This is a genomic window from Rhodococcus sp. PAE-6 (genome assembly GCF_025290685.1).
Lineage (GTDB): Bacteria > Actinomycetota > Actinomycetes > Mycobacteriales > Mycobacteriaceae > Rhodococcus > Rhodococcus pyridinivorans.
This window is the reverse complement of record NZ_JAOCLZ010000007.1, coordinates 1-114,901: the sequence shown is the minus strand read 5'-3', so window position 1 is coordinate 114,901 and position 114,901 is coordinate 1. Positions and strand designations below refer to the sequence as shown.

The window sequence follows — 114,901 nt, the reverse complement described above, 5'->3', positions numbered from 1 at the left end:
GGGAGTGCTCGGGAACACGACACGGGACGCCCGATTGGGGCGTCCCGTGTACGTGCTGTCGAGAACGGAGCGGAAGATCAGGCGCGAGCCTTCTGCAGGTTCTCGTCGAGTGCTGCGAGGAACTCCTCGGTGGTCAGCCAGCCCTGCTCGGGGCCGACGAGCAGGGCGAGGTCCTTGGTCATCTGACCGGCTTCGACGGTCTTGATGACGACGTCCTCGAGCTGCTGCGCGAACTCGATGACCTCGGGGGTGTTGTCCAGCTTGCCGCGGTGCTCGAGGCCACGGGTCCAGGCGAAGATCGACGCGATCGGGTTGGTCGACGTCGGCTTGCCCTGCTGGTGCTGACGGTAGTGCCGGGTGACGGTGCCGTGTGCGGCCTCCGCCTCGACGGTCTTGCCATCCGGGGTCATCAGGACGGAGGTCATCAGCCCCAGCGAGCCGTAGCCCTGCGCGACGGTGTCGGACTGGACGTCGCCGTCGTAGTTCTTGCAGGCCCAGACGTAGCCGCCCTCCCACTTGAGGGACGATGCGACCATGTCGTCGATGAGGCGGTGCTCGTAGGTGAGACCGGCGGCGTCGAACTCCGCCTTGAACTCTTCCTCGTAGATCCGCTGGAACTCGTCCTTGAACATGCCGTCGTAGGCCTTCAGGATCGTGTTCTTGGTCGACAGGTAGACCGGGTAGTTGCGCTGCAGGCCGTACGAGAGCGAGGCGCGCGCGAAGTCCTGGATGGACTTCTTGTAGTTGTACATACCCATCACGACGCCGCCGTCCTCGGGGATCTGGCAGACCTCGTGCTGGATCGGCTCGCTGCCGTCCTCGGGCGTGAAGGTGATGGTGACGGTGCCCGGGCGGTCGACCTTGAAGTCGGTGGCGCGGTACTGATCGCCGAACGCGTGACGGCCGACGATGACGGGCTTGGTCCAGCCCGGCACCAGACGCGGCACGTTCGAGATGATGATGGGCGCGCGGAAGATGGTGCCGCCGAGGATGTTACGGATGGTGCCGTTGGGCGACCGCCACATCTTCTTCAGGCCGAACTCCTCGACACGCGCTTCGTCGGGGGTGATGGTGGCGCACTTGACGCCGACGTTGTGCTTCTTGATGGCGTTCGCCGCATCGACCGTCACCTGGTCGTCGGTGGCGTCGCGGTTCTCCACGCCGAGGTCGTAGTACTCGAGATCCACGTCCAGGTACGGGTGGATCAGCTTGTCCTTGATGAACTGCCAGATGATGCGGGTCATCTCGTCGCCGTCGAGCTCGACGACCTTACCTTCAACCTTGATCTTGGACATATGCGTTTCGTGTCCTCCTAGGACGTTTCTGTAGGTCCCCAATCGACCGCACTTTGTGGGTGCGGTCGCCGTCGGCTCGCGAGCAGCGAGCATGGCCGTGTCCACGTCCTGAACCGCGGCCAAACATGACAAGCGTACTGCTATTGCCGACGACCGCAAAGCGCCTCGTCCCACCCTCACGCCCTACCGACCGGTAACTTTCCTGCTGGTCAGGGATGTTCAGAGGGTGCATAAAGACCCTGCAACGGAGAGTCGCTAGACTGCCGGGAAAGTCATGAGTGCCAGCGTCAAGCCCCGGCTTGCTGGCCGGCAACCCTCCGACCGGGGTGGGGTGCTCCGGGTGATGACACGGTCGGTGGAACCCCACCGACAAGCCTGTTGTCGGGAGGACTGAGATGATGATGTGTTGTCGCACGCAAGCCACGATCACACCTCCCATCACCGCCGGAAGGACACGATGACCGACATCCGCAGCCGGCGCTGCCAGCCCACCGCGAGCCTCGAGGCGGTCATCTCTTGACGGCGGGCACCGAGCGGCGTCGCGTCGAACTGCCCCCGGCAGACGGACGCCTCGACACCATCGACATCGGCGATCTCGCGCTCGAGAGCGGCGAGACGCTGCCGAACGTCACCGTCGCCGTGCAGAGGTGGGGCGAACTGTCCCCCGCCCGCGACAACGTGGTGCTCGTCGAACACGCCCTCACCGGCGACTCGCACGTCACCGGCCCCGCCGGACCGGACCATCCGTCCCCCGGCTGGTGGTCGGGCATGGTCGGCCCCGGTGCTCCGATCGACACCGACCGCTGGTGCGTGGTTTCGACGAACATTCTCGGCGGGTGCCGCGGCACCACCGGCCCCGGCAGCACCGCACCCGACGGCAAGGCCTGGGGATCCCGCTTCCCGCTGATCACCGTGCGCGACCAGGTGGCGGCCGAGGTGGCGCTGCTCGACAGGCTCGGCATCGACGTCCTCGCCGCCGTGACCGGCGGATCGATGGGTGGCATGCGCACCCTCGAGTGGATCATCGCGTACCCGGAGCGGGTGCGAGCGTCGCTCGTCCTCGCCACCGGTGCCCGCGCGACCGCCGACCAGATCGGCACCCAGACCGCGCAGATGGCTGCCATCACGGCCGACCCCGACTGGCAGGGCGGCGACTACTACGGCACGGGGCGGCGTCCCGAAGCCGGACTCGCCATCGCCCGGACCATCGCGCACCTCACCTACCGGACCGAACTCGAACTCGACACGCGCTTCGGGAATCTACCCCAGGACGACGAGGACCCGTGGCGCGGCGGCCGGTACGCCGTGCAGAGCTATCTCGAGCACCAGGCGCGCAAGCTCGTCGCGCGTTTCGATCCCGGTACCTACGTGGTGTTGTCCGACGTGATGAACCGGCACGACGTCGGGCGCGGACGCGGCGGCGTCGAGGCCGCACTCGCGTCCACCCCGGTCCCGACGATCGTCGCCGGCGTCGACTCCGACCGCCTGTACCCGCTGCGCCTGCAGCAGGAGATCGCCGATCTGCTCCCGGGATCGGGCGACCTGCGTGTGCTCGTCTCCCGCGACGGACACGACGGATTCCTCACCGAGGCCGACGAGGTCGCGAAGCTCCTCGTCGAACTGATGAAGCTCGCCGAGGGCTAGTCGGTTCCCAGCGGGTCGATCGACGCGGCGAGCGCCACCACGATTCCGCCGACGACCATCATCGAGGCGACGTCGAACGCCTTGCCGCGTACCGCGAGGACACCGACCTTGTCCTCGTCGAGAGCCCAGCGGAACAGGCCGGCGAGGATGGTGGCGCCGCCGAAGACGAACGCTCCGCGTCGCCACCGATCGGCGATCACCAAGATCACCGCTGCCGCGATCACCAGGGTGACCGCGAGCAGCGGCAGGTTCAGACGCGTGAATCGCATAGCCCGAGCCATCTCGTCTCCCGGGGTCGTCGACCCGCTTATCGGGTCGCGAGCAGCTCGGCCCGCTCCACGACGTTGGTCAGCAGGAAGGCGCGGGTGAGCGGTCCAACGCCACCGGGGTTCGGGGACACGAAGCCCGCGACCTCGCGCACGTCCGCGGCGACGTCGCCGCGCAGTCCGTCCTCGGTGCGGGAGACACCCACGTCCAGCACAGCGGCGCCGGGCTTGACCATGTCCGCCGTCACCAGCCCGGGAACACCTGCGGCGGCGACGATGATGTCGGCGCGACGCACCTCTGCAGCGAGATCACGAGTGCCGGTGTGGCAGAGGGTGACCGTCGCGTTCTCCGAACGACGGGTCAGCAGCAGACCGATCGGGCGGCCGACGGTGACGCCACGACCGACCACCACCACGTGCGCGCCGGCGATCTCCACGTCGTAGCGGCGCAGCAGGTGGATGATGCCGCGCGGCGTGCAGGGCAGCGGAGCCTCCTTGCCGAGCACGAGCCGGCCGAGGTTGACCGGGTGCAATCCGTCGGCGTCCTTGCCCGGATCCATGCGCTCGAGCGCCGCGTTCTCGTCGAGATGCTTCGGCAGCGGGAGCTGGACTATGTAGCCGGTGCAGGCAGGGTCGGCGTTGAGCTCGTCGATCGCCTCGAACAGCTGTTCCTGGGTGATGTCGGCGGGCAGATCCTTGCGGATCGACGTGATGCCGACCTTCGCGCAGTCGTTGTGCTTACCGCGCACATAGGCCGCGGATCCCGGATCGTCGCCGACGAGGATCGTGCCGAGACCGGGCGTGACGCCCTTGGCCTTCAGCGCATCCACGCGGACCTTCAGGTCCTCGAAGATTTCGTCGCGGGTTGCTTTGCCGTCCAGGATCGTCGCAGTCACGTCGTTCATTCTTCCAGGCGCCCGTCCGGCGTCGAATCGCGGCCGGTACCGGAAACCGTCCGCGCGCCGGGAGGCAGGCAGTCCCGGGATAGTTCCGCGAAGGCTTCGGCGAGGTGCCGCTCGTACTGCTCGGGGTCGGGCATGCAAGAGTCCGAGGCCAGAAAGGACAAGGTGAGAACCTCGCCGAGCGAGGTCACGGAGTGGACGAGACCGTAGTTCCGGTTGAGCATCGGAGTACCGATCGCCTCGACGGCGGGACTGCCACCGAATCGGAGGCCCTCGACCGGCCCGCGCGGCACATTCGTCACGGTGGTGTTGGCCAGCGGCACCACGTCTCCCGTGGGCCCCACCCGCCCGCGGTGCGCTCTCCGGATCGTCATCGCCAGGTCGAACGCGGGCGATGCATCCACCGCCGCAACGGAGGCAGCCGACTCCGGACGCCGGATGCGCTGTTTCTCGAGAGCGGCCGACTCGTGGACTCGGCGGAGTCGCTCGCGCGGATCAGCCCGATCGAGGTGCAGGTCGACATACATGAGCGTGACCTTGTTCTCCGACTCCGCTCCCGCTCCGTCCCGGAGGGATCCCGGAACGATCGCCGCCGGTGAATCGGCGGGAATTTCCTCGTAGGACGCGAGGTAGGCGCGTAGTCCGCCCGAGACGACCGTCAGGATCACGTCGTTCACCGAGGTATCCGTGGCGCGCGCGACGGCACGCACCTCCGGCAACGGCATACGGACGACGCCGAGCTGCCAGGCGCTGCCGGCGTCGGTGTCGAAGCGGGTGCGGGGACGCTGCGGCCGGGGGGCGGTGATCTCCCCCGATGCGGTGAGACCACCCAGTGCTCGTCGAGCGCGACGTGCTGCGACCAGAGCCGGGAGCATCCTCGCGTACCGGAAGGGCAGCGAGACCGCCGCGCGGACCGGTCCCGGCACGGCGACGACGCGTCCTCCCGTCGAAGGGGCGGCAGCCGGATCGTCGAGCAGTGCACGAGCGATCTCGACGGCTCCGAGCCCGTCGGTCACCGAGTGGTGCAGGAGCAACGCGACGATGGTGGCGCCCTCGGGAAGGTCCTCGACACCGCGGATGTCGGTCAGGACGTGCACTTCCCACGGCGGTGCGGACAGATCGAGGCAGCGTTCCTTCATCGACGCGAGCAGTCGATGCAACCCGCTGCGCGAGGTCGGTCCGATCGTCTCGTACCGGACGTGATCGTCCGGATCGACGCCGGTCTCGACCCAGTACGGGAAGTCGAGGTTCGCCGGCACGCGGTGCAGGCGTCGGGTGAGCGCCGGTGTGCGATGCAGGCGCTCCCCGATCCAGGTGACGGCGTCCCCACGTGTGCGGATGGGGGCCTCGCCTCCCCGGGCGTCGAACACGTAGAAGCTCACCATGGTCGACGGCGGAGCTTCGGGGTCGGTGTCCCCCACGAAGACGTGGAGCGCGTCCCGCGCGGCCAGTCTGATCCCGCGTCGGCGTGTCATCGCGATGGTTCTCTCCCGGGTCGCCCGCTGCTCGTGCCTCTCGATTGAACCAGTTACCGCTCGGGGCCACACCCGGTCGACGATTCGCGTACACGAGCGCGGAGCGGTGTAATTCGGCCATGGCGCACCGAGTCGGATCGACGACCGGCAGTACACAAGGCCGGGCCGTGCGTCGCGTCCTGTTCTCGTTCGCAGGCGGCCTCGGCCATCTCGCACCGATGCTCCCGATCGCCGACGTCCTGCGCGGGGCCGGCCACCGTCTCGGCGTGTACGGGGAGGCGGACGTCCTCGCAGGCACCGAAGGCTTCGACGCACACTTCCCCGAGGGGGAGACGACATCTCCTTCCGGTCGGTCCACGGGCACGCTCGCTCCTCCCGACCTCGACCACGAGTACTCGGTGATCGGCACCCACTTCGCCGGTGTGCTCGCGGCGCGACGATTCGACCTGGTCCGCGATGTCATCGACCGCTGGCATCCGGATCTGGTGATCTGCGACGAGATGGACTTCGGTGCGATGACGGCGGCCGAGCACGCCGCCGTTCCCCGCGTGGTGGTCGCCGTCATCGCGTCCGGAGCACTCACCCGGATCGACCGCATCCGTGAGCCACTGGGACGACTACGGGCCGCCCACGACCTCCCTTCCGATCACGAGTGCTCTTTCCTGACACAGGATTTGGTCATCTCACCATTCCCACCGTCGTTCCGTGATCCTGATGTCCCGTTGCCTCCCACAGCCGTCTCGACAGGGCCGGGCCCGTCGCTCGCATCCCGCGAACACCCTGCGATCGACTGGCTTCGTAGCGGCGAGAAGCCCCACCGCGTGTACGTCACGCTGGGTACCGTCTTCAACACCGAGTCCGGTGATCTCATCGTCCGTCTCCTCCGGGGGCTGCACCGACTACCTGCGCGCGTGCTCGTCACCGTCGGCCGGGACATCGACCCGGCCACCCTGCCGTCACCGGGCGGCAACGTCCGCATCGAGCGGTTCGTGCCCCAGTCGGCCGTGCTCCCGCACGTCGATGTCGTCGTAAACCACGGCGGATCGGGCAGCGTCATCGGTGCGCTCACCCACGGCGTTCCGGTCGTCGCGCTTCCGATGGGCGCGGACCAGGAACTCAACGCCCGACGGCTGGTCGCGCTGGGCGCAGGGACCACGGTCGATCCCGTCACCGTAACCTCGGCAAAGATCGGAGGGATCACCCTCGACGCGCTGTCCTCGCGTTCTCTCCGCCGCGGGGCCGAGCAATTGCGCGACGAGATCTCACGATTGCCTCCCCCGGCATCCGTGCTCGCGCTGCTCGAGGATCGGATGTTCCGGTCCCGGCTGCGCTGAACCTCTCCGCTCACACGACGGAATAGCCGTTCGGCAACGCCATCCGACCGGTCAATGCCCGCAGCACGGTCGTGCCGTCGCCGAGTGCCAGAGCGATTCTCGCCGCCAACAGGGCGGACTGCTCGAGAACCTCGGCGGGAGGTTCGTAGGGAACATCCGCGGCGTCGGCGATGTCGAGACCGTGGACGGCGAGTTCGAAGGTGCGTGTCGGGAGGTAGGAATGCAGCCGGATCCCCGATCCTCCGATCACCCGGATCAGACGATCCTCCCCGGTACCGAGCCGCTCGATCACCGCAGCCGACAGGGCACCGATCGTCGCCACCGGGTCGTCACCGAGGTCGGCACCGGCACGCCGTCCACGTTCGACGATGTCCTCCGCGCCGAGGACCGAGGTCAGTTCCTTGACGTGGACGTAGTACTGCTCCGCGCTCGCGAGGTCCTCGGTGTCGGCAGGACTGTCGAGATAGGTCATGACGGTCGTCAACGAGCGTGAGGTGTGTCCGATCAGTGCTCGGAGGTCCCACTCACCCAGGCCCGGACCGTCCCAGCGGCCCTCCGGCACGGCACGGACCAACTCCGCGAAGCTGCGTACCGCCGAGACATACGTCGCTATCGGCGATTCCATGACATCTCCCGCGGCCGACCGGATCGAACCCGACACGAGAATGAAAGCACGCGTCTCCCGGCTACACCGTCGGTGTGCGCACGCGGGTCGGCACGGATCGCTCGCGCAACGTGAATCCCAGCTTCTCGTAGAGCCGGATGGCGGTCATGTCAGAGACCGAGGCCGGTGCCGTGGACACCGTACTCGTCGATGACCGCGAGCTCGTCGTCGGTGAGCGGCGGGAAGCTCAGTGTCTCGACGTTGTGGTCGAGCTGCCAGGTCGAGCTCGCGCCGACGAGCGCCGAGGTCGCGGCGGGCTGCCGGAGCACCCACTGCAGTGCCCGCTGGGCCAGCGACTGCCCACGCGACCGGGCGAGCTTGTCGAGTTCGGTGACGCGCTGCCGGTAGGTCTCGTCGATCACGTCCGGGGAGAGGAACGCACTGTTTACCGCTCGCGCACCGTCCGGGATGGTCTCGAGATACTTGTCCGTCAGAAGTCCCTGTGCGAGCGGCGAATACACGACGAGTCCGAAGCCGTCCTGCTCGGCCGCGTCGAGCAGACCGTTCTGCTCGATGCTGCGGTCGAAGATCGAGTAGCGCGGCTGGTGGACGAGCCGTGGGGCGCCGGCTTCCCGCAGAAGTGTCGCGGCTTCGTGCGCACGATCGGGTTGGTAGTTCGAGATGCCGACGTAGAGCGCCTTCCCCTACTCGACGGCGGAGACGAGTGCCCCGACGGTCTCCTCGAGCGGGGCCGTCAGGTCGGGACTGTGGCTGTAGAAGATGTCGACGTAGTCGGTGCCGAGGTCACGCAGGCTGTGCTCGAGCGAGCCCAGCAGCGACTTGCGCGACCCGCCCTTCTGGTAGGGACCGGGACCGATCGGGTTGCCGGCCTTCGTCGACAGGATGATTTCGTCCCGGTAGGGCGCGAGGTCCCTGCCGAGGATGCGGCCGAAGTTCTTCTGCGCGGCGCGGTGCGGCGGACCGTACCGGTCGGCGTTGTCGAAGTGGGTGATTCCGAGGTCGAAGGCGTGGAGGATGATCTCCCGCTGCGTCTCGAACGGGTAGTCGGTGCCGAATTTCTGCCACAGGCCGAACGAGAAGGCCGACAGGTCGAGCCCGGACCGCCCCGAGCGCCGGTAGGGAATCGTCTCGTAACGATTCTCGGCTGCGGTGTATGGGGTTTCGACGGTGCCGTGCGACATCGGGCGGGGTTCGCCTTCGGTTCCAGCGGAATTCGGGTCCATGGGTACGTCGCCCGCCGAGGGATTCGGCGGGCGACATATCCGTTCGACACTCGACCACGGGCGCTGCCGGCCTGTCACCGGTTCCGCTCACGTTGCGCACAATGCGCCTGCCTCAGCGCCGGTGGCAAACATCGGCAGGTGGTGGTTCTAATTCGGTGACTGCCAACGGTCCCGACCATCCTTGCCGGGAGCACACACCATGGGAGTCCCCTTGGTCGTGACCCCGGTGGCACCCGGGGTGGAACAGAACGAGCCGCCGTGCACAGTGCCGCCCGATTGCTGAGCAGGAGCCGGCGGCGGCGTGTACGCAGGAGCAGGCGGCGGCGTGTACTGCGTCACCGGCGGCGGCGTGTGCTCCATCACCGGCGGCGACGTGTACTCCGTCGTCGCCGGCGGGGTGTAGGCGGGAGCGGGCAGCGGGGTGTACTCCGTCGTCGTTTCCACGACGGTCGTTCCGACCTGGGGAACCAACGGCACCACAGCAGGCGAGTCGGAGGTCGTGGTGGGCGCCGGTGTCGTCGTCCGGGGCGTGGTCGTGGCGGGCTTCGCCGTCGTCGTGGTCGGAGCCACCGAACTGCTCGTCGTGGACACCACCGAGGAGGTTTCCGTCTTCGGTTCCTCGTCACCGACAGCGGCGCCGAGCGCCACGAGTCCGACGAGGCCGGCGCCGAGCGCCCACGGCCACTTGCGCCGCTTCGACCCACCTGCTGCAGGGGGATTGCCGCCCTGGCCGACAGCCCCGAACACCTGAGTGGGGTCGCCGCTGCCCCTGGGTCTGGTCTGGTTCGTCCACTGCTGACCGTCCCAGTAGCGATCGATGGACGGGTCGTAGGGGTCGGGATGCCAACCGGCAGGAGGAGGATTCATGCTCGATCCGTTCTGAGGAATACGTTCCGCAGAACGTCGCCGGTACCGATCGGTGTGTTACACCGCCGATTCGGAAAACTCACCGAGGCAGGTGGGTGGGCGGGGCGTGCGAGCCGGGCCACACAGTGCCGACTTGTTAACCTGCATCGTGTTCAGAGTGATGTTCCACGAGCCGCGCATTCCCCCCAACACCGGCAATGCCATACGCATGGTCGCCGCGACCGGCGCGGAACTGCACCTGGTGGAACCCCTCGGTTTCGACCTGTCCGAGCCGAAGCTGCGCCGCGCAGGCCTGGACTACCACGATCTCGCGTCGGTCACCGTGCACAGCAGCCTCGAGGCGGCGTGGGCGGCGCTGGTCCCCGAGCGGGTACTCGCGTTCACCGCGCACGGCACGTCGAGTTATGCGGAGATCGAGTACCGGGCCGGCGACGTGCTGCTGTTCGGACCCGAACCGACAGGGCTGTCGCCAGAGGTGCTCGCCGACCCGCACATCACCGAGCAGATCCGTATCCCCATGCTGCCCGGGCGGCGTTCGCTGAATCTGTCCAACGCCGCAGCCGTCGCCTGCTACGAGGCGTGGCGGCAGCACGGTTTCCCCGGAGGGGTTTAGGCGCCGCTCTCCACCGGACGACCCGAGCGGACCCATCCGTCGGTGCCACCCGCGACGGACACGGCGTCGACACCGCGACCGGCGAGATACTGCGCGGCCTGCAGGCTGCGGCCACCCACGGCGCAGACGACGTAGACGGTGCCCTCGGTGGGGATCTCGTCGATCCGCGCGACGAACTCGCTGAGCGGGATGTTCGTGACGCCGGGTACGCGCACCTGGGCGTATTCGTCGCGTTCACGCACGTCGATGACGGTCGCCCCGTCGGTGAGCGCGGATTCGAGTGCGGCCAGGTCGACCTCACGCATCGCTGTCGGTCCTCTCGGTATCGGGCGTCCCGGTGGTTCCGGACGAACGTCCCCGTCGGGTGATGAGCCGGATGACCAGGTAGAGGACACCTGCACACACGAACAGGAACGCCACCCACGGTAGCGCGGCGCCGATACCGACCACCGCTGCCCCCAGCGCGGCCCACAGGCTGTTCCATCCTGCGACCAGCCCGTCCCAGAAACTGTCCTGTTCGGAGGGAAGGCGGTCGGTGGTGATGTCGACGGTGAGCGTGGACAGTTCGATCCGGTCGCCCAGCTGCCGTCGCTGCGCCTCGAGGCTGTCGAGTTCGGCCTGTCGTTCGGCCAGCGCGGTCTCTGCAGCGATCAGCGCCTCGACGTCGGCCGACGACTCGAGCAGTGCCCGCAGGCGGTCCACCGAGGCCCGCAACGCACCCACCCGGGCTTCGAGGTCGGTGTACTGCATCGTCACGTCGTCGCGGGTGGTGCTCAGGCTGGTGACACGGCCGAGTGTGCAGATCTCGTCGACGACCTCGTCGAGCCGGTCGGCGGGCACCCGCACCGTGAGCACGCTGCTCGCCTCGGGTTGTTCGGTGAGCGAGTCGACGCGTCCACCGGCTTCCTCGACGACCGTCACGACCCGGCGGCCCGTCGCCACGGGATCGCCGGCATCCATCTCGAGGTAGCCGGTGACGACCTCCTTGCGGTCGGCCTCTTCGGGTTGCGACTCGTGGAGACCGCCGTCGACGATCGCCGGTGCCGAGATCGCAGGCGCGGACGCCGAGGAGCCCTCGCCTCCACCACCCTCGTCGCAGCCGGTGACGACCAGAGCGAACAGAGCCAACGAGACCGGCCACAGGCGTTTCACACCCGGCGATGTTAGCGAAAGTCGCGTGATCTGCTCGGCATTCGCAGATCCATGGCTTCGAGATGGTCGGCGAGGAGCGTGACCACGCCCTCGGCGTTCTGGAGCCGGCCGCGGACGAGAAGGGCGGGAGCCGTGTGGGCCACGGTGCGGTAGCGCGCCCACAGACCGACCGAGCACACCACGTTCACCATTCCGGTCTCGTCCTCGAGGTTGAGGAAGGTGACACCGGCGGCTGTTGCAGGTCGCTGCCGGTGTGTCACGGCCCCGCCGACGAGGATGCGCGTCCCGTCGGGGACCTGCCACAACTCCGCGGCCGGGATCACCCCGAGTTCGTCGAGCCGCTCGCGCAGAAACTGCGTCGGATAGCTGTCGGGCGAGATTCCCGTGGCCCAGACGTCGGCGGCGGCGAGTTCGAGAGCGCTCATCCCCGGCAGGGCCGGAGTCGGCACCGTCCCGATCCCGGGGAGCCGCCCGGGGCGTTGTGCCGCGGCCGGCGCCACACCCCAGAGGGCTTCGCGGCGGGTGACGCCGAACGAGGAGAAAGCTCCTGCGGTGGCCAGCGCCTCGACCTGCGTGGTGGTGAGACCGACGCGGGCGGCGAGGTCGGCGGGCGAGGTGTACGGGCCGTGGGCACTGCGTTCGGTCACGATGCGTTCGGCGAGGTCGTCGCCGATGTGCCGCACCGTGGCCAGGCCGAGCCGGACCTCCTTCCCTTCGTTCTCGAGGGTGGCGTGCGCGAGACTCGCCGCGATGTCGGGGCCGTGGACGACCACACCATGACGGCGGGCATCGGCGACCAGCGATTGCGGCGAGTAGAAACCCATCGGCTGAGCACGCAGCAGGCCCGCACAGAACGCTGCGGGATGGTGCAGTTTGAACCATGCCGAATAGAACACCAGCGAGGCGAAGCTCTGCGAATGACTCTCGGGAAAACCGAAATTCGCGAAGGCGTAGAGCTTCTCGTAGATGCGGTCGGCGACGTCCCCCGTGATGCCGTGCAGGTCCCGCATGCCCTGATAGAGGCGTCCGCGCAGACGTTCCATCTTCTCCGTCGAGCGTTTCGATCCCATGGCGCGACGTAATCGATCGGCCTCCGCCGCGGTGAATCCCGCGGCGTCGACGGCCATCTGCATGAGTTGCTCCTGGAAGAGCGGAACGCCGAGGGTGCGTTCGAGGGCCTTCTCGAGGCAGGGATGGTCGTAGGTGACGGGTTCGAGACCGTTGCGCCGCCGGATGTAGGGGTGCACCGAACCGCCCTGGATGGGGCCGGGCCGGATGATGGCCACCTCGATGACCAGATCGTAGAAGCATCGCGGCTTCAACCGCGGCAGAGTGGCCATCTGCGCCCGCGACTCCACCTGGAAGACCCCCACCGAGTCGGCGCGGCACAACATCTCGTAGACCCCCGGCTCGGAGAGATCGAGGTGTGCGAGGTCGACTCGGACGCCTTCGTGTTCGTCGACGAGGTCGATCATGTAATGCAACGCGGAGAGCATGCCGAGGCCGAGCAGATCGAACTTCACGAGACCCGCTGCAGCACAGTCGTCCTTGTCCCACTGCAGGACGGTGCGCCCTTCCATCCGCGCCCATTCGACGGGGCACACGTCGGCGACGGCCCGGTCGCAGATCACCATTCCGCCCGAGTGGATGCCGAGATGCCGTGGGAGACCTTCGATCTGTTCGGCGAGATCGAGAACCGTCTCCGGGATCCGTTCGTCGGTCTCGACCCGCACCCCACCCCACCGGCCGATGAGCTTGCTCCACGCGTCCTGCTGTCCCTGCGAGTATCCGAGGGCACGGGCCATGTCGCGGACAGCGGAGCGACCGCGGTAGGTGATGACGTTCGCGACCTGCGCGGCATTGATCCGCCCGTACTTGCGGTAGACGTACTGGATCGCCTCCTCGCGCCGGTCGGATTCGATGTCGAGGTCGATGTCGGGTGGGCCGTCGCGTTCGGGCGACAGGAAGCGTTCGAACAGCAGCTTGTTGCCGACGGGATCGACGTTGGTGATGCCGATCGCGTAGCAGACCGCCGAGTTGGCGGCTGATCCTCTTCCCTGGCACAGGATGTCGTTTCGCTTGCAGAAGTCGACGATGTCGTGGACGACGAGGAAGTATCCCGGAAATCCCAGCCGGCCGACGACATCGAGTTCGTGTTCGATCTGCCGATAGGCGTCGGGGCGGCGCTCGACCGGACCGTAGCGGCGATGCGCCCCGTCGTAGGTGAGTTCGCGCAGCCAGGTGAACTCGGTGTGCCCGTCGGGAACATCGAAGGGCGGCAGTTTCGGGGCGACGAGACGCAGGTCGAAGGCGCATTCACGGCCGAGTTCGGCGGCACGGTGCACGACACCCGGAAAGGCCTCGAACAGCCACGCCATCTCCTCCCCCGACCGCAGGTGTCCGCCTCCGGTCGGCGGGATCCGGCCGACGGCGTCGTCGAGGCTCTGCCGGTCGGAGATCGCCGCCACGGCCATTGCCAGGCGTCGCCGACGGGGGTGCGCGAAGTGCGCTGCCGTGCTCGCGATGCACGGAATTCCGTGTCGCCCGGCAAGTTCGAAGAGGGCTGCGTTGCGTTCGTGGTCGTCGGGATATCCGTGACGGGTGAGTTCGACGGTCACGCGGTCGGCACCGAACCGGTCGACGAGATCGAGCAATACCGCTTCGGCGGCGGGGATCCCGCCCGTGTCGAACGCTTGTCGCAGGTGCCCCCGACGACAACCGGTGAGGATCTGCCAGTGCCCGCAGGCGGCGTCGGTGAGCGCGTCGTAGTCGTACGTCGGGTTGTTCTTCTCCCCTCCTGCGAGGTGGGCGTCGGCGATCTGCCGCGACAGGCGTCGATAGCCCTCCTGACCGCGGGCGAGGACGAGCAGGTGCGCATCGTCGAGGCCCAGCTCGGCTCCGAAGACGGTGCGGATGTCGAGTTCGCGTGCGGCTTCGGCGAATCGCACCGCTCCGTACAGTCCGTCGTGGTCGGTCACCGCGAGGGCCTCGAGTCCGAGTCGTGCCGCCTCCTCGGCGAGTTCCTCCGGCGTGGAGGCACCGTCGAGGAAGCTGAACGCGGAGTGGGTGTGCAGTTCGGCGTAGGGCACGACCGGCCCCTCGGGACGTCGGACCCGCGCCTCGTACTCGGCGCGGGTGCGCGACCACGCCGGGCTGTCGCTCCCGTCGCCGGGATGTTCGGTATCGCGACGGGAAGTGCCGGGTCGTCCCGAGAGCACGCGCTCCATCTCCGACCAGGTCGGCGGACCGTTTCCCCATCCCACTCCGGCACCTCCTCGACCGGTTCAGTATCGCACATGTGTTCGAGTTCGATGCTCGAACGCGTGCAGGTCTCGTCGATGCATCCAGGCATGTCGACGAGAACTGCACAATCGACTGCAATCAGGGGGTTGCACCATGGGCGATAGGGGTGCAACCCTGGAGTTGCATTCCCATCGGAGGAGACAGTCATGACCGACGAACTCGACCGCATCGAACGCGACATCACCATCGACGCGCCCGTGGACCGGGTATGGACACTCGTGGCCGAACCCGGCTGGTACATCAACGACAACGAGTGGACCGAGCACCGCCTCGAACACGACGGAGATCTCACCACCGTGCACGATCCGGTCCACGGCGCCTTCGTCTTCCGCACCGTGACCCTCGACGAACCGCACTACGCCGCCTTCCGCTGGCTCGCCGACCACACCGATCCCGACAGTCCGTCCACCCTCGTCGAGTTCCGGCTCACCGCGCTCGACACCGGCACAACCGAATTACGAGTCACGGAAACCGGATTCGACTCCCTGCCCGGCGACGCGAGCGAACGCCGCACCCGCTTCGAGGAGAACTCCCGCGGCTGGACGGCCGAACTGGAAATCGCCAAGCACCATCTCGAGAAGGACGAAAGCGTTGCCCGACGCTGAGTTCTCCGCCGATCTGCATCCCGTTTTCGCGGCCCTGGCCGACGACACCCGATGGCGCATCCTGCAGCGACTGGGCCGGTCTCCGGCGTCGGCGTCCGGACTCGCGGCCGAGTTCACGGTCTCCCGTCAGGCCATCGCCAAGCATCTGGCGGTGCTCGAGCGGTGCGGTCTCGTGACCTCCGAGCGCGCCGGACGGGAGATCCGCTTCTCCGCCGTCGGATCGCGGCTGAGCGCGGTCGGGCGTGCGATCGACGCCGTGGGGACAGGCTGGGACCGTCGCCTGTCCGCGATCAAGAAGGCGGCCGAACGGCCTCAGTAACCCGCGTTCGGATCGACCCGGGCGATCAACTCCTCGCCCGCGACGAACCGGCGCACGTTCTCCTCGAGGGTCGGCGCGAACGTCTGCGTCAGCCGGCTGCGTGTATTGGCGATGTGCGGTGTGATCACGGCGTTGTCGAGATCCCACAGCGGATGACCCTCGGGCAACGGTTCGGGATCGGTCACGTCGAGAACCGCCCCGGCGATCGCACCGTCCCCGAGCGCCTTCACCAGCGCGTCGGTGTCGACGAGGTTGCCCCGCGCGACGTTCACGAGCCACGCCGACCCGGGCATCGCCGCGAGCGCGGCAGCGTCGACGAGATGATCGGTCTCGGCGGTCGCGGGTGCGGCGACGACGAAGTGATCGGCCATCGACCACACCTCCGGCGTGCGGTCGGCCGGCAGCGTGACCTTCGCGCCGTCGACGGGACGGCCCGAACGATTGACCGCGACGACGTCCGCGCCGAGGGCGTGCAGGCGCGGGATCATCGCCCGGCCGATACCGCCGCATCCGACGATGGCCACGGTCGAGCCGTGGAGGGTCCGCACCCGCGGGTCGAGAACGTCCTTGGTCCACCGCTTCGCGACGACCGAGGCGTGGAACTGCCGCAACCCCACGAGCAGTGCTCCCACCGCGTACTCGGCCACGTTGTCGGCGTATACACCGGACGCATTCGCCCACAGCCGGCGGTCGTCGATCACGCCCGCCCGGAAGAACGGTTCGATACCCGCGTAGGTGAGCTGCACCCAACGCACCCGATCGGGCAGATCCGGGAACTCCTCGGCGCTGCCGTCCCACACCAGGGCATCGGCCTCATCCAGTTCGGAGAGGGTTCCACCGCCGGAGACGATCGCGGTGGCGAGGTGTTCGTCGTGGCCGGGTCCGAGATGAATACGCATGCCGCGACCCTAACCTCGAATCCCTCGCGGAGGGATGTCGAGAATCCGGAAGCGGCTCCGTCTCCTCCACGAACGCGGCCACAATGGGCCGTACCGCACGGAGGAGAACATCATGGCCGAGTACCTGCTGCTCGAGCATTCCCGCGGCGCCCCGGCAGCGGTGAACGACGTACCCAGGGATCAGTGGGAGCCGGACGAGGTGTCGGCCCACATCCGGTACATGCAGGATTTCGCCGCCCGGCTCGAGAGCACCGGCGAGTTCGTCGACGCGCAGGCGCTCTCCCCGGAGGGCACCTTCGTCCGCTACGACGGCGAGGGACGTCCCCCGGTCACCGACGGGCCGTTCCCGGAGACGAAGGATCTCATCGCCGGGTGGATGGTGATCGACGTCGACAGCTACGACCGGGCACTGGAACTGGCCGGCGAACTGTCGGCCGCGCCGGGAGCCGGTGGGAAGCCGATCCACGAATGGCTGGAGGTGCGCCCGTTCATGTCCGAGCCGCCGACCGTCACGGAGTGACGCCGTGGACACCGTCACGGAGTGACGCCGTGGACACCGTCACGGAGTGACGCCGTGGACACCGTCACGGCGGCTCGGCTCTACGCGGAGGCCGCGCACCCGGCGACCAGCGTGCCCGAACGCGACCATCTCGTGCGGCAGGCAGCACGACTGCACAGCGCTTCCTGAGGTTCCGTCAGGGTTCTCCCCCACCACGAAATCCGGTGCCACGCCGGATGTGCCGAGGGTGTGGGAGAACGAGCATGGATGTCGTGAAAATCCTGGTGCGTCTGCTCGCCATACCCTTCGTGCTCTTCATCGCGTTCGTGGCGGTCATCGGTGGCCTGGCCGTCCACGCGTGGACCACGCGCGCGCTCGACACCACCGGACGCGTCGACTTCGACACCGCCCTGCGCATCCCTCCCGTCGAGTCGGGCACCGTCGAGGCCGACGGCACGCGCGTGTTCGACCTGACCATGCAGCGCGGCACGACCGACCTCGGGCACGGCCCCGACACCCGGACGTGGGGCGTGAACGGCAGCTATCTCGGACCCACTCTCCGCGCCGTGCGCGGCGAGAACGTGCGCGTGAACGTCACGAACGAACTCGGCGAGACGAGCACGATGCACTGGCACGGCATGCACCTGCCCGCGGCGATGGACGGCGGACCGCACCAGCCGATCGAGCCGGGAACGACATGGTCGCCGTACTGGACCGTCGATCAGCCGGCCGCGACCCTCTGGTACCACCCGCACCTGCACGGTTCCACCGCCGCGCACGTGTACCGGGGCGTCGCGGGCATGTTCCTGATCGACGAGCCCGGCAGGTCGCCGCTCCCCCACGACTACGGGGTCGACGACATCCCCCTCATCGTTCAGGACCGGAAGTTCGACGGCGACCAGCTCGACGACAGCAACGCGATCTTCGCCGACGTCGGCACGCTCGGCGACGAGATCCTCGTCAACGGCACACCGCGGCCGTTCCTGGACGTCGGCACCGAGACGGTCCGGCTCCGGGTGCTCAACGCGTCGAACGCGCGCGTCTACAACTTCTCGTTCGACACCGGGATACCGTTCCTCCTCGTCGGCAGCGACGGTGGTCTGCTCGAGGAGCCGCGGGCCGTCCGCAGTCTCCAGCTGTCGCCGGGCGAGCGCGCCGAGATCGTCGTCCGGCCGGAAGCAGGTTCGAGGCACGTGCTGCGCAGCACCCCGCCCGAGCTGAAGGCCGGCTTCTGGCAGGACCGCTTCTCCGGTGGCGACGACCGCATGGACGTCCTCGAGCTGCGGGCGGCACCCGTCCTCGGGTCGTCGGCCGCGATCCCGGAGAGGCTGACCACCCTTCCGGAGCTCGGGGAACCGAGCAGCACCCGCCGCATCGACCTGACCTCGTCGACGACCATCAACGATCGCGAGATGGACATGGGCCGGATCGACGAGGTGGTCGTCGCCGGCACCACCGAACTGTGGGAGGTGCGCAACGTCAGCGGCACGATCCACAACTTCCACATCCACGACGTGCAGTTCGAGATCCTCGGCATGACCGGGGTGAGTCCCGACCATCCGTCCCTGGCCGGTCGCAAGGACACCGTCTTCGTCCCGCCGGCGGCGACCGTGCGGCTGCTCGTTCCGTTCGGTAGCCACACCGATCCGGCGATGCCGTACATGTACCACTGTCACCTGCTCGAACACGAGGACAGCGGCATGATGGGACAGTTCGTGGTGGTCGGCGCCGACGAGGTGCACGACGTGACGCAGGCGGCCGGCACCGCCCACCATGCCCACGACGGCGGGTGAACCCGGTCACGTCCGGCAGGGCCGGGAATGGATCCTTGCCCACCCCTGTTGAGGAGTGTGGATCGGCGCGTCGCGTACGCCCCGGAGCCAATGAGAAACCGCCTTCGTGGAATACCGTCCGGCTGGAGCCACGTTGCGCAACGTGCCGTGAGGCATCCGGCGCGTCGGTCCACCTTCTTCCTCCCCTGATCTCGCGGCCGTTCCGGCCGAGCAGGGTGAAGCCCTCCCACTCCACGCCAGTACAGTTGCCGATCGTCAGAATCGTCAGCGGAACCGGGAGTGGGCATGAGTCGCTGGGCCGAGATCGTCGTCACCAGGAGCCGATGGGTACTGGCGATCGTGCTGCTCGTCGTGCTCTTCGCCGGCGCCTGGGGCGTCGGGATCTTCGGCAAGCTGACCGGCACGGGCTACTACGACCCGAACAGCGAGGCCGTCGAGGTCGAGCAGATCATCTACGAGAACTTCGGGTCGCAGGCCGCGGACATCATCGCGCTCTACACCGCACCCGAGGGACGCACGGTCGACGATATCCGTCCCGACATCGAAAGAACCCTCGCCGAGTTCCAGGACGCCGTCCCCGCCGAGTCGATCCAGACCTACTGGACCGCTCCGCCGCCGATGAACCAGCTGCTGCTGTCGACCGACCAACGCAGCGTGGCTGCCTCGATCACGCTCGGCGCGAACTCCGGGCTCACCGCCGCGAGCTTCCCCGAAGCCCTCGACCTGCTCGAGGTGCCCGGCGTGGAATCGCAGTTCGCCGGCAACACCGTGGTCGCGATCGAGTTCACCGACACCCTGGAGAGCGATCTCGTCCGGTCCGAGCTCATCGCGGTGCCCATCACGCTGGTGCTGCTGGTGTTCATCTTCGGCGGGGTGGTCGCCGCCGCGGTCCCGGTCTTCGTGGGTGTGCTCGCGATCTTCTCGTCCCTCGCCACCCTGCGCCTGCTGTCGAATTTCACCGAGGTGTCGTCGTACGCGCTGAACATCACGTCGCTGATCGGTCTGGGCCTGGCGATCGACTACGGCCTGTTCATCGTCAGCCGCTACCGCGAGGAACTCGCGGCCGGTTCGGACGTCACCTCGGCGGTCAAGCGGACGATGTCCACCGCCGGTCACACCGTGATGTTCTCCGCTGCCCTGCTGATCTGCGCGTTCGCAGGCATGCTCGTCTTCCCGCAGACGGTGCTGCGGTCGCTCGGCCTCGGTGCCATGGCCGCCGTCCTCGGTGCCGCCGTCCTGTCGCTGACCGCGGTTCCCGCCCTGCTGACGATGCTCGGCCACCGCATCAACGCGTGGACCTGGGACCGTGAGACCTCCACCCGCGCCGAAGCGCGGGCACGTCGTTTCTGGGGTGGGGTCGTCCGCAAGGTCGTGCGCCGTCCCGCCCTGATCGCGGTGGTGATCACCGGCGGTCTCCTCGTACTCGCGTCGCCCGTGTTCGAAGCACGGTTCGGGGAGATCGAATACACCGCCCTGCCCGAGGACAGCCAGGCCCGCGCGGCCACCCAGACCTTGCTCGACGAGTTCCCGAGCACCGGCAACGGCGCCACGCTCGTCCTGCGTGGTGAGAACGGACAGGCCCCGGACAGCACTGCCGTGCGCACGGTGTCCACCGAGGTCGCCAAGGTCGACGGCATCTCGCAGACCGTCATCGTCGGGCAGGAGTCCGACGTGGTGGTCCTGCAAGGCCTCTACGCTCAGGGCGTGGACGGCACCGCACGGGCGAGCGAGATCACCGGCGAACTGCGCGCCTTGGACGTGCCGGACGGCACCGACCTGCTCGTCGGCGGCGGCCGGGCTCTCGTCGACGACGCCAACCAGGCCGTCTCGGATTCGCTCCCCTGGATGATCACGATCATGGTGCTCTCGACCCTGGTGCTGCTGTTCCTGGCATTCGGGTCGGTGGCACTGCCGATCAAGGCGGTGCTCATGGCGGCACTGAGTCTCGCCGCGACCTTCGGCGTGCTGACCTGGGTATTCCAGCTGGGCCACGGTGCTTCGTGGCTGCACGTCGTTCCCGCGGCGATGGAGCCGACCTTCGTCGTCCTCATCCTCGCCGTGGTGTTCGGCCTGTCGACCGACTACGAGGTGTTCCTCATGTCGCGCATGATGGAGGCCCGCGCGGCCGGAGCGACGACGGTAGAAGCCGTCGAGTACGGCATTGCCCGCACCGGACGTGTCGTCACCGCCGCTGCACTGCTGCTGATCGTGGTCACCGGGGCCTTCACCATCTCCGGCCTGTCGATCATGCGGTTCCTCGGCGTCGGCATGATCGTCGCGCTGATCATCGACGCAACGATCGTGCGCATGCTGCTCGTGCCGTCACTGGTCAAGCTCATGGGCGAGGCCAACTGGTGGGCACCGGCGTGGATGAAGCGCGTGCACGCGAAGGTCGGACTGGGTCACTAGACCGCAGAGCGGCGGGATCACTAGACCGCAGAGCGGCCGGGTCACTGAACCGCAGAGCGGCGGGATCACTGAACCGCAGAGCGGCCGGGTGGTCGGGGTGTCGCTACAGCGGCGTGATCGTCGTCGCGACGACGGGACGCGCCGGCTTGGCCGCGGCACCGCAGCTCGCCGGACGGGCCGGTAGTTCCGAGGTCTCCACCCCGACCTGCCATGCCCGGCCGTCGCGATGACGCACGATCGGCTCGTCCCCGCCCTCGACCGTCACGCCGTCGATCGCGAACTCGTCGATCGCCTCGCGCACCGCGATCTCGGCGGCCTGCCCGGCCGCACCCCAGGTGCTGCGACCCCGCAGGCCACCCGCGTGGACATACCCGTTCCGGGCGTCGCGGACGGCGGCGAGACTGTCGTCCTCGTCGAGCCGCCCGTAGGTGTAACCGGTGGGCAGCATGATCATCGACGGCGCGAAACGGTGTCCGCCGGTGTGCGAGCACTCCCACACGTCCTGCCCGAACTCGGCGGTCAGAGCGGCCGCGATCGGGCGCCCCAGCACAGCGCAGCACCGGTCCCGCTTTCCGTGAGCGCACACCAGGACGATCGGGTCCTGCACGGCCGTGCCGAGACCGGGGGCCGGACCTGCGACCACACGGGGGACGATGTCGAGCAGCTCCGCCGGCTCGGTGATCTCGAGCCGCTCGCACCAGGTGTTCTCCGGTTCGGTGCGGGCCAGCAGGACGGTCCGGGTCTCCCGCACCACGTCGCGGCCGGGTCTCCGGATGAACAGGATCCGCACGTCCGCGGCCTTCGCCCGGGCGGACAATTCGTCCGACAACTCGGCGCCGAGGGCGGTGCCGTCGAGCACGTCGCGGCCCCAGCCCGTCGGCACCTCGAGGCACACGTAGCCGGGCGCGGTGGCCGCCGTACCGGGCAGCGGCTCGTCGAGCGCGGACAGTGCGGAACAGGTGGGAACGGAGATGGTGGTCACGCGGACATTGTGGCCCGGACACCCTCGTGACGGCCCGGCACCCCGCGGTGACCGGTCAGCCGCGGCGAAGAAGCCGCTGTGCCGCACCGCCCCACATCCGCAGGAATCCCTGCGACAGGTACGCGAAACTGCCCAGCGCCAGCACCCACTTGGTGACGCTGACGGTCGAGGCGGCCCGGACCGTCCGATCGTCGATCCGGGTGCGGTGATCCAGCAGGTACAGGCCGACGGCGTTCTCGACGTAGTCCCCCGCCGCGGCGACGACGGGCGCCGCCATCAGGATCCGACGCGTGCTCGGCGACAGCGGGCGGTGTTCGTCGAGCGATCGTGCACCGGCCCGCAATGCGATCGCGAAGGTCGCCGGATGGACCATGTCCCAGTAGTAGTGCTGCCGGTAGCGCTCGATCTCCTCAGGACCGAGATTGTCGAGGATCTTTCGGTACTTCGCGGCCGAGAAGGTGGTCTGGAGGGTGCCCACCGTCGGGGCCGTGGAGCCGAGAACCCGACCGATGTTCGCCTGGGACACGAGGAAGACTGCGGTAGCACCGATGAGGAAGCGGTCGGCCCGGGTGAGTGTCATGCTCGTGATGCTAAAGGCAGAGAATCCGCGACTCTACGGAAGGGAGACCCGTGCAGATCACCGGAGCAGTCCTGGAGGAGATCGGACGTCGACGGCGGTACGAGGAGTCCACCCCGCTCAGCGTGGACCTTCTCGAACTCGACCCACCAGGCCCGGGTGAGGCACTGGTCGAGATCGAATGCGCCGGTGTGTGCCACTCCGATCTGTCCGTCGTCGACGGCAACCGGCCTCGTCCGGTTCCCATGCTGCTCGGGCACGAAGCGGCCGGACGCATCGTCGAACTCGGCGACGACACCACCGGATTCTCCGTCGGCGAGCGGGTCGTCATGACCTTCATGCCCCGCTGCGGTGAGTGCGAGGGCTGCGCGAGCAACGGCATCCGCCCCTGCATCCCGGGATCGGCCGCGAACGCGGCGGGAACCCTGCTGTCGGGCGCCCGGCGGCTGCACCGCGACGGGAACGACGTCCACCACCATCTGGGAGCATCGGCCTTCGCGACCCACGCCGTCGTCGACACGCGGTCGCTCGTCGGTGTCGGCGACGACGTCCCCGCCGAGGTCGCCGCGCTGATGGGTTGCGCCGTGCTGACCGGTGGCGGTGCGGTCGTCAATACTGCTCGTCCTCAGGCCGGGGACACGCTGGTCGTCGTCGGTCTCGGCGGAGTGGGGATGGCCGCGCTGCTCGTGGCGCTGGCCCACGACGACGTCACCGTGATCGCCGTCGACACCTCCCCGGACAAGCGCGATACGGCCCGGTCGCTGGGAGCCGAACGCGTCCTCTCACCGGACGAGGCCGTCGAACAGGGCGTGAAGGCGCGGCTGGTCATCGAGGCCGCGGGGAGCGTGCCCGCGCTCGCCACGGCGGTCGCGCTCACCGGACCGGGAGGCACTACGATCACTGTCGGCCTGCCCGCCCCCGACGCCCGGCTCGAGATCTCGCCCACCGCTCTCGTCGGCGAGGGCCGCTCACTGGTGGGCAGCTACCTCGGATCTGCCGTCCCGGCCCGCGACATCCCCCGCTTCGTGGACATGTGGCGCGAGGGGCGACTGCCGGTCGAGCGACTCGTCACCGACCGTCTGCCGCTGGGTCGGATCAACGAGGCGATGGACGCCCTGGCCGACGGAACCGCCCTCCGTCAGATCCTCACCATGGACTGACCACGAGCCCTACATATCAAGCTCAGATGCCGTAGTCCACGACAGTCACTCAGATGTCGTAGTCCACGACAGTCACTCAGATGTCGTAGTCCACGACAGTCACTCAGATGTCGTAGTCCACGACGACCGGCGCGTGATCGCTGATCCTCCGGTCCGGCGCCGGATCGCGGTCGGTCCCTGCGGAGATCGCGGTCCGGGCCAGTCGCGGCGTGGCGAGGTGGTAGTCGATCCGCCACCCGGAATCGGAGGCGAACGACTCCCCCAGCCACGACCACCACGAGTAGGGACCGTCGACCTCGGGATGATGCCGGCGGACGACGTCGACGAGCGTGCGCGGCGACAACAGTGAATCGAACCAGGCGCGTTCCTCGGGAAGGAAGCCCTCGGCCTGCCCGCGACGCCGCCAGTTGCGCACGTCGTAGCGCGTGTGGGCGACGTTGAAATCACCCATGATCAGGAACTCCCGCCCCTGGGCGCGCGCCGCGAGTCGGCTACGGGTCAGCTGCCGGGCGAAGGCCGACAGGAACCGCATCTTGCGTTGGTAGCGCATCCCACCGTCCGGTTCGTCGCGCATGCGCCCGGGCTTCTGGAGGTGCGCCGGGAGCCCGCCCTTCGGCAGGTACAGCGACGCCACGGTGATCGGTGCGTCGGCGAGATCCACCTCGACGTACCGCCCCTCGTGGGCGAATTCGGACAGTCCGCGTGCCAGCGCTCCCCGATCGAACTCGATCCGGTCGACGTGTTCCTCACCGGGAAGTCGCAGCAGTGCGGTGCCGCTCCAGGTGCGCACGGCGGCAGGTTCGTGCAGGGTCAGGATTCCGACGCCGTTGCGGCCGGGAAGGGTGCCCTCGTCGTAGGCGAGGTGGTACTTGCCGAAGACTCCCTGCGGGATCGCAGCCGCCGGAGCGCGTACCTCCTGCAGGGCCACCACGTCGGGGTTGCGCTCACGCAACCAGTCCTCGAATCCGCGGCGCTGTGCGGCGCGGATTCCGTTGATGTTGAAGGTCGCGATGCGCACGATCGTCCAGTCTAGGCAACCGTTCGATCCGTGAGGAACGGGACGACGGCCGCTGCGAAATCGCGGGCACGGTCGCGGTGGATGCTGTGCCCGCAGCCGATCTCCCGCACTGAGGCCGAAGGCAGCGCGTCGACTGCCGCCGTCAGCAGGCGCGGGTCGACCATGCTGCCGCGGCGCGCTCCGCGCAACAGCAGGGTCGGAGCGTCGAGGGACGGAAGATGCTTCCACCACACCGGATTCGGCGTGTGGAACTGGGCGACGACCGACGGCGTCATCGAGCGGTCGAAGGCGGTGACCGCGCGCGGGTTGAGCGCCATGCTGGTCGCGGCGTGCCACAACTCCGCGGGAGTCGGGCGGTGGGCCGGCACCTCCGGAACCGGATCCCCCTCCCGCAACGGCAGAGGTGTCTCCTCGAGAACAAGTCGCCGGACGAGGCCGGGATTCTGTTGCGCGACCAGCGATCCCACATGACCGCCGAGCGAGTGCCCGACGAGATCGACGGCCTCGACACCGAGGTGGGCGCACAGGCCGGCGACGTCGGCGGCGAACTCGTCGAAACGGTACGAGGGGGCCCGGCCGCTGCGTCCGTGCCCGCGCAGGTCGACGGTGATCACCCGTCGGCCCGCCTTCACCAGGTTTCCGGCGAACCGGGTCCATGTGCGCCCGTCACCCCCCATCCCGTGCACCAGCAGTACGGGCACGGAACGGGCGGCGGACCCCGCGGATTCGCGGGACGCAGCGTATTCGCGATACGCCAGGGCGACCCCGTTCGGCGCGACGGTGAGGACCGGAGATCTCATGATGCTCGAGCCTACTCAGTCGTAGACGCCCTCCACCCGCCAGCCGTCGGCACCGAAGAACACCAGCAGGGCCCGTGATTCCTCGAGCAGCACCTGCAGACGGGCGGCGCACCGGGCGGCGGCCGGATCCCACCAGTACTCGTCCACCGGCCACGGACCGGCCCATCCGATCACCGTCCAGCTGCGACTTCCCCATCGCAGCCGAGCAGGTGACCCGCTGAGCAGTCCGCGCTCGGTCACCGAGACCGGATTCCCCACGTCGTCGTCCAGCCGGATCGAGGGAGGTGTGTGCAACACCAGCGCGGGAGCCGGGGGCGGGAGCCGGCCCGGCCACGGTGCGTCCGGGTCGGAGTGCGGTATCGCCTCGTCGCCGACGGGCACGAGGACGATCCGTTCGGTGGGTCCCCGGCCGCCGCCGAGCACTCCGATCCGGACGGCGTCCCCACCGAGCAGGCCCTGCACTCGGACGAGCGCCCGACGTGCGCGTTCGTCCTCGTCGCCGACACCGCCCCAGAGCCCGAGCTGCAGCGCACCGGCGGCCACGACCTCGACCGGTTCGAGACGTAGCAGCACGATTCCCGCCGTGGGCCGGTTCGTGTTGCGGCCGGTGAGCCATCCGTCGAGCTGCCATCGCACACGATCGGCCGTACCCTCGGGGGTGAGCGGCTCGGCGCAGCGCCAGGTGCGCGCGAGTTCCTCCCCGGCCCCGGTGCGTGCCGTCACGAGCAGTCGCGTGCATGCGACTCCCGCTGCCGCGAGCCTGGTGTGGAGCAGTTCGGCCAGTGCGCGACCGGCGAAGGCCGCGGCGTCGACCCGCTCCACCGGCGGGTCGCAGGGCTGCTCGACCGTCAGGTCCGGAGGGATCGGCCGCCCCGACGGGGGACGTTCCGGCAGGCCCCGTGCGCTCCGGTGCGCAGCGACGACGTCCGCGTCGAAGCGTGACGCAACATCGATAGGGGACAACGCGGCGAACGCTCCGATGGTGCGGATACCGAGACGGCGCAACAGATCCACCGTGTCGGCCCGCCGAGGAGCCGCCAGCGCCGGTTCCACCGCGAGATACGAGACCGGCAGCGGCGCCAGGAACTCGGCGCCCCTCCCCGTCGGGACCAGCGCGTTCCGGCGCGCGGCGAGGACCGCTGTGGACAACTCGTCGGCGACACCGACCTGGCATTCCACGCCGTTCGCCGCGACCGCGTCGATCAGGGCCTCCGCGGCGGCCTCCTCCGAACCGAACCACCGGACTGCACCGCGCGCGGCGAGGACCACCAGACCCGGGCGCAGCACCTCCACGCCCGGGGCCACCGCATCGATTGCGGCCACCACCGCCTCGAACGTCCGCGCTTCCAGGTCGGGATCCGAGCGGGCCACATGCAGTTCCGGGCAGCGTGCCTGCGCCTCACGTCGTCTCAGGCCGCGCCGGACACCCGCGGCCCGCGCCGAGGCCGAGCAGGCGACGACACGATTCGCCGAGACCACCGCCACCGGGACGGTCGCGGGCAACTCCGCGGCGGTGGCGGCGGCGACGGCGGGCCAGTCTGGGCACCAGAGGGCCACGACCCGCGCGGGCGCCCGTCGAGAGGACGAGTCGTTCACCGGACCGCTTTACGGAAATGCCCGTCCTCCAGCCGATTTCGCTCCTCACTCGCCCATTCGACGGCACTGCGGCCGGCGCACACCTCCACGCGGGTGGCGCGCGGAGGAAACGCACGCCCGTGCGCCCGGACCGACAAGCGGGTCGCGCACAGCCGGTCCCGGCCGGGACCGTCCACACCCCGATAACCGTCGACCCGCGCCTCCAGTCGCACGTGTGCACCCTCCCAGCGACCGTCCGTGACCACGAGGACGGACTGCTTGCTCCGCGCCCGGGCGGCGACCGCACGAGCGCGGGACGGCGGCACCGATGCCCCACCGAGCCCCAACACCACCAGGTCGATCCCGTCGAGCAGCACCGCGGCGATCTCCACGGGATCCGGTCCGGGATCGGGGATCACAGCCAACCGGTGCAGACGGGCTCCCATCTCCGCGGCGGCGAGCAGACCCAGCCGGCGCTGACCGATCACGGCGGCGTATCCGCCCGAGGCAGTCACGGACGCGAGCATCCCGAGGAGAAGGGAGGTGGCCCCCGAGACCGAGACGACGCTGCCACGCACCAATCCGCCCTGGGGCAACAGTTCCGCGAGCGGAGCCGGGACGGGCAGGACGCGGTCGGAGGGGGCCTCGACCCGGCCTCGCGCGACGGACTGGACCTCGCCCCGCGCCGGCACTGCCGCGATCCGACGTCGCAACGCTTCGATCCGCTCCGCGCGACCCGCTTCCTCGTCGTCCACCGGAAATTCGGCCACCTCGCCCACTGTCACCCCTGTCATCCGCCTGCCGCCTGACACACACGACCGGCCGACCACGGGGAAGTCGTGGCCCGGCTCGCACTCTATTCGAACATACTTTCGATCCCCATCAAGTAGAACCGACTCGAATCCTTCCCGTCAAGCCGGGAGCACCGCCCCCGACGGTGACTACAGTGCAGCTCACACGTTTTTCGGCCGGGGCGAACACCTCCGATCGACTACTCTCGATCGAGTGGCGGAGCAGGCATGGGCAGGACGGGCCGTAGGACCGGATCACTTGGTGGCCGGTCGATATCGGCTCGACTCCAAGCTCGGCGGTGGCGGCATGGGTGCCGTCTGGCTCGCCCGCGACAACCGTCTGGGCCGCGACGTCGCCGTCAAGCAGGTGATCTCCACCGCAGACCTCGATCCCGACGAGGCCGAGGATCTTCGCCGCCGCGCGCTCCGGGAGGGCCGGGCCGCCGCCCAACTCGCCCACGAGCACGCCATCTCGATGTACGACATGGCTCTGCACTACGGCGAACCGTGGCTCGTCATGGAGCACTTGCCGTCCCGCAGCCTGGCGCAGGTGATGAACGTCGTCGACACTCTCCCGCCGTACGTGGTGGCGCAGATCGGCGCGAACGTCGCCGACGCCCTCACCGCCGCGCACGCCGCCGGGATCGTCCACCGCGACGTCAAGCCCGGCAACATCCTCATCGCCGAACGCGGCCGCGACGCCGGCATCGTGAAGATCAGCGACTTCGGCATCGCTCGCGCGAAGGGCGACAACGACCCCGACGGCGTGATCATCGGCACCCCCGCCTATTTCGCACCCGAGGTCGCGCGCGGCAACGATCCCACCGAGGCCAGCGACGTCTTCTCGCTCGGCGCCACCCTCTACACCGCGGTGGAGGGGCAACCGCCCTTCGGCTTCGAGACCGACTCGATCGCGTTGCTGCACCGGGTCGCGCGGGCGGAGATCATCATGCCCACGCACACCGGTCCGCTCACCGAGCCCCTGCTCGAGATGCTCCAGCCCGATCCGGCGCGACGCCCGACGATGGCGCAGGCGCGCGATCTCCTCGCCCGCGTGGTCCTCGGACCGAGCGGATCGGCGGCGGCCCTGCGCGGCCGTCCCATCCAGAACGAGGACGGCACGATCCCGTCGTGGGCACAGCGTTCCGCGCACTTCACCGAACCCGCACGCCCCCGTGGTTCCTTCGTCGACCGCCCCCTCGGTGCCGCGACGCAGGCCACCGGTGGTCCGAAGAAGTCGGCGAAGGGTTTCGCCCCGGCGGATCTGCTCGACCGCCTGCTCCCGAAGGGCCCCGTGCCCGACAACCCGCAGGACCGCATCGTCGCCTATGCACCCCTGGCGATGGCGGCGATGATCGCGGTGATCCTGGTGGCGTTGCTCGTCGCCGTCATCATCGCGCTGGTCGTCTGATCCGCGCCGGCTGCGCAGTCCTCGTCGATGATTTCGCTCGCGAGCGACGAGAACTGCACGCCGCCGGCATCGGCACGACGAGCACCGGTCACGCTCAGTCGATGCGGCGGCGGTGTGCCCAACGGGTCAGCGCGTTGCGGTTCGACTGCTGCGTCTTGCGCAACACGTTCGACGCGTGCGTCTCGACGGTCTTCACCGAGATCACGAGTTCCTCGGCGATCTCACGGTAGGTGTAGCCGCGAGCGAGCAGGCGCAGCACCTCGAGTTCCCGCGGCGTCAGCGAGTCGAGCTCGGGATCGAGGGGCGGTTCCGGCGCGGCCGACCGGCCGGTGAACGAGTCGAGCACGAAACCGGCCAGACGCGGACTGAACACGGCGTCTCCCCCTGCGACCCGCCGGACGGCGTCGGCCAGATCCGGACCGGAAATCGTCTTCGTCACGTACCCGCGGGCGCCGGCGCGGATGACGGCAATGACGTCCTCGGCCGCGTCGGACACGCTGAGCGCCAGGCAGACCGGCCCGTCCGGGATCCGCTGGAGGACGGCGACGCCGCCGCCGTCGGGCATGTGGACGTCGAGGAGCACGACATCCGGCTTGGTCGCCTCGATCCCGGCGACGGCCTCGGCGACTCCCCCGGCCTCGCCGACGATCTCCATGTCGGCCTCGCGCCCCAGTTCGGCGCGCACTCCGGAGCGGAAGACCGCATGGTCGTCCACCAGGAAGACACGATAGGGACGGTTGTTCTCGGTGGCATCGGACGATGTCGCCGGAATCGAAGTCACTGTGTCTGCTCCTCGGGGTGGGGGTCGTTCACCCCCCACTCTAAGGTCGACTCGGTGTCCTGTTCGCGTTCGGTCTCCGTCCGGCCGGCGCGCGGTGCATGGATGCGCACCTCGGTTCCCTTTCCGGGACTCGACTTCACGACCGTCCGGCCGCCGCGACGTTCGATGCGCGCCCGGATCGACTTGGCCAGACCCTGCCGATCGGCCGGCACCTCGTCGGGATCGAATCCGACGCCGCGATCGCGCACGAACACGCTCACCTGATGCGGTTCCACCTCCGCGAAGAGGTCGACGCTGTCCACCCCGGCGTGCTTGGCGGCGTTGACGAGAGCCTCGCGGGTCGCGCCGAGCACGGCGGTCGCGGCCTCGGGGGTCAGATCGCTGTCATCCGGCGCGACGTCACCGACGATGACGGGTTGAACGGACAGACCGTACTGGTCCTCCACCTCACCGGCGATGGTGCGCAGCGTCTCGGCGAGCGAGGTGCTCGGCGTCTCGTCCCCACCGAACAGCCAGCGGCGCAGTTCGCGTTCCTGGCTGCGCGCCAGTCGCACGACCTCTTGCTGGTCGCCGGCCTGCTTCTGGATGAGCGCGAGGGTCTGGAGTACCGAGTCGTGCAGGTGCGACGCGATCTCCTCGCGCTCCTCGTTGCGCACCCGGGCGGCACGCTCGGTCTCGAGGGCACGCCACATCCGGATCCACAGCGGCACCGACAGCAGGGCGGCACCGACCAGCGTGACCACCACGGCGACCAGCGACGAGCGCAGCGCCGCGACGTCGACCTGCGCGATGACCATCACTCCGAGTCCGGTGACGACGAGGGTCAGGCCGCCGAGTACGCGGGCCCATGTGAGGACCGTCGGATGTGCGGGCAGACCGAGTACCGATCGGGGGCCTTCGACGTCGAATTCACGCCATACGAGCGCCGCACCGACGACCACCACGACGATCGGCAGCACCACCCCGGCGGCACCACCACTGAACAGCCACGAAAGACCCACCGCCAGGCCGATACCCATGAAGGCGAGGCCGATGGCTCGGCGCCGTTCGGGGCCGGTGGGGCGATCGGTGTCGGAGCCCGGGGGCACGAACATCCACAGCAAGCCGTAGGCCGCGATCCCGAACCCGCCGAGGGCGGCGAGCACTGTGAACGCGACCCGCACCTTGGTGGCGTCGATGCCGAGATGGTCGGCGACACCGCCGGCCACACCGCCCACGATGCGACCGCCCACCCGTCGTTCGAGGCGGGGAACGGTCACGGGTAATCCAGGTACCGGTTGCACACCTCGATACTGGCACGGAGATCGCCGGCCCGGCATCGGGGACGAACCCTGATGTCCGGGTTCCGATCGGGCCCTCGGAAATCAGGGTTGGTCCCTGATGTGCCGCGCGCGGAAGCCCAGCAGGATGGGTGCCATGGACACGAGGAGCTTTCAGGACCAGGTGGCGGACATGTGGCGGACCCGCCCCGTGCGTCTGCCGAAGGAGGGGCACATCGCGGGTGTGTGCTCGGGTATCGGAGTGCGCTACGGCGTCGATCCCGTGCTGCTCCGTGTCGTCTTCGTCGCGTCGGCGCTGTTCGGCGGTGGCGGTCTCGTCCTCTATCTGGCCGCCTGGCTGATGTTCCCCCGTCACGGCGACCAGGTCTCCTCGCTCGAATCGCTCGTCGGGCGGGGTGCGAGCTCGGACTCGACCACCAAGGTCGTCGTACTCCTCGTGGCCCTGGCGATCGCGGCGGGTGCCATCGGTCCGGTGGGTGCGGGTTCGGGCGGTTCCGGATTCATCGGAACGCTCCTGCTGCTCGGCGGTTGGTGGCTGCTCTATCAGCGGCGTCCCGAACCGCCGGTGCTGCCGGCGCCCGAGGGAACCTCCTTCCCCACCCAGGCGGCCTTTCCTCAGCCTCCGGTGACGAACGCGTACTGCTCGCCGTGGGGCGCACACACCGGTGCATGGCACATGCAGGCGGGTCCGGCGGCCACGACGACACCGGGCGGAGAGGCAGCCGGCACAAAGACAACCAGCACAGCGGCAACCCCGCCTGCGCAGACCACCGACGCGACGGAGGTCCTGAGCACCACCGACGCCTCGGACACCCCTGCTTCGGGCACCGATTCCACAGCGCCCACCGAGACGACTGAGAGGAAGACGTCCCCGATGCCCGACCTACGCAAGGACACCGACCGCAAGGACACCGACGTTCCGCTCCCGGATGTCGACGCGCTCTCCCCCCACCGTTCGGCACCGCCGGCATGGGATCCCCTCGGGGTCGCCCCGTTCGCATGGGATCTGCCCGAACCGGCACCGAAGCACGAACCTGCGATCGTCACGAATCGACGCTCGCGCCTGACCACGACGGTTCTCGGACTGGCCGTGATCGCCGCTGCGGTGACCGGCGCGCTCGGTGCCGCCGCCGACCTGGCCTGGGTGACCCCCGCCCGGGTGGGTGCCGCGGCCCTCGCGGTCGTCGGTCTGGGCCTGCTGATCGGCGCGTTCCTGCACCGCGGGCACGGACTGCTCGTCGTCACCGGCCCCCTCCTCGGATTCGTCGTCCTCGCCTCGATCGCCGGCCCGGTCGACACCTCCAACTGGGGCGACCGGACCTGGGCTCCGACCAGTACCGATCAGCTCGAGTCCGAATACAGCTTCCAGTTCGGGGCGATGACCCTCGATCTGCGGGGACTCGAACTCACCGAGGACCGCACGGTGCAGGTCGACGGCCGGTTCGGCAGCGTCGAGGTGCTGTTGCCGGAGAACCTGGACGTCCGCGCCGACTGCACGGTCGGTCCCGGTGAGATCAGGGGATGCCCCGCCCCCGGCATCGACGGTGGTGCCGACGGAGTCGACGACGGGCCGGTCCTGGACCTGAACGCGAACATGGAATTCGGATCTCTGGAGGTGCGTCGTGGCTGATCACGAAACCGGAACACACACCGAGGATCGGACCGAGCGCACCTGCAAGGGACCGTCGCTCCTGCTCCTGCTCGCCGCACTGGCAGCGCTGGTCGTGAGCGGATGGGCCATGATCGGGCCGTTCTCCGTCGAGTTCCTCGCCGCCGTCGACCTCGGATGGGTCCTGGTGGGCGCGGCCCTGCTGATCGGAGCGGTGCTGGTCTTCCTCCCCAACCGCCGGAGATAACCACCCCCACCTACGCGACGTCCCCCGGACCTGACCGGTCCGGGGGACGTCGTCTCACCGCTTACGGCGAGCGGAAATCACTCCCACTCGATCGTTCCCGGGGGCTTGCTCGTCACGTCGAGCACCACTCGGTTGACCTCCGCCACCTCGTTGGTGATACGAGTGGAGATCCGCTCGAGGGTCTCGTAGGGCAGGCGCGTCCAGTCGGCGGTCATCGCGTCCTCGCTGGAGACCGGACGCAGCACGATCGGGTGTCCGTAGGTGCGGCCGTCGCCCTGCACGCCCACGCTGCGGACGTCGGCGAGCAGCACGACCGGGCACTGCCAGATCTGTCCGTCGAGGCCGGCGGAGGTGAGTTCCTCGCGGGCGATCGAGTCGGCGCGGCGCAGGATCTCGAGGCGTTCGCGGGTGACCTCACCGATGATGCGGATGCCGAGGCCGGGGCCGGGGAACGGCTGGCGGCCGACGATCTCCTCGGGCAGACCGAGCTGACGTCCGACCGCGCGCACCTCGTCCTTGAACAGCAGGCGCAGCGGCTCGACGAGCTCGAACTCGAGGTCCTCGGGAAGTCCACCGACGTTGTGGTGGCTCTTGATGTTCGCGGTGCCGGAACCGCCGCCGGACTCCACGACGTCCGGGTACAGGGTGCCCTGCACGAGGAACTTCACGGTCTCGCCCTTGTCGGCACCCTCGCCGAGCACCTCGGAGACCGCGCCCTCGAAGGAACGGATGAACTCGCGGCCGATGATCTTGCGCTTGGTCTCGGGGTCGGTGACGCCGGCGAGCTCGCGCAGGAAGGTCTCGGATGCGTCGACGGTGACCAGACGGGCACCCGTCGCGGCGACGAAGTCCTTCTCGACCTGCTGCCGTTCACCCTCGCGCATGAGGCCGTGGTCGACGAACACACAGGTCAGGCGGTCGCCGATGGCGCGCTGCACCAGCGCGGCCGCCACGGCGGAGTCGACGCCGCCGGACAGGCCGCAGATGGCACGACCGTCGCCGATCTGCTCGCGGACCTGCTCGACGAGCGCGTCGGCGATGTTCGCTGCAGTCCAGTCGCCCGGGATTCCGGCGATGTCGTGCAGGAACCGGCTCAGCACCTGCTGGCCGTGGGGCGAGTGCAGCACCTCGGGGTGGTACTGGACACCGGCGAGGCGACGGGCGCGGTCCTCGAACGCCGCGACCGGGGCACCGGCGCTGGTCGCCGTGACCTCGAAGCCCTCGGGGGCCTCGGTGACGCCGTCGCCGTGGCTCATCCAGACGGGCTGCGTCTCGGGCAGACCGTCGTGCAGCACACCTCCGGAGACCGACAGCTCGGTGCGGCCGTACTCGCGCGAGCCGGTGTGCGCGACCGTGCCGCCGAGCGCCTGCGCCATCGCCTGGAAGCCGTAGCAGATGCCGAAGACGGGGACGTCGAGATCGAACAGCGTGGGATCGAGACGCGGTGCGCCCTCCTCGTACACGCTGGCGGGGCCACCGGACAGCACCACCGCGCGCGGGTTCTTCGCCGCGATCTCCTCGACACCGGCCGTGTGGGGCACGACCTCCGAGTAGACGTTGGCCTCACGAACGCGCCGCGCGATCAGCTGCGCGTACTGAGCTCCGAAATCGACGACGACGACCGGTCTGGACTGCTGGCTTTGCGACGACACCCGAACAGTCTAAGCGGCCGCGCCGGGTGTTCCCGACGCGGCCGCTCATCCGATCACTTCCGGGTCGCTACGCGACGCCGCTGTGCTTGACCTCGACGACCGGCAGTCGCAACGCACCAGGTGCGTCGACGGGCACCACGGGGTTCTTCGGTTCGATCGGCGCGATACGACGGTAGGGCTGTCCCTGCTCGGGACGCTGGTCGTCCTCACCCTTGTTGGGCCACAACGACGCAGCGCGTTCAGCCTGCGCCGCGATCGTGAGCGAGGGGTTCACACCGAGGTTCGCGGAGACCGCGGCGCCGTCGACGACGCTCAGCGTCGGGTAGCCGTGGACGCGGTGGTACGGATCGATGACCCCGTGGTCACGATCGGATCCGATCACGGCGCCACCGAGGAAGTGTGCGGTGAGCGGAATGTTGAAGATCTCACCCCACGTGCCGCCCGCGACACCGTCGATCTTCTCGGCGATGCGGCGCGTGGCCTCGTTGCCGGCCGGGATCCAGGTGGGATTCGGCTGCCCGTGGCCCTGTTTGCTCGTGACCTTGCGGCGGCCCAACACACCCTTGGTCGTGTAGGTGGTGATGGAGTTGTCGAGGTTCTGCATCACCAGCGCGATGATGGTGCGCTCGCTCCACCGGTGCACCGAGAGCATCCGCAGCATCTTCACGGGGTTCCGCACGACCTGCCCGAGGAACTTCACCCAGCGCGGAGTGCGTCCGTCGCCGTCGGTCATGAGGGTCTGCAGCAAGCCCATCGCGTTCGATCCCTTGCCGTACCGCACGGGTTCGATGTGCGTGTCGGGGGTGGGGTGGAACGACGACGTGATCGCGACGCCCTCGGTGAGCTTCAGATCGGGATCGATCCGCATCTTCCCGGCGCCGACGATCGATTCGGAGTTGGTGCGGGTCAGTTCGCCGACCTTGTCGGACAGTTCGGGCAGCGCACCGGTGTCCTTGAGGTGGTGCAGCAGGTGCTGCGTGCCCCACGTTCCGGCGGCAAGGACGACGTGCGCGGCCGAGTAGGTGCGCCGCCGCTTGCGGACCCACGCGCCGGTGCGTTCGGTGATCACGTCCCAGGTGCCGTCGGCGGCCTGACGGAGATCGGTGACGGTGGTCAGCGGGACGATCTCGGCTCCCGCCCGCTCGGCGAGACCCAGATAGTTCTTCACGAGGGTGTTCTTGGCACCGTGGCGGCATCCCGTCATGCACTCACCGCACTCGATGCAGCCGGTGCGGTCGGGACCCACGCCACCGAAGTAGGGATCGGCGACCGTGCGGCCGGGTTCGCCGAAGAACACGCCCACGGGCGTCTGGATGAAGGTCTCGCCGACGCCCATGTCGTCGGCCACCGACTTGATCACCTTGTCGGCGTCGGTCATCCGGCCGTACTGCACCACGCCGAGCATCCGCTTCGCCTGGTCGTAGTACGGGCTCAGTTCGTCCTGCCAGTCGGTGATGTGCGCCCACTGGCGGTCCTCGAAGAACGGCGCCGGAGGCTTGTACAGGGTGTTCGCGTAGTTCAGCGACCCGCCGCCCACGCCGGCACCGGCGAGGATCAGGCAGTCGCGCAGCAGGTGCACGCGCTGAATGCCGAAGCAGCCGAGCTTGGGCGCCCACAGGAAGCGGCGCAGGTCCCAGCTGGTCTTCGCGAAGTCGGCGTCGGCGTAGCGGCGACCGGCCTCGAGAACGCCGACCTTGTAGCCCTTCTCCACGAGGCGCAACGCCGTGACGCTCCCACCGAAACCCGATCCGACGATCAGGACGTCGTAGTCCGTGACCCGTTGCTTACCCATGGAACCTCCAGCGGCGAGAGTTGTTACCGGCAAGTATGCACTTCGGCGGTGTGACTACAGGCACAGCCCCAACTCTACCCGTTACGTGGAGTTGCACGAAAACGAAGTGTGAGAAAAATCGATGGCCGGTCACCGCGTCCTGCGACGCTGTGACCGGCCATCGGGATGTACCGGGAAGGTCCTTATCCGCGGACCGACAGACCGACCTTCTGGAATTCCTTCAGATCGGAGTATCCGGCCTTCGCCATCGATCGACGCAGGCCGCCCACAAGATTGAGCGAACCGGAGGGGTCATCGGACGGGCCGAACAGCACCCGGCCGAGGCCCGGTCGCCCGTCCTCGGCGACCCGGACCGCAGCGCCGCGCGGCATCGACGGATGCCCGGCCACGGACGGCCAGTACCAGCCCTTACCCGCGGCCTCCTCGGCGAGAGCCAGGGGCGCGCCGAGCACCACCGCGTCGGCGCCGCACGCGATCGCCTTCGCGAGGTCGCCGGCGTTCTCGATGTCGCCGTCGGCGAGCACGTGGACGTAACGGCCCCCGGTCTCGTCGAGGTAGTCGCGCCGGGCCGCAGCGGCGTCGGCGATGGCCGTGGCCATCGGGATGCCGATACCGAGCGAGGAGGACGTGGTGGTCGCCTGCTTCGTGGAGCCGAAGCCGACGATGACACCGGCCGCACCCGTGCGCATCAGATGCAGCGCGGTGCGGTGGTCGCTGACACCACCGGCGATGACCGGCACGTCGAGCTCCGAGATGAACGTCTTGAGGTTCAGCGGCTCGTCCTCACCGTGGGCCACATGCTCGGCCGAGATGATGGTGCCCTGGACGACGAGGAGATCGATGCCCGCCTTCACGAGCTCGGGCGTGAGGGCGCGCGCATTCTGCGGGCTGACGCGGACCGCGGTGGTCACCCCGGCATCCCGCACCTGCGCGACGGCCGCGGCCAGCAGATCGCCCTGCAGCGGAGCCATGTGCAGTTCCTGCAGGTAACGGACGGCTGCGCGCGGATCCGTGCTCGCGATCTCCGCGAGACGGGTGACGACGGCGTCGACATCGGCATGACGACCCCACAGGCCCTCGCCGTTGATGACACCGAGACCGCCGGCCTTGCCCAGCTCGATCGCGAAGGTGGGCGACACCAGCGCGTCGGTGGGGTGCGCCAGCACCGGGATGTCGAAACGGTAGGCGTCGATCTGCCAGGCCGTCGACACCTCCTTCGACGACCGCGTCCGGCGCGACGGGACGATGTCGACGTCGCCCAGCTCGTACGTACGTCGGGCCGTGCGACCCATGCCGATTTCAACGAGGTCGCGCACGCGCGCCCCTTTCTCCTCTTGGACGATGCTCCCGTCCTAATCGGAACGGGACCCTGCTGCGAACGCGAAAACTACCGGACCACGTAGTTCGGTGCCTCGGCAGTGATCGTGATGTCGTGCGGGTGGCTCTCCTTGAGGCCGGCGGCGGTGATCTGCACGAACTGCGCCTCCTGCAGTTGCTCGATCGTCGTCGCACCGGCGTAACCCATCGCTGCGCGCAGGCCACCGATGAGCTGGTGCGTGACCTGCTGCAGCGGGCCGCGGAACGGCACGCGTCCCTCGATGCCCTCGGGCACGAGCTTGTCCTCGGAGAGCACGTCGTCCTGGAAGTAGCGGTCCTTCGAGTACGACTTGGCCTCGCCGCGGCTCTGCATCGCGCCCAGCGAGCCCATGCCGCGGTAACTCTTGAACTGCTTGCCGTTCACCAGGATCAGCTCACCCGGGGACTCCGTGGTGCCGGCGAGCAGCGAACCGAGCATCGCGGTGGACGCACCGGCCGCCAGAGCCTTGGCGACGTCGCCGGAGAACTGCATACCGCCGTCGGCGATGACCGGCACGCCGTGGGCGCGCGCCACCGTGGACGCCTCGAGGATCGCCGTGATCTGCGGCGCGCCGACACCCGCGACGACACGCGTGGTGCAGATCGAGCCGGGGCCGATACCGACCTTGACCGCGTCGACGCCGGCGTTGATGAGCGCCTCGGTGCCCTCGCGGGTCGCGACGTTGCCACCGATGATCTGCACGCGGTCGCCGACCTCGCTCTTGAGCTTCGAGATCATCGCCAGCACGTTGGCCGAGTGGCCGTGGGCGCTGTCGACGACGAGAACGTCGGCTCCGGCATCGACCAGCGTCATGGCGCGGGTCCAGGAGTCGTCGCCGACGCCCACGGCGGCACCGACGAGCAGACGGCCGTCGCGGTCCTTCGTGGCGTTGGGGTGCTGCTCGGTCTTGACGAAGTCCTTGACGGTGATCAGGCCGGTGAGCTTGCCCTGACCGTCGACGATCGGCAGCTTCTCGATCTTGTGGCGACGCAGGAGACCGAGCGCGGCCTCAGCGGTGACGCCTTCGCGGGCCGTGACCAGCGGAGCCTTCGTCATGACCTCGGCGACCGGGCGGTTCTGGTCGACCTCGAAGCGCATGTCGCGGTTGGTGATGATGCCGACGAGCTGACCCTCGTCGTCGGTGACCGGCAGACCCGAGATGCGGAATCGCGCGCACTTCGCGTCGACCTCGGCCAGCGTGTCGGTCGGCTTGCAGGTGACGGGATCGGTGACCATGCCGGCCTCCGACCGCTTGACGGTCTCGACCTGCGCGGCCTGCACCTCGGTGGGCATGTTGCGGTGCAACACACCCATACCACCGGCCCGGGCCATCGCGATGGCCATGCGGGACTCGGTGACGGTGTCCATCGCGGAGCTGACCAGCGGGATCCGCAGGCGGATCTCGCGGGTGAGCTGACTCGACGTGTCGACCTGACTCGGGACGACGTCGGAAGCCGCGGGAAGCAGCAGCACGTCGTCGAAGGTCAGACCCAGCATTGCGACCTTGTTCGGGTCGTCACCGCCGGTGTGCACGCGCCCTCCGGTACTACTCATGCGGTTCGGACCCTCCGTGACAGTCGATGGGAGCGGACGGCAGAACCGTCCGACAGCAGGAATGAATGAAGGCTGTGCGCGCTCGTCGCACCGACGGGCGGTTGGAGAGCGGCACGCACCCCTTCATGTTATCTGTTCGGGGAACAAGCTCGGCTCCCACCCTGTTCCCCGATGTTCGTCACATCACCCCGTGTGATTTCACGGCGTGTCCCCTGGCGACCGCTGGCGCAGACCCCCTCGGTCTGCGTACCGTGGAGTCGTGCGTGATCAGTTGCCTCCCGGACTCCCACCGGACCCGTTCGCAGGAGACCCCGACGATCCGTCCGCAGCACTGGACGCGATCGAGCCGGGCCAGCCCCTGGATCCTGCGGAGCGGCTCGCGGTGGAAGAGGACCTCGCAGACCTGGCCGTCTACGAGGCGCTGTTGGCTCCCCGCGGCGTCCGCGGACTCGTGGTGTGCTGCGAGGACTGCCACCAGGACCACTACCACGACTGGGACATGCTGCGGGCGAACCTGCTGCAGCTGCTCGTCGACGGCACCGTCAGACCGCACGAGCCGGCCTTCGATCCGTCCCCCGACGCCTACGTCACTTGGGACTACTGCCGCGGCTACGCGGACGCGTCCATGAACGAGGCTCTTCCCGTCGACCCCTACGGTCTGGATTCCTGACCGACTGTTCCCCACGCGGACCACGCATCACGTCACTTCCACGAACGACCCGGGCCCGACAGCACATGCTGCCGGGCCCGGGTCGTTCTGTACTTCTAGCCGCCTTCCGAAGTGGTCACGGACCCCGGAGCGAAATCTGCTCCCGGTCCGTCCTGCGTCGACCGCGGCGACGATGCCGTCGTCGTCGGAGCGGGAGTCGGGGAAGAAGCCGAGGTCGACGGAGGAGCCTCGCTGGGCACCGACGGACCCGGCGTGCTCGACGGGGGCGGTGGCGCGGTCTGCGACGGCGTCGTGGTGTTCGAAACCGGAGGCGGCGGCGCTTGCAGGATGGTCGGATCCACCGTCGTGGAAGTGGGCGGCACGGTCGTGCCGGTTTCCGCACCGGTCGTCGGGGCAGGCTGCTGCCCATCCGTGCCGGGCGTCGTGACCGGCGGGGGCACGACGGCACCGGGAACCACCGGCACCTCGGGTGCCACCGGCGCTGCCGGCGGCGGAGGCACCTGCGGCACCAACCGGCCGAGTTCCTCGGCGAGGCGTTGCACCCAGTCGCCGAGCGCATCGCGCTCCTCCGCGTCCCGGACGTCGCCCGAACGGGACTCCGCGGACGTCAGCAACTCGCGTGCTTCCTCCGTGTTGCCCTCGGCGATGAGTTGTTCGGCACGCTCCAGGGTCGATGTGGTGTCGATCCGGGCCTCGGTGGATTGCGCCTGCTCACTGAACACGACCTGCTTGACGCCCCACAACGGGTCGCCGGGCTCGGCGCCGTAGGACACGGCGGTCGCGCTGCCGACGGCGATGGCGACGAGCGCTGCTGCACCTGCGAGCGGACGGAGCAACCGGAGTTGCCCCTTCGATCTCGGGCGCAGAGGGGTGACCTCCGGGGCCCGAGCGAGCGTTTCCCGTGTTCCCAGTTCCCGGTGGACGGCGGCGACCACTTCGTCGAGGTCGGGGCCGGCGGGCATCGGTTCGGCGAGGATCTCTGCACGCCAGTCGGCGAGCAGAGTGGCGAGTTCGTACTCCTCGTTGTCCTTCGTCTCGACGAGCCCGTTACCGGAGATCGCATCGATCAGCGCGTCGTCACGACGCACGGCGGCGAGGTCCACGGAGGTTTCGTCGTCGGGAAACTCGTCGTCGAAGCCGTCGCCCGAGAAACGCCCCCTACCCATTCCGCTCACCTGCTCTCGTGACTTCCTTCTTGAGTCTCGCGATGGCCCGGTGCTGGGCCACCCTGATCGCTCCTGCAGTACTACCCACTGCTGCGGCCGTCTCCTCGGCCGACAATCCCATGACGAGACGGAGGATGAGGATCTCGCGCTGCTTCTCCGGGAGGATGCCCAGCAGCTGCTTCATCTGCCGGCCCGCCTCGGAGTTGATCGCGTATTCCTCGGGGCTGTCGTCGAGCGACATCACCTCCGGCACATCCGCCACGGGTTCCGCGCGGTTGCGCGCCGCACTGCGGTGCGCGTCGGCGACCTTGTGAGCAGCGATCCCGTACACGAACGCCATGAAGGGGCGGCCTTGGTCCTGATATCTCGGCAAAGCGGTCATCACGGCCAGGCACACCTCCTGTGCAACGTCGTCTGCAGAGAGCTGGCCGCGCTCTGCAGATCCGACCCGTGCGCGGCAGTACCGCACGACGAGGGGCCGGACACTTGCAAGAACCTGAGCGAGAGCCGCCCGGTCGCCTTGCGCAGCCGCAGCAACCGCGGAGTCCAACTCCTCACCCATAACAGTCATCGATTGCGCAAGTCCTGGCGTTACAGACGGCACCACCCCCCGGGCGGGCTTCCACCTGACCGTGGAACACCCCCAGAGTAACTACAACGACCGACCGGTCCGGTCACCCCCCGCGCGCGAATGGAACTCAGCAGGCAGACAAGGTCACGAAGCGACCCCCACGCCCCCTGATCACGGTCGCGCAGAAGTCACGGACGCGACCCGCGTCTCTCCCTGCCCCCAGCCCGTCGAGGAGCATCGCCGCGGCCCATTGCAACGGAATGAGTTCGTGTTCCTCCGCGCGCGCGAGGACGTCGGCGGCCAGATCCATAGCCGGACCATGGTCGGGCAGTCCGGTCAAAGAGGCCGACCGAACGAGGTCCGACTTCACGGAGTGCCGGATCGATCCGAATCCGTCCGCAAGTTCCACCGCGCGGTCCGCCCGGCTGCGCGCACGGGTGAAGTCGCCTGCCGCGAGAGCGGATTCGGCCCCGACCCATGCGAGACGGATCCGCTGTCGCACGAAGGCCTTCTCCCCCGCTTCCGATTCGGCAGCGTCGAGAGCGGCTGCGCATCGGTCGAGCAGCGACCCGCACACCGCGAGACGGCCCCGCCCGAGCGCATCGGCCGCCAACCCCGTGGCGGCGTCACACCATGCAGCGACAACATCGACGTCGCGCCGTGCGGCGACAGTGCCGACGTCGCGCCGTGCGGCGACAGTGCCGACGTCGCGCCGTGCGGCGACAGTGCTCCCGGAGCTGGTTCGCAGCGACCCCGCCTCCGCGAGAGCACGTCCGTCCAGGACGGCGGCCGCGCGATGTCCGCCCAACTGACGGAGAAGGGAGGCCTCGGTGCTCGCTCCGAACGACGACCACACTCCTCCGGTTCCACGCACTCGGGCCAGCTCGGCCCGCGCGGCGGCGTAACGTCCCTGCCCACCGAGCGCGACGGCCCGCAACCAGTTCTGTTCGGGTCCGTGCGCCGCAGGGAGCGGATGTGCCCCCGGGGACGAGCCGAAGGCCGCGGCGACCAGGATCGCGTGGCGGTCGGACGGTGTCGGTGCCGTGTGCCGGCGGGCGTCGGAATGTGCCATCGCGGAATCATCGCACCAGCGGATACCGACGATACGCGGGGCTCCGGGCCGACGCCGGGCATTTGTCGGAGAGAAATTATCACCGCGAGCGCAAATAGTCTCGATGATTGGAACGCAGGGATGCACAGAAGACATTTCCGAACATTTTGTTAAACATCGAGTTAAAACATGCGTGGTGCATGTATGGTGCCGCCCCCAACCCCCGAGGCCGAGTCGGAGTCCGCATCCAGCCGCCGAAAGGCCGGGTTACCAGCGAGTAAGGGGCTTTTTACCCACATCGGGAGCATAAGATACCCCGGATCACCCCCGCCCGCAGCGCACAGGCACGACTCCTCACGAAAGTAAATATTTCCGCGGTTAAATCTTGGCTGTTCGGTTATGGACTATCCCACTCATCGAAAACATTGACGACGAATCGATACAGATCCTACGGTGAGTTTGTTTGATTCGGATCACAGCGGGAATCCCGATGTGTCCACGGTCCGCTCGCACAATTCACGCGAGCTTGCTGCAAAGGAGTGCCACATGCCCGCACCACACACACTGCCCGGCCCCAACGCGGACCTCTGGGATTGGCAGATGCACGGTAAGTGTCGTGGTGTGGACTCCTCGGTGTTCTTCCACCCCGACGGAGAGCGCGGTCGTGCCCGCGCCCAGCGGGAGAACCGCGCGAAGGAGCTGTGCCGCACCTGCCCCGTGCTGGCCCGTTGCCGCGACCACGCCCTCGCCGTCGCCGAGCCGTACGGCATCTGGGGCGGCATGTCGGAGACCGAGCGGGAGATGTACACGAGGCAACGACGGCGGAAGGTCGCTGTGTGAGGCGGTCACCCGCCCCGTGACGACACCGTCACGGTCGTGACCATGTCAACACCGTCACGGTCGTGACCATGTCAACACGACCGTGACGGTACGACCGGGAGGCCGGTTGGAGGAGTTGCGTCGATACGACGAAGGCCCCGCAGGGAATGCGAACATTCCTTGCGGGGCCTCGCTGTATTCGTGCCGTCCGGAACGACTTTCACGTCCGGCTCGACCTACGGACCCGCCGGGCGGCGGGTCCGCGGCCCTGACCGGTCGCTCAGTGCGCGTGACCGTGGCCGTGCCCGGCCTCGGCCTCTTCCTCCGGCTTGTCGACGACGGCGCTCTCGGTGGTGAGCACCATGCGTGCGACCGAGGCGGCGTTGACGACGGCGGAACGCGTCACCTTCACCGGGTCGACGACGCCCTCGGCGACGAGGTCGCCGTAGGAGAGGGTCGCGGCGTTGAAGCCCTTACCCGTCTCCTCGACCTTGCTCACGACCACCGCACCGTCGATGCCGGCGTTCGTGGCGATCCAGTACAGCGGCGCGGTGAGCGCGGTGCGCAGCGCGGCGACGCCCGTGGCGGCGTCGCCGGAGAGGGACGCCTGGAGCTCTTCGAGCGAGCGTGCGGCCTGTACGAGAGCCGACCCGCCACCGGGGACGATGCCCTCCTCGATGGCCGCCTTCGCGGCGTTGACTGCGTCCTCGACGCGGAACTTGCGCTCCTTGAGGTCCGTTTCGGTCGCCGCACCCACACGGATGACGGCGACGCCACCGGCGAGCTTCGCGAGGCGCTCTTCGAGCTTTTCGCGGTCCCAGTCGGACTCGGTGGCCTCGATCTCACGACGCAGCTGAGCGGCGCGCGCCTCGATGTCCTCGGCGGTACCGGCACCGTCGACGATCGTGGTGCTGTCCTTCGTGACGACGACGCGGCGGGCCGAGCCGAGCAGGTCGAGTCCGGCCTCCTTGAGGGACAGACCCAGATCGGAGTTGATGACCGTACCCGCGGTGACGACGGCGAGGTCTTCGAGGAAGGCCTTCCGGCGATCACCGAAGTACGGAGCCTTGACGGCAACGGCCTTGAGGGTCTTGCGGATCGCGTTGACCACCAGGGTCGACAGCGGCTCGCCCTCGATGTCCTCGGCGATGATCAGGACCGGCTTGCCGGACTCTGCGATCTTCTCGAGGAGCGGGAGGAAGTCGGGAAGCGAGCTGATCTTCTCGCGGTACAGCAGGACGAGCGCGTCCTCGAGGACGGCTTCCTGCGCGTCGATGTCCGTGATGAAGTAGGGCGACAGGAAGCCCTTGTCGAACTGCACGCCCTCGGTGACGACCAGTTCGGTGCTCAGCGTGGAGGATTCCTCGACGGTGACGACACCGTTCTTCCCGACGCGGGTCAGCGCCTCGCCGACCATCTCACCGATCTCCTCGTCGCGCGAGGACACGGTAGCGACCTGTGCGATGGCGGTCTTGCCCTCGACGGGAGTGGCGGCAGCGAGCAGAGCCTCGCTCACCTTGTCCGCACCCTGGGCGATACCGGCACCGAGCGCGATCGGATTGGCGCCTGCGGCAACGTTCTTCAGGCCGGCCTTGACGAGCGCCTGGGCGAGAACAGTCGCGGTGGTGGTGCCGTCACCCGCGACATCGTTGGTCTTGGTCGCGACACTCTTGACGAGCTGGGCGCCGAGGTTCTCGAACGGATCCTCCAGCTCGATCTCACGGGCGATGCTCACACCGTCGTTCGTGACGGTGGGACCACCGAAGGCCTTGGCGAGCACGACGTGCCGGCCACGCGGGCCGAGCGTCACCTTGACAGCGTCGGCCAGCTGGTCGACACCGCGCTCGAGAGCCCGCCGCGCGGTCTCGTTGAACTCGATTTGCTTGGACATGTTCTGCGACTACTCCTGGACTCGGATGTTCCCCAACGTATTCCGCCCCGGGTCCGAAACGGGACACCGGGGCGGAATGCAAGCGGCCTACTTGGCGACGACAGCCAGGACGTCGCGCGCAGACAGGATCAGGTACTCCTCGCCGGCGTACTTGATCTCGGTTCCGCCGTACTTGCTGTAGATGACGACGTCGCCTTCCTTGACGTCCAGCGGGATGCGCTTGTCGCCATCTTCGTCCCAGCGGCCGGGGCCGACGGCGACGACGGTGCCCTCCTGGGGCTTCTCCTTCGCCGTGTCCGGGATGACCAGGCCGGAGGCAGTCGTCGTCTCGGCCTCGTTGGCCTGGACGAGGATCTTGTCCTCGAGCGGCTTGATGTTCACGCTCGCCACGATGAGCCCTCCACTTTCAGGGGTAATGGGGTCCGAGAACCGGTGTTCTCGGACACGGGTGTGTTCAGTCATCACGGTGACTCCGCACGCGTCCCGTCGTCGCGGGTGCCGGGCCGGCGCTCGGTGTCACTAGCACTCTATACACGAGAGTGCCAGCGCTCAAGGGCAACGGGTGCAAACACGCCGACCTGCGTGGAACCCGACGTCATGTTACGGTTGAATAACGGAAACCCATGAGCGTGATCGTTCGGTGACCTCAGCCGAGGTAGGCCCTGGACGCCTGGTCGTCGATCACGCACGGAAGGTGAACAATGCCCACGTCGCTCGGCATCTCCGTCGGCGCCTCCGGCGTCGGCTCGGCCCTGCGCGTCGATGCTGCACACGCGCCCGCAACGGAATTCCGCAGACTCGCCTCCGAGTCGCAGCCCGGGCGCGATCTCGGAGATCTCGTCTTCGACGCCGTCTCGCTCACGTCTCCTCGCGGAACCGCCCGCGGAGCCGACAGCCCGGACATCATCACAGTCGCATACCGCACCGAGGAACAGGCGAACGAGATCCGCACGGCCGCCGAGCGGACGGGCCACATGGTCCGCCTCGTTGCGGAGACCACCGCCGCCCTCGAATACCTCTACACCGTGGGGGTCCGTCGCGAACCCGGCGCAATCGCGCTCGTGGACATCGGAGCCACCGGCACGACCGTCTCCGTCCTCGACCGCGCGACCGGCACCCTGCTGCGGTCCGCACGCACCGAGACCGTCAGCGGCGACGCCCTGACCGCACGTGTGCTCGATCATGTCCGCAACGCCACCGAGCGGATGCGCACCCGGCGGCAGATCGACCCCGGCCTGCTGGCGGCCCGGTGCCAGGGCGCCCAGGAGGCACTCTCCTCGGCGACGACGACCCGCATCGACATCGCCGAGGCCGGTCCCGACGCGACGGTCACCCTCACCCGAGCGCAACTGGACGAACTGACGACCGATCTCGCCGACGAAGCGGCGGCGTTCACGCGGCGCATCTGCTCGAGCACCGATCCGGTTCCCGAGACCATGGCCCTCATCGGAGGCGCGGCCGCGTCCCCCGTCCTCGCCGCGGCGATCTCGGCGGAGTTCGACGGCGAGATCGTCACCGTCCCCGAACCGGGAGCGGCTGCCGCGATCGGTGCGGCGCTGTCGGCCGATTCCCTGTCCTCGGTCGGATACACCGTGGTCGGTGCCCTGTCGCGCACCGGCAACCGATCCTCGGGTCGTGTCTCCGGTGCGGTCGCCGGGCTCCTGGTGCTCAGCGCGATCATGGCCGGCTTCGCCACCCAGCACTTCACCGAACGAGACAGCAGCGACGCCCAGGTGTCGCCGCGTTTCACGAGCGGCGACGTCCCCACGCAGGAGGCCGGTCCCGGCGAGTCGGCCGTCCCGTCCCACGACCCGCCGCCCGAACCCGTGACGTCCCGGAGCACCCAGGACGCACCCGCGCCCACGACGGTTCCCTGGCCGTTGCCGACCGTCGAGCACACCGTTCCGTCGACCCAGGATCCGTGGCCCACCGCGCCCGAGTCGTCGAGCACCACCGTGACACCCACGCCGATCGATCAGGTGCCGACACCCGGGTCGACAGCGGAGGAAGAGTCCGACACGGACCGACCGTTCACGTCGCCGGATTCCGAGACCGCACCGAGGCCCGATCCGGACTCCACGGCTCCGGACACGACCGCTCCGGACACCACAGCTCCGGACACGACGGCTCCCGACACCACCGAGCCGACCACGCCGCCGGAGACGACGAGCCCTGCGCCCACCGATCCGGAGACGACCGAACCGAGCACCGGCGTGAGCCCGACCCCCCCGTCGACCACATCGCCGACCGAGACGCCGTCCGCGTCGCCCACCGGCGCATATCCGACCGACGTGTCCTCCACGATCGCGTCCGTCACGGAGGAGAGCACGACCGTGCCGTCCACCGGACAGACCACGACGGGCGACACGACCACCGGGGAGACCACCACCGGATCCGGAACCTCGGAGATCGCCCCCACCTAGGCGGAGCGCCCTCCTCGGGCGACGGATCGGTCGGGAACGGTCAGGCGACGACCTGCGACACCGACACCGACAGGCCCGGATCCGTCGCAGCGCCCAGCGAGGACGGCTGCGCCCCCGCGGCGATGAGATGCGCGCCCAGCGACGCGATCATGACGCCGTTGTCGGTGCACAGCTTCGGTCGCGGCACACGCAGGGTGATACCGGCGGCAGCGCACCGTTCCTCGGCGAGCGCGCGCAACCGGCTGTTGGCGGTCGCTCCACCACCGAGGACGAGCGTGTCGACACCGAGATCCTGGGCGGCCCGCACAGCTTTCATGGTGAGCACGTCCGCCACCGCCTCCTGGAAGCCCGCGGCGACATCGGCGACCGGCACCGGCTCGCCCTCACGTTCCTTCGCTTCGACGAAGCGGGCCACCGCGGTCTTGAGACCGGAGAACGAGAAGTCGTGACGCGCGTCGCGCGGACCGGTCATACCCCGCGGAAAGACGACCGCGGAGGGGTCGCCCTGGCGGGCCAGCCTGTCGACCTCGGGACCGCCCGGATAACCGAGCCCCAGCAGTCGCGCGACCTTGTCGAAGGCCTCCCCGGCGGCGTCGTCGACGGTGGTGCCGAGTTCGACGATGGGTTTGCCGAGATGTTCGACGTGCAGCAGGTGGGTGTGACCACCGGAGACGAGCAGCGCCACGCAGGGCGGCATCGGTCCGTGCTCGAGGGTGTCGACCGCGACGTGGCCCGCGAGGTGGTTGATCGCGAAGAACGGCACGTTCCACGCTGCCGCGTAGGCCTTGGCGGCGGCGACACCGACGAGAAGTGCTCCCGCGAGACCCGGCCCGATGGTTACGCACACCGCGTCCGGCTTCTCGATCCCGGCCTCGTCGAGGGCGCGCCGCATCGTCGGCACCATGGCTTCGAGGTGGGCGCGGGATGCGATCTCCGGCACCACACCACCGAAGCGGGCGTGCTCGTCCACGCTCGACGCCACGGCGTCGGCCATCAGCTCGAGGGTGCCGTCACCCACCCAGCGGACGATGCCGACACCGGTCTCGTCGCACGAACTCTCGATGCCCATCACGACGGGGCGCTCGGGCAGCTCGAATCGGGGGCTGGTGGTGCTCACGCCGGTGACTCCTCTCGCGGATCCGGACGACGCATCGTGTACGCGTCCGCGCCGCTCGGCTGGTAGTAACGCTTCCTAATTCCGACGATCTCGAAGCCCTCGCGCCGGTACAGGGCGATCGCCGCGTCGTTGTCGGTGCGCACCTCGAGGAAGACCGGCCCTCCCCAGCGGTCGGCGACGGCCAGCAACTCCCCCAGGAGGGCTCCGCCGATCCCCCGGCGGCGCGCCACGGGGTCCACACCGATGGTGTGCACCTCGGATTCGGGTTCGATGGCCGTACCGAGTCGCGCGAGTCCCGCGTAACCGATCAGCCGGCCCTGCGGGTCGCGGGCCGCGAAGTAGCGGTTGTGGGGCGAGGCCAGCTCCGAACGGAAGGCGTCGGCGCTCCACGGGTCGTCGCCGGGGAACAGGATCTGTTCGAGTTCGGCGCAGCGGGGTGCATCCTCGGGGCGCAGTGCGTCGATGACGACCGCGTTCTCTGCGGCCGTATTCTCCTCGGGTGTGGCGTTCATGCTCGGCGATTCGCGGTCTCCACCGCGTCGGGGCGGCGCAGGTACAGGGGCACGAGCGGCTCCGGTTCGGCGCCCGCGCGCAGGGCGTCGGCCGCGACTGTCACCAGGCCCGCCGGGGACGGCGTCTGCACGTCCACCGCCGGAAGGTCGAACAGCGCGACGTGCGACGACGAGCCCGCCACCCGCACCGACGGCTCGGGGGGCACGTCGGCGGGCTTGCGCACCTCGGGTCCTTCGACGCGGCGGCCGCCGGAATAGCGTGCCCAGTAGATCTCGCGACGACGGGCGTCGGTGACGACGAGCAGATCGTCGTCCGTACCGTGTTCCCGGTGGACGTCCGCGGCGATCGCGTCGAGGCTGCACACACCGTGCACGGGGATGCCGAGCGCATCACCGAAGGACGCAGCAGTGGCCATGCCGACGCGGAGACCCGTGAACGGGCCGGGTCCGATGCCGACGACGATCGCGTCGAGATCGGTGGGGGCAGCGCCGGCCTCGGCGAGGCATTCGAGGATCTGCGGGGTGAGGACTTCGGCGTGCGCTCGCGGATTGTCGAGCACGCGCGCAGCGACCGTCTCGGGTCGGGCATCGTCCCGACCGCGGTCGAGACGGACGACTCCCGAGGTCACGGCGGGGGTGGCGGTATCGACAGCGAGCACGAGCACGATGTACCAGCTTACCCCGCGCGACCTGCCCGGTCGGTGTGCAGTGACGGAAGCCACCGGCATGCGGACTGCCGGTGGCTCAGCCGATCCATTCCCACGAGGCACGGCGGACGTCGGTGCCCGGGTCGCGCCGGAGCCGGACCCTCAGATGCCGTTCGGCGAGCTGTTCGACCAAGCCACCGCCCCATTCGACCACCACGACGGTGTCGGTCAGGTCGGTGTCGAGGTCGAGCGCGTCGAGTTCGTCGAGGGCGTTCGGTCCGTCGCCGAGACGGTAGGCGTCGACGTGGACGAGCCCGACCGGTTCGCGTCCCTCCGGACTACCGGGACGGTGTTCGCGGGCGATGACGAAGGTCGGGGAGGTCACGCGTCCCTCCACCCCGAGGCCGACGGCGATTCCGCGGGTCAGTGCCGTCTTTCCCGCGCCGAGCGGCCCGTCGAGCACGACGAGGTCGCCGGCCCGCAGCTCGGCTGCAAGCCTGCGCCCGAACGCCTCGGTGTCCTCCACGGTCGGCAGTTCGATGGTCTGCTCCCCCACCTGCGGCCCACTCGATTGCGAATCACCCAATTGCGATCTGCCTTCCGTTCACTCCCTGCGTGAAACTCCGCTGGATCAGACGATCGAGGGCACGGTCGACCACCTCGGGGAACTCCAGCTGCACGAGGTGCCCGGCACCACGTACCCGCTCGAGTTCGACATCGAGCAGTTGCTCCGCCAGCGCCTCGGAACTCGCGTACGGGATGACCATGTCGGCGTCGCCGGACAGCACCAGCACGGGCACGGTGCCCAGGACCGGAAGCGCCGCGGACTCGTCGTGCAGTTCGAGGGTGCGGAGGAAGTTGACGATGGTGAGCACCGACGTCTCGTCGAGCATCCGGTCGGACAACTTCACCAGGCGGGGGCTCACGACCGTGCCGTAGGACGCCGCACGCAGGATCGGCGTCACGACGGCACGGGCCGCGCCGCGCGCGAACTGCACGAATCCCGGTGCGGTACGCGCCGCGTACCGGAACGCGTCGATCACCGGGTTCTCGAGATTGCGTCCGATACCGGTCTTGCTCAGACCTGCCGCGGTGGTCGCCAGGAGCCCGACGCCCACGATGCGTTCACCGAACAGGTCGGGTCGCTGGGAGGCGAGGGCGATCGCGGTCATGCCGCCCATCGAGTGGCCCACGACCACCACCGGACCGGTAGGCGCGACCTCGTCGATCACCCGGCCCAGGTCACGGCCGAGCTGCGCGATGGTGCACGTCGCGGCACCGGAGAAACCGGATTCGCCGTGACCACGCTGGTCGTAGAAGACGGCACGCACGTCGCGTCCCCACTGTTCGCGCAGGTGTCGGTACTGCATGTGCCAGGACTGCATGCGCAGGCAGTAGCCGTGGACGAACACGACCGTGAGCGGAGCCAGCGACGAGCCGCTCTCACGGACCACGAGCGGCACACCGTCCTCGGTGGTCACGATGCGGCGCGGGAGCCGGAGGATCTCGTCGAAGTCCTCGTTCTGATAGATCTCGTGGGCGGGCGCGCCCGCGGTCTTGACCGCGTACAGTCCCGCCGACGATGCGAGCGTCGCGAGGCTCGCACCGAGGAGTCCCATCCTGTTCACGAGGGACATGACGTCACGCTCCCTTCGCTCCGACATAGGTCCGGACGGTCCGTCCGCCGATGCCGGTCACGATCTCGTAGTTGATCGTGTCCAGCTTGTCGGCCCAGTCCTGGGCGTTCGGTTCTCCATGACGCCCGTCACCGAAGAACAACGCCTCGTCGCCCTCGCTTACTCCTGCCCCGTCGGGGCCGAGGTCGACGACGACCTGATCCATGCACACGCGCCCGATCTGCGGGCACCGGCGCCCGCCGAGCTGCACCTCGATGCGCCCGCTGAGATTGCGGCGGATTCCGTCCGCATATCCCATGGGCAGCAGCGCCACCGTCGTATCCGCGGGAGCGGTCCAGGTGTGCCCGTAGGACACGCCGTCTCCCGCCTTCACCTTCTTCACCAGCACCACCCTCGCCCGCACGGTCATCACCGGCCGGAAGCCCAGGTCGCCGAGTTCCGGGATCGGTGTCAACCCGTACATCGCAATTCCGGGCCGAACCATGTCGAATCGCAGGTCGGGACGGGTGACGGTGGCCGCGGAATTCGACAGGTGCACCACTTCGGGAGCCAGATGGTGCCGCCGCAGATCCGCGACGGCCTCGCTCAGCCGGTCGCGCTGCTCGGCGTTGCCCGGATGCTCGGGTTCGTCGCCGTGGGCGAGGTGCGAAAAGGCTCCACGCAGCCGCACGACACCTTCGGCCTGTGCCCGGCCCAGGTCGCGCACCATGTCGTCCCACTCGTCGACGGCGACACCGTTGCGGTTGAGGCCGGTGTCGACCTTGACCGTGACGGTCGCGGTGACCCCGACCTGCCGCGCCGCCTCGACGACGGCCGCTAGATGCCGCGGCGAGGACACGCCCAGTTCGATCCCGGCCTCGACGGCGGGAGCGAAATCGGAGTCGGCGGTGTGCAGCCACGACAGGATCGGAGCCTCGATACCCGCGGCGCGGAGTTCGAGGGCCTCGCCGAGCGTCGTCACACCCAGTTCGCGGGCGCCTGCGGCGAGCGCGGCACGCGCGACCGGCACGGCCCCGTGGTTGTAGGCGTCGGCTTTGACGACGGCCATGACCGCAGCGGGACCCGCGTACTCCCGGAGCGCTCGTACGTTCTCCGCCACGGCATCGAGATCGATGAGGGCTTCGGCTTGGGGAAGGACGGTACGTGCAGGTCGCGGGGTGCGTTGGGTCGTGGTCACGTCTGTCGATCCTGCCACTGCGCCGTCGGACGCCGACGTCGTGTCCCCGTGTACCACGTCACGATTCGGCAATGTGGGTGCGCAGCAGACGAATCGAGTCGCCGAGTCGCGAGAGGATCGCGCTCGCCGAGGTCGGCGCCGCTCCAGGGGACTCCGGGTCCTGCGCGGCCAGGTTCGCGGCGAGGGCGTGGGCCCGAGCACCGGCCGCCGCGGCCAGGTCCACCGGCATGCCCGACGAGAGCAACGACCCGATGACACCGGCCAACACGTCCCCGGCACCCGCGGTCGACGCCCACGAACCGCCCGCATCGTTGACGAAGACGTGCCCGTCGGGCCGTGCCACGAGCGTCGCGCGCCCCTTGAGCAGCACGTGCACTCCCCAGTCGGCGGCGAGGGAACGTACCGCCGCGACCCGGTCCGGTTCGGGGCGGTTCCCGGTCAGGCGTGCGAACTCGCCGGCGTGCGGGGTGAGCAGGGTGTGCGCGGACCGGCCCCGCACGAGACCGGGTTCGCGGGCGAGGAGCGTGAGTCCGTCGGCGTCGACGAGCACCGGCAGGTCGGTGGCGAGGATGTCGCGCAGGTTCGCGCAGGCCTCATCGTCGGTACCGGCACCCGGCCCCACGACCCAGGCCTGCACCCGCCCGGTCTCGGCCACCGAGGGCGACACGACGACCTCGGGGAACCGCGCGAGCACCTCGGAGGCACCCGACCCGACGTAGCGCACCATGCCGGAGGTCGCGGCGACGGCCGCTCCCGTGCACAGCACACCCGCCCCCGGATACCGGGCGCTGCCGGCACGGACACCCACCACACCCTGGGAGTACTTGTCGTCCTCGGCGCCGGGCACCGGCCAGATCGCGCCGATCTCGGACGGTTCCGCCGCGACCAGCCCGGCCTCCGGGAGTGTGAGTCCGATGTCGACGAGTTCGACGCGACCGCAGCGCGTGGCGCCGAGTGCATGGACCGGCTTGTAGGCGCCGAAGGTGACGGTCACCGCGGCCGTGATCGCCGGTCCGTCGACGGCACCGGTATCGGGGTCGACACCGCTCGGGATGTCGACGGCGATGATCGGCGCGGTGATCTCGTCCACGAGCGCGGCCGCCGCCGGTCGCAGCGGTCCGCGCCCGGAGATGCCGACGATGCCGTCGAGCACGAGGTCCGGGTCGCCGAGGTGCTCTGGAGTCGCCGGGACGATCCGCCCGCCGGCCTTCCGCAGTGCCCGCAGACCCGCGGGGTGCGCCCGGTCGGGGTCGAGCAGCAGTGCAGTGACGGACACGCCCCGCCGGCGCAGGAAGGTTCCCGCCCACAGCGCGTCGCCGCCGTTGTCGCCGGACCCGACGAGCAGGCTCACCCGCCGACCGGCGATCCCACCGGTGCGTTCACGCAGTTCGGAAGCCACGACCCGCGCGAGTCCGTAGGCCGCGCGCCGCATGAGGGTTCCCTCGGGGAGAGACTTCAGCAGCGGCGCCTCCGCCGCGCGGACCACGTCGGACGGGTGAAAACTGCGCATCGTCCCTCCTGCACCGGCGGGTGGGTCGCTATTCGACGGTGACCGACTTGGCGAGGTTGCGGGGCTTGTCGACGTCGTAACCACGGGCCTGCGCGACCTCCGCGGCGAAGACCTGCAACGGCACCGTCGACAACAACGGCTGCAGCAGCGACGCCGACGACGGGATCTCGACGAGGTGATCGGCGAACGGCCGGACCGTCTCGTCGCCCTCCTCGGCGATGACGACGGTGACGGCCCCGCGGGCCTGGATCTCGCGGATGTTGCTGAGCAGCTTGCTGTGCAGCACGGCGCGGCCCTTCGGCGACGGCATCACGACGATGACGGGCAGCCCGTCCTCGATCAGCGCGATCGGGCCGTGCTTGAGCTCACCGGCCGCAAAACCCTCGGCGTGCATGTACGCCAGCTCCTTGAGCTTGAGCGCACCCTCGAGCGCGACCGGGTAGCCCACGTGCCGACCGAGGAACAGCACGGCCGGCGAGGCCGACAGCTCCCGCGCCAGCGCCCGCACCGGCTCCATCCCGGTCAGCAGCTCGGCGATCTTCTCCGGCATCGCCGCCAGATCCTGGTACTCGCGGGCCACCTCGTCGGGATACTTCGTGCCGCGCGCCTGCGCCAGCGCCAGACCCACCAGGTAGTTCGCGGCCATCTGCGCCAGGAACGCCTTCGTCGAGGCCACACCGATCTCCGGGCCGGTGCGGGTGTAGAGCACCGCGTCGGCCTCCCGCGGGATCTGCGCGCCGTTGGTGTTGCACACCGCCAGCACCCGCGCCTTCTGATCCTTGGCGTGCCGGACCGCTTCGAGGGTGTCGGCGGTCTCCCCGGACTGCGAGATCGCCACGACCAGCGTCGACCGGTCGAGCACCGGATCGCGGTAGCGGAACTCCGAGGCCAGCTCGACCTCGACGGGCAGGCGGGTCCAGTGCTCGATCGCGTACTTGGCGACCAGGCCCGAGTGGTACGAGCTGCCGCAGGCGACGACGAACACCTTGTCGATGTCGCGCAGTTCCTGATCGGACAGGCGCTGCTCGTCGAGCACGATGCACCCGTCGACGAAGTGACCGCGCAGGGTGTCGGCGACCGCGGCCGGCTGCTCCTCGATCTCCTTGAGCATGAAGTAGTCGTGGCCGCCCTTCTCGGCGGCGGCGAGATCCCAGTCGATGGTGAACGGCCGCGTCGCCACGTCGGTGTTGCCGTCGAAGTCGGTGACCTCGTAGGAGTTGTTCGTGATCACCACGACCTGGTCCTGACCGAGCTCGACCGCCTCCCGGGTGAACTCGATGAACGCCGCGACGTCCGAGGCGATGAACATCTCACCGTCGCCGACCCCGACGACCAGCGGCGTCGACCGGCGCGCCGCGACGATCGTGCCCGGATGATCGGCGTGGGCGAAGACCAGTGTGAACGCACCCTGCAGGCGGCGCAGCACACTGCGGGCGCTGTCGACGAAGTTGCCCGCCGTCGGACCCTCGGCGTAGGCGCGGGCCACCAGATGCACCGCGACCTCGGTGTCGGTGTCGCTGGCCAGCTCCACACCCGACTTCTCGAGCTCCTCACGCAGCGGCGCGAAGTTCTCGATGATGCCGTTGTGCACCACCGCGACCTTGCCGGTCGCGTCGCGATGCGGATGCGCATTGCGGTCGGTGGGACGACCGTGGGTGGCCCACCGGGTATGCCCCATCCCCGCGGTACCGGCGAAGTGCTCCTCGCCGATCTCGGCGAGCTCGGCCTCCAGATTGACCAGCCGCCCCGCCTTCCGCTCGACGGCCAGACCACCCTTGCCGTCGAGGATGGCGATTCCCGCCGAGTCGTAACCCCGGTACTCCATCCGCCGCAGCGCTTCCACCACGACGTCGAGAGCACGACGGTGCCCGACATAGCCCACGATTCCGCACATGCCTAGCAGGGTACTGGTCGACCCCCGCCCGGGAACAACACACCGGTGAGCCCGTACACCTGCATCGGGGCACGCCGTCCGGTACGCACCGACCCCGGCGGGCAGCGCCATCCGCTAACGTTCAGGCCGTGGCGGCGAACCCCAAGAAACTGGCTCAGGAACTCTCCCGGCGCGGCCCGCACTCGGTGCTGCGCGGCGACCTGGCGCTCGCCGGTCAGCCGGGTGTCGTGTACACCCCAGCGGAAGGCTTCGACCTGCCCGCGATCGCGTTCGGGCACGGCTGGCTCACCGGGGTCACGAAGTACACGAAGCTCTTCGAGCACCTCGCGTCCTGGGGAATCGTGGTGGGCGCACCCAACACCGAACGCGGACCGGTGCCGTCGGCGATCGGCTTGTCGACCGACCTGCTCACCACCCTCGACATCTGCACCGGCGTGCGTCTCGGTACCGGGCGGATCAGTGTCCATCCGTCGAAGCTCGCGCTGGTGGGCCACGGATCGGGTGCCGGGGCGGCGGTGCTCGCCGCTGCGAGGCGTGAGGTCGCGGCCGTCGCCGCGCTCTACCCCTCGCCCGTCTCCCCCGCTGCCTCCGAAGCCGCGGGCCGCGTGCGGGCACCGGGCCTCGTCCTCGTCGGTGAGAAGAGCATCGGGTCGATGACCAGCGACGCCGTCGCGGTCGCCCGGGGCTGGGGCAGTGACGACGTGCAGCTGCGGGTCGTCGAGAAGGCGAACGACGAAGGACTCGTCGAGGGGCGCCGCCTGCTCGGAGCGCTCGGCGTCGGTGGTGCCGAGCGTCGCACCCAGGAACGCACTCGTGCGCTGCTCACCGGCTTCCTGCTGCACCGTCTCACGGGCGACAAGACGTACGCGATCTTCTCCGACCTCACCACGGAGCTGCCCGGCTCCACGGTGATCTCCGACCCCGACGTCGTCGATCGCGATCTCGGCACGCAGGTCAACCTGCTCCTCGGGCGCTGACGTTCCGTCGTTCGCGTCACAGCGGTCCGGCTTCCGCGAGCACGACTCCTGCACCGCCCTCGTCGTTCTCGTCCTGCCGGCGGTCGGCCTCGACCGGTCCTGGGGTGTGTTCGCGTCTGCGTTCGCCCGGGCGGATCCCGGGAACCGTCAGCAGTGCACCTTGATTCGGCGGATCGCTCGGTCCGTGCTGCGTCGACCCGTCGTCGACGACGGGAGCCACCGTCCCGGCACCGGATACGCCCGCGGCCGCCGCCCCGGCATCATCGGCGACGCGTTCGGTGGTCGTCGCCAGGTCGGTGACGCTGCCCGCGATCCGGCGGACGGCCTCCTCACATGCCCCGAGCACCACGTCGACGGCGTCCCGGACCGCCGGGACCAGACGTTCCTCCATCCATCTCCGGCACTCGGCGGCAGGGTCGGACACGTCGCCACCGGGCGGGTCGCCCAGGTTGCCACCGGGCGGGTCGCCCACGTCGCCACCGGGCGGGTTGCCGAACCAGCGGGCATGCTCCTCCGGGCTCGGTCCGTGCGGGCCACCGCTCGCTCCGGCGACGATCGTGTCGATCTCGTCCCTCGTGCGACCGTCGACGGTGCCTTCCGCGAGTTCCCCGACGACGCGGGCCTTCTCACGCAACGCTGCGGCGATCGCGGTGGCCGCCGATTCCAGCGCGACCGCGAGATCGGTCAGCGACGCACACAGCGCCACTCCGGAACGGACGGTGGCCGTCAGCTCGGCGCGAGCCCGGTCGGCGGCGGATCCGTCCCACGACTCGTCGAGTTGCTGCAGGAGGCGACGCTGTTCGTCGGTCCGACGACCGAGCGAGGTCGCGAGCGAGCGCGTCGTGGCGGCGTCGTCGGCGAGGGCGGGCAACGAGAGGGTTCGTTCCTCGTCGTAGCGTGCCCGGACGTCCGCGACGCAACAGCCGGACTCGAGCCCGAGAGCATGCAGGGACTGCACGAGGTCGGTCAGACGGGCCAGGCCGGGCGCTCCCGCGTCGAGGATGTCGCCTGCGCTCTCGGGAGGGGTCCTCACGGCTGCCGGGTCCCTGCGTCGCCGAACCCGACGCTGTCGAGTTCGGCACCGGTCACAGCGGTGAGGGCGATGCCGGTCGCGTCGTCCTGGTGCCGGTATCTGTCTGCCGCCGCGCGCAATGCGTCGGCCTGCGCCTGCACGGTCGCCGCCCAGCTCTCACACGTCGCACGCATCCTGCGATATCCGGTCTCGACGCGAACGCCGGCCGACCGGTGCGTCGATCCGGCACCGGAGCCGTCGAAGACGAGACCGCCGAAGCCACGACGGATCTCGTCGTCGGCGTCCTCGGCGACCTCCTCGAGTCGTGCCGCGACGGCTCGCACCGCGTCGCCGTCGACCTGGATCGTGCTGTGCTGTGTGTCCATGTCCGCCCTTCACCCACCGAACCCTCTCGAAGGGTTAGGACGCAGCGCAGGACGATCCGGTTCCACCGCAGCGTGACTGCGAGCGGAAACCGGCAGCGAAGGGCAGGGACCGCGCAGGTCAGACGGCGGCGACGACTCCCGCGAGACGGTCGGCGACCGCCCGGGCGTGATCGTCGTCGGCGGCTTCGACCATGACGCGTACGAGCTGCTCGGTGCCCGACGGACGCAGCAGCACCCGGCCGGTCTCACCGAGTTCGCGCTCGGCCTCCGCGACCGCGTCCGCCACCGCAGGATCGCTCGCGACGGCGACCTTGTCGTGGACCCGCACGTTCACGAGGACCTGCGGAAGCGATGTCATCACCGAGGCGAGCTTCGCGAGCGGCAGACCCGTCGTGGCGATCCGCTCCATCAGGCGCAGGCCCGTGAGCACGCCGTCGCCGGTCGTACCGTGCGCGGGCAGGACGATGTGGCCGGACTGCTCACCGCCGAGGCCGTAGCCACCGCGGCGGAGCTCCTCGAGCACGTAGCGGTCGCCCACGCCGACAGTGCGCACCTGGATCCCCGCCGCGCGCATCGCGAGATGCAGACCGAGATTGCTCATCACCGTGGCGACGAGGGTGTCGTCGGGAAGTTCACCGGCTTCGTGCATGCCGAGAGCGAGGATCGCCATGATCGCGTCACCGTCGACCACCGTGCCGGTCGCATCGACGGCGAGGCAGCGGTCGGCGTCGCCGTCGTGCGCGAGACCGAGGTCGGCGCCGTGCTCGAGCACGGCCTGCTGCAGCACGGACAGGTGCGTGGATCCGCAGCCGTCGTTGATGTTCAGTCCGTCGGGTTCGGCGTTGATCGCGATGACCGTGGCACCTGCGGCCGCGTAGGCGGCCGGGCCGGCGTGCGAGGCGGCGCCGTGCGCGCAGTCGACCACTACGGTCGTACCGGTGAGCGGCTTGTGCACGGCCGTCGCGAGATGCGCGAGATAACGGTCGAGGGCGTCGGACACGACGCGCACCCGGCCGATACCGGAGCCGGTGGGGCGTGCGGCGCTCTCGGCGTCGCCGTGCAGCACCGCTTCGATCCGGTCCTCGACCTCGTCGTCGAGCTTGTGCCCGCCGGCTGCGAAGATCTTGATGCCGTTGTCGGGCATCGGATTGTGCGACGCGGAGATCATCACGCCGAGGTCGGCGCCGTAGTCACCCGTGAGGTACGCGACCGCTGGGGTGGGCAGTACGCCCACCGACACCACGTCGACTCCGGCTGCGGTGAGTCCGGCCGTGACGGCCGCCTCGAGCATCTCCCCGCTCGCGCGTGGGTCTCGACCCACGACCGCGACCGGTCGCCGCTCGGCACCCTGCGGGGCCAGGACCGCTGCCGCAGCGCCTGCCAGGCGTACTGCCAGCTCCAATGTGAGCTCGGCGTTGGCCAAGCCCCGGACTCCGTCGGTGCCGAACAACCGACCCATGTACACAGCCTCCCAGTCGTGTGCGGCCCCCGCCGCGGGTGTCGATAGAGGACAGAATGCACGAAAGCAGGCGCCGGTAGGAGATGTCTACCGACGCCTGCTCTCGTGATGGAACAGGTGCCGACTCTGACGAAATCAGCGTCGGCGGCACATCAGCGCTTGGAGTACTGCGATGCCTTACGGGCCTTCTTCAGGCCGTACTTCTTGCGCTCGACGGCACGCGGGTCACGCGTGAGGAAGCCGGCACGCTTGAGCGCGGGGCGATCCTCGGGGGTGACCTCGGTGAGTGCACGCGCGATGGCGAGACGCAGCGCGCCGGCCTGGCCGGACGGACCGCCGCCGTGCAGGCGTGCGTGGATGTCGAACGACTCGGTGCGCTCGACCGTCACCAGGGGCGACTTCACGAGCTGCTGGTGCACCTTGTTCGGGAAGTAGTCCTCGATGGTGCGGCCGTTGAGGGTGAAGTTGCCGGTGCCGGGCACGAGGCGGACGCGGACGACAGCCTCCTTACGGCGACCGACGGTCTGGACCGGACGGTCGAACACGATCGGGGCAGCAGGTGCCTCGACGACGTCCTCGACGTACTCGTCTGCAGCGACCTCGACGTTCTCGACGTACTCTTCGGGGTTCACGTTCTGTTCCTCGGGCGTCGTCACTGTGCCACCTGCTTGATCTCGAACGGCACCGGCTGCTGCGCGGCGTGGGGGTGGTTCGGGCCCGCGTAGACCTTCAGCTTCTTCGCGATGGCGCGACCGAGCTTGTTCTTCGGGAGCATGCCGGTGACGGCCTTCTCCACGAGGCGGTCGGGGTTCTTCTCGAGAACCTCGCCGACGGAACGAGCCCGCAGACCGCCCGGGTGACCGGAGTGGCTGTAGAGGAACTTGTCGGTCCGCTTGTTGCCGGAGACGGCAACCTTGTCGGCGTTGATGATGACGACGAAGTCACCACCGTCGACGTGCGGCGCGAATGTGGGCTTGTGCTTGCCGCGGAGCAGGTTTGCCGCCTGCACCGCGAGGCGGCCGAGCACCACGTCGGTGGCGTCGATGACGTGCCACTGATGGGTCACGTCGCCGGCCTTCGGTGTGTACGTAGACACAGATCTTCCTCGTCTATCGTTTCGCTGCTGGCCTGCATGCCGACGGTTGCCACGCCCGGCGGCCAGTTGGGACCCGGGAGAGGTGTTCGTCGCACCACAGGGCACGACGACGTGCGACACGCCGAGGGGACACTCTACCGGGCGGACGCCGGGCCGGTCAAAGCGCCGCAGCAGCCCTGCCCTTGCGCACCCTCCGCTGGAGCACCCCGGAAGCAGCAGCACGTCCCGGCGGCCTCTCCACCACCGGGACGTGACAGCGCCGGATCGGTCCGGATCCGGCAGACCCGGATCAGCCCGGGAAGCGCTGCTGGTTCAGGCGCTCGACCTCCTGCATGTTGTCGTTACCGGTCGAGACCACCCGACCGATGTCGTGCAGCACCTGGATGAGGCCGGCCTCGGCCTCGTTCCAGCGCGCCTGCGTGGCGGCGTAGCGCTCCTGCGCCCCACTGTCCCAGGTGGCGATGAGGGGCGCCACCTGCCCCTCGATGCGGTCGAGCGTCGCCTCGATCGCCTTCTGACCGGACACGAGCTGGGCGTGCAGGTCGGCGACGCCGGCGAAGTTCTGATAGATCTCGGACACGGATCGTTCTCCTTGTTCTCGAATGTGTGCCGGAGGGCTGTGTGCCGGAGCGACCGGGGATCAGGTGAACGACCCGTTGAGCACCGAACCGCCATCGGGGTCGATCGCCGACAAGGACTGGGCCTGCTGGTCCTCGGCAGCGGCGTACGACCGTCCACTGGTGCGCACGGCTTCTGCCAGTTCGTCCAGGGCGTTCGACAGCTTGGTGTGGTTGACGTTCCAGCGCTCCATGATTCCGGCGAACTGTTCCGCCGAGCGGCTCCGCCAGACCGACGGCGCGGACTGCACCACGCCCGTCAGACGACCGAGGATCGCGTCGAGTTCGGCGCGGGAGTCCTGGAGTTGTCCCGCGACGACCTCCATGGTCGCTACATCGGTGGTGAGGTGATTCGAATTGCCGGTCGGTTGGGTCAACGGCGTACTCCTTCGCTCGTGCGTGGATCATCCGGCTCGGTGTCGAGCCGGTCCTGGCTCCTACATCTGGTTGGACGCACCCGATCCGGTATCGGTTCCGCGCCTTCCGAAATTCGTGGACCTTCTTTTCTCACCCGCCCCGGAGGGTGTGGACGGCCTGCTCGCATTCACTCCGGATACGGGTCCATTCCCCCTCGAGGTACTGGCATCCCACGGAGACCTGAAGTCCGGGGAAGACCAGGACCGACCACCGCACCACCGAGTAGTCGTCGGGAACTTCGGTGTAGGCCACGACCTTGCGGTCGGCGAAGGTCGTGTCGGTGTCGAGGTCGCGGATGACAGGTGCACGTTCGGCGGCCCGCTCCGCCAACGCGGAGGCGACCGAGCGCTCGTCGATCCCGTCGGGAAGATCGCGGTACACGACCAGGATCCGGCGATCGGTTCCGCCGACCGGTATCAGTTCCGCGCGCCCCTCGGGCACGGTCGCGGGGTCGCGGACGCGCCAGCCCTCCGGCAGGTCGAGGTGCAGCGGACCGGCGTCGATCCGCGTCGACGGGGAGGGACCGGCGTCGGCGGCCGACTCGGGCTCACGAGCGTCGGTCGGCGGCTCCTCTGCAGCAACGACTTCCGGCGGAGCCGGGACCTCCGCGTCTCCACCTTCTCCGGTGAGAAGCGGCCACAGGAAGATCGCAGCGGCGAGCAGGAACGGAATCACCGCCCCGGCGACGACCAGCGCGGGCACCGTGCCGGCCCGCCCGCCACGAGGGGGATCCGGGCGTGCGCGCACCTCGCTGAGCCACGGCAGTGTCCTGTCGGGTCCGTCGGTCGTCGGAGCGATGGCCGGGGCTCTCGCGGTCCCTCCGGTTCCGGCCGGTGGCGCCGGAGGGCCGGTCACGGCGCTGAGCATCTCCGAGGCCGCGACGGGCAGGACCCGCCGACCCGAACCCACGAAATCAACTGCGAGAGAGAAGAATTCGACACCGGACGGTTCGCCCGGGCCGCCGGTCACCACCACGACCTCCGGCCCAGCCCCGCCGCACACCGAGGTCAGCAGGTTCTCGAGTCGCATCGCGGCGTCCGGGGAGTGCACCGACAGACCCGGATCGCGTGCGAGTCGTTCGACGGTCGGCCCGTCGGGTCCCGGCGGAGCGATGCTCACGGCGGTGACTCCCCCGGCGGCGAATTCGAGCACCGCACACCGCTCGTGCGGCGCAGGATCGGCGGCGCGCGCGGCGGCCACCGCGGCCGGAAGCAGGATCGTATCGCCTGCGACCTGCCGCACGGCGGTCCGGAAGAGATCGCGGCGCCGCTCGTTCCACCAGGTCGGGTGTATCGCGCACGCCACCCCGCCGATGTCCGGTGCACCCACGGTCGCTGCGGCGTAGGAGACGAGCCCGCTCAGCAGTTCTCCGAGTTCGGTTTCCCCTTCGACCGCGGCCGCATCCACGAGTTCCGTGACATCCACGAGTCCTGCGACGCCGGCCGGCTCCGACGGTTCCTCCGCTGCCGCTCCGTAGACCCGTCGGTCGCCGAGATCCGCGGCGAGAGCGGGCACGCTGCGCGTGGTTCCGGGCCATCCGATGTGGACGGATCCGGGTGTCAGCGTGAACGCGACCGCGACGACCGTCTCGTCCCGGAGCGCCATCACACCTCCGGCGCCCACGCGGTCTGGACGAGCGCCGTGCCGTCGCGTCGTACGAGTGTGCCGCGGCCCGGCGGCACCGGCGACGGACGGACCGCGCCGACGAGCGCTCCCTCGTCGCGGCTACCGCTCATGATCAGACCCGGAGTCGACAACTCCCGCAGACGCCCGAGGATCGGTTCGTACATCGCGCGTCCGGCACCACCCGAGCGACGCGCGACCACCAGGTGCAGGCCGATGTCACGTCCCTGCGGGAGATAGTCGAGCAACGGCAGCAGCGGATTCTGGCCAGAGGTGGCGACCATGTCGTAGTCGTCGATCACCACGAACACTTCGGGTCCGGTCCACCACGATCGATCGCGCAGCTGTTGTTGCGTCGTGCCGGGGCCCGGCAGCCGGCGCTCGAAGATGCCGGCGAGTTCGCGGACCATGACTGCGAGGACCGTTGCCGACGCAGCGTATCCCCCGAGATGGTCGCCGCCCACGACACCGAGCAGCGTGCGGCGGTAGTCGCCGACGATGATCCTGGTCTGCGCACCGCTGCCGGCTTCGACCAGTCCGCGGCACAGCCCTCGCAGCAGATTGGTCTTGCCGCACTCCGAGTCGCCGAAGATCAGCAGGTGCGGATGGTCGGTGAAATCCACCGATACGGGCGCGAGTTCGGATTCGTCGATGCCGATCGGGACGGAGAGCCGGGCCGCCGGGGACGCGTCGGCCGGTGGCGGCCACCCTGAGGGCAGAGCTGTGAGAAGGTCGGGCCGGTCGATGCGTTCGGGCAGCATGCGCACCGGTGGCGCCGAACGCCCCGGCGTGGCAGCACGGACGGCCTCGACCGCCGCTGCGACGCCGACCGCGAGATCGGCCGGATCGGAGCTTCCGTCCACCCGCGGCAGCGCCCCCAGGATGTGCAGGCCATCGCGGTCGATACCGCGTCCCGGCCGCCCTTCCGGCACCATCGCCGCTCTCTTTCGGCCGTACTCGGAGTCGGACGGGTCGCCGAGGCGGAGTTCGAGCCGCGTACCCAGCAGGTCGCGCATGGCGGGCCTCACGTCACCCCAGCGCGGGGCGCTGAGCACCACGTGGATGCCGTAGGACAGACCCTGGGCGGCGAGGATCCCGATCGTCTGTTCCAGCGCCTCGAAGTCCTGCCGGATGCTCGGCCAACCGTCGACGACGAGAAAGACGTCGCCGAACGGATCGCCGGTGGCCGGTGCGACCGCGTCGGCGCGCATCCGCCGCAGCTGAGCTATGGACTCGATGCCGTTCTCGGCGAAGGACCGTTCGCGACGACGCAGCAGCGACATCATCTCCGCGACCGTGCGGCGCACCCGGTCGGTGTCGTGCCGCCCCGCGACGGAACCGACGTGCGGCAGGCCGGCCAGACCGGACAACGTGCCACCACCGAAATCGAGACCGTAGAACTGCACCTGCTCGGCGTTGTGCGTGAGGGCCATCGACAGGACGAGGCTGCGCAGCAGTGTGGACTTCCCGGACTGCGGGCCGCCGACCACCACGACGTTGCCGGCCGACCCGGACAGATCGACCACCAGCGGGTCGCGGCGTTGCTCGAACGGCCGGTCGACGACACCGACGACGGTGCGCAAGGTTGCGTGACGCGGCACGTCGCCGGTGAGCACCGACCTGGGCAGCAGCATGTCGAGCGACGGGGAGTCGTCGAGCGGAGGAAGCCACACCTCGTGCGCCGGTGTTCCGTGCCCCCGCATCCGGTCGACGACCACCTCGAGCACGCTCCGGCCGTCACCCGCGGGAAGAACCGGGAGCGGCTCCGTGACCGGGGCGGGCGGACCGGCGTCGACCGGCACCGCCCGCGCGGTGAAGAGCCGGGGCCGGGACGTGCCGGCCGGCACCGCCGATCGGGTGCGCCGGGTGGGGCGGCCGGGCTCGTACGGCCCCGAGACGTACGCCGCGGAGAACCGCTGGATGTCGGCGGAATCGGTCCGCAGATATCCGGCGCCGGGTGTCGACGGCAGGTGGTAGGCGTCGGGAACGCCGAGAACGCTCCGCGATTCGTTTGCGGAGAAGGTCTTCAGGCCGATGCGGTACGACAAGTGGCTGTCGAGACCGCGGAGGCGACCCTCGTCGAGTCGTTGGCTGGCGAGCAGCAGGTGCATGTGCAGCGACCGGCCCAGGCGTCCGATCGCCGCGAAGAGGTCGGCGAATTCGGGCTGTTGAGAGAGCAGTTCGGAGAACTCGTCGACCACGATGAACAGCGCGGGCAGCGGGTCGAGCGGTGCACCTGCCGCCCTGGCCTTCTCGTAGTCGCCGACGTTGGCGAAGTTGCCTGCGGTCCGGAGCAGTTCCTGGCGGCGGTTCATCTCGCCTTCGAGGGCGTCCTTCATGCGGTCGACCATCGCGATCTCGTCGGCGAGGTTGGTGATCACCGCCGCGACGTGCGAGATCCGGTCCAGACCGAGGAAGGTCGCGCCGCCCTTGAAGTCCACGAGGACCAGGTTGAGTGCCTCCGGCGGGTGCGTCGCCACGAGACCGAGGACCAGCGTCCGCAGGAACTCGCTCTTTCCCGATCCGGTTGCGCCGATGCACAGTCCGTGCGGTCCCATCCCGTTCTCGGCGGCCTCCTTGAGGTCGAGTTCGACAGGCGCACCGTCGATGCCGACACCGATCGGTACCCGCAGGCGGTCGCGCCCGCGGCGTGGCACCCATACCTGCGCGGGGTCGAAGCGGGCCACGTCCCCGAGGCCCAGCAGCTCCTGCCAGCTCGACGGCCGGTCGTCGCCGGCGCTCTCGTCCACCGCTCCGCTCGTCACCCGGTACGGCGCGAGCAGTCTGGCCAACGTCTGTGCCTGCGGAGTCCCGATGCCGTCGGCATCGGCGAAGATGTCGACGTCGGTGCCGGTGGCGACCCCGACCCGTCCTTCCTCGACCACCAGGCGCAGGCCGCGCGTCGCGCTGAGCCGCGTGGCGTAACCGGAGAGGTCGAGCACGGTCACTGCGTCGAGACCGTCGTCGAGCACCCCCGAACCCGATCCCGTGACCCCGCCGTCGACGACCACGACGAGGTGCACGGCACCCTCGGTGGCCGGGGCGTTCCGGACGAATCTGCTGCGACCGGCGAGGACCGCCGCGAGATCGGTCTCGAGTTCGAACAGCGAACCGAACACCGTGCGTGCACTGCCCGCACCGTCGCGCAGGACCGGGTTCTGCGCATGCGGCAGCCACTTGATCCATTCCCATTCCGCAGCGGTGTCGGGCCCGCACACGACGGCGACCTGCAGTGTGTCGGGACCGTGGAAGGTGCACGCCTGCGCGAGCATCCCCCGAGCGAGCGAGCGCGCCGCGCTGCGATCGCCCTCGAGGCCGATCGCCGCGAAACCCCGCAGCGACACAGCCGTGGGCAGCGCCTGCACCACCGAGTGCGCGCGCACGAACCTGCGCAGCGACAGGGCGGCGACGGGTTCGAGATCCTCGACCGGCCCGGTGTCCGGAGGCACGAGTCGGGTCGCGAGTCGCTGCCCGCCGCGCCCCACCCTGAGGTGACCGAAGTCGGGATCGGTGCTGCGCCGCTCCCACATCCGGACGGTGCCGGCGAGGGTCCACAGCAGGGCCGGGTCGGGATGCGACCATTCGAGCGCCCGACGTTGTTCGTGCGCCGTCTCGGTGACCTCGCGCCGGAGCTGGTCGAGATAGCGCAGATAGTCCTTGCGGTCCTCGTTCGCCTCGGCGGTCTTCGTTCCCCCGCTGCGACCACCGTTGGCGAGCATGCCCACCAGGGACACGACCATCATGAGCGGGAAGATCATCGCCATGGGGCTGCGTGCGGCGCCGGTGGTGAACATCAGCGCGACCATCCCGATCATCGCCGCGACCATCACGAGCGGGAGCAGTCTGGTCACCAGATTGCCGGGCGTGGCCCGGGGAATGTCCGGTGGCGGTTGGACACTCACCTCGCCGCTGGGAGCGCGCGGTGCCTCCCGCCGTGCTCTGCGTACGAAACGCACGGTACTCACGTTCGTCACCCCCCCGGAACGCCGTCGGCCGCCCCCTACGGCCCCACGGTCGTGGAAGACTAACCCATGGCTGCGACCTTCCGTGCTCCTGTTCGCCCCTCGGCCCCTCGACGGACAACTCGGGCACGACACCGGTCGGGACGATGTCGTATGGTCTGCGTCGTTCGGACTGCAGTGACGGGGGGAACCGAGGCCGATGACATCTGTGCGTGCGCGATCCGAGACCCCGGGGCAGGTGGGCGCCCCGGATCTGTGCCGGATCACCGTGCTCGCCCGCCACACCGAGGTCGATCTCGCACTGCCCCTCGACGTTCCGGTGGCGCTGCTGCTCCCGGGGATCGTGAATCTCGTCGCCGGCCACCGGCCCGACAACGACTTCGACGCGACACCCGAACGCACGGAACCCGACGGCTGGGCGCTCGCCCGGATCGGTCGGGCCCCGCTGTCCGGTGCGCTGAGTCTCGACGAGCACGGCGTCCGCGACGGGGAGATCCTCGTCCTGGAGGACGCCGGATCCCCCGCTCCTCCACCGTTGTTCGACGACGTCATGTACAGCGTCGCGGCCTCGGACCGGACCACGACGCCGTGGGGTGCGGGCCCGTCGGGTCTCATCGCGGCCGTCCTGGGTCCGGTCGCCCTCGCCGCGGGCTGCGTACCGTTGCTGTTCCTGCCCGACGGCGCGAGCCGTCTCGCCCTCGGAGCCGTGTGCGCCGCGCTGCCTCTCCTGGTGCTGCTCGCCGCAGGCATCCTCGCCCGGCTCCACGACGATCGACGGACCGCGACCGCGCTGCTGTGGTGCGCCTTCCCGCTCGCAGCGACGGCCGGGGCGCTGCTCGTTCCCGGCGAATCGCCGGCGCCGCGTCTCGTCCTCGCCGCGGCACTGACCGGGGCGGTCGCAGTGCTCGCCGTGCGTGCCACCCGCATCGGCCTCGCACCGTGCACGGCGGTCGCCGCGACCGCCGCGGGCGTCGTCGTGACGGCCACCCTCGCATCGACCACCGAACTCGAGGCGCGCGCCCTCGGAGCCGGAACGGTGGTGGTGGCGCTGCTGCTCGCCGGCACGGCACCACGCCTCGCGGCGATGCTCGCGAAACTCCCCATCCCCCCGGTCCCTGCTCCGGGCGCTCCGCTCGAACCGGAGACCCCCGAGAGCAGCGTGTCCGGGTTGCCGTCACAGGCGGAGCTCGAGCACCGTGCGAATCGGGCACGGAGCGCGCTCACCGGAATCGTCCACGCCGTCGTCCTACTCACGGCGGGCGGAGCGTGGTGCGCCGCGTTCCCGTTGGACGGAGACGTGTCCGTGCCCGCGGTAGCACTGGCCGTGGCGTCGGCCGTGGTCCTGGTCTTCCGAGGCCGCACCTACACCGCGACCGCGCAGGCGGCTCCCCTCGTGGCCGGTGGCGCGGTACTGCTGCTCGGGCTGCTCGTCGGTGCGGCAGCGAGCGGAGCGTTGCCGCCGTGGGCGGTGTTCGCATCCGCTACGGGTCTCGCGTGTGCCGGTTTCCTCTTCGGTGTGGTCGCGCCGCGACGGACGTTCACCCCGGTACAACGCCGGATCGCCGAGATCGCGGAGTACGCGACCATCGCCACCGTCGTGCCGTTGGCCTGCTGGGTCGCCGGTGTGTACGCAGCGATCCGCGGACTGTGACGGTGCGGCTGTCACACCGGTTCGCGGTCCTGGCCCTCGCCGCCCTGATAGCGACCACTACTCCGGGTCTCGCGACCGCCGCGCCCCCGGTACCCGATCCGGCGCAACTGCCCGCCGGCGCGACGCCTGCGCCTCCCGAGGCCACCGAGATGCGGGTGCTGTGCGCAGAACTGCCGGATGCTCCCGACGGACCGCAGATCCCTCGGGCACAACGCATCCTCGACTTCGCGTCCGTGTGGCCGATCACCCGGGGAGCGGGGCAGGTGGTCGCCGTCATCGACACCGGGGTCCATCCGCATCCGCGGTTGCCGGCCCCGAGGCCGGGTGGCGACTACGTGTCCACGGGTGACGGCACCGAGGACTGCGACGCGCACGGCACCCTCGTCGCCGGCCTGATCGCGGCGCGGCCGACACCCGGATCGGGTTTCGCCGGTGGCGCACCCGACGTGGGGATCATCGCCATCCGCCAGTCGAGCGGCCATTTCTCCGACCGCTCCCGATCGGACGACGATGCCGCGCGCAACGCCTCCGGATACGGCGACGTACGGACCCTCGCGGCGGCCGTCCGGCAGGCGGTGGATCTCGGCGCCACCGTCGTCAACATCTCCGAGGTCGCCTGCCGGACGGTCGCCGAAGGCCTCGTCGACGGTCCGCTGGGAGCGGCAGTGCAGTACGCGACGGATGTACACGACGCGGTCGTCGTCGCGGCGGCCGGCAACACCGACACCTGCCGCGAAGGCAATCCGCGCTCGGCGGATCCGGCCGATCCCGGTGCGGATCCGTGGGATTCGGTCGTCACCCTGGCATCACCGGCCTGGTACGACGAGTACGTCCTCACCGTCGGCGCGGTCGAGGACGACGGCACACCGGCCGGGTACAGCCTGCCCGGGCCTTGGGTCGACGTCGCCGCTCCCGGGAGCGGGCTCGTCTCACTCAATCCCGGCACCGACGGTCTGGCCGACCTGATCCCCGGCCCCCAGGGCGGCAGACCGGTGTCCGGGACGAGTTTCGCGGCGCCGCTCGTCGCGGCGACGGTCGCGCTGGTGCGCTCGCGATACCCGCAGTTGTCCGCCCGAGAGGTGATGACGCGCATCGAGAGCACCGCCCACTCCCCCGCGGAAGGATGGAATCCGCAGGTGGGCCACGGGGTCGTCGACCCGCTCGCCGCCGTCACCGCGCCGCTGCCGGCCGGGCGCGCGGAGCCGACGCCGGCGGTTGCCGTCGCCGAGCCGACTCCTCCCCCGGTACCGGATCACCGGCCGCGCACCATCGCACTGATCTCGGCTGCGGCCGTGATCGCCGCGACCGCCCTCGTTCTCGTCCTCACTGCACCGGCACGACGACTCGCCCGATCACGGACCTGAATCAGTTGCCCGCCCCGACGGGGACCGCCTCCGGGTCGGCGGCGACACCGTCGTGTGCGAGCAGCGCCTGTTCCCGGCCGAGCGCGGGTCCCGGAGCGAGCAACTGCAGGATGGGCCACGGGACCCGGGCGGGTGGATCCGTGAAGCCGAGTGCCGCAGCGGCGTCCGCATCGGTGATGCCGTACCGCACGCCGGTGTCGGCGACGTAGAACAACGAACCGAGACGGTCGGTGTCCGAGGTCAGCGAGGTGGTCTGCACGTATCTGCCGCGGCCCGGCGGGATGTGGATCGCGTCGACCTGCGGTCCGGCATCGTCCGCCTGGGCCGGGACCACCGGCACGGCGTCCTTGCCGGTGGGCAGGGCCGTCCCCGCGGACAACCGCAGAGTCGAGCGGTGCCGGTCGTTCTCGCCTGTGCCGGGCTGCCAGGTGGAGCACGCCACAGGCCTCTCCCCCGGATCGACGATGCGCGGGACGACCTCGGGAAAGGTGTCGACCGGCAGTTCGTGCACGACCGGCGCGGCTGCGAGGACGTCGGGTGGGATCACCGGAATCTCGGGTGCTCCTTGCGAATCCGAGAAGTGGATGAGATGTGCGGTGGCCCGCGAGACCTCCTGCACACCGTTCTCGAGCACTACGTGGAAACTCTGCCCGTCCGGTTCGGACACCGCGACGACCGACCCGACTCGCACACCCGGGATCGACATGCCCGGGACACCTCCGGCGCCGGTGATGTGGGGTGCCGCCAGCTTCGGCGATTCCGGCACGGCGGCGAGCAGTCCGGGACTCGCGGGGCGCGCACGGGAGACGTCGATGCCCAGCAGGCGCACGAGCGACCGGTCGTTCGGGTCGATTTCGGCGCGTCTGCCCTCGTAGAGCAAGTGGTATCTGCCGTCCGCGGCCACGAGGAGCGCTTCGTCGTCGGCGAGCACCGAGCCTGCCCGGTGGTCGGGTGTGCCGGCGAGCACGGCGGTGGTCGAGGACTGCAGACCGTTCGGGTCGGCGACGTCGCACACCGTCCACGGCACCTCCTCTGCATCATGGACCAGGGAGGACGGCGCACCCGGGATCCCCACCAGCGGTCCGCGTGGTCGTGTCGTCAGTTCCTCGTCGGCTACGACCGCCGGTTCGGTGGGCGATCCGAGGATCAGCCGGGCCGACGCGAGATTCAGGACGGGATGGAAGGTCGTGCCGATCGCGACGTAGAGCGCACCGGAGTCGCGTCCGACGACGACGGAAGCATCACCGATCCGGTCCTGGGGGCGGAACAGGGCAAGGGCGGCACAGCCTCCCAGCACGACACACGCGACGACGACTCCGACGACGAACGCCCGGAACTGGGAACGCATGGGATCGTGGATCATTCGTACGTCACCCCGCACCAACGCATGATCCATGCGTCGTGCCAGGAAACGGTATCCACTGACCTGCCATCGCGTGGTCGGTTGCGCTGCCATCGATCTCCCCCCGTACGGCACGCTCTCTGGCGCAACACAGTACAGTCCTGTCGGGCGTCCACCACAGGCGCTCCGCGCGGTCAGGGGGAAGGTCGGCACCGCGCCGGAATCATTGCCGGCCGTCGTTCGGGGGGATCGATGCAACGAACCGTCTTCGAGTCGGGGGATTCACGGGTCAGCACAGCGCCCACCGGTGCACGGATCAGCACAGCAGCAGGTGATGCGAGAAGCCGTGTCGCCGTGCGGCTCGTGGGTGCCCAGTGCGTCGCCGCCCTCGTATGGACGCTGGCGGTGGTGTCGGGGGCGTCCGTGTGGGTGGCCTGCGCGATCGCCGTGCCACCGGCCGCGCTGTGCCTCGTGCGGATCGGCGGACGCGGCACAGCCGAATGGATCGCGACCGTTCTGCGCCGACGCCCGGACGACGTCTCCGTCTCGGGTGTCCTCCGCGACTTCCACGTCGGGTCGGCAGTCCCGGTGGGGGTGCTATGGGACGGCCCGTACGCGACCGTGGTTCTCGAACCGTTCTCACCGGCCGGTGCGATCACCCGACTCGGGCGCGACAGCGAGGAGACGGGGCGAACGCTCCCCCTCGACGCGATCGCCGCCTGCCTGTACCGGCACGACGTCGTCCTGGACGGGATCGATGTCGTGGTGCAGGGGCGCCGGGTTCGCGACTCGACCCCCGCGGGGCAGGCCTACGCACAGTTGCTGGGCCCGCTTCCCGCCGCGGCCGAACGCACGGTGCGGGTGGTGCTCCGACTCGACGTCACGTCCTGCGCGGCCGCTGCCGCCCGTCGGGGCGGAGGCTCCGAGGGTGCCGCCCGGACCGTCGTCGCGGCGGCGCGGCGCGTGATCCGCGCGCTCGGCGACGCCGGGTACGGTGCGCGACTGCTCACCGCGAGCGAGATCGAACAGGCCGCGCTGCGCATCTCCCACGGGGTCCCGGCGACGGAGTGGGCCCCGACGCGCCGGCACGTCGCCCTGGCCTCCGCGTTCGACTCGGGCGGCGCCTTCGACCCACGTCGGATCGACCGCCGCCACACGGCGGCGATCTGGTCGCATCCAACTTTGGCGTCGACACTGGTCCTCCGGTTGCGACCGGGTGATGACGGGTCGGTTCGGGTCGGGGCGCTGGCACGGTTCACCACGCGCGAGGCAGACGTCCCCTCGGTGGCCGGACTGTTCCCGGCGTACGGACGTCACGCCGAACTCCTCACAGCGGCATTGCCCCTCGGGGTTCCGCAACTGGAAGACCGGGTTCCCTTGCGCGAATCGCGTAGCGGGGAACTCGACGCCCTCGCTCTTCCGGCCGGTGGGTGTGGGCAGCTCATCGGATCGGACGACGCCGGTCGCGCCGTCACCGCGCGTCTCACCGGTCCCGGAGTCCGCTCGGTCCACATCGCGGGCGAGTTGTATCTCGCCCAGCAGGTGGTCTTCCGCGCCGTCGCGGTGGGGGCGCGGGTCGTCGTCCACACCGACCGGTCCGGTGCGTGGCGCGGCCTGGTCGGATCCGCGGCCGGACCCGACCGGCTGCGTCTGGCGGGCGAGTACGCGGGCGACCACGATTTCGACACGGTCGTCTACGACGGCGTCCCGCCCACCTCGTCCATGCCGCACGCGACCGCGATCCACGTGCACATCCACCCGGACGGATGGCCGCGCGAGCGCCCCACGGTGTCGTTGCTCCAACCCGGAGCGGCCGGGGACCGTGTGGTGCTCACGGTAGGCGGCGAACGCACGCCTCTCACCCTCGTGACGATCGCGGCGGAGAGCACCCATCTCGGCCGGTCGCGCATGCCGGATCCGGCGCCTCAGCCGGGATAGCGGTCGAGGGCGGTTCCGGCGCGGACGGTGCGGGCCCACCAGGCGATCTGGTCGAGCATGCGTTCCGCGCCGTCGATCGCGGCCTCGTCCGTGGTGGTGCCGTCGGCCGCGAAGGCGTGCTTGACGCGGTGGAAGCTCACCGACTGCCGCACCGGCACCATGTGGACCTCGACGACGACCTGCCGCAACTGCTCGACCGCGCGCAATCCGCCGGACAGGCCACCGTAGGAGACGAATCCGACCGGCTTGGTGCGCCATTCGTGCTTGACGGTGTCGATGGCCGTCTTCAGCGCGGCGGGATAGCCGTGGTTGTACTCGGAGGTCACCACCACGAAGGCGTCCGCAGCACCGATGCGACCGGTGAAGGCGTCGGCGTCGGGACCGCCCGAGAGGTCGTGCGGGAGCGGGGTCTCGGCGAGATCGAGAACGCCGACGTCGAACTCGGGCCGACGCCGTGCGGTGGCCGCGAACCAGTCTGCGACGACCGGCGCGATGCGACCGGCGCGGACACTCGCGACGACGACCTCGAGGCGGATCGGATCGTTCGGTGCAGCCGTGGTCATAGGGTCGATCGTAGGTGCGGTGCGGTCGAGAGCCCGTGCGCGAGCAGTGCGGCGAGTTCCCGGTAGGCACGTGCGTCCTCGAGACCGGTCGTCTCGGCCACCTGTCGTTGCTGGATGCGGACCATGACCGAGGCGACGACGTCGGCGACGAAGGCCGCGTGGACGTCGCGCAGTTCGCCGGCCGCAACTCCCTCGGAGATGAGCTGGCGGACGCGGTCGGCGGCGAACCGGGTGTTGCGTTCGTAGACCTCGCGCGCGACCGGCGTGTGGGCGATGTCCTCCATGAACCGCGTGGAGGCGGGTTCGAGTTCGCGCCCCACGGCCTCGAGATAGGCGCCGATGCGAGCCTGGGCGTCCGCGGCCCGCGCGACGTCGGCCTCCACCCGGTCGGCAGCACCCTTGAAGAAGTGGACGGTCGCCGCGTAGACGAGCCGGTCCTTGTTCTCCGCGAGTGCGTAGAGCGTCGATTTCGAGCAGCGCAGACGCGCGGCGATGTCGTCGAGGGTCAGGTGCGCGAAGCCTTCTGCCAGGAACAACGCGACCAGATCGTCGAACAGTTGCGCCTGCCGGGCGGTGGGCCGCCGGCTACCGACTCTTGCCATACCGAGAACAGTACTGCAGTATCGTCCTCAGTACTATTTTTGGTCCCCAGTCTTCCAGGAGGAACCACCGTGCCCGTCGAGCGTCTGCTTCCCACCCGCGAGGCCTACGACCTGATCGACCTCACCCGCGACGTCGCCGACAAGGTGCTCGCCCCGCGCGTCGACGAGCACGAGCGCAAGGAGACCTTCCCCGAGGGCGTCTTCCCCGCACTCGGCGCCGCAGGGCTGCTGAGCCTGCCGTACCCCGAGGAGTTCGGCGGCGGCGACCAACCCTACGAGGTCTACCTGCAGGTCCTCGAGGAACTCGGCGCCCACTGGGCTGCCGTGGCGGTTGCGGTGAGCGTGCACGGACTGTCGTGCTTCGCGCTCGCCACCCACGGCACCGACGAGCAGAAGAACAAGTGGCTCCCGGAGATGCTGGGCGGCAACACGATCGGCGCGTACAGCCTCTCCGAGCCGCAGGCCGGATCCGACGCCGCGGCCCTCGCGTGCCGTGCGAAACCCGTCGACGGCGGCTACCGCATCACCGGCTCGAAGGCGTGGATCACCAACGGCGGCAAGGCCGACTTCTACACCCTGTTCGCCCGCACAGCCGACACCGGCAGCAAGGGCATCTCGTGCTTCCTCGTGCCCGCCGGCACCGAGGGCCTGTCCTTCGGCAAGCCCGAGGAGAAGATGGGCCTGCACGCCATCCCCACCACCTCCGCCCACTACGACGACGCCTTCGTCCCGGCCGAGCGCCGGATCGGCGCCGAGGGACAGGGACTGCCGATCGCGTTCAGCGCACTGGATTCCGGACGCCTGGGGATCGCCGCCGTCGCGACGGGTCTGGCCCAGGCCGCCCTCGACGAGGCGACGGCCTACGCCAAGGAACGGCAGGCCTTCGGCAAGCGCATCATCGACCACCAGGGCCTCGGCTTCGTTCTCGCCGACATGGCCGCCGCCGTCGACTCGGCCCGCGCCACCTATCTCGACGCTGCCCGGCGCAAGGACGCCGGCCTGCCCTACTCGCGGCAGGCGTCGGTGGCCAAGCTCGTCGCGACGGATGCCGCCATGAAGGTCACGACCGACGCTGTGCAGGTCCTCGGTGGATACGGCTACACCCGCGACTTCCCGGTCGAGCGCTTCATGCGCGACGCAAAGATCACGCAGATCTTCGAGGGCACCAATCAGATTCAGCGACTCGTGATCGCGCGGTCCCTCGCGGGGTGAACGATCGCAAGCCGGAAGCGACAGGGGTTTTCGCGGCGAAAGATCGCTAGAGTGCCTTCATGCCGGACGCCCTGGAGCGGCTCACTCCACAGCAACGCCACCTGCTGACGCAGCGGTTCGGCCGCATCGTCGTGGTCTCCGACATGAGTTGGGGGCTGGTGTCGACCACTGTCCTCGAGGTCGACACCGACGACGGGCTGCTGGTCGTGAAGGCGGGCGGAACTCCGGATCGGCACATCGGCCGCGAGATCAGCGCGCACGAGCGGTGGACCGCTCCGTGGGTACGGTGCGGTCGGGCCGCCCGCATGGTGTTCGCCGACCGCGCGACGAAACTCGTCGTGACGGAATACCTTCCGGGGCGGCTCGTCCTGGGCACCGCCGCGTCGTCCCGTCTCGACGTCTACGAACAGGCCGGCGCGCTGCTCGCCCAGTTCCATCGCCAGGAGCATGTGGTGGACGAGGGGTACGAGCGATCGGCGAACACGAAGACGCTGCGGTGGCTCGCGGCGCCGCACCGTATCGGTCCCGACGTCGCCGGCCGATTGCGCTCGATGGTCGAGGGGTGGCCGACACCGACGGCCACCCTGGTGCCCACCCACGGCGACTGGCAGAGCCGCAACTGGCTCGCCGACGACATCGGTGTGGTGAAGGTGATCGACTTCGGGCGTGCCGCGATGCGCCCGGCGGGTGAGGACTTCGAGCGGCTCGCGGTACGCGAGTTCCTCCGGGTCCCCGGTGCCGAGCAGGCCTTCCTGCGTGGCTACGGCGAGGATCCCCGTGAGGAGGACGCCTGGTTCCGCCGACGTGTCCGCGCGGCGGTCGCGGTCGCGGTGTGGGCCTTCCATGTGGGCGACGACTGCTACGAGGCCGAGGGCCACCGCATGATCGCCGAGGCGCTCGGCCGCTTCCCGGTTCGCTCGATGCGCTCATCAGCAACGTCCTCGAGGTCCTGGACTGGCTGATCCGACGAGCATGTGAGAACGCCCGAGGGGGTGAGGTCGCGGACCTCACCCCCCCCGGGTGTCTTTTCGAGCGCAGCGCTCTCGGCTCAGGCGCCGATGGCCTCGCCGAGCACGGGCCACGACTCGTGCAGGGCCTCCTGCCAGTAGCCCCAGGTGTGGGTACCGTCGGGCCGGACCGAGTAGGTCGCCTCGACCCCGGCTGCGTCCAGCGCACCGCGCAGTCGCGTCGTGCAATCGTTCACGCCGGCCTCGATGAGCCCGAGCAGAGCCACATCGGGAAGGACGGCGACACCGTCCTGCTCCCATGCTTTCAATTCGTACGGACCCGGGACACCGCTGCTCGTGGAGACGTACACGGCCTTGCCGCGCAGCTTCTCGGCGTTGAGCACGACGTCCTGTTCGGTCCAGTGCTCACCGGCGACCGGTCCCCACATGTTCTCGACCTCGCCCCCGCCGAACGCGACGACGATCTCCGCATAGCGCGAACCGATATCCGACGCGGTCTCGGCGCATCCACTGTACGAACCCACCGCCTGGTAGAGATCGGGCGCCTGCTGGGCGAGCGCCAGCGCCGACGTCGCCGACATCGACACACCGGCGATCGCGTTGCGGCCGCTCGCACCGAGTGTCTCGTCGACCACGGAGGGGATCTCCTCGGTGAGGAAGGTCGTCCACTTGTTGCGTCCGAGAACGGGATCGTCCTCGAGCCAGTCGGTGTAGTAGCTGAACGCGCCACCGACCGGAGTGACGACGTTGACGTTCTTGTCGCCGAAGAACTCCACGATGTCGGTCTGCTCGCGCCAGGTCGCCCGGTCCAGTCCCCCACCGGCACCGTTGAGCAGGTAGAAGACCGGTCGCGGCGCGCTCGTGTCGGCCGGTCGCAGCACCTGCAGCTCGATGGTGCGTTCCATCGACGGCGAGTACACGAACAGCGACCAATCGCGGTCGGTGTGCTTCTCGATGCGTTCGACAGTCGCGCTCTGCGACCGGGTCTCGCCGGTCGCGGCGGCCGGGAGATCCTCGGCGTGGGCGACCGCGGCACCGGACAGGACCAGCGACGAGACGGCGAGCGCCCCGATCGTCCCCATCAACGCAAACCGTCGTGCGCGCACATTCGTTCCCTTCATCCGCAACAGCCGGGCGTGATGGGCCCGCGCATCTCCCGCGTCGCAGCGTTGCGCGCGGCGAGTTCCTCGTCAGCAGGGTAGTCGACGCGAACCAGTGACAGGCCGTGGGCCGGTGCCACCGCGACGGACGCCGCACGTTCGCGTTCGTCGAGCAGGGCCGTCATCCACTCGACGCTGCGACGCCCCTCCCCCACGGCCAGGGCCGCGCCGACGAGGCTGCGCACCATCGACCAGCAGAAGGCGTCGGCGCTGACATAGGCGGTGAGGATGTCACCTTCGCGGGTCCAGTCGTATCGCTGCAGTTCACGTACGGTCGTCGCACCCTCCCGCCGCTTGCAGAAGGCGGCGAAGTCGTGCAGGCCGAGCAGCGACTGCGACGCGCGTTGCATCGCATCGAGATCGACGGCCTTCGGCCACGCGACGGTGTCGCGGGCACGCAGCGGCTCGGCGCCGTACACCGCTGTGGTGAGGCGGTATTCGTAGTGGCGCCGGATCGCCGAGAAACGCGCGTCGAAATGTTCGGGGGCGACGGAGATCCCGGTGACCCGCACGTCGCGGGGCAGGAACCGTGCGAGACGGCGGACCCAGCGCGACGGATCGTCGGGCAGCACCGCGGTGGGGACGTCGACGTGGGCGACCTGCCCGGAAGCGTGCACGCCGGCGTCGGTGCGACCGGCGACGGTGAGCAGCACGGGGGTGCGGACGATCGCGGAGAGCTTCTCCTCGATCTCCCCGCACACCGTGCGACGTCCGGGCTGCCGTGCCCAGCCGGAGAAGTCGGTGCCGTCGTACGCGATGTCGAGTCGCAGACGGGTTGTCTCGTGAGAAGCCACGAGCCCGCCGCCCTCGGAAGGGTCGGCGGGCTCGTGAGCTTCAGCAGATGCCGAAACCAAGTGGATTAGTCCTTCTTGGCCTCGTCCGCCTCGGGTGCGTCGGCAGCCGTGGCGTTGGTGTCCTCGACACCCTCGACGACGGCGTCGGCGTTCGCGACCTCGGCGTCGGTGGCCTCGGCCTCGACGGCCTGGACCGCGTTGTCCTCGGCGGGTGCCTGCGAGGCGGCGACGCGGCGAGCGCGGTCGGCCTCGGAGGTGACGGTCTTCTCGCGCACCAGCTCGATGATGGCCATGGGGGCGTTGTCGCCCTTGCGCGGCATCGTCTTGATGATGCGGGTGTAACCGCCGTTGCGGTCCTCGAAGGAGGGACCGATCTCCGCGAACAGCGAGTGGACGACGTCCTTGTTGCGGATGACCTTCAGCACCTCACGACGCGAGGCCAGCGTGCCGGCCTTGGCGTGCGTGACGAGCTTCTCGGCGTACGGGCGCAGGGCCTTGGCCTTGGCCTCGGTGGTGGTGATGCGGCCGTGCTCGAAGAGCGCGGTGGCCAGGTTGGCCATGAGCGCCTTCTGATGCGAGGCCGATCCGCCGAAGCGGGCGCCCTTCTTGGGCTTGGGCATGATTTTCTCCTAGTAACGGACCGTGAGCTGCTACAGCTGCTCGGTCTCGGCGTAGTCCTCGTTGCCGTCGTTGTCACCGAAGGAGCCGGCCTCGGTATCGCTCCAGGTACCGGTCGCGGCGTCGTAGCCGGCGACGGTGCTGGGGTCGAACGATGCCGGGCTGTCCTTGAGGGACAGGCCGAGCGAGTGCAGCTTGACCTTGACCTCGTCGATGGACTTCTGGCCGAAGTTGCGGATGTCGAGCAGGTCGGATTCCGTCCGTGCCACGAGCTCGCCGACGGTGTGGACACCTTCGCGCTTGAGGCAGTTGTAGGACCGGACCGTGAGGTCGAGGTCCTCGATCGGAAGTCCGAAGGAGGCGATGTGGTCGGCCTCGGCGGGCGAGGGACCGATCTCGATGCCTTCTGCTTCGACGTTCAGCTCACGAGCCAGACCGAAGAGCTCCACGAGGGTCTTGCCCGCCGAGGCGAGCGCGTCCCGCGCGCTGATCGAGTTCTTGGTCTCCACGTCGAGAATGAGCCGATCGAAGTCGGTGCGCTGCTCGACGCGGGTCGCTTCCACCTTGTACGTCACCTTGAGCACCGGCGAGTAGATCGAGTCGACCGGGATACGGCCGATCTCGGCGCCGGACGCCTTGTTCTGCACGGCAGGAACGTAGCCGCGACCGCGCTCGACGACGAGCTCGATCTCCAGCTTGCCCTTGTCGTTCAGGGTGGCGATGTGCAGATCCGGGTTGTGGATGGTGACACCGGCCGGGGGCACGATGTCGCCGGCCGTGACGGTGCCCGGCCCCTGCTTGCGGACGTACATGGTGACCGGCTCGTCCTCTTCGGAGCTCACCACGAGACCCTTGAGGTTCAGGATGATGTCGGTGACATCCTCCTTCACCCCGGGAACGGTGGTGAACTCGTGGAGAACGCCGTCGATGCGGATGCTGGTGACAGCGGCGCCCGGGATCGACGAGAGCAGGGTGCGACGAAGCGAGTTGCCGAGGGTGTACCCGAAGCCAGGCTCGAGCGGCTCGATGACGAACTTCGAGCGGTTTTCAGCGATGACCTCTTCGGTCAGTGCGGGTCGCTGAGAGATGAGCATCTGTTGCCTCCTTGTGGGCGTCCGCCATATGACGCCCTAGTGGAATGGAGCGGTGTCCTCCCGCCCGGACGGACCGGAGGACACCACGACACCGAGGTGTCTTACTTCGAGTAGTACTCGACGATCAGCTGTTCCTGCAGCGGGATGTCGATCTGCGCGCGCTCGGGGAGCTGGTGGACCAGCACTCGCAGACGCGGGCCGACGACCTGCAGCCAACCCGGAACCGGGCGCTCGCCCTGGGTCTCGCGGGCGACCTGGAAGGGCAGCGTGCTCAGCGACTTCTCGCGGACATCGATGATGTCGTACTGCGAGACGCGGTAGCTGGGGATGTCGACCTTCTTGCCGTTGACCAGGAAGTGGCCGTGGCTCACCAGCTGGCGGGCCTGACGACGCGTGCGGGCGAGGCCGGCACGGTAGACGACGTTGTCCAGGCGCGACTCGAGGATGACCAGCAGAACCTCACCGGTCTTGCCGGGGCGGCTTGCGGCCTCTTCGTAGTAGCGACGGAACTGCTTCTCCATGACGCCGTACGAGAAGCGGGCCTTCTGCTTCTCCTGCAGCTGGAGCAGGTACTCGCTCTCCTTGATCCGCGCGCGGCCGTGCTGGCCGGGCGGGTAGGGGCGACGCTCGAAGGCCTGATCGCCTCCGACCAGGTCGACACGGAGACGACGCGACTTACGGGTAACGGGACCGGTATAACGAGCCATTTTTCTTTACCTTCCTTTCCCGTTAGACGCGACGCCGCTTGGGCGGACGGCAACCGTTGTGGGGCTGCGGGGTGACATCGGAGATGGTGCCGACCTCGAGGCCTGCGGCCTGGAGGGAACGGATCGCCGTCTCGCGGCCCGAGCCCGGGCCCTTGACGAAGACGTCGACCTTCTTGACACCGTGTTCCTGCGCCTTGCGGGCGGCGTTCTCGGCGGCGAGCTGTGCGGCGAACGGGGTCGACTTGCGCGAACCCTTGAAGCCGACGTGGCCGGAGGACGCCCAGGAGATCACGTTGCCCTGCGGGTCCGTGATGGACACGATGGTGTTGTTGAACGTGCTCTTGATGTGAGCGGCACCGTGCGGAACGTTCTTCTTGTCCCTGCGCCGTGCCTTCTGGGTCTTCTTCGGACCGGTGCTGCGTGACTTGGGAGGCATTACTTCTTCTTTCCTGCGACGGTGCGCTTCGGACCCTTGCGGGTGCGGGCGTTGGTCTTGGTGCGCTGTCCACGCACGGGCAGACCACGACGGTGTCGCAGGCCCTGGTAGCAGCCGATCTCGATCTTGCGGCGGATGTCCGCCTGAACCTCGCGACGGAGGTCACCCTCGACCTTGTAGCTCTCCTCGATGTACTCGCGGAGCTTGGCGAGGTCCTCGTCCGTCAGATCCTTGCTGCGCAGGTCCGGGTTGACACCCGTGGCCTCGAGGATCTCTTGGGAGCGGGTACGGCCGATGCCGTAGATGTAGGTGAGTGCGATCTCCATCCGCTTTTCGCGGGGAAGATCGACACCTGCGAGACGTGCCATGTGGCATTCCTATTCGGTGTGCGGAGGTCTGCTCCCAGCCCGTCCCCTGCGTCGAAGAACTGTGTGATTCAAAAACACAGTGGGGCCCCGGCCTCCGTACCGGGGGTTGATCGCGCAGCTCCTCGACGGGTCGAGGATCGTAACCACGCGACTGGTGCTGGAAGGTCTTCGTGCTTGTTGCCAAGCAGATCTTCGAGACGAAGGTGGATCTAGCCCTGACGCTGCTTGTGACGCAGGTTCTCGCAGATCACCATGACCCGACCGTTACGGCGGATCACCTTGCACTTCTCGCAGATCTTCTTGACGCTAGGCTGAACCTTCACGTAAGTCCGATCTCCTGTATGTGCGCCGCCGGACACGGCAGAGCCGGCCCGGCGACATGATTCTCCCCGACCGTGTGGCCGGGGAAGCTTCGTTACTTGTAGCGGTAGACGATGCGTCCACGCGTGAGGTCGTAGGGAGAAAGCTCCACGACAACGCGGTCCTCGGGAAGGATACGAATGTAGTGCTGACGCATCTTTCCGCTGATGTGGGCGAGAACCTTGTGCCCGTTCTCCAGCTCGATGCGGAACATCGCATTGGGCAGCGGTTCGATTACCCGGCCCTCGACCTCGATTGCCCCGTCTTTCTTAGCCATATCCTCCGCGATCCGTTGTTCGGCGTTGTGGTTGCATCGGCATCCGTTACCGTGACGCTCGGCAACTCCGGGACCGGACACGAACCGAGATTCGAAGGAATTCGACACGGGACCGATCGGAGCGCAGCGCGCACCACCGATCAATGGTACGGGAAGTTGACCGTCCAGGACAAATGAGCTCCGGCACACTCGTGCCCACGACCAGGAGGAGGACCGCACGTGCGGGCGTTGATCCAGCGGGTGACCACGGCGGCGGTGGCGGTCGACGGAGCCGAGGTGGCTCGCATCACGCCGGCCGAAGACGGTCACGGTCTGCTCGTGCTGGTCGGCGTCACGCACGACGACGACGAGGCCAAGGCCGCGACGCTCGCCCGGAAGGTGTGGACGATGCGCATCCTCGAGGACGAGCGATCCGCCTCCGACGTCGACGCCCCGATCCTGGTGGTCAGCCAGTTCACGCTCATGGCCGACACGAGGAAGAGCAGGCGTCCGTCGTGGTCGGCCGCCGCTCCCCGCCCGATCGCCGAACCTCTCGTCGATGCGTTCGCGAACGCTCTACGAGATCTCGGCGCGAAGGTGGAGACCGGGAAGTTCGGGGCCCACATGGAGGTGAGCCTCGTCAACGACGGACCGGTCACGATCCTCGTCGACGTATGACGCCGCGGAGTACGACCGCTCGCGTCACTCCGGCCGGACGGTGAGGATACGGGGGCCGTCCTCGGTGACCGCTACCGTGTGCTCCCAGTGCGCGGCCCGGCTGCCGTCGACGGTCACCACCGTCCACTCGTCGTCGAGGACCTCGGTCTCGTAGGTACCGAGGGTGAGCATCGGCTCGACGGCGAGCACCGATCCGACGACGAGCTTCGGGCCCTTGCCCGGCTTGCCTTCGTTGGGGAGGAACGGATCCATGTGCATCTCGCGCCCGATACCGTGACCGCCGTAGCCGTCGACGATGCCGTACAAGCGGCCGTGCACCTTCTCGGCGGCATGCGTGCCTTGCTCGATCGCATGCGAGACGTCGGTCAGGCGGTTGCCCGGGAGCATCGCCGCGATACCGGCCTCGAGCGACAGACGGGTGGCCTCGCTCAGGTCGATGTCGGCCTGCGACAGCTCCCCGATCCCGAAGGTCCATGCCGAGTCGCCGTGCCAGCCGTCGAGGATCGCACCGCAGTCGATCGACACGAGGTCGCCCTCGGCGAGCACCACCGACACCGACGGGATGCCGTGGACGACGACCTCGTTGACCGACGAACAGATCGAACCGGTGAAGCCGTGGTAGCCCAGGAAGGACGGAACGGCCCCCGCATCGCGGATGACCGATTCCGCCACCTGGTCGAGTTCCAGGGTGCTCACGCCCGGCTTGGCGGCCTCGCGCACTGCGACGAGTGCGGCACCGACCACGGCTCCCGCCGCCGCCATCGCGTCGAGTTCACCCGAGGTGCGGAACGGAACCACTGAGCGCTTGCGCCCGAAACCCATGTCGAACTACCCGTCTACTTTCCAAGTGCGGACAGAGCCCGCGAATTGATCTCCTCGACCTCACCGATCGCGTCGACCGTGATGATCGAGTCGGCGTAGTAGTCGAGCAGCGGGGCCGTCTCCTCACGGTAGACCCGGAGACGGTTGCGGATCACGTCTTCGGTGTCGTCGGCGCGACCGCGGGCGAGCATGCGCTCGACCACGACGTCCTCGTCGATGACGAAGGACAGCACGCCGTCGAGCTCGACACCGAGATCCTTCAGGATGTTCTCGAGTTCCTTGGCCTGCTCCACGCTGCGCGGGAAGCCGTCGAGGAGGAAGCCGTTGGCGGCGTCGGGCTCGGCCAGACGCTCACGCACCATGTTGTTGGTGATCTCGGCGGGAACGAGCTCCCCCGCGTCGATGTACTTCTTGGCCTCGACGCCGAGCGGGGTGCCCTGCCCGATGTTCGCGCGGAAAAGATCGCCCGTCGAGATGGCGGGGACGCCGAGCTTCTCGGACAGAATCGCGGCCTGTGTGCCCTTGCCGGCACCGGGAGGACCGAGCAGTACAAGTCTCACTTGAGGAACCCTTCGTAGTTGCGCTGCATCAGTTGACTTTCGATCTGCTTGACAGTGTCCAGCGCGACACTGACGAGAATGAGAACCGCGGCGCCACCGAAGATGCTCGAGGCCGTCTGGCTGCCGGACAGGAAGAAGTTCGGCAGCGTCGCGATGAGACCGAGGTAGATCGAGCCCGGAACCGTGATGCGGTTGAGCACGAAACTGAGATATTCGGCGGTCGGGCGACCGGGGCGGATGCCCGGGATGAAGCCGCCGTATTTCTTCATCTCGTCGGCCCGCTCCTCCGGATTGAAGGTGATGGCGACGTAGAAGAAGACGAAGAACACGATCAGGGCGAAGTAGATCGCGATGTAGACCGGGTTGTTCGGATTGACCAGGTACTCGTTGATGATCCGCTGCCACCAACTCGGATCCGGGTTCGTCGTGGCACCGGTGAGCTGCGCGACGAGATTGGGCAGGTACAGCAGCGACGACGCGAAGATGACGGGGATGATGCCCGCCTGGTTGACCTTCAGCGGCAGGTAGGTCGACGAACCGCCGTACATACGACGGCCGACCATGCGCTTGGCGTACTGCACCGGGATCCGGCGCTGACCCTGCTCGATGAACACGACACCCGTGATGAGGGCCAGGGCCACGACGCAGACGATCGCGAAGACGAGGCCGCCGCGGGATTCGAGGATCATGCGACCCTCGCTCGGCAGCGCGGCCGCGATACCGGCGAAGATCAGCAGCGACATGCCGTTGCCGACACCGCGTTCGGTGATGAGCTCACCGAACCACATGACGACGGCGGCACCGGCGGTCATCACCAGCACGATGACGACCATCCCGAAGATGCTGTCGTCGGCGAGGATCGGCTCCGAGCAGCCCTGCAGCAGCTGCCCTCGGGCGGCGAGCGCGACGATGCCGGTGGCCTGCAGGACGGCGAGCGCGACGGCGAGATAACGCGTGTACTGCGTCATCTTGGCCTGGCCGGACTGGCCCTCCTTGCGCAGTTCCTCGAAGCGTGGAATGACCACGGTGAGCAGCTGGACGATGATGCTCGCGGTGATGAACGGCATGATGCCGATCGCGAAGACCGACAACTGCAGCAGCGCGCCGCCGGAGAACAGATTGATCAGCGAGTAGATACCGGCCTGCTCGCTGCCGGCGAGCTGATCGACACAGGCCTGGACGTTGCCGTAGTCGACGCCCGGGGACGGCACGGTAGCACCGAGGCGGTACAGCGCCACGAGCCCGAGGGCGATGAGAATCTTCCGCCTCAGGTCCGGTGTCCTGAGGGCCGAGACGAAGGCGGAAAGCAAAGATCCTCCTGGCGGGCCGATCGGGGACGACGGATCGAGAGGGATCCGTCGGACGGTAGACAACTCTGAAACTCTAACAGTGGGCCCCGATGAGAGGCGTAGCCCGGTAGCCTATGTCACCGCTGCGAACGCAGCTTGGGGCACCGGTGTGAACGCGCGAACGGCCGCGGTGCAGGTATCTGCACCGCGGCCGTTCGACAGCCGTGACTCACACGCGAAAGTACAGGTCAGGCCTGGACGGTCGCGCTGCCACCGGCTGCAGCGATCTTCTCCTGAGCGGAGGCCGAGAACTTGTCGGCGGTGACCTGCACGGCCACCGTCAGCTCGCCCTCGCCGAGGACCTTGACGAGCTGGTTCTTGCGAACCAGACCCTTCGCCACGAGGTCCGCGACACCGATCTGTCCACCCTCGGGGAACACGCGAGCGATGTCCCCGACGTTGACGATCTGGTACTCGGTACGGAATGCGTTCTTGAAGCCCTTGAGCTTCGGCAGACGCATGTGGATGGGCATCTGGCCACCCTCGAAGGCCGGCGACACGTTCTTGCGTGCCTTCGTGCCCTTCGTACCGCGGCCGGCGGTCTTGCCCTTCGAACCCTCACCGCGTCCGACGCGGGTCTTGTCCGTCTTCGCACCCGGAGCCGGGCGCAGGTGATGCAGCTTGATGGTCATTCTCAGACCTCCTCAACGGTGACGAGGTGACGCACCACGTTGATGAGGCCACGATTCTGCGCATTGTCCTCGCGGACGACGGACTGGCGGATCTTCCGCAGACCGAGGGTCCGGAGGCTGTCGCGCTGATTCGACTTGGCCCCGATGGTGCTCTTGATCTGGGTGATCTTCAGCTCTGCCATTACTTCACGCTCCCAGCAGCCTGTGCACGTGCGCGCAGCATGCCGGCGGGGGCAACTTCCTCGAGGGTGAGGCCACGGCGAGCCGCGACTTCCTCGGGACGCTGCAGACCCTTGAGGGCCGCAACCGTCGCGTGCACCACATTGATGGCGTTGTCGGAGCCGAGCGACTTCGACAGGATGTCGTGGACACCCGCACACTCCAGCACCGCGCGCACAGCGCCACCGGCGATGACACCGGTACCGGGGGAAGCCGGACGCAGCAGGACGACACCGGCTGCAGCCTCTCCCTGGACGGGGTGGGTGATGGTTCCGCCGATGAGCGGGACGCGGAAGAAGTTCTTGCGAGCTTCCTCGACACCCTTCTGGATGGCCGCGGGAACTTCCTTGGCCTTGCCGTAGCCGACGCCGACCAGGCCGTTGCCGTCGCCCACGATCACCAGAGCGGTGAAGCTGAAGCGACGACCGCCCTTGACGACCTTCGACACACGGTTGATCGAGACGACACGCTCGATGTAGTTCGACTTCTCGGCAGCGTTGCCGCCGCGCGAGTCGCGGTCGCGGCGGTCGCGACCGCCACGGTTGTCACCGCTGTTGGGGTTCTGTCCGGCGGGGCCGTTGCCGCCGTCACGCCGCTGACGTCCCGGCATCAGGCGTTCCTTCCGTTCGAGAAAATGGTCATCAGAACTTCAACCCGCTTTCGCGAGCCGCGTCCGCGAGGGCCGCGATGCGTCCGCTGTAGGTGTGGCCACCGCGGTCGAAGACCACGGCTTCCACGCCGGCAGCCTTCGCGCGCTCGGCGATCAGCTGACCGACCTTCGCGCCGCGAGCCTTCTTGTCGCCCTCGAGAGCGCGCACATCGGGTTCGATGGACGACGCTGCGGCGAGAGTGGTGCCCGTCAAGTCGTCGACCAGCTGCACGTGCAGGTGGCGCGAGGACCGGTTGACGACGAGGCGGGGACGCTCGGCGGTGCCGGAGATCTTCTTGCGGAGGCGGAAGTGACGACGCGTCTTCGAAAGGCGACGCGTGGTGGAGGCGTCCTTGCCGCGCGGGATGCGCTTGGCCTTCTGGTTCTCGGTCTGGCTCATGATCACTTACCCGTCTTTCCGACCTTGCGACGGACCTGTTCACCCTCGTAGCGGATGCCCTTGCCCTTGTAGGGGTCGGACTTGCGCAGCCGGCGGATGTTGGCCGCGATCTGGCCGACCTTCTGCTTGTCGATGCCCGAGATCGAGAAGCGCGTGGGGTTCTCGACGGCGAACGTGATGCCCTCGGGCGCCTCGATCAGCACGGGGTGGCTGTAGCCGAGCGAGAACTCGAGGTCCTTGCCCTTGAGGGCCACGCGGTAGCCGACGCCGTGGATCTCCATCTTGGTGGTGTAACCCTCGGTGACACCGACGATGAGGTTCTGCACGAGCGTCCGCGACAGGCCGTGCAGCGCGCGGCTGCGACGCTCGTCGTTCGGGCGCGTGACGTTGATTGCCCCGTCCTCGCCCTTGGCGACGGCGATCGGCTCGGCGATCGTCAGGGACAGGTTGCCCTTGGGGCCCTTGACTGCAACATCCTGGCCGTCGATGGTGATCTCGACGCCCGAAGGAACTGCAACGGGGAGTTTTCCGATTCGCGACATTGTGGTGGCCTCCCTTTACCAGACGTAGGCGAGGACTTCCCCGCCCACTCCCTGCTTGGCCGCCTGGCGATCGGTGAGCAGGCCGGAGGACGTGGAGATGATCGCCACGCCGAGGCCGCCCAGGACCTTGGGCAGGTTGGTGGATTTCGCGTACACGCGCAGGCCGGGCTTCGACACGCGGCGCACGCCGGCAAGGCTGCGCTCACGGGAAGGTCCGTACTTGAGGTCGACGATAAGGGTCTTGCCCACCTCGGCGTCCTCGGTGCGGTAGTCGGAGATGTAGCCCTCGCGCTTGAGGATCTCGGCGATGTTCACCTTGATCTTCGAGGACGGGAGCTTGACCTCGTCGTGGTACGCCGTGTTGGCGTTACGCAGACGCGTCAAGAAGTCTGCGATGGGGTCGGTCATGGTCATGGCTGACCTGTTCACCTTTCTCGATGCGGTTCCCATGCAACGCCGGAACATGCCGGCCGTGGGCCTACGTCGAAACTCGGTTTCGATAGCGGATTCGTCGACGGATCGGCGACGAACCCATGACAGCGTGACAGTGGGCGGAGAACTTCTCGGTCCTCCGCCCACCGCTCACGTCACCAGGAGCTCTTGTGAACTCCCGGAAGTTCTCCGCGGTGTGCCATCTCGCGAAGGCAGATGCGGCAGAGTCCGAACTTGCGGAAGACCGAGTGCGGGCGCCCGCAGCGCTGGCAGCGGGTGTAGGCGCGCACCGCGAACTTCGGCTTCTTGTTGGCCTTGTTGACCAGTGCCTTCTTAGCCATGGGCTCAGTTCTCCTTGAACGGGAAGCCGAGGTGCTTGAGCAGGGCACGGCCTTCTTCGTTGTTGGTAGCGGTGGTCACGACAGTGATGTCCATGCCGCGCGGGCGATCGATCTTGTCCACGTCGATCTCGTGGAACATCGACTGCTCGTTCAGGCCGAACGTGTAGTTGCCGTTGCCGTCGAACTGGTTGCCGTTGAGGCCGCGGAAGTCCCGGATACGGGGAAGCGCGATGGACACGAGACGGTCCAGGAACTCCCACATGCGGTCGCCGCGCAGCGTGACGCGCGCACCGATCGGCATGCCCTCGCGCAGCTTGAACTGTGCGATGGACTTGCGGGCCTTACGGATCTCCGGCTTCTGACCGGTGATGAGCGCGAGGTCGTTGACGGCTCCGTTGATGAGCTTCGCGTCGCGGGCGGCGTCGCCGACACCCATGTTGACGACGACCTTCACGACGCCGGGGATCTGCATGACGTTCGCGTAGTCGAACTCCGCGTTCAGCGCGTCCTTGATCTCGGCGCGGTAGCGGGCCTTCAGGCGCGGCTGGGTCTTGTTCTCGGTGGAAGTCATGTCAGAGGTCCTTCCCGTTCTTCCGGGAAATCCGAACGCGCTTGCCGGTTTCCTCATCGGTGCGGTAGCCCACGCGGGTGGGGTTTCCGTCCGAGTCGACGACCGCAACGTTGGAAACGTGGATCGGGGCCTCCTGCGTCACGATGCCGCCGGAGGAGGCGCCACGCTCGTTCGCAGAGACGGCGGTGTGCTTCTTGATACGGTTCACGCCCTCGACGAGGACCTTGCCGGTCGCCGGGTAGGCCGCGATGACCTTGCCCTTGGCGCCCTTGTCCTTGCCCGAGATGACGAGCACGGTGTCACCCTTGTGCACCTTCATCACAGCACCTCCGGAGCGAGCGAGACGATCTTCATGAACCGCTTGTCGCGGAGCTCGCGACCGACGGGTCCGAAGATGCGGGTGCCGCGAGGATCGTTGTCGCCCTTGATGATGACGGCAGCGTTCTCGTCGAACTTGATGTAGGAACCGTCCGGACGGCGGCGCTCCTTGGCGGTGCGCACGATCACGGCCTTGACGACATCGCCACGCTTGACGTTGCCGCCGGGGATCGCGTCCTTGACGGTGGCGACGATGACGTCACCGATTCCGGCGTAGCGACGGGACGAGCCACCGAGAACGCGGATGCAGAGGATCTCCTTGGCACCCGTGTTGTCGGCGACGCGCAGTCGCGACTCCTGCTGGATCACTTACTTCTCCTTGACCTGGATTGGTGTGTACGTCAGATTTCCGACCTGGACGTACGCGGTCGTCGGCTGCCTGCAGCGCACGTGCGAATCACACACGGGTCCTGTAAGCAACCCGTCCAGAGTAGGCCATATACCGTACGCAGGGCAAATTCGCGAATTGTGATGTCACTCCCCACCCCGGCACCGGGCGTGTCGCAGCGACGTCCACCGCTCCCCCACGCGAGGGCTGCACCTACTACCGGACGCACAGCACCCCACCACCCGCGGTGCGGGTGGTGGGGTGCTGCATGTTCTCGGTCCTGTCGAGGACGAGGAGGCCTTACTTGGCCTTCTCGAGCACCTCGACCAGACGCCAGCGCTTCGACGCGGACAGCGGACGGGTCTCCATCAGCTGCACGCGGTCGCCGATGCCGGCCAGACCGTTCTCGTCGTGCGCCTTCACCTTGGTCGTACGGCGGATGATCTTGCCGTACAGCGGGTGCTTCACACGGTCCTCGAGCTCGACGACGATGGTCTTCTCCATCTTGTCCGAGACGACGTAACCGATGCGGACCTTGCGGCTCGCGCGCTGTTCCTGGTTGCTCACTGCCTTTTCCTCACTCATGCCACGTCACCCGCATTCGGGCCGGTGGCCAGTCCGAGCTCGCGCTCGCGCAGCACCGTGTAGATACGGGCGATCTCGTTGCGCACGACGCGGAGCCGACGGTTGTTGTCCAGCTGACCGGTGGCCATCTGGAAGCGGAGGTTGAACAGCTCTTCCTTGGCTTCGCGGAGCTTGTCGGTCAGCTCTTCGTCGCTCAGCTCGCGGAGTTCCGCGGCGGGGGTACCGGTAGCCATCAGAACTGCTCCTCCCTCGTCACGATGCGGCACTTGCAGGGGAGCTTGTGCATCGCGCGACGCAGGGCCTCGCGCGCAATCTCCTCGTTGGGGTAGCTCATCTCGAACAGCACGCGACCGGGCTTGACGTTCGCGACCCACCACTCCGGCGAACCCTTACCGGAACCCATGCGGGTCTCGGCAGGCTTCTTGGTGAGGGGGCGATCCGGGAAGATGTTGATCCAGATCTTGCCGCCACGCTTGATGTGCCGGGTCATGGCGATACGAGCGGACTCGATCTGCCGGTTGGTGATGTAGGCCGGCTCGAGAGCCTGGATGCCGTAGTCACCGAAGGCCACCTGGGTTCCGCCCTTGGCGGCACCCGTACGGCTCGGATGGTGCTGCTTGCGGTGTTTGACCCGCCGGGGGATCAACATTGCGTCAGCCCTCCTTGTTCTCGGTCGAGGCAGGGGCGTCGCTCGATGCGGCGCGGCCGGCCTCGGTGCTCGTCGCGGTGGTGCCCGACGCGCCGGAACGACGCGGGCGGCTCGGACGCTCACGACGCGGCCGGTCGGCGGGAGCAGCTGCAGCAGCAGCAAGCTCACGACGGCCACCGACGATGTCGCCCTTGTAGATCCAGACCTTCACGCCGATACGGCCGAAGGTGGTCCGTGCCTCGTAGAGGCCGTAGTCGATGTCCGCGCGCAGCGTGTGCAGCGGGACGCGACCTTCGCGGTAGAACTCCGAACGCGACATCTCGGCGCCACCGAGGCGGCCCGAGCACTGCACGCGGATGCCCTTGACGTTCGGCTGACGCATGGCCGACTGGATGGCCTTGCGCATCGCACGACGGAAGGCGACACGGTTCGAGAGCTGCTCGGCGACGCCCTGCGCCACGAGCTGAGCCTCGGACTCGGAGTTCTTGACCTCGAGGATGTTCAGCTGGACCTGCTTACCGGTCAGCTTCTCGAGCTCGGCGCGGATGCGATCGGCCTCGGCGCCGCGGCGTCCGATGACGATGCCCGGACGAGCGGTGTGGATGTCCACACGCACACGGTCGCGGGTGCGCTCGATCTCGACCTTCGCGATGCCGGCGCGCTCGAGGCCGGAGGCCAGGAACTTGCGGATCGCGACATCTTCCTTGACGTAGTCCGCGTACTGCTTGTCCGCGTACCAACGAGACTTCCAGTCGGTGGTGACGCCCAGACGGAAGCCGTGCGGGTTGATCTTCTGGCCCACTACTGAGCTCCCTTCCGGCGGTTACGAGTCGAGGCCGACCCGACGCTTTCCACGATCACGGTGATGTGGCTCGACCGCTTGCGGATGCGGAACGCACGGCCCTGGGCACGCGGCTGGAACCGCTTCAGGGTCGCGCCCTCGTCCACGTACGCAGTCGCGACGACGAGCGTGCTGGGGTCGAGGTTGTAGTTGTTCTGCGCGTTCGCAGCGGCCGACGCGATCACCTTGGCGACCGGCTCGGCCGCGGCCTGCGGCGCGAACTTGAGGATGGCCAGGGCCTCCTCGACGGACTTACCGCGAACGATGTCGACGACGCGGCGCGCCTTCATCGGGGTCACACGCACGTGGCGCGCAACAGCCCGAGCGCTGTTGGTGGTGGTTTCAGTGCTCATCGACGCTTGCTCTTCCGGTCGTCCTTGATGTGGCCCTTGAACGTACGGGTCGGCGCGAACTCACCGAGCTTGTGACCGACCATGGACTCCGAGACGAACACCGGCACGTGCTTGCGTCCATCGTGGACAGCGAACGTATGACCGATGAAGTCGGGCAGAATCGTGGAACGGCGCGACCAGGTCTTGATGACCTGCTTGGTGCCCTTCTCGTTCTGCGTGTCCACCTTCGCCAGGAGGTGGTCGTCGACGAACGGGCCCTTCTTGAGGCTGCGTGGCATTCTCTAACTCCCTCCTTGACTAGCGCTTCTTGCCGGTACGGCGACGACGGACGATGAGCTTGTCGGACGCCTTGTTCTTGCGGGTGCGGCCCTCGGGCTTGCCCCACGGGCTGACCGGGTGGCGACCACCCGAGGTCTTGCCCTCGCCACCACCGTGCGGGTGGTCGACCGGGTTCATCACGACACCACGGACGGTCGGGCGCTTGCCCTTCCAGCGCATACGGCCGGCCTTGCCCCAGTTGATGTTCGACTGCTCGGCGTTGCCGACCTCGCCGACGGTGGCGCGGCAGCGCACGTCGACGCGACGGATCTCGCCGGAGGGCATACGCAGCGTGGCGTAGGTGCCTTCCTTACCGAGGAGCTGGATGCTCGCACCGGCGGAGCGGGCCATCTTGGCGCCGCCACCCGGACGCAGCTCGACCGCGTGGATGGTCGTACCCGTCGGGATGTTGCGCAGCGGCAGGTTGTTGCCGGGCTTGATGTCGGCGTTGGGGCCCGACTCGACCGGGGCACCCTGCACGAGGCCCTTGGGGGCGATGATGTAGCGCTTCTCGCCGTCCACGTAGTGGAGCAGCGCGATGCGCGCGGTGCGGTTGGGGTCGTACTCGATGTGAGCGACCTTGGCCGGCACGCCGTCCTTGTCGTTGCGACGGAAATCGATCAGGCGGTAGGCGCGCTTGTGTCCGCCACCCTTGTGACGGGTGGTGATGCGGCCGTGCGCGTTACGTCCACCGCGACCGTGCAGCGGGCGCACCAGCGACTTCTCGGGCGTCGACCGAGTGATCTCGGCGAAGTCCGCCACGCTGGCGCCACGACGGCCCGGCGTAGTCGGCTTGTACTTACGGATTGCCATGAGTCTTCTCGTCCTCTATCTCTCGAGAGTTCCGATCGCTAGGCGACCGGGCCTCCGAAGATCTCGATGGGCTTGCTGTCGGCCGTGAGGGTCACGAGCGCGCGCTTGGTGTTCTTGCGCTTGCCGTAACCGAACCGGGTCCGCTTGCGCTTGCCCTGACGGTTGGCGGTGTTGACGCTGCTCACCTTGACGCCGAAGACCTTCTCGACGGCAATCTTGATCTGCGTCTTGTTCGAGTCCGGGTGGACCAGGAAGGTGTAGGTGCCCTCTTCCATCAGCCCGTAGGACTTCTCGGAGACGACGGGAGCCAGCAGGATGTCGCGAGGATCGGCGATCGTGCTCACTTGCTCTCCTCCTTCACTTCCTGGCCGGACTCGGCCGGCCCGTGGATGAACGTGTTGAGCGCCTCGACGCTGAACACGACGTCATCGCTGTAGAGCACGTCGTAGGTGTTCAGCTGATCCGGCGCGAGCGCGTGGACGTTGGGAAGGTTCTGAACCGACTTCCACGCCGCCACGTCTTCACGGCCGACGACGAGCAGGACCTTCTTGCGGTCGCTGATCTCGCCCAGGAACGTGCGAGCACTCTTCGTCGACGGGGTCTGACCGGCGACGAGTTCGGTGATCACGTGGATGCGCTCGTTGCGCGCCCGGTCGGAGAGGGCTCCGCGCAGGGCGGCGGCCTTCATCTTCTTGGGGGTGCGCTGGCTGTAGTCGCGCGGCTGCGGGCCGTGGACGGTGCCACCGCCGGCGAACTGCGGCGCACGGGTCGAGCCCTGACGTGCGCGGCCGGTGCCCTTCTGGCGGTACGGCTTCTTGCCACCGCCGCGAACCTCGCCGCGGGTCTTGGTGGCGTGCGTTCCCTGGCGGGCCGCGGCGAGCTGCGCGGTGACGACCTGGTGCAGCAGCGCGATGTTCGCGGGAGCGTCGAAGATCTCGGCGGGGAGATCGACGGAGCCGGAGGTCTGGCCACCGGGGGCCTTGACGTCCAGGGTCAGCTTGGTTGCGGTCTCGGTGCTGGTCATGCCCGTGCACCACCCTTCACTGCGGTCTTGACGATCACGAGGCCGCCCTTGCGACCCGGGATCGCGCCCTTGATCAGCAGCAGACCGTTCTCGGCGTCCACCTTGTGGACCGAGAGGTTCTGCGTCGTGATGCGGTCGGAGCCCATACGGCCGGACATGCGCGTGCCCTTGAACACGCGGCCCGGGGTGGCGCAACCACCGATGGAGCCCGGACGACGGTGCACGGCCTGCGTACCGTGCGACGCACCCTGGCCGGCGAAGCCGTGACGCTTCATCGTGCCGGCGAAGCCCTTGCCCTTCGAGGTGCCGGTGACGTCGACGTAGGCGCCGTCCTCGAACACCTCTGCGGTGAGTTCCTGGCCGACCTCGTACTCGGAGGCGTCCTCGATCCGGAGCTCGACCAGGTGACGGCGCGGCGTGACGCCGGCCTTCTCGAACTGGCCGCGAACCGGCTTGTTGACCTTGCGCGGCGCGATGGCACCGTAGGCGAGCTGCACGGCGTTGTAGCCGTCGCGCTCCTCGGTGCGGATCTGCGTGACCACGTTCGGTCCGGCCTTGACGACGGTGACCGGAACGACCCGGTTGTTCTCGTCGAAGACCTGGGTCATGCCGAGCTTGGTGCCCAGGATTCCCTTGATCTGGTTAGTCATGTGTTGTCTCCGCTGCGTCTTTCACAAGCTCGCTGTAATCGAATGTCACTGAATGTTGACGTCGACACTCGCCGGGAGATCGATGCGCATGAGCGCGTCGACGGTCTTCGGCGTCGGGTCGAGAATGTCGATGAGCCGCTTGTGCGTCCGCATCTCGAAGTGCTCGCGCGAGTCCTTGTACTTGTGCGGCGAGCGGATGACGCAGTACACGTTCTTTTCAGTGGGCAACGGCACCGGGCCGACCACGCGGGCACCCGTACGGGTCACCGTCTCGACGATCTTGCGCGCAGATGCGTCGATCGCCTCGTGGTCATAGGCCTTGAGCCTGATGCGGATCTTCTGTCCCGCCACGCTTAGTGTCCTTTTCTTGCCGCGTTTCGTGATCCCCGGCGGAGCCGGAAACCACCTCGTCTGCACAGTTCCCCAGGGAACGGCGACCGAGAACAGCACTCGAAACACAGTGCGAGCCGGACGTATCCGATCCGCTTGCCGCTGTTCATCTGTCATTGTTCTCCGGTCCACGCGGTCGGGCGTGTCGGCCCGCCGCTCATTCCCCGGCGTCGATGCTCGAAGGCTTCGACACCGCAAGGAACGGAACCGGCTGCGCTCCGCAGGAGCGCACAGGGGTACTGCTTCCGTCTTGCATGTGGCCGCGACCAGGCCGTGAGGCTCGATCCGCGACTGTCACGTCTTTCCCGTTCCGAGCCGCGAAACATCCATGGCCCGGTCAAGGCAACCCGACCAGTATGCAGGAGCACGGCCGAGAGTTCAACTCACGACGGTGCGTGATGTGCACCTCGGCGATACGCCGCGCGGTCGGGTCCGCGTGGTCGAGCCTAGCCGATGGGGTTCATCGGCAGGGTCCGAACCGGAGCGGCCGCCCCGATCGTATTCGTCGGGTCGGGACCGGGGCCCGGCGGCACCAGCGCGACCTCGGGGACCCGTGCGCCGGCGGCGACGAGCTGCGGCTCGTCGCGCCAGATCGGCAGTGCCTCCTGCAGTTCGAGCCCGATGCCGATGAGACGTTCGTCCTGCCACGGCCGCGCACCGAGCTGCACACCGACCGGCATCCCCGTCGCGGCGGAGTACCCGGCAGGCAGGGTCACCACGGGGGCACCGGAGTAGTTCGCCCAGCGCACGGGGCCCGTCACTCCGGCCGTGACACTGATGCCGAGGAACTCCTGGCGTCGTGCGCCGTCGACGGAGGCGCCGGGCAGCATGATCGCGTCGAGATCCTGGTCGACGAACATCCGGTTGTAGTCGCTCTGGTAGCGCAGGCGGTCGCGTTCGAAGGTGAGGTAGTCGCCCACCGGCACGGCCAGCGAGGCCACCGCCGTGCCTGCGGCCACCGCGTTCTCGGGGCGGTACAGGCCGAGCCGGTCGGTGAACTGCTGGTGGTAGGCGCCCATCTCGACCTGATCGCCGGTCGCGAGAGATTCGGGCAGCGGCGGCATCGTCACCGGGACGGTGACCGCGCCGAGCGACTCCGCCACCCGCGCCGCGTCGTCGACGACGCGCTGCACGGCCTCGGGAGGTGCGGGATTCGTGTTCACGGGCAGCCCGATGCGCACGCCGGCGAGGGGACTCGCTCCCCCGGCCGCCGTCACCGGGTAACCGCCCTCGGGAACGTCGGGGCCGAGTGCCGTGATCGGGTCGGCCGGGTCCGCGCCCGCGAGCACGGTCATCATCAGGGACGCGTCCGCGACGCTGCGGCCCATCGGACCCACGTGGTCGCGGGTCCAGGTCAGCGGGATCATGCCGTGCGAGGTGATGCGCCCGTAGGTCGGCTTGATCGAGGAGACACCACAGGCGCTCGCCGGGAACCGGACCGAACCGCCGGTGTCGCTGCCGAGCGCGAGGGGCGCGAACCGCGCGGCGAGCACGGCCGCGCTGCCGCCGGACGATCCGCCGGGCGACATCTCGGTGTTCCACGGGTTGCCCACCTGCGGGGTGGCGACACCGATCGCGAATTCGTCGGTGTGCGCGTGCCCCATGAGCACCGCGCCGGCGTCCTCGAGTCGGCGCCACACACCCGAGTGCCCGGCCGCGATGTTGCCCTCGAGGACGCGACTCGACGCGGTGAGCGGAAGTCCGGAGACCGCGAAGATGTCCTTGAGAGCGATCGGAAGCCCGCACACGAGCGGTGCCGGGGCCTGGTCGCGGCGCGCGCGGGCGAGCCGCTCCCCCGCCGCGTCGGCCGCCGCGTAGGCGATCTCGGGGTAGAGCCGGATCCACGCACCGATCGCTCCGTCGTACGAGCGGGTGCGGTCCAGACAGGCGTCGAGCAGTTCCCGGGGGTGCAGTTCGCCGGCGTGCAGCAGCGCCGCCGCCTCGACCGCACTCATCCTCGCGGGATCGGTGACGGTGACGGTGTCGGGTGGAGGGAGCCTGCGTGGCGGAGCCGCACGACCGCTCCCCGCGGTCGCACCCCACGCGAACAATCCGCCGGCGGCCCCTCCCAGTAACCGTCGGCGTGATACTCCGGTGCTCACCCCGCCAACCAAACCACGAACTGCGTCACGATCCGGGCGAGGCGGGGAATGTGTGCCACATGTCACCCCCGGCCGTGATGCCGCCGAGACCGTGCGGTGATAATGCGAGCCGTCCATCAGAGGAAGGCGCATGCCATGAACTCGTCCGCTTCGTCCGGATCATCACGGTCCCCGAAGATTCGTCGGCGACCGCAACTCTCGGACGACGTGGCGGCGCACGTGAGAAACCTCATCATGTCCGGCGGTGTGCGACCCGGCGATTTCGTCCGTCTGGACGAGACCGCGGCCGACCTCGGGGTGAGCGTGACCCCGGTGCGCGAGGCTCTGCTGACCCTCCGTGGTGAGGGGCTCGTCGAACTCGTCCCCCATCGCGGGTACGTGGTGTCCCCGCTCGACAGATCGGACATCGACGACATCTTCTGGCTCCAGGGCAGACTCGCCGAGCGGCTCGTGGAGCGCGCCGCGACCCTGATGACGGCCGAGACCCTCGCGGAGCTCGACGAGCTGGCCGCGCGTTTCGCCGAGGCCGTGCGGGCCGGTGACGGCGCGCGCATCGAGGACCTCGAATTCGAGTTCCACCGGACGTTGAACCGGGTGGCGCGTTCGCGCAAGCTCGCGTGGTTCCTCCACAACGCGACCCGGTACACCCCCGTGCACTTCTACTCCGACGATCGCAACTGGGGGACGGCGGCGATCGCCTCACACGAGCGGTTGCTGCAGGCGCTGCGCACCGGTGACGTCGAGGCCGCCGGACGCGAGACGCGCGAACACTTCACCGACGGGGCCCACCGACTCGTCGAACACCTCGAAGATCTCGGCGTCTGGTCCTGACCGACCGGCGTGAACACCCCGAGGGGAACGGACGTCGGCGCCGACGCGCATGTCCGTCCGCCCCTCCCGGGATCGTGCGCACCGGTACGATTCCGACGGTGACGGACCGACCCGTCCCCGACGGGGACCGAGATCTACGGCGGGGTGTGATGTGAGCGATCACGACCAGGCAGTTCTCGTGGAGGACGTCCACAAGTCGTTCGGCGACGTCCACGCACTCGACGGGATCAGCTTCTCTGCACCGCCGGGCCGTGTCCTCGGCATCCTCGGCCCCAACGGCGCCGGCAAGACCACGATGGTCAAGGTGCTGTCGACACTGTTGCGTCCCACCTCGGGTCGCGCCGTGGTCGCCGGGCACGATGTGGTCGCCGACGCCGCAGCGGTCCGGCGGTCGATCATGATGACCGGCCAGTTCGCCGCGCTCGACGACACCCTCACCGGCCGGGAGAACCTGATCCTGTTCGGCCGCCTGATGGGTCTGGACAAGAAGTCGGCCACCCGGCGCGCCGACGATCTGCTCCGGGAGTTCGATCTCGTCGACGCCGGTCGTCGCCCCGTGAAGGGTTATTCCGGCGGTATGCGCCGACGGGTCGACATCGCGTGCGGCCTCGTGGTCCGTCCCAAGGTGGTCTTCCTCGACGAGCCGACCACCGGTCTCGACCCGCGCAGCCGGCAGGGCGTGTGGTCGCTGGTGGGGGCGCTCAAGGACCAGGGCATCACGGTGCTCCTGACGACGCAGTACCTCGAAGAGGCCGACGTGCTGAGCGACAACATCATCGTCATCGACAAAGGCACCGTGATCGCGGAGGGCACCGCGAACCAGCTGAAGTCCTCCGCGGGTGGCACCCAATGCGAGATCGTTCCGGCCGACCCGCGGGCGATACCCGAGATCCTGCACGCCCTGAACGGTCTTCTCTCCCAGGACGTCCTGGTGGGTACGGTCCCCGACACGGATCGGGTGTCCGTCCCGGCACCGGACGGCGCCGCGACCCTCACCGACGTGCTGCGGCGCATCGAACCCCTGGGCATCGAACTCGCCGACATCGGTCTGCGACGTCCCTCGCTCGACGACGTCTTCCTCCGCCTCACCGGGCACTCCGCTTCCGACGGCGGCGATCCGACGGACGGTGGCCCCACGAACGACGGCCCGACAGCGCCGCCCGAGGCGGAACGAGCGGAGCCTGCGCCGGCAGGTGAGCGGCCGTGACGGCCCGCACCGACGAGACGGTCCGCGGGACGGAAGCCTCCACGGTCTCGTTCACCGACTCCCCGTCCACCCTTCCCGCACGTCGGGGAGGGGTCCACCGCCGGATCACGCCGTCGGGCGTCGAGCAGTGGTGGGTGCTGACGCTCCGGTCGTTGCGCACGATGGCGCGGTACGGCGAGTTGGTCCTCACGGTCCTGGCACCGTTCGTCTTCGGTCTCGGCTTCTATCTGCCGCTCAAGTTCGTGATGCAGTTGCAGGGCATCGACTACGCGCAGTTCCTGATGCCCATCATCGTGTTGCAGTCGATGGCGTTCACCGCCATCTCCGCGGCGCAGCTGGCAGCGCAGGAGGGCACGACCGGTGTGACCTCGCGTCTGCAGACGATGCCCGTCGCCCCGGCGGCGCCCCTGGCGTCACGGATGACGGCGAGCATGGTGCGGTCGGTCATCTCCTTGGCCGCGGCGATCGGATTCGGTTATCTCATCGGTTTCCGTTTCTCCGCCGGGCCCGGGCAGGCAGCGTTGTTCTGCGCGACCGCACTGATCATCAGCCTGTTGTTGTGCCTGGGCGCCGACGCGATCGGATGTCTGTCCCGGAGCCCCGAGGCCACAGCGCAGGCGCTGACCCTGCCGCAGCTGATCCTCGGGATGCTCTCGTGCGGTTTCGTGCCCGAGGAGGGATTCCCCGAGTGGATCAGACCGTTCGTCCGCAACCAGCCGATCTCGCAGTTCTCCTTCGCGATGCGCGACATGGCCCAGGACGGCGTGACCTGGGAGGTCTTCCGGCCGAGCCTGTTCTGGATGATCGGGCTGGCCGTGATCTGCATCCCGGGCGCCGTGTGGGCCGCGACGAGGCGGGAGTGAGTCGATGAGCAAGACCGTCGAGACACAGCGGGCACGGGCCCGATCGCGAGAGCGGGCAGGGACTCCGGGTCGCGCCTTCGCCTATCCCGAACCGGATCGCGTCCGCAGCGAGAGTTCCCTCGGCGCACTGTGGGAGCACAGCCGCCTGCAGTGCGGTCGCCTGCTGCTCCGGTGGGCCCGCGATCCGGCCACGATGATCCAGGCGCTCATCTATCCGGCGCTCACCCTGGTGATGTTCCGCATCGTGCTCGGCGACAGCATCACCGCCGCGACCGGCTATTCGTCGATCTTCGGCACCGTGCCCATGATCGTGCTCGTCGGCGCGATGTTCGGCTCGGTCGTCAGCGCGGTGGGGCTGCGCACCGAACGCGATTCCGGCCTGCTGAGCCGGTTCCACACGCTGCCCGTCCACCGCTCGTCCGGTCTGGTGGGACGATTGATGGCGGAGATGGTGCGTGTGTTCGTCACCTCTCTCGTGATCTTCGCCGCCGGCATGGCGTTGGGTTTCCGGTTCACGCAGGGCATCGGCCCCACCCTGCTCAGCCTTGTGGTCCCGCTGATCTTCGGTCTGGGATTCGCGATGATGGTGACGGCTCTGGCGACCCTGCCGGGACGCACACCCCTCGTCGAGACCGTCTCGATCCTGTGCACCCTGCTCATGTTCTTCAACTCGGGGTTCGTGCCGGTCATGGCATATCCGAGCTGGCTGCAACCCGTGGTGGCGAACCAGCCGATGTCCTGCGCAATCGACACCATGCGCTCGCTCGCGATGGGTGGTCCGATCGCGGAACCGTTCCTGAAGACCGTCCTGTGGTCGGCCGGGATGGTGGCGATCTTCGTCCTCCCCGCCGTCGTCGGATATCGGCGCTCGGCCGAACAGAATTGATCCGAGCGTCACCCGTCGAGCCGACTCGACCACACGAATGGGGAAGGCCCTTCTCCGCTGGGCGGTTTCAAGGGGTCGACGCAACACCGCTGTTAGTTGGTGGGGATTAGATCACGCAGACGCTCGGCTGGAGTATCCCAGCCGAGCGTTTTGCGTGGCCGGCCGTTGAGTTCCTGGGCGACGTGCTCGAGGTCCGCCGGGCTGTAGACACTCAGATCGGTGCCCTTGGGGAAATACTGCCGCAGCAGTCCGTTGGTGTTCTCGTTGGTGCCGCGTTGCCAGGGGCTGGCCGGGTCACAGAAGTACACGGCCATATCGGCGGCGATACCGAACTGTTTGTGCCGGGCCATCTCGGCGCCCTGATCCCAGGTCAGCGAGCCACGAAGATGCGCGGGCAGGTCTTTCATCGCGGCGATGAGCGCGTCCCGCACGGATTCGGCGTCGTGCCCGTTCGGCAGGTGCAGCAACATCGTGTAACGGGTGGTGCGTTCGACGAGGGTGCCGATCGCGGTCTTGTTCAGCTCACCGGTGATCAAATCGCCCTCCCAGTGTCCGGGCACCGCACGGTCGGCGACCTCGGCGGGCCGGTCACTGATCATCACCATCGGATCGGTGAATCGCTGATACCGCTGACCGTCCGCGCGGTGCGGTTTACGTCTCGCCCGTCCGGTCCGAAGTGCCTGTTGCACGTGCTTTTTGAGCCCACCTCGAGCTTGGAAGTAGAGGGCTTGATAGATCGTTTCGTGGCTCACCCGCATACTTTCGTCGTCGGGATGATCCCGGCGCAGACGGTGCGAGATCTGCTCCGGCGACAACTTCCGGGACAGGCCTTCCTCGACCGCTGCCCGCAGGACCGTGTTCACCACCAGTTTGGACTGCTTGGGCCGCGCCCGGGCGGCAGCGGCGGCTCGATCGGCCTGATACGGCAGGTACCTGCCCTCGATGCTGTGCCGACGAACCTCCCGCGAGACGGTCGAGACGTTCTTGCCGATCCGAGCGGCGATGGCCCGCAACGAATCCTCGACGAGCAGGCCGTCGGCGATCGCGATCCGGTCCTCGGTCGACAGATACCGGTCGCTGATCGCCGGCCGTCCGCTGTCATCGCAGGTCACTCTGGTCGCACTGGTCACAGACTGTGTGTAGACGGTTCCGTGGTGGTAATCCACGACCCGCCCATCGGGGTGAATCCGCTTGCTGTTCGAACGCCGGATCCCCTGCCGCCAGTCCCGTGCGGTGCGTTCGTTGACCCCGACCTCACGGGCTGCTCGTCTGGCCGACCACCTGTCAACGGCCATCGTGGTGTCCCCGCTCTGGGCCAGGTGGAAGTCCCCGCCTCGTGGGTGTTCGGGGTTGGGGTCAGGGGCGTTCACCTCGTTCGTGTCGGGCCTGGCGCATCCGGTAGGACTCACCGTCGGTGAGCACGACGGTGGCGTGGTGCAAGAGCCGGTCGAGGATGCCGGCGGCGGTGGTGTGTTCGGGCAGGAACCGGCCCCACTGCTCGAACGGCCAGTGCGAGGCGACCGCCAGGGATCGGCGTTCGTAGGCGCCGGCGACGAGTCGGAACAGCAACTGGGTGCCGGTGTCGTCCAGCGGCGCGAACCCGACCTCGTCGACGATGATCAGATCTGCCCGCAACAGCGTGTCGATGGTCTTGCCGACAGTGTTGTCGGCCAGGCCGCGGTAGAGGGCTTCGACGAGGTCGGCGGCGGTGAAATAGCGGACCTTGTGCCCGGCGTGCACGGCCGCGATCCCCAACCCGATCAGGGTGTGGGATTTTCCGGTACCCGGCGGGCCGACCAACGCCAGATTGGCGTGGGAACGAACCCATTCCAAACCGATCAGGTAGTCGAATGTGGCTTGTGGGATGGAGGACTCGGCGACGATAAAACTGTCGAGGGTCTTGGCGACGGGGAACGCGGCCGCTTTGAGTCGGGCGGCGATGTTGGAGGCGTCGCGGGCGGCCAACTCCGCTTCGATCAGGGTGCGCAGCACCTCCTCCGGAGTCCAGCGTTGGGTCTTGGCGGTCTGCAGGACCTCGGCGGCGGTGCGGCGGACGGTGGCGAGTTTGAGTCGGCGCAGACCGGCGTCGAGGTCGGCGGGCAACGCCGCGACCGCCGGCGGAACGGCGGTGCTCGAACTGCTCATCGTGCGGTCTCCTCTCGGGTGACGGCGTAGGCGTCGAGAGATCGGGTCGGGGCGGTCGGCAGGTCCAGCACCAGCGCCTCACCGCCGGGGCGGGGTTGGGGAACCCCGCCCCGGCGTCGAGGATGGAACGGACGTCGTCGGCGCGGAACCGCCGGAACGCCACTGCCCGGGTCAGGGCGGCGAGCAGGGCATCGGTGCCGTGCGCGGCCTGCAGGTCCAGGAGCACCGCGAGTTCGGCGGGCAGGCGGGTGTTGGCGGCCGCGGCGGCGCCGACGAGGAACTGTTCGGCGACCGGACCGAGTGCGCAGAATCGTTTCTCGACTTCGGTTTTCGGTCGCGGACCACGACTGGGAGCCTGTCGTGGGGTCGGGTAGTGCTCGTCGAGGATCGACGCGGTGCCCGGGGCGGTGAGCGCGTGATCGGCGGCGACCTCCCCTGTGGCGGGGTCGGCGATCAGCAGTCGCCCCTCGCCGGCGGTGACGGTGACGGTGGCCCCGATCAGGCGGGTCGGCACCGAATAGCGGGCCGAGCCGAAGCGGATGCAGGAGAGCTTGTCGACCTTGCGGGTCACCGGTGGCGGCCCGATCTGCAGTCGCAGCGACGGCAGCGGCCCGAGCACGGCCTGTTCCTCGCGCAGGCGCTGGGCGGGGACCGCGTCGATCTCGGTGTGCACCCGGGTGTTGACCTCGATGCACCAGGCCTTCGCGGCGGCGTTCGCGGCGGCCAGGTCCACCGGTCGGCCGGACAGGTCGGCGTCGGTGAGCAGCGGGACGACCAGGTCGCGTTGGGCGTAGCCGACGAGGTGTTCGACGACGCCCTTCGACTCGGGGTCGGCGGCGTGGCAGAAGTCGGGACGGAACCCGTAGTGGGTGGCCATCCGCACGTAGTCCGGGGTCGGGACCACCACGTTCGCCACGACTGCGCCTTTGAGGCAGGCCATCCGGTCGGCCAGGACCTTGGTGGGCACCCCGCCGATCGCGGCGAGAGCCTCGGCGATCAACGTCAAGGTGGTGGCGGCGCGTTCGTCGGTGGCGAAGGCGACGAACCGCCACCGTGAATACGCCAGCACCGCGCAGAACAGGTGCAGACCGGCACCGAGGGTGGCCCAGTCGATGACCAGGTATTCACCCGGTGTCCACACGGCGGGACGGCGACCGCGGTGATTGTTTTTGCGCCACTTGGTTCTCTCGTCGGCGACGAGGCGGCGGAAGTTGCGGTCCGAGCCGGTGTATCCGGCGGCCGCGGCGATGGGGAGCAGGCGTTTGGCTTCAGATTCTGCCGCGGGACGAGGCGATGCGTTCTGCGACGATCTCGGTGACGGTGTCGTAGTTGCGGGGGCGGGGTTGCCGTGGGGGCGGGGTGTCGCCGGCTTCGAATCGTTCGATGACACGGCGGACGGTTTTGTGGGTGGTGCCGCACATCTCGGCGGCGCCTCGGTAGGTGCCGACCTCGCGGTAGGCGGAAATGATGTCCATGCGGTCCTTCGCAGACTTCAATGGAACTCCCTGGGCGGTGACAGGTGACTGGGTGGCACCTTCACCTTCACCGCTCAGGCCTGGCGTTCCGGTGGGAATCACGACGAACACGAGGCGGGGACTTTCATCTGGCCACCACCGGGGACCGTTACTCGGCCACCAGTGGGGACTTTCTCATGGCCATGGACACCACCCGGCTGCGATCAACTCCAGACAACGACGCTTGGCTTCGGGTTTGCCCTTCGGCGAGATCTTCCCTGTGCGGACCAGTCCCTCGTCGACCAGGATCCGGCGGGCCACCGAATGCGCCACCTTCGAGGCCTTCGCCGCCCGGGTGATCGAACCGGTCTCGTTGTAGACAGACACGATCAGCGCAGGGTCGGCGGTGCCGGCCCGGCCACGGGATCTACCCGCCGGCCGGCCGATCGCCCTCAAAATCGCGTAACACCGCTGTCGGGGCAGCCCGAATGCGGCCGCGGCCTCCTTGACCGGAATCCCGGCATCGATCAGTCGTGCCAGTTGGTCACCGAACCGGTCGCAGTCCTCCGTAAACGACATGATCGTCGCAACCTCTCGTTGAGAGTGTTGCGACGATCATGTGAACCCCCCCTGGCGAAGAGGGGCCTTCTCACACCTGGTCGCGACGGACCGGCCGGACTTACGAAGTCAGACCGAGTGCCTTCTCGAGGACGGGCCACGAATCCTTGAGGTCGTCCTGCCAGTAACCCCACGAGTGGGTGCCGGAGTCGCGGAAGTTGTAGGTGGCGGGGATGCCCAGCTGGTCGAGGCGGCCACGGAGGTTGTGCGTGCAGTAGTTGGTCGCAGCCTCGATGACACCGCCGACGATGATCTGGTTGGCGAGCACGTCGACCTCACCGTCGATTTCGGGGCCGGCCAGGGTGTCGTAACGTCCGGGCAGGCCGGTGCCGTTGGAGATGTACAGATCGAGTCCGCGCAGCTCCTCGGCGTGCACGTAGGGATCGTTCTCGACCCAGGCCGGATCGTCGAGCTCGCCCCACATGTTGCGGGTGTCGCCGCCACCCCAGGTCTCGACGACGAGCTTGACGAACTGCTGACCGATCGGGTCGGAGGTCTGCGCGCACCCGCTGTAGGCCGCGACGCCCTGGTACAGGCCGGGAGCAGCGATGGGCAGCTGCAGGACGGACGTACCCGAGGACGACAGACCGGCGATCGCGTTGACGCCGTTGGTGCCGAGCGCGGCGTCGATCAGCGGCGGGACCTCCTTCGTAAGGAAGGTCTCCCACTTGTTGACGCCGAGCTCCGGGTCCTCGTTCTTCCAGTCGGTGTAGTAGCTCCACTTTCCGCCGACCGGCGAGACGACGTTGACGTTCTTGTCCTTGAAGAACTCGATCGCGTCGGTACGGAAACGCCAGGTGGCACTGTCCTCGCCGCCGCCGGCGCCGTTGAGGAGGTACAGCGTCGGGCGCGGCTCGCTCGTGTCGGCCGGACGCCAGACGTCGAGCAGGATCTCCTTGTCCATTGAAGCGGAGTACACGTAGACCAGCAGCTGCTGGTCATCGTACTTCTCGATACGAGTGATCTTCGAACCGTTTTCACTGGTTACCGACTGGAGCGGTTGCTGGCTCTCTACCACCGGGTCCGCCGGCTGTGCGATTGCCGGAGCGAACGACAACGCCGCCGAAAAAACTGCGCATGCCGCGCCAACGGTCAATACACGAAGTCGTCCGGATCCTCGCATCGGATGCTTCATACGGTTCTCTCACCTTTTCGAGTTGGGCAGCGGTTGTCGGCGTCGGGTTCGACGGTGACGAACGGAACCTACCTGATTACAGGTTTCGTACAGTTACATGCGTCGGGATGCGGAAGCAACTCGTTACATCTGCTTCCTTCTCAGGTACTCGTCGAGTACAGGGCCGATCGCCGCGAGCGACTCCGGCGTCATCATCGCCCCGTGGACGCAACCGACCGGAACGTCCTTGATGCTGCCGGTCACAAGATGTGACCACTGCTGCTCGACATCGTCCTGGTTCGGCGAATGATCCGCAGCGGTGAAGTAGAGCAGATCCCCCTCGAAAACACCCGGAGTATGCGAGGCGATGAGCTCGGCGGAATGGAGCGCACCTTCGTACAGGTCTCGAAACCGCTCGGGAGAGAGGGCGAACATCTCCTGCGGGATCATCTCCCACAACTTTTCCAGGTGTTCGTCGGACAATGCCATCACGTTGTCCCCATCCTCAAGGACGACGCCGATCTGGGCGAGCTCGTCACGAATGGTGTCCCGGAAATCCCCCACCTTCAGGTTCAGTCGGCTGTCGAGCATTGTCAGACTCCCAACCTGTTCGTTCTCCCCCTGAAGACGGACAGCCATTTCGTGAGCGAGCACGCCACCGAGCGACCAGCCCATCAGATGATAGGGCCCTTCGGGTTGCACAATCCTGATCTCCTCCACATAGCGGGCGGTCATCTCGGCGAGGGACTTAGGTCGGTAACCGTCCTCCGACAGAATCCGGGATTGGACGCCATAGACAGGACGGTCGCGCACAAAATGGGTCAGACCCGAATACGTCCATGCCAAACCGTACAGAGGATGCACACAAAAGAGCGCCTTGCCGCTACCACGAGTCCGAAGCGGCAACAGGATCTGCATCGAATTGTCGTCCGACGGATCGAACGCTTCCCCGCTATCGAGATCGAACGCGATCCGCTGTGCCAGCGCCTCGACGGTGGTTTCGGCAAAGAGCCATTGGACTCGAACCTCGACACCGATCTTCTCGCGTAGGCGACTTACCACTCGAGTTGCGATCAGTGAGTTTCCGCCCAGCTCAAAGAAGTCGTCGTCGACACCGACGCGGGGTACGCCTAACACCTCGGCATAGACGTTCGCGACGATCTCCTCGATCGGGCTACGGGGAGCGCGGAATTCGCGGACCTCGAAGACGGGCTCCGGCAGGGCCTTGCGGTCGAGCTTGCCGCTGGTGTTGAGCGGGAACGCATCGAGCACGACGACCGCCGACGGCACCATGTACGACGGCAGGACGCTACGCACGGCGTCGAGCAGGACCGCCTTGTCGACAGTGTGCCCGGGTGCCGGCACGACGTAGGCGACCAGCTGCTCACCGGTCGGTGTCGGCACGACGAGCGCGACGGCCTGGCTCACCTCGGCGCAGCCGAGCAGCGCCGTCTCGATCTCGCCCAGTTCGATGCGCTGACCGCGGAACTTGACCTGGAAGTCGGTGCGGCCGAGATAGTCCAGGACGAGGGCACCGTCGGCGATGCGGCGCCACCGCACGAGATCGCCGGTGCGGTACATCCTGCTTCCCCGCACCCCGAGGGGACTCGCGACGAACCGGTCGGACGTGAGGTCGGGGCGCTTCTCGTAGCCGCGCGCGAGTTGCACGCCACCGAGATACAGCTCGCCCGGGGTTCCCACCGGGGTGGGACGCAGACGCGAATCCAGCACGTATACCTGCACGTTCGCTTCGGGAACGCCGATCGGCACGGAATGGTCGCCGTCCTCGGCGCCCCAGTAGGTCGCCGAGACCGCGGCCTCGGTGGGGCCGTAGAGGTTGTGGACCGCCGCGTCACCGAGACGCCGGAAGGCCGTCACGGTCTCCGGCGGGAGGGCCTCGCCGATGACGAAGACGTGGCGCAGGCCGGCGCAGCTACCCGCCGGGGCGTGGGCGGCGAAGACGGTGAGCATGGACGGGACGAAGTCGGTGAGCGTGACGCCGTACCGGACGATCGCGTCGGCCACGTAGGCCGGGTCGCGGTGACCGTCGTGGGTCGCGACGACGAGCGTACCGCCGGTGCGCAGCGGCAGGAAGTAACCCCACAGCGACACGTCGAAGGTCGTGGCGGTCTTCTGGAGGTACACGTCGCCGGGCGAGATGTCGTACTCCGCGGCCATCCACTCGAGCTGATTGACGATCGCCTCGTGGGGGACGGACACACCCTTCGGACGTCCGGTGGATCCGGACGTGAAGATCACGTAGGCCGGTGAGGCGGCCTGGACGGTGCCCCGCAGTTCGTCCTCGCGCACGGGCTCGGCCGGATGGTCGGGCAGAGCCGGGTCGTCGACGAGGATCGTCTCGACCCCGGCCGGGAGATCCCCGGCGTCGGCGGTGGTGCTGAGCACGCACACCGGTCGTGCGGTGTCGAGGATGTGGCTGATCCGGTCGGCCGGGTGGTCGGGGTCGAGCGGCACGTAGGCCCCGCCCGCCGTGACGACCGCGTACATGGCGGCGACCAGATCGATCGAGCGCCGGATACCCAGCGCGACAAGCGATTCGGGTCCGACACCGACCGAGATCAGGTGACGGGCGAGGCGGTTGACCCGCGCGTCGAACTCCGTATAGGTGAGGGCGTCGTCGCCGAAGACGACTGCGGTGGAGTCCGGGGTCGAGGCGACCTGCGCGCGGTAGCGCGAGAGCAGGGTCTGCGCATCGACCGGTCGCTCGGTGGCGTTCACCTCGACGGTGAGCGCGTGTCGCTCCGGCGCGGCCAGCAGGTCGACGTCACCGACGACCATCTCGACGTCGCCGGTGAGCGATTCGAGGACCGTCACGAGACGGGCGGCGAGCGACCGCACCGTCGTCTCGTCGAAAAGGTCCGTGGCATAGGTGAACTGGGCATCCATACCGGCGGGACGTCCCTCGACCTCTCGCGGTCCGACGGTGAGCTGCAGATCGAACTTGGCGATGCTGCCACCGAGATCCACCGGCTCGACGTCCAGTCCGGGCAGGGCGAGGTCGGGTCGCTCCATGTTCTGGAAGAACAGGGCCACCTGGAACAGCGGATGGTGACCAGCGGAACGAACAGGGTCGAGGACCTCCACGAGCCGCTCGAAGGGCAGGTCGGCGTGGGCGAACGCGTCGATGTCCGAGGCGCGGACCTCGCGCAGGACGTCGGCGAACGTCCGCTCGGGAGTGACGGTGGTCCGCAGCACGAGTGTGTTGACGAACATGCCGATCAGATCGTCGAGCGCCTGCTCGCCGCGGCCCGCGACCGGGGTGCCGATCGCGATGTCGTTCGCACCCGAGATCCGGGACAATAGAACGGCGAAGGCCGCGTGGAAGACCATGAAGGGCGAACATCCCGCGGCCCGGCCGAGTTCGACGACGGCCTCGTGCAGGGCCGGGTCGATCTCGAACTCGACGACCGCCCCGCGGCCCGACGCCCCGGCCGGGCGTGGCCGGTCGGTGGGCAGTTCGAGACGATCCGGTAGATCCGCAAGAACCGATGTCCAGTAGGCGATGTCTTTCGAGATCGTCGAATCCGGATCATCCTCGTCGCCCAGGACGGACCGCTGCCACAGGGTGAAGTCCGCATACTGCACGGCGAGTGGTTCCCAGCCGGGCACCGCCCCCGCCCTACGGGCGAGGTAGGCGGTGACGAGATCACGCACGAACGGCTCCATCGACGCACCGTCGGCAGCGATGTGATGGACCACGATGATCAGAACGTACTCGTCGCCCGTCCGTAAGAGTTCTAGTCGCCAGGGCACTTCGACGGTGATATCGAATCCCGTCATCACTGCATGGATCACTCGACTTTCGATCTCCGAGCTCTGGACCTCCTCGACTCGTAACACCGGGATAGCCTTCGAGACAGGCAGGACCAACTGGCTGCCCACACCGTCGCGGTCCGGATAGATCGTCCGAAGGGGTTCATGTCGTTCGACAAGATCCGCGACCGCGGCACCGAGCGCATCGGCGTCGAGTGTCCCGCGCAGACGCAGTGCGACGGGGATGTTGTTCGCCGCCGAGGCCGAATCGAAGCGATTCAGGAACCACATGCGCTGTTGCGCGAAGGATAGTGGAATCGTCTCGGGACGAGGGCCTGGCACCAAAGGTATGCGATCCCCCCCGGCGAGAGACTCGACCACGGCAGCGAGTCCCGCCACAGTGGAGGATTCGAAGAGTTCGCGCACGGTGACCCGCACACCGAGCGCTTTGGAAATCCGCGCCGCCACCCGCGTGGCGATCAGCGAGTTGCCCCCGAGAGTGAAGAAGTCGTCGTCCACCCCAGCCCGGGGCACGCCCAACACCTCTGCGTATGTCCGTGCCACGATCTCCTCGTACGGCGTAGCGGGAGCTCGGTACTCGCGCTCTTCGATCACCGGCTCCGGCAGAGCATCACGATCGAGCTTGCCCACCGGGGTCAGCGGCACCTCGTCGAGCACCACGATCGCCGACGGCACCATGTGCGGCGGCAACGATCGCGACACGAATTCCGTCAACTCCGCGGTGTCGATCGTGCGGCCGCGGACGGGCAGCACGTAGGACGCGAGGACGGTCGCACCGGACGGGGTGGACCGCCCCACCGTCGTCGCCCAGTTCACGGACTCGTGTGCGCTGAGGACCGCGTCGATCTCACCGAGTTCGATGCGGAAACCGCGCACCTTGACCTGGAAGTCGCTGCGGCCGACGAACTCGATCTCGAGCCGGTCCTCGACGGGCCGCCACCGGACGACGTCGCCGGTGCGGTACATGCGGTCGCCGGGTTCGCCGTAGGGGTTGGGGACGAACCGCTCGGCGGTCAGCGCGTTGCGGCGGTGGTAGCCGCGGGCGAGTGCCCGGCCGGCCACGTAGAGCTCACCCGCCATGCCGGCGGCGACGGGCCGCAGACGCGAGTCGAGCACCAGGGCCGACACTCCGTGTGTAGGACTACCGATGGTGATCGGCCGTCCCGGCTGGAGCCTTCCGAAGGTAGTCATAATGGTCGCCTCGGTCGGGCCGTAGCCGTTGAAGTACCTCCGTCCCGCCGCCCATTGCGCGAGCAGTTCGGGCGTGGTGACGTCGCCGCCGACACAGATCGTTTCCACACTGTCGAGGCCGGTCGGATCCATGGTGCCCAGCACGGCCGGAGTGATCGTCACATGTGTCACCCCCTCCGCCCGCAGTAACTCGGCGAGATCCGGCCCGCCGATGATCCCTGCCGGCACGATCACCAGAGTGGCACCGCTGGAGAACGTGGCTGTCCACTCGAGCACCGATGGGTCGAAGCTCGGCGAACAGATGTGCAGGGAGCGGTGCCCTGCACGGAGATGGTAGAGATCGGCAGCAGTGTCGACCACACCGCCGAGGCCGGCGTGGGTGACGACGACGCCCTTGGGCTTGCCGGTCGACCCCGAGGTGTAGATCAGGTAGGCCGGGTGGTGGACCCGGATCGGGCGTACCCGGTCGGCGTCGGTGATCGGTGCGGCGGAGCGGGATTCGACGTCGGCGGCGAACGCCGGGTCGTCGATCAGCAGCCATTCCGCGTCGTCGGGCAGTCCGCCGACGAACTCGGACGACGTGATGCCCAGGGTGGCCCCGGAGTCGTCGAGCATGTAGCGCACGCGGTCGTCCGGATAGGTCGGGTCGACGGGCAGGTGCGCGGCGCCGGTCTTCGCGATCGCCCACACGCTGAGCACCATCTCGTACGAACGGGGGAAGGACACGGCCACGAAGTTCTCCGGTCCGGCACCACGCTCGATGAGCAAGCGGGCCAGTCGCGACGAGGTTTCGTCGAGTTCGCGGTAGGTGATCGACCGTCCCTCGTACCGCACTGCCACGGCGTCGGGATCCATCGCGCCCCCCCGCGTGAGGATATCGCTGAAACTTCCTCCAGTGGTCACGTGACCACCGCGGACGTGGATGAGGCGGTCGAACTCATCCACGTCGAGGATCGCCAGGTCGCCGACGGGCGCCTCCGGAGTGTCCAACGCGCCAGTGAGCAACATCGAGAACCTGCGCGCGAACTCCTCCACGGTCCGCCGATCGAACAGGGCCGTCGCGTAGGAGAACTCGGCTCCGATGCCGGCGGGCTCGCCCTCCTCGTCGTACTGCTCACGCAGTATGAGCGAGAGATCGAACTTCGCAGTGTCGACGTCGAACGGGACTCCTGAGACCGTCAGGCCCGGAAGTTCGAGCGCTGCCTCACGAAAATTCTGGAACGACAGGACCACCTGGAACAGCGGGTGGCGTGCCGTCGACCGTTCGGGGTCGATGATCTCCACGAGCCGCTCGA

112 protein-coding genes, 2 pseudogenes and 1 riboswitch are annotated in these 114,901 nt (G+C 68.6%); of the genes and pseudogenes, 26 read left to right on the top strand and 88 right to left on the bottom strand.

Annotated features, from left to right (window positions below; genetic code table 11):
* Positions 1–77: 77 nt before the first annotated feature.
* Positions 78–1,295, bottom strand: a complete 1,218-nt coding sequence (locus NVV99_RS15575) for an NADP-dependent isocitrate dehydrogenase (RefSeq protein ID WP_006550117.1) — start codon at positions 1,293–1,295, stop codon at positions 78–80.
* Positions 1,296–1,565: 270 nt separating this feature from the next.
* Positions 1,566–1,677, top strand: a riboswitch (SAM riboswitch).
* Between the two features lie 134 nt (positions 1,678–1,811).
* Here NVV99_RS15575 and NVV99_RS15570 point away from each other — a divergent pair.
* Positions 1,812–2,939, top strand: a complete 1,128-nt coding sequence (locus tag NVV99_RS15570; protein WP_024101561.1) for a homoserine O-acetyltransferase — start codon at positions 1,812–1,814, stop codon at positions 2,937–2,939.
* Here the strand turns inward: NVV99_RS15570 and NVV99_RS15565 are convergent.
* From NVV99_RS15565 to NVV99_RS15555, 3 genes are read right to left on the bottom strand one after another with little or no spacing between them, the layout of a single operon-like run.
* Positions 2,936–3,220: a DUF3017 domain-containing protein gene (locus tag NVV99_RS15565; RefSeq protein ID WP_024101562.1), complete on the bottom strand. Its 285-nt coding sequence runs from the start codon at positions 3,218–3,220 to the stop codon at positions 2,936–2,938. The genes NVV99_RS15570 and NVV99_RS15565 overlap by 4 nt on opposite strands.
* Before the next feature lie 26 nt (positions 3,221–3,246).
* Positions 3,247–4,101: a bifunctional methylenetetrahydrofolate dehydrogenase/methenyltetrahydrofolate cyclohydrolase gene (locus NVV99_RS15560; RefSeq protein WP_006550113.1), complete on the bottom strand. Its 855-nt coding sequence runs from the start codon at positions 4,099–4,101 to the stop codon at positions 3,247–3,249.
* 5 nt (positions 4,102–4,106) lie between these two features.
* Positions 4,107–5,582 carry a wax ester/triacylglycerol synthase domain-containing protein gene (locus tag NVV99_RS15555; protein WP_024101563.1) on the bottom strand — a complete coding sequence of 492 codons (1,476 nt, stop codon included), beginning with the start codon at positions 5,580–5,582 and terminating at the stop codon, positions 4,107–4,109.
* Positions 5,583–5,701: 119 nt separating this feature from the next.
* On the opposite strand from NVV99_RS15555, the gene NVV99_RS15550 reads away from it, so the two are divergent.
* A complete protein-coding gene (locus tag NVV99_RS15550; protein ID WP_051424838.1) occupies positions 5,702–6,916 on the top strand; it encodes a glycosyltransferase in 1,215 nt (404 codons plus the stop codon).
* A 10-nt stretch (positions 6,917–6,926) separates the two neighbouring features.
* Here NVV99_RS15550 and NVV99_RS15545 read toward each other — a convergent pair whose 3' ends face one another.
* The 3 genes and pseudogenes from NVV99_RS15545 to NVV99_RS15535 all read right to left on the bottom strand — a co-directional run bounded on the left by NVV99_RS15545 (position 6,927) and on the right by NVV99_RS15535 (position 9,631).
* Complete coding sequence (locus NVV99_RS15545) at positions 6,927–7,541, bottom strand: maleylpyruvate isomerase N-terminal domain-containing protein (protein WP_024101565.1); 615 nt, start codon at positions 7,539–7,541, stop codon at positions 6,927–6,929.
* Positions 7,542–7,690: 149 nt separating this feature from the next.
* Positions 7,691–8,722, bottom strand: a pseudogene (locus tag NVV99_RS15540) (aldo/keto reductase).
* A 189-nt stretch (positions 8,723–8,911) separates the two neighbouring features.
* Positions 8,912–9,631: a DUF2510 domain-containing protein gene (locus NVV99_RS15535; RefSeq protein WP_080678476.1), complete on the bottom strand. Its 720-nt coding sequence runs from the start codon at positions 9,629–9,631 to the stop codon at positions 8,912–8,914.
* A 148-nt stretch (positions 9,632–9,779) separates the two neighbouring features.
* Here NVV99_RS15535 and NVV99_RS15530 point away from each other — a divergent pair, with 148 nt between their 5' ends.
* Positions 9,780–10,244, top strand: coding sequence for a tRNA (cytidine(34)-2'-O)-methyltransferase (locus NVV99_RS15530; protein WP_024101568.1), 465 nt, complete (start codon positions 9,780–9,782; stop codon positions 10,242–10,244).
* Here NVV99_RS15530 and NVV99_RS15525 read toward each other — a convergent pair.
* From NVV99_RS15525 to NVV99_RS15515, 3 genes are read right to left on the bottom strand one after another with little or no spacing between them, the layout of a single operon-like run.
* Positions 10,241–10,549, bottom strand: coding sequence for a rhodanese-like domain-containing protein (locus tag NVV99_RS15525; RefSeq protein ID WP_024101569.1), 309 nt, complete (start codon positions 10,547–10,549; stop codon positions 10,241–10,243). The two genes, NVV99_RS15530 and NVV99_RS15525, sit on opposite strands and share 4 nt — an antisense overlap.
* A complete protein-coding gene (locus tag NVV99_RS15520; protein ID WP_024101570.1) occupies positions 10,542–11,396 on the bottom strand; it encodes a DUF4349 domain-containing protein in 855 nt (284 codons plus the stop codon). Before NVV99_RS15520 ends, NVV99_RS15525 begins: the two co-directional genes overlap by 8 nt.
* 11 nt (positions 11,397–11,407) lie before the next feature.
* Positions 11,408–14,659 carry an error-prone DNA polymerase gene (locus NVV99_RS15515; protein ID WP_024101571.1) on the bottom strand — a complete coding sequence of 1,084 codons (3,252 nt, stop codon included), beginning with the start codon at positions 14,657–14,659 and terminating at the stop codon, positions 11,408–11,410.
* A gap of 186 nt (positions 14,660–14,845) precedes the next feature.
* Here NVV99_RS15515 and NVV99_RS15510 point away from each other — a divergent pair, with 186 nt between their 5' ends.
* Together NVV99_RS15510 and NVV99_RS15505 are read left to right on the top strand one after the other, a co-directional pair.
* Positions 14,846–15,304: an ATPase gene (locus NVV99_RS15510; RefSeq protein ID WP_024101572.1), complete on the top strand. Its 459-nt coding sequence runs from the start codon at positions 14,846–14,848 to the stop codon at positions 15,302–15,304.
* On the top strand, positions 15,291–15,623 hold the full coding sequence (locus NVV99_RS15505) for a helix-turn-helix transcriptional regulator (RefSeq protein ID WP_024101573.1): 333 nt from the start codon (positions 15,291–15,293) through the stop codon (positions 15,621–15,623). The genes NVV99_RS15510 and NVV99_RS15505 overlap by 14 nt, the downstream gene beginning before the upstream one ends.
* On the opposite strand, the gene NVV99_RS15500 is transcribed toward NVV99_RS15505, so the two are convergent.
* Positions 15,617–16,522 carry a D-isomer specific 2-hydroxyacid dehydrogenase family protein gene (locus tag NVV99_RS15500; RefSeq protein ID WP_024101574.1) on the bottom strand — a complete coding sequence of 302 codons (906 nt, stop codon included), beginning with the start codon at positions 16,520–16,522 and terminating at the stop codon, positions 15,617–15,619. The two genes, NVV99_RS15505 and NVV99_RS15500, sit on opposite strands and share 7 nt — an antisense overlap.
* Positions 16,523–16,634: 112 nt before the next feature.
* Between NVV99_RS15500 and NVV99_RS15495 the strand changes: the two genes are divergently transcribed.
* The 3 genes from NVV99_RS15495 to NVV99_RS15485 all read left to right on the top strand — a co-directional run bounded on the left by NVV99_RS15495 (position 16,635) and on the right by NVV99_RS15485 (position 21,223).
* Positions 16,635–17,042, top strand: coding sequence for a YciI family protein (locus tag NVV99_RS15495; RefSeq protein WP_024101575.1), 408 nt, complete (start codon positions 16,635–16,637; stop codon positions 17,040–17,042).
* 242 nt (positions 17,043–17,284) lie between these two features.
* Positions 17,285–18,814, top strand: a complete 1,530-nt coding sequence (locus NVV99_RS15490) for a multicopper oxidase family protein (protein ID WP_024101577.1) — start codon at positions 17,285–17,287, stop codon at positions 18,812–18,814.
* 285 nt (positions 18,815–19,099) lie between these two features.
* Entirely contained in the window at positions 19,100–21,223 is a 2,124-nt protein-coding gene (locus tag NVV99_RS15485; RefSeq protein WP_024101578.1) for an MMPL family transporter, read from the top strand.
* A 103-nt stretch (positions 21,224–21,326) separates the two neighbouring features.
* On the opposite strand, the gene NVV99_RS15480 is transcribed toward NVV99_RS15485, so the two are convergent.
* Both NVV99_RS15480 and NVV99_RS15475 read right to left on the bottom strand, forming a co-directional pair.
* Positions 21,327–22,205: a sucrase ferredoxin gene (locus NVV99_RS15480; protein WP_024101579.1), complete on the bottom strand. Its 879-nt coding sequence runs from the start codon at positions 22,203–22,205 to the stop codon at positions 21,327–21,329.
* 55 nt (positions 22,206–22,260) lie between these two features.
* A complete protein-coding gene (locus NVV99_RS15475) occupies positions 22,261–22,785 on the bottom strand; it encodes a hypothetical protein (RefSeq protein WP_024101580.1) in 525 nt (174 codons plus the stop codon).
* Positions 22,786–22,835: 50 nt separating this feature from the next.
* Between NVV99_RS15475 and NVV99_RS15470 the strand changes: the two genes are divergently transcribed.
* Complete coding sequence (locus NVV99_RS15470; RefSeq protein WP_019288569.1) at positions 22,836–23,942, top strand: alcohol dehydrogenase catalytic domain-containing protein; 1,107 nt, start codon at positions 22,836–22,838, stop codon at positions 23,940–23,942.
* 103 nt (positions 23,943–24,045) lie between these two features.
* Here the strand turns inward: NVV99_RS15470 and NVV99_RS15465 are convergent, their stop codons facing one another.
* From NVV99_RS15465 to NVV99_RS15450, 4 genes are read right to left on the bottom strand one after another with little or no spacing between them, the layout of a single operon-like run.
* Positions 24,046–24,960 (bottom strand): exodeoxyribonuclease III, encoded by a 915-nt coding sequence (locus tag NVV99_RS15465; protein ID WP_006550090.1) that lies wholly within the window; start codon positions 24,958–24,960, stop codon positions 24,046–24,048.
* Between the two features lie 11 nt (positions 24,961–24,971).
* Positions 24,972–25,760, bottom strand: coding sequence for an alpha/beta fold hydrolase (locus NVV99_RS15460; protein ID WP_006550089.1), 789 nt, complete (start codon positions 25,758–25,760; stop codon positions 24,972–24,974).
* Between the two features lie 15 nt (positions 25,761–25,775).
* Positions 25,776–27,356 (bottom strand): DNA polymerase Y family protein, encoded by a 1,581-nt coding sequence (locus NVV99_RS15455; protein ID WP_024101581.1) that lies wholly within the window; start codon positions 27,354–27,356, stop codon positions 25,776–25,778.
* On the bottom strand, positions 27,353–28,114 hold the full coding sequence (locus NVV99_RS15450) for a hypothetical protein (RefSeq protein WP_024101582.1): 762 nt from the start codon (positions 28,112–28,114) through the stop codon (positions 27,353–27,355). Before NVV99_RS15450 ends, NVV99_RS15455 begins: the two co-directional genes overlap by 4 nt.
* 274 nt (positions 28,115–28,388) lie before the next feature.
* On the opposite strand from NVV99_RS15450, the gene NVV99_RS15445 reads away from it, so the two are divergent.
* Complete coding sequence (locus NVV99_RS15445; RefSeq protein ID WP_024101583.1) at positions 28,389–29,537, top strand: serine/threonine-protein kinase; 1,149 nt, start codon at positions 28,389–28,391, stop codon at positions 29,535–29,537.
* Positions 29,538–29,631: 94 nt separating this feature from the next.
* On the opposite strand, the gene NVV99_RS15440 is transcribed toward NVV99_RS15445, so the two are convergent.
* On the bottom strand, positions 29,632–30,318 hold the full coding sequence (locus NVV99_RS15440; RefSeq protein ID WP_006550085.1) for a response regulator transcription factor: 687 nt from the start codon (positions 30,316–30,318) through the stop codon (positions 29,632–29,634).
* Complete coding sequence (locus tag NVV99_RS15435) at positions 30,315–31,637, bottom strand: ATP-binding protein (RefSeq protein ID WP_231414021.1); 1,323 nt, start codon at positions 31,635–31,637, stop codon at positions 30,315–30,317. The genes NVV99_RS15440 and NVV99_RS15435 overlap by 4 nt, the downstream gene beginning before the upstream one ends.
* A gap of 97 nt (positions 31,638–31,734) precedes the next feature.
* On the opposite strand from NVV99_RS15435, the gene NVV99_RS15430 reads away from it, so the two are divergent.
* Positions 31,735–33,228 carry a PspC domain-containing protein gene (locus NVV99_RS15430; protein WP_024101585.1) on the top strand — a complete coding sequence of 498 codons (1,494 nt, stop codon included), beginning with the start codon at positions 31,735–31,737 and terminating at the stop codon, positions 33,226–33,228.
* Positions 33,221–33,454, top strand: a complete 234-nt coding sequence (locus NVV99_RS15425) for a hypothetical protein (RefSeq protein ID WP_024101586.1) — start codon at positions 33,221–33,223, stop codon at positions 33,452–33,454. Before NVV99_RS15430 ends, NVV99_RS15425 begins: the two co-directional genes overlap by 8 nt.
* 77 nt (positions 33,455–33,531) lie before the next feature.
* Here NVV99_RS15425 and guaA read toward each other — a convergent pair whose 3' ends face one another.
* The 4 genes from guaA to guaB form a co-directional block, all read right to left on the bottom strand.
* Positions 33,532–35,106 carry a glutamine-hydrolyzing GMP synthase gene (gene guaA / locus NVV99_RS15420; RefSeq protein WP_024101587.1) on the bottom strand — a complete coding sequence of 525 codons (1,575 nt, stop codon included), beginning with the start codon at positions 35,104–35,106 and terminating at the stop codon, positions 33,532–33,534.
* Between the two features lie 67 nt (positions 35,107–35,173).
* A complete protein-coding gene (locus NVV99_RS15415) occupies positions 35,174–36,898 on the bottom strand; it encodes a GMC oxidoreductase (protein ID WP_024101588.1) in 1,725 nt (574 codons plus the stop codon).
* A gap of 182 nt (positions 36,899–37,080) precedes the next feature.
* Positions 37,081–38,214 carry a GuaB3 family IMP dehydrogenase-related protein gene (locus tag NVV99_RS15410; RefSeq protein ID WP_006550079.1) on the bottom strand — a complete coding sequence of 378 codons (1,134 nt, stop codon included), beginning with the start codon at positions 38,212–38,214 and terminating at the stop codon, positions 37,081–37,083.
* A 71-nt stretch (positions 38,215–38,285) separates the two neighbouring features.
* Positions 38,286–39,809 carry an IMP dehydrogenase gene (gene guaB / locus NVV99_RS15405; RefSeq protein ID WP_041803418.1) on the bottom strand — a complete coding sequence of 508 codons (1,524 nt, stop codon included), beginning with the start codon at positions 39,807–39,809 and terminating at the stop codon, positions 38,286–38,288.
* Between the two features lie 259 nt (positions 39,810–40,068).
* On the opposite strand from guaB, the gene NVV99_RS15400 reads away from it, so the two are divergent.
* On the top strand, positions 40,069–40,479 hold the full coding sequence (locus NVV99_RS15400) for a DUF5319 domain-containing protein (protein WP_006550077.1): 411 nt from the start codon (positions 40,069–40,071) through the stop codon (positions 40,477–40,479).
* Positions 40,480–40,574: 95 nt separating this feature from the next.
* Here the strand turns inward: NVV99_RS15400 and NVV99_RS15395 are convergent, their stop codons facing one another.
* From NVV99_RS15395 to NVV99_RS15385, 3 genes are all read right to left on the bottom strand, one after another.
* A complete protein-coding gene (locus tag NVV99_RS15395) occupies positions 40,575–41,645 on the bottom strand; it encodes an anti-sigma-D factor RsdA (RefSeq protein ID WP_019288579.1) in 1,071 nt (356 codons plus the stop codon).
* Entirely contained in the window at positions 41,638–42,216 is a 579-nt protein-coding gene (locus tag NVV99_RS15390; RefSeq protein ID WP_019288580.1) for a sigma-70 family RNA polymerase sigma factor, read from the bottom strand. The genes NVV99_RS15395 and NVV99_RS15390 overlap by 8 nt, the downstream gene beginning before the upstream one ends.
* A gap of 127 nt (positions 42,217–42,343) precedes the next feature.
* Entirely contained in the window at positions 42,344–43,288 is a 945-nt protein-coding gene (locus NVV99_RS15385) for a hypothetical protein (protein WP_024101590.1), read from the bottom strand.
* Positions 43,289–43,813: 525 nt separating this feature from the next.
* Between NVV99_RS15385 and NVV99_RS15380 the strand changes: the two genes are divergently transcribed.
* On the top strand, positions 43,814–44,107 hold the full coding sequence (locus NVV99_RS15380) for a WhiB family transcriptional regulator (protein WP_006550073.1): 294 nt from the start codon (positions 43,814–43,816) through the stop codon (positions 44,105–44,107).
* A gap of 259 nt (positions 44,108–44,366) precedes the next feature.
* Here NVV99_RS15380 and groL read toward each other — a convergent pair whose 3' ends face one another.
* On the bottom strand, positions 44,367–45,977 hold the full coding sequence (groL, locus tag NVV99_RS15375; RefSeq protein WP_006550072.1) for a chaperonin GroEL: 1,611 nt from the start codon (positions 45,975–45,977) through the stop codon (positions 44,367–44,369).
* An 87-nt stretch (positions 45,978–46,064) separates the two neighbouring features.
* Positions 46,065–46,367 (bottom strand): co-chaperone GroES, encoded by a 303-nt coding sequence (groES, locus tag NVV99_RS15370; RefSeq protein ID WP_006550071.1) that lies wholly within the window; start codon positions 46,365–46,367, stop codon positions 46,065–46,067.
* A gap of 311 nt (positions 46,368–46,678) precedes the next feature.
* On the opposite strand from groES, the gene NVV99_RS15365 reads away from it, so the two are divergent.
* Entirely contained in the window at positions 46,679–48,400 is a 1,722-nt protein-coding gene (locus tag NVV99_RS15365) for an Hsp70 family protein (RefSeq protein ID WP_024101591.1), read from the top strand.
* Between the two features lie 40 nt (positions 48,401–48,440).
* On the opposite strand, the gene tsaD is transcribed toward NVV99_RS15365, so the two are convergent.
* The 8 genes from tsaD to glmS all read right to left on the bottom strand — a co-directional run bounded on the left by tsaD (position 48,441) and on the right by glmS (position 56,894).
* A complete protein-coding gene (gene tsaD / locus NVV99_RS15360) occupies positions 48,441–49,469 on the bottom strand; it encodes a tRNA (adenosine(37)-N6)-threonylcarbamoyltransferase complex transferase subunit TsaD (protein ID WP_041803781.1) in 1,029 nt (342 codons plus the stop codon).
* A 44-nt stretch (positions 49,470–49,513) separates the two neighbouring features.
* Positions 49,514–50,029: a ribosomal protein S18-alanine N-acetyltransferase gene (gene rimI / locus NVV99_RS15355; protein WP_051424839.1), complete on the bottom strand. Its 516-nt coding sequence runs from the start codon at positions 50,027–50,029 to the stop codon at positions 49,514–49,516.
* A complete protein-coding gene (tsaB, locus tag NVV99_RS15350) occupies positions 50,026–50,694 on the bottom strand; it encodes a tRNA (adenosine(37)-N6)-threonylcarbamoyltransferase complex dimerization subunit type 1 TsaB (protein ID WP_024101594.1) in 669 nt (222 codons plus the stop codon). The genes rimI and tsaB overlap by 4 nt, the downstream gene beginning before the upstream one ends.
* A gap of 79 nt (positions 50,695–50,773) precedes the next feature.
* Positions 50,774–51,232, bottom strand: coding sequence for a tRNA (adenosine(37)-N6)-threonylcarbamoyltransferase complex ATPase subunit type 1 TsaE (gene tsaE, locus NVV99_RS15345; RefSeq protein ID WP_041803419.1), 459 nt, complete (start codon positions 51,230–51,232; stop codon positions 50,774–50,776).
* Positions 51,233–51,254: 22 nt separating this feature from the next.
* Positions 51,255–52,313 (bottom strand): alpha/beta fold hydrolase, encoded by a 1,059-nt coding sequence (locus NVV99_RS15340; RefSeq protein WP_024101596.1) that lies wholly within the window; start codon positions 52,311–52,313, stop codon positions 51,255–51,257.
* A 4-nt stretch (positions 52,314–52,317) separates the two neighbouring features.
* Positions 52,318–53,490 carry an alanine racemase gene (gene alr, locus NVV99_RS15335; RefSeq protein ID WP_024101597.1) on the bottom strand — a complete coding sequence of 391 codons (1,173 nt, stop codon included), beginning with the start codon at positions 53,488–53,490 and terminating at the stop codon, positions 52,318–52,320.
* A gap of 58 nt (positions 53,491–53,548) precedes the next feature.
* The gene (locus NVV99_RS15330; RefSeq protein ID WP_024101598.1) at positions 53,549–55,000 is read right to left on the bottom strand and encodes a bifunctional ADP-dependent NAD(P)H-hydrate dehydratase/NAD(P)H-hydrate epimerase; all 1,452 of its coding nucleotides are present in this window, start codon (positions 54,998–55,000) and stop codon (positions 53,549–53,551) included.
* Positions 55,001–55,028: 28 nt separating this feature from the next.
* A complete protein-coding gene (gene glmS / locus NVV99_RS15325) occupies positions 55,029–56,894 on the bottom strand; it encodes a glutamine--fructose-6-phosphate transaminase (isomerizing) (protein WP_006550061.1) in 1,866 nt (621 codons plus the stop codon).
* 128 nt (positions 56,895–57,022) lie between these two features.
* Between glmS and NVV99_RS15320 the strand changes: the two genes are divergently transcribed.
* Positions 57,023–57,871 (top strand): hypothetical protein, encoded by an 849-nt coding sequence (locus tag NVV99_RS15320; RefSeq protein WP_024101599.1) that lies wholly within the window; start codon positions 57,023–57,025, stop codon positions 57,869–57,871.
* Between the two features lie 16 nt (positions 57,872–57,887).
* On the opposite strand, the gene NVV99_RS15315 is transcribed toward NVV99_RS15320, so the two are convergent.
* The 9 genes from NVV99_RS15315 to NVV99_RS15275 form a co-directional block, all read right to left on the bottom strand.
* Complete coding sequence (locus NVV99_RS15315; protein WP_041803420.1) at positions 57,888–58,904, bottom strand: WXG100 family type VII secretion target; 1,017 nt, start codon at positions 58,902–58,904, stop codon at positions 57,888–57,890.
* Positions 58,901–59,269, bottom strand: coding sequence for a hypothetical protein (locus NVV99_RS15310; RefSeq protein ID WP_024101602.1), 369 nt, complete (start codon positions 59,267–59,269; stop codon positions 58,901–58,903). The genes NVV99_RS15315 and NVV99_RS15310 overlap by 4 nt, the downstream gene beginning before the upstream one ends.
* Positions 59,270–59,387: 118 nt before the next feature.
* Positions 59,388–60,728, bottom strand: coding sequence for a phosphoglucosamine mutase (glmM, locus tag NVV99_RS15305; RefSeq protein WP_024101603.1), 1,341 nt, complete (start codon positions 60,726–60,728; stop codon positions 59,388–59,390).
* A gap of 152 nt (positions 60,729–60,880) precedes the next feature.
* Entirely contained in the window at positions 60,881–61,384 is a 504-nt protein-coding gene (gene rpsI, locus NVV99_RS15300) for a 30S ribosomal protein S9 (RefSeq protein ID WP_006550056.1), read from the bottom strand.
* Positions 61,381–61,824: a 50S ribosomal protein L13 gene (rplM, locus tag NVV99_RS15295; RefSeq protein ID WP_006550055.1), complete on the bottom strand. Its 444-nt coding sequence runs from the start codon at positions 61,822–61,824 to the stop codon at positions 61,381–61,383. Before rplM ends, rpsI begins: the two co-directional genes overlap by 4 nt.
* A gap of 289 nt (positions 61,825–62,113) precedes the next feature.
* Positions 62,114–62,404: a WXG100 family type VII secretion target gene (locus NVV99_RS15290; protein WP_016690931.1), complete on the bottom strand. Its 291-nt coding sequence runs from the start codon at positions 62,402–62,404 to the stop codon at positions 62,114–62,116.
* A 60-nt stretch (positions 62,405–62,464) separates the two neighbouring features.
* Positions 62,465–62,818, bottom strand: a complete 354-nt coding sequence (locus NVV99_RS15285; RefSeq protein ID WP_229565273.1) for a WXG100 family type VII secretion target — start codon at positions 62,816–62,818, stop codon at positions 62,465–62,467.
* A gap of 130 nt (positions 62,819–62,948) precedes the next feature.
* Positions 62,949–64,463 (bottom strand): type VII secretion-associated protein, encoded by a 1,515-nt coding sequence (locus NVV99_RS15280; RefSeq protein WP_242411739.1) that lies wholly within the window; start codon positions 64,461–64,463, stop codon positions 62,949–62,951.
* Positions 64,463–68,446, bottom strand: a complete 3,984-nt coding sequence (locus NVV99_RS15275; RefSeq protein WP_024101607.1) for a type VII secretion protein EccC — start codon at positions 68,444–68,446, stop codon at positions 64,463–64,465. Before NVV99_RS15275 ends, NVV99_RS15280 begins: the two co-directional genes overlap by 1 nt.
* A 196-nt stretch (positions 68,447–68,642) precedes the next feature.
* Here NVV99_RS15275 and eccD point away from each other — a divergent pair, with 196 nt between their 5' ends.
* Both eccD and mycP read left to right on the top strand, forming a co-directional pair.
* The gene (eccD, locus tag NVV99_RS15270; RefSeq protein WP_228044602.1) at positions 68,643–70,094 is read left to right on the top strand and encodes a type VII secretion integral membrane protein EccD; all 1,452 of its coding nucleotides are present in this window, start codon (positions 68,643–68,645) and stop codon (positions 70,092–70,094) included.
* Complete coding sequence (gene mycP, locus NVV99_RS15265; RefSeq protein WP_024101610.1) at positions 70,091–71,458, top strand: type VII secretion-associated serine protease mycosin; 1,368 nt, start codon at positions 70,091–70,093, stop codon at positions 71,456–71,458. Before eccD ends, mycP begins: the two co-directional genes overlap by 4 nt.
* A 1-nt stretch (position 71,459) precedes the next feature.
* On the opposite strand, the gene eccB is transcribed toward mycP, so the two are convergent.
* Positions 71,460–72,914 (bottom strand): type VII secretion protein EccB, encoded by a 1,455-nt coding sequence (gene eccB / locus NVV99_RS15260; RefSeq protein WP_024101611.1) that lies wholly within the window; start codon positions 72,912–72,914, stop codon positions 71,460–71,462.
* 240 nt (positions 72,915–73,154) lie between these two features.
* Between eccB and eccE the strand changes: the two genes are divergently transcribed.
* Entirely contained in the window at positions 73,155–74,738 is a 1,584-nt protein-coding gene (eccE, locus tag NVV99_RS15255) for a type VII secretion protein EccE (protein WP_242411740.1), read from the top strand.
* Here eccE and NVV99_RS15250 read toward each other — a convergent pair.
* Positions 74,726–75,301: an NADPH-dependent FMN reductase gene (locus NVV99_RS15250; protein ID WP_019288595.1), complete on the bottom strand. Its 576-nt coding sequence runs from the start codon at positions 75,299–75,301 to the stop codon at positions 74,726–74,728. The two genes, eccE and NVV99_RS15250, sit on opposite strands and share 13 nt — an antisense overlap.
* Positions 75,298–75,903: a TetR/AcrR family transcriptional regulator gene (locus tag NVV99_RS15245; RefSeq protein ID WP_024101613.1), complete on the bottom strand. Its 606-nt coding sequence runs from the start codon at positions 75,901–75,903 to the stop codon at positions 75,298–75,300. Before NVV99_RS15245 ends, NVV99_RS15250 begins: the two co-directional genes overlap by 4 nt.
* 69 nt (positions 75,904–75,972) lie before the next feature.
* Here NVV99_RS15245 and NVV99_RS15240 point away from each other — a divergent pair, with 69 nt between their 5' ends.
* Positions 75,973–77,115: an acyl-CoA dehydrogenase family protein gene (locus NVV99_RS15240; RefSeq protein WP_024101614.1), complete on the top strand. Its 1,143-nt coding sequence runs from the start codon at positions 75,973–75,975 to the stop codon at positions 77,113–77,115.
* A 59-nt stretch (positions 77,116–77,174) separates the two neighbouring features.
* Complete coding sequence (locus tag NVV99_RS15235; RefSeq protein WP_041803421.1) at positions 77,175–78,077, top strand: phosphotransferase family protein; 903 nt, start codon at positions 77,175–77,177, stop codon at positions 78,075–78,077.
* Between the two features lie 86 nt (positions 78,078–78,163).
* On the opposite strand, the gene NVV99_RS15230 is transcribed toward NVV99_RS15235, so the two are convergent.
* From NVV99_RS15230 to infA, 9 genes are all read right to left on the bottom strand, one after another.
* Positions 78,164–79,165 (bottom strand): alpha/beta hydrolase family protein, encoded by a 1,002-nt coding sequence (locus NVV99_RS15230; RefSeq protein WP_024101616.1) that lies wholly within the window; start codon positions 79,163–79,165, stop codon positions 78,164–78,166.
* Between the two features lie 35 nt (positions 79,166–79,200).
* Entirely contained in the window at positions 79,201–80,037 is an 837-nt protein-coding gene (gene truA, locus NVV99_RS15225; RefSeq protein ID WP_231414039.1) for a tRNA pseudouridine(38-40) synthase TruA, read from the bottom strand.
* Positions 80,038–80,102: 65 nt separating this feature from the next.
* Positions 80,103–80,657 carry a 50S ribosomal protein L17 gene (gene rplQ / locus NVV99_RS15220; protein ID WP_006554582.1) on the bottom strand — a complete coding sequence of 185 codons (555 nt, stop codon included), beginning with the start codon at positions 80,655–80,657 and terminating at the stop codon, positions 80,103–80,105.
* Between the two features lie 30 nt (positions 80,658–80,687).
* Complete coding sequence (locus tag NVV99_RS15215; protein WP_006554583.1) at positions 80,688–81,749, bottom strand: DNA-directed RNA polymerase subunit alpha; 1,062 nt, start codon at positions 81,747–81,749, stop codon at positions 80,688–80,690.
* A gap of 101 nt (positions 81,750–81,850) precedes the next feature.
* Positions 81,851–82,456, bottom strand: a complete 606-nt coding sequence (gene rpsD / locus NVV99_RS15210; protein WP_006554584.1) for a 30S ribosomal protein S4 — start codon at positions 82,454–82,456, stop codon at positions 81,851–81,853.
* 22 nt (positions 82,457–82,478) lie between these two features.
* Positions 82,479–82,892 (bottom strand): 30S ribosomal protein S11, encoded by a 414-nt coding sequence (rpsK, locus tag NVV99_RS15205; protein WP_006554585.1) that lies wholly within the window; start codon positions 82,890–82,892, stop codon positions 82,479–82,481.
* Positions 82,892–83,260: a 30S ribosomal protein S13 gene (rpsM, locus tag NVV99_RS15200; RefSeq protein WP_006554586.1), complete on the bottom strand. Its 369-nt coding sequence runs from the start codon at positions 83,258–83,260 to the stop codon at positions 82,892–82,894. The genes rpsK and rpsM overlap by 1 nt, the downstream gene beginning before the upstream one ends.
* A 209-nt stretch (positions 83,261–83,469) precedes the next feature.
* Positions 83,470–83,583, bottom strand: a complete 114-nt coding sequence (gene rpmJ / locus NVV99_RS15195) for a 50S ribosomal protein L36 (RefSeq protein ID WP_003938068.1) — start codon at positions 83,581–83,583, stop codon at positions 83,470–83,472.
* A gap of 92 nt (positions 83,584–83,675) precedes the next feature.
* On the bottom strand, positions 83,676–83,897 hold the full coding sequence (gene infA, locus NVV99_RS15190; protein ID WP_006554587.1) for a translation initiation factor IF-1: 222 nt from the start codon (positions 83,895–83,897) through the stop codon (positions 83,676–83,678).
* A 219-nt stretch (positions 83,898–84,116) separates the two neighbouring features.
* Between infA and dtd the strand changes: the two genes are divergently transcribed.
* Positions 84,117–84,554: a D-aminoacyl-tRNA deacylase gene (gene dtd / locus NVV99_RS15185; RefSeq protein ID WP_024101618.1), complete on the top strand. Its 438-nt coding sequence runs from the start codon at positions 84,117–84,119 to the stop codon at positions 84,552–84,554.
* A gap of 24 nt (positions 84,555–84,578) precedes the next feature.
* On the opposite strand, the gene map is transcribed toward dtd, so the two are convergent.
* The 25 genes from map to NVV99_RS15060 form a co-directional block, all read right to left on the bottom strand.
* On the bottom strand, positions 84,579–85,376 hold the full coding sequence (gene map, locus NVV99_RS15180) for a type I methionyl aminopeptidase (protein WP_006554589.1): 798 nt from the start codon (positions 85,374–85,376) through the stop codon (positions 84,579–84,581).
* A 14-nt stretch (positions 85,377–85,390) separates the two neighbouring features.
* Positions 85,391–85,936, bottom strand: a complete 546-nt coding sequence (locus tag NVV99_RS15175; RefSeq protein WP_006554590.1) for an adenylate kinase — start codon at positions 85,934–85,936, stop codon at positions 85,391–85,393.
* A complete protein-coding gene (secY, locus tag NVV99_RS15170) occupies positions 85,933–87,246 on the bottom strand; it encodes a preprotein translocase subunit SecY (protein ID WP_006554591.1) in 1,314 nt (437 codons plus the stop codon). The genes NVV99_RS15175 and secY overlap by 4 nt, the downstream gene beginning before the upstream one ends.
* Before the next feature lie 227 nt (positions 87,247–87,473).
* Entirely contained in the window at positions 87,474–87,917 is a 444-nt protein-coding gene (gene rplO, locus NVV99_RS15165; RefSeq protein ID WP_006554592.1) for a 50S ribosomal protein L15, read from the bottom strand.
* 2 nt (positions 87,918–87,919) lie between these two features.
* Positions 87,920–88,099, bottom strand: a complete 180-nt coding sequence (gene rpmD, locus NVV99_RS15160; protein WP_006554593.1) for a 50S ribosomal protein L30 — start codon at positions 88,097–88,099, stop codon at positions 87,920–87,922.
* Complete coding sequence (rpsE, locus tag NVV99_RS15155) at positions 88,099–88,746, bottom strand: 30S ribosomal protein S5 (RefSeq protein ID WP_006554594.1); 648 nt, start codon at positions 88,744–88,746, stop codon at positions 88,099–88,101. The genes rpmD and rpsE overlap by 1 nt, the downstream gene beginning before the upstream one ends.
* 31 nt (positions 88,747–88,777) lie before the next feature.
* Positions 88,778–89,185: a 50S ribosomal protein L18 gene (rplR, locus tag NVV99_RS15150; RefSeq protein ID WP_006554595.1), complete on the bottom strand. Its 408-nt coding sequence runs from the start codon at positions 89,183–89,185 to the stop codon at positions 88,778–88,780.
* 2 nt (positions 89,186–89,187) lie between these two features.
* The gene (rplF, locus tag NVV99_RS15145; protein WP_006554596.1) at positions 89,188–89,727 is read right to left on the bottom strand and encodes a 50S ribosomal protein L6; all 540 of its coding nucleotides are present in this window, start codon (positions 89,725–89,727) and stop codon (positions 89,188–89,190) included.
* A gap of 15 nt (positions 89,728–89,742) precedes the next feature.
* Entirely contained in the window at positions 89,743–90,141 is a 399-nt protein-coding gene (rpsH, locus tag NVV99_RS15140) for a 30S ribosomal protein S8 (RefSeq protein ID WP_006554597.1), read from the bottom strand.
* Positions 90,142–90,314: 173 nt separating this feature from the next.
* Positions 90,315–90,500, bottom strand: coding sequence for a type Z 30S ribosomal protein S14 (locus tag NVV99_RS15135; RefSeq protein ID WP_006554598.1), 186 nt, complete (start codon positions 90,498–90,500; stop codon positions 90,315–90,317).
* A 4-nt stretch (positions 90,501–90,504) separates the two neighbouring features.
* Positions 90,505–91,071, bottom strand: coding sequence for a 50S ribosomal protein L5 (gene rplE / locus NVV99_RS15130; protein ID WP_006554599.1), 567 nt, complete (start codon positions 91,069–91,071; stop codon positions 90,505–90,507).
* 1 nt (position 91,072) lies between these two features.
* Positions 91,073–91,390, bottom strand: a complete 318-nt coding sequence (rplX, locus tag NVV99_RS15125; protein ID WP_006554600.1) for a 50S ribosomal protein L24 — start codon at positions 91,388–91,390, stop codon at positions 91,073–91,075.
* A complete protein-coding gene (rplN, locus tag NVV99_RS15120) occupies positions 91,390–91,758 on the bottom strand; it encodes a 50S ribosomal protein L14 (protein WP_006554601.1) in 369 nt (122 codons plus the stop codon). Before rplN ends, rplX begins: the two co-directional genes overlap by 1 nt.
* 319 nt (positions 91,759–92,077) lie before the next feature.
* On the bottom strand, positions 92,078–92,362 hold the full coding sequence (rpsQ, locus tag NVV99_RS15115; RefSeq protein WP_024101619.1) for a 30S ribosomal protein S17: 285 nt from the start codon (positions 92,360–92,362) through the stop codon (positions 92,078–92,080).
* A complete protein-coding gene (gene rpmC / locus NVV99_RS15110) occupies positions 92,359–92,595 on the bottom strand; it encodes a 50S ribosomal protein L29 (protein ID WP_006554603.1) in 237 nt (78 codons plus the stop codon). The genes rpsQ and rpmC overlap by 4 nt, the downstream gene beginning before the upstream one ends.
* Entirely contained in the window at positions 92,595–93,011 is a 417-nt protein-coding gene (gene rplP / locus NVV99_RS15105; protein ID WP_006554604.1) for a 50S ribosomal protein L16, read from the bottom strand. Before rplP ends, rpmC begins: the two co-directional genes overlap by 1 nt.
* A gap of 4 nt (positions 93,012–93,015) precedes the next feature.
* Entirely contained in the window at positions 93,016–93,813 is a 798-nt protein-coding gene (rpsC, locus tag NVV99_RS15100) for a 30S ribosomal protein S3 (protein WP_006554605.1), read from the bottom strand.
* On the bottom strand, positions 93,813–94,205 hold the full coding sequence (gene rplV / locus NVV99_RS15095) for a 50S ribosomal protein L22 (protein WP_006554606.1): 393 nt from the start codon (positions 94,203–94,205) through the stop codon (positions 93,813–93,815). The genes rpsC and rplV overlap by 1 nt, the downstream gene beginning before the upstream one ends.
* Positions 94,202–94,483, bottom strand: coding sequence for a 30S ribosomal protein S19 (gene rpsS, locus NVV99_RS15090; RefSeq protein ID WP_003938088.1), 282 nt, complete (start codon positions 94,481–94,483; stop codon positions 94,202–94,204). The genes rplV and rpsS overlap by 4 nt, the downstream gene beginning before the upstream one ends.
* A 19-nt stretch (positions 94,484–94,502) precedes the next feature.
* Positions 94,503–95,336 (bottom strand): 50S ribosomal protein L2, encoded by an 834-nt coding sequence (gene rplB / locus NVV99_RS15085; protein ID WP_024101620.1) that lies wholly within the window; start codon positions 95,334–95,336, stop codon positions 94,503–94,505.
* 38 nt (positions 95,337–95,374) lie between these two features.
* Positions 95,375–95,680 (bottom strand): 50S ribosomal protein L23, encoded by a 306-nt coding sequence (rplW, locus tag NVV99_RS15080; protein ID WP_006554608.1) that lies wholly within the window; start codon positions 95,678–95,680, stop codon positions 95,375–95,377.
* Positions 95,677–96,360, bottom strand: a complete 684-nt coding sequence (gene rplD / locus NVV99_RS15075; RefSeq protein ID WP_006554609.1) for a 50S ribosomal protein L4 — start codon at positions 96,358–96,360, stop codon at positions 95,677–95,679. Before rplD ends, rplW begins: the two co-directional genes overlap by 4 nt.
* Complete coding sequence (gene rplC / locus NVV99_RS15070) at positions 96,357–97,010, bottom strand: 50S ribosomal protein L3 (RefSeq protein WP_006554610.1); 654 nt, start codon at positions 97,008–97,010, stop codon at positions 96,357–96,359. Before rplC ends, rplD begins: the two co-directional genes overlap by 4 nt.
* Positions 97,011–97,055: 45 nt before the next feature.
* The gene (gene rpsJ / locus NVV99_RS15065; protein WP_003938093.1) at positions 97,056–97,361 is read right to left on the bottom strand and encodes a 30S ribosomal protein S10; all 306 of its coding nucleotides are present in this window, start codon (positions 97,359–97,361) and stop codon (positions 97,056–97,058) included.
* Between the two features lie 485 nt (positions 97,362–97,846).
* Positions 97,847–99,355 (bottom strand): amidase, encoded by a 1,509-nt coding sequence (locus NVV99_RS15060; protein WP_041803423.1) that lies wholly within the window; start codon positions 99,353–99,355, stop codon positions 97,847–97,849.
* 282 nt (positions 99,356–99,637) lie between these two features.
* Here NVV99_RS15060 and NVV99_RS15055 point away from each other — a divergent pair, with 282 nt between their 5' ends.
* The 4 genes from NVV99_RS15055 (at position 99,638) to NVV99_RS15040 (ending at position 103,289) form a co-directional block, all read left to right on the top strand.
* Positions 99,638–100,333: a GntR family transcriptional regulator gene (locus NVV99_RS15055; RefSeq protein WP_051424840.1), complete on the top strand. Its 696-nt coding sequence runs from the start codon at positions 99,638–99,640 to the stop codon at positions 100,331–100,333.
* A gap of 151 nt (positions 100,334–100,484) precedes the next feature.
* Positions 100,485–101,540 carry a daunorubicin resistance protein DrrA family ABC transporter ATP-binding protein gene (locus NVV99_RS15050; protein ID WP_024101623.1) on the top strand — a complete coding sequence of 352 codons (1,056 nt, stop codon included), beginning with the start codon at positions 100,485–100,487 and terminating at the stop codon, positions 101,538–101,540.
* The gene (locus NVV99_RS15045; RefSeq protein ID WP_024101624.1) at positions 101,537–102,403 is read left to right on the top strand and encodes an ABC transporter permease; all 867 of its coding nucleotides are present in this window, start codon (positions 101,537–101,539) and stop codon (positions 102,401–102,403) included. The genes NVV99_RS15050 and NVV99_RS15045 overlap by 4 nt, the downstream gene beginning before the upstream one ends.
* Positions 102,404–102,407: 4 nt before the next feature.
* Positions 102,408–103,289 carry an ABC transporter permease gene (locus NVV99_RS15040; protein WP_024101625.1) on the top strand — a complete coding sequence of 294 codons (882 nt, stop codon included), beginning with the start codon at positions 102,408–102,410 and terminating at the stop codon, positions 103,287–103,289.
* A 92-nt stretch (positions 103,290–103,381) separates the two neighbouring features.
* Here NVV99_RS15040 and NVV99_RS15035 read toward each other — a convergent pair whose 3' ends face one another.
* The 6 genes and pseudogenes from NVV99_RS15035 to NVV99_RS15010 all read right to left on the bottom strand — a co-directional run bounded on the left by NVV99_RS15035 (position 103,382) and on the right by NVV99_RS15010 (position 114,890).
* On the bottom strand, positions 103,382–104,584 hold the full coding sequence (locus tag NVV99_RS15035; RefSeq protein WP_051424841.1) for an IS30 family transposase: 1,203 nt from the start codon (positions 104,582–104,584) through the stop codon (positions 103,382–103,384).
* Between the two features lie 61 nt (positions 104,585–104,645).
* Positions 104,646–105,434 (bottom strand): IS21-like element helper ATPase IstB, encoded by a 789-nt coding sequence (gene istB, locus NVV99_RS15030; RefSeq protein ID WP_024101627.1) that lies wholly within the window; start codon positions 105,432–105,434, stop codon positions 104,646–104,648.
* Positions 105,431–106,930: pseudogene (istA, locus tag NVV99_RS15025) on the bottom strand (IS21 family transposase). Before istA ends, istB begins: the two are co-directional and overlap by 4 nt.
* Positions 106,931–107,083: 153 nt before the next feature.
* The gene (locus tag NVV99_RS15020) at positions 107,084–107,467 is read right to left on the bottom strand and encodes a hypothetical protein (RefSeq protein ID WP_024101630.1); all 384 of its coding nucleotides are present in this window, start codon (positions 107,465–107,467) and stop codon (positions 107,084–107,086) included.
* Between the two features lie 100 nt (positions 107,468–107,567).
* Positions 107,568–108,629: an alpha/beta hydrolase family protein gene (locus NVV99_RS15015; RefSeq protein WP_033097162.1), complete on the bottom strand. Its 1,062-nt coding sequence runs from the start codon at positions 108,627–108,629 to the stop codon at positions 107,568–107,570.
* Positions 108,630–108,764: 135 nt separating this feature from the next.
* A complete protein-coding gene (locus NVV99_RS15010; RefSeq protein WP_260782924.1) occupies positions 108,765–114,890 on the bottom strand; it encodes a non-ribosomal peptide synthetase in 6,126 nt (2,041 codons plus the stop codon).
* Positions 114,891–114,901 lie beyond the last annotated feature (11 nt).

Coding starts and splice junctions, on each gene's coding strand:
- NVV99_RS15435 (WP_231414021.1), bottom strand. CDS start 31,637: ATGCCGGGCCGGCGATCTCCGTGCCAGTATCGAGGTGTGCAACCGGTA.
- NVV99_RS15330 (WP_024101598.1), bottom strand. CDS start 55,000: ATGCGCAGTTTTCACCCGTCCGACGTGGTCCGCGCGGCGGAGGCGCCG.
- guaB (WP_041803418.1), bottom strand. CDS start 39,809: ATGAGTAGTACCGGAGGGCGCGTGCACACCGGCGGTGACGACCCGAAC.
- rplD (WP_006554609.1), bottom strand. CDS start 96,360: ATGACCAGCACCGAGACCGCAACCAAGCTGACCCTGGACGTCAAGGCC.
- NVV99_RS15535 (WP_080678476.1), bottom strand. CDS start 9,631: ATGAATCCTCCTCCTGCCGGTTGGCATCCCGACCCCTACGACCCGTCC.
- NVV99_RS15565 (WP_024101562.1), bottom strand. CDS start 3,220: ATGGCTCGGGCTATGCGATTCACGCGTCTGAACCTGCCGCTGCTCGCG.
- istB (WP_024101627.1), bottom strand. CDS start 105,434: ATGAGCAGTTCGAGCACCGCCGTTCCGCCGGCGGTCGCGGCGTTGCCC.
- NVV99_RS15550 (WP_051424838.1), top strand. CDS start 5,702: ATGGCGCACCGAGTCGGATCGACGACCGGCAGTACACAAGGCCGGGCC.
- rplR (WP_006554595.1), bottom strand. CDS start 89,185: ATGAGCCAGACCGAGAACCAGAAGGCCAAGCGCATCCCGCGCGGCAAG.
- rplP (WP_006554604.1), bottom strand. CDS start 93,011: ATGTTGATCCCCCGGCGGGTCAAACACCGCAAGCAGCACCATCCGAGC.
- rplB (WP_024101620.1), bottom strand. CDS start 95,336: ATGGCAATCCGTAAGTACAAGCCGACTACGCCGGGCCGTCGTGGCGCC.
- rpsH (WP_006554597.1), bottom strand. CDS start 90,141: ATGACCATGACCGACCCCATCGCAGACTTCTTGACGCGTCTGCGTAAC.
- NVV99_RS15015 (WP_033097162.1), bottom strand. CDS start 108,629: ATGCGAGGATCCGGACGACTTCGTGTATTGACCGTTGGCGCGGCATGC.
- rplE (WP_006554599.1), bottom strand. CDS start 91,071: ATGACTTCCACCGAGAACAAGACCCAGCCGCGCCTGAAGGCCCGCTAC.
- NVV99_RS15040 (WP_024101625.1), top strand. CDS start 102,408: ATGAGCAAGACCGTCGAGACACAGCGGGCACGGGCCCGATCGCGAGAG.
- tsaD (WP_041803781.1), bottom strand. CDS start 49,469: ATGGGCATCGAGAGTTCGTGCGACGAGACCGGTGTCGGCATCGTCCGC.
- NVV99_RS15555 (WP_024101563.1), bottom strand. CDS start 5,582: ATGACACGCCGACGCGGGATCAGACTGGCCGCGCGGGACGCGCTCCAC.
- NVV99_RS15235 (WP_041803421.1), top strand. CDS start 77,175: ATGCCGGACGCCCTGGAGCGGCTCACTCCACAGCAACGCCACCTGCTG.
- rplO (WP_006554592.1), bottom strand. CDS start 87,917: ATGACCATCAAGCTGCATCACCTGCGCCCGGCTCCGGGTGCGAAGACG.
- NVV99_RS15365 (WP_024101591.1), top strand. CDS start 46,679: ATGCCCACGTCGCTCGGCATCTCCGTCGGCGCCTCCGGCGTCGGCTCG.
- glmM (WP_024101603.1), bottom strand. CDS start 60,728: ATGGGTCGGTTGTTCGGCACCGACGGAGTCCGGGGCTTGGCCAACGCC.
- NVV99_RS15490 (WP_024101577.1), top strand. CDS start 17,285: ATGGATGTCGTGAAAATCCTGGTGCGTCTGCTCGCCATACCCTTCGTG.
- eccB (WP_024101611.1), bottom strand. CDS start 72,914: ATGGCAGCGCAACCGACCACGCGATGGCAGGTCAGTGGATACCGTTTC.
- rpsQ (WP_024101619.1), bottom strand. CDS start 92,362: ATGAGTGAGGAAAAGGCAGTGAGCAACCAGGAACAGCGCGCGAGCCGC.
- NVV99_RS15495 (WP_024101575.1), top strand. CDS start 16,635: ATGGCCGAGTACCTGCTGCTCGAGCATTCCCGCGGCGCCCCGGCAGCG.
- rpsD (WP_006554584.1), bottom strand. CDS start 82,456: ATGGCTCGTTATACCGGTCCCGTTACCCGTAAGTCGCGTCGTCTCCGT.
- NVV99_RS15385 (WP_024101590.1), bottom strand. CDS start 43,288: ATGGCACATTCCGACGCCCGCCGGCACACGGCACCGACACCGTCCGAC.
- rpsE (WP_006554594.1), bottom strand. CDS start 88,746: ATGCCGGGACGTCAGCGGCGTGACGGCGGCAACGGCCCCGCCGGACAG.
- NVV99_RS15380 (WP_006550073.1), top strand. CDS start 43,814: ATGCCCGCACCACACACACTGCCCGGCCCCAACGCGGACCTCTGGGAT.
- NVV99_RS15390 (WP_019288580.1), bottom strand. CDS start 42,216: ATGACTGTTATGGGTGAGGAGTTGGACTCCGCGGTTGCTGCGGCTGCG.
- NVV99_RS15475 (WP_024101580.1), bottom strand. CDS start 22,785: ATGACACTCACCCGGGCCGACCGCTTCCTCATCGGTGCTACCGCAGTC.
- NVV99_RS15310 (WP_024101602.1), bottom strand. CDS start 59,269: ATGGACACACAGCACAGCACGATCCAGGTCGACGGCGACGCGGTGCGA.
- NVV99_RS15280 (WP_242411739.1), bottom strand. CDS start 64,463: ATGGCGCTCCGGGACGAGACGGTCGTCGCGGTCGCGTTCACGCTGACA.
- rpsM (WP_006554586.1), bottom strand. CDS start 83,260: ATGGCACGTCTCGCAGGTGTCGATCTTCCCCGCGAAAAGCGGATGGAG.
- groL (WP_006550072.1), bottom strand. CDS start 45,977: ATGTCCAAGCAAATCGAGTTCAACGAGACCGCGCGGCGGGCTCTCGAG.
- rpsS (WP_003938088.1), bottom strand. CDS start 94,483: ATGCCACGCAGCCTCAAGAAGGGCCCGTTCGTCGACGACCACCTCCTG.
- NVV99_RS15525 (WP_024101569.1), bottom strand. CDS start 10,549: ATGCGTGAGGTCGACCTGGCCGCACTCGAATCCGCGCTCACCGACGGG.
- NVV99_RS15575 (WP_006550117.1), bottom strand. CDS start 1,295: ATGTCCAAGATCAAGGTTGAAGGTAAGGTCGTCGAGCTCGACGGCGAC.
- NVV99_RS15510 (WP_024101572.1), top strand. CDS start 14,846: ATGACCGACGAACTCGACCGCATCGAACGCGACATCACCATCGACGCG.
- NVV99_RS15245 (WP_024101613.1), bottom strand. CDS start 75,903: ATGGCAAGAGTCGGTAGCCGGCGGCCCACCGCCCGGCAGGCGCAACTG.
- NVV99_RS15460 (WP_006550089.1), bottom strand. CDS start 25,760: ATGAGATCTCCGGTCCTCACCGTCGCGCCGAACGGGGTCGCCCTGGCG.
- map (WP_006554589.1), bottom strand. CDS start 85,376: ATGGGTTTCGGGCGCAAGCGCTCAGTGGTTCCGTTCCGCACCTCGGGT.
- glmS (WP_006550061.1), bottom strand. CDS start 56,894: ATGTGCGGAATCGTGGGCTATGTCGGGCACCGTCGTGCTCTCGACGTC.
- rplV (WP_006554606.1), bottom strand. CDS start 94,205: ATGAGCACTGAAACCACCACCAACAGCGCTCGGGCTGTTGCGCGCCAC.
- rimI (WP_051424839.1), bottom strand. CDS start 50,029: ATGAACGCCACACCCGAGGAGAATACGGCCGCAGAGAACGCGGTCGTC.
- rpmC (WP_006554603.1), bottom strand. CDS start 92,595: ATGGCTACCGGTACCCCCGCCGCGGAACTCCGCGAGCTGAGCGACGAA.
- infA (WP_006554587.1), bottom strand. CDS start 83,897: ATGGCTAAGAAAGACGGGGCAATCGAGGTCGAGGGCCGGGTAATCGAA.
- NVV99_RS15230 (WP_024101616.1), bottom strand. CDS start 79,165: ATGGGGACGATCGGGGCGCTCGCCGTCTCGTCGCTGGTCCTGTCCGGT.
- rplX (WP_006554600.1), bottom strand. CDS start 91,390: ATGAAGGTGCACAAGGGTGACACCGTGCTCGTCATCTCGGGCAAGGAC.
- NVV99_RS15035 (WP_051424841.1), bottom strand. CDS start 104,584: ATGGCCGTTGACAGGTGGTCGGCCAGACGAGCAGCCCGTGAGGTCGGG.
- NVV99_RS15415 (WP_024101588.1), bottom strand. CDS start 36,898: ATGGGTAAGCAACGGGTCACGGACTACGACGTCCTGATCGTCGGATCG.
- rpmD (WP_006554593.1), bottom strand. CDS start 88,099: ATGGCAGAGCTGAAGATCACCCAGATCAAGAGCACCATCGGGGCCAAG.
- rplF (WP_006554596.1), bottom strand. CDS start 89,727: ATGTCGCGAATCGGAAAACTCCCCGTTGCAGTTCCTTCGGGCGTCGAG.
- eccD (WP_228044602.1), top strand. CDS start 68,643: ATGACATCTGTGCGTGCGCGATCCGAGACCCCGGGGCAGGTGGGCGCC.
- rplC (WP_006554610.1), bottom strand. CDS start 97,010: ATGACTAACCAGATCAAGGGAATCCTGGGCACCAAGCTCGGCATGACC.
- NVV99_RS15340 (WP_024101596.1), bottom strand. CDS start 52,313: ATGTCCCTCGTGAACAGGATGGGACTCCTCGGTGCGAGCCTCGCGACG.
- NVV99_RS15135 (WP_006554598.1), bottom strand. CDS start 90,500: ATGGCTAAGAAGGCACTGGTCAACAAGGCCAACAAGAAGCCGAAGTTC.
- NVV99_RS15060 (WP_041803423.1), bottom strand. CDS start 99,355: ATGAGTGCGGTCGAGGCGGCGGCGCTGCTGCACGCCGGCGAACTGCAC.
- NVV99_RS15545 (WP_024101565.1), bottom strand. CDS start 7,541: ATGGAATCGCCGATAGCGACGTATGTCTCGGCGGTACGCAGCTTCGCG.
- NVV99_RS15250 (WP_019288595.1), bottom strand. CDS start 75,301: ATGACCACGGCTGCACCGAACGATCCGATCCGCCTCGAGGTCGTCGTC.
- rpsK (WP_006554585.1), bottom strand. CDS start 82,892: ATGCCTCCCAAGTCACGCAGCACCGGTCCGAAGAAGACCCAGAAGGCA.
- NVV99_RS15485 (WP_024101578.1), top strand. CDS start 19,100: ATGAGTCGCTGGGCCGAGATCGTCGTCACCAGGAGCCGATGGGTACTG.
- NVV99_RS15215 (WP_006554583.1), bottom strand. CDS start 81,749: ATGCTCATCTCTCAGCGACCCGCACTGACCGAAGAGGTCATCGCTGAA.
- NVV99_RS15430 (WP_024101585.1), top strand. CDS start 31,735: ATGGACACGAGGAGCTTTCAGGACCAGGTGGCGGACATGTGGCGGACC.
- NVV99_RS15020 (WP_024101630.1), bottom strand. CDS start 107,467: ATGTCGTTTACGGAGGACTGCGACCGGTTCGGTGACCAACTGGCACGA.
- NVV99_RS15055 (WP_051424840.1), top strand. CDS start 99,638: ATGAACTCGTCCGCTTCGTCCGGATCATCACGGTCCCCGAAGATTCGT.
- NVV99_RS15500 (WP_024101574.1), bottom strand. CDS start 16,522: ATGCGTATTCATCTCGGACCCGGCCACGACGAACACCTCGCCACCGCG.
- NVV99_RS15395 (WP_019288579.1), bottom strand. CDS start 41,645: ATGGGTAGGGGGCGTTTCTCGGGCGACGGCTTCGACGACGAGTTTCCC.
- rplQ (WP_006554582.1), bottom strand. CDS start 80,657: ATGCCCAAGCCCAAGAAGGGCGCCCGCTTCGGCGGATCGGCCTCGCAT.